We start from the raw sequence: 111544 nt of genomic DNA on the forward strand, positions 1-111544 counted from the left end.
GGCCAGAGCCGCGGCATATGGCACTGACCGTGGAAGATGTCGCAAATCTTGGCGCGATGGGGTTCCGTAGCGTCGCCAACGCGCCCCAGCCCTCGGACCATCCCGTCCGACGCCGAGGCCGACCTACACCTGACCCGAAGCTTTATTCTTCTGGCCTGACATACCCTTTGGGTGCGAAGCCTGCGCCGCGGCCGACTGTCCGATGCCCGCCTGAAAAACAACGCTGAATAAGGCTTGCGTTGAAAAGGCGGCGCCTCTATACGGCAGCTTCACTCACGTACTCCACTGGAATCAGGGTGACCCGCTGCCATCTGGCACAGGGGCCCTCTGGTGATGTTGAAAGGAAATGGCGATGAACGCCCAAGAGCTTCGCGATAAGACCGCGGACCAGTTGAATGAAGAGCTGGCAAGCCTGAAGAAAGAAGCGTTTAACCTGCGCTTCCAACAGGCGACGGGTCAACTTGAAAACACGGCACGCATGCGCTCGGTCCGCCGGGACGCAGCCCGTGTCAAAACCATTCTGAACGAAAAGGCGAAAGCCGCCGCGGGGGACAACTGATATGCCCAAACGTATCCTTCAAGGTGTTGTCACCAGCAACCAGAACGCCCAGACCGTTACCGTTTCGGTCGAGCGTCGCTTCAAGCACCCGCTGCTTCAGAAGACCGTCCGGAAGTCCAAGAAATATCGGGCTCACGACGAGACCAACCAATTCAACGTCGGTGACAAAGTCCGCATTCAGGAATGTGCGCCGAAGTCGAAGACCAAACGCTGGGAGGTGATCGCCAGCTAGGCGCTCACACCCGGTTTTATCGAAACCCTGGGGCTGGCCAAGCTGGTCCCCAAAGGTCGGGAGAAACCAAATGATCCAGATGCAGACCAATCTGGATGTTGCTGACAACAGCGGCGCACGCCGTGTTCAGTGCATCAAGGTTCTGGGTGGTTCCAAGCGTAAATACGCATCCGTCGGCGACATCATTGTCGTCTCGGTCAAGGAAGCCATCCCACGCGGTCGCGTGAAAAAAGGCGACGTCCGCAAGGCCGTCGTCGTACGCACCGCCAAAGAAGTCCGTCGCGAAGACGGCACGGCCATCCGGTTTGACCGGAACGCGGCTGTGATCCTCAACAACAACAACGAGCCAATGGGGACACGTATCTTTGGCCCGGTTGTGCGTGAGTTGCGGGCGAAGAACTTCATGAAAATCATCTCGCTCGCCCCGGAGGTGCTGTAAGATGGCTGCCAAACTCAAAAAAGGCGACAAGGTCGTCGTGCTGTCCGGCAAGGACAAGGGCAAGCAGGGTGAGATCACCGAAGTGATGCCCGCCGCCGGAAAAGCCGTTGTGGATGGGATCAACGTTGCGATCCGCCACGTGAAGCAATCCCAGAACAGCCAGGGTGGCCGTCAGCCAAAGGCGATGCCGATCCAACTCAGCAACCTCGCGCTGCTCGACAAGAACGGCAAGGCAACCCGCGTTGGCTTCAAAATGGACGGCGACAAGAAAGTGCGCTTTGCCAAGACAACAGGGGACGTGATCTGATGCTCGACACAGCAAACTACACCCCGCGTCTGAAGAGCCTCTACAAGGACAGCATCCGCGCTGCCATGAAAGAGGAATTCAGCTACAAAAACGACATGCAGATCCCGCGCCTGGACAAAGTTGTCCTGAACATCGGCGCTGGTGCTGAATCCGTCAAAGACAGCAAGAAGGCCGCGAGTGCCGCCGCTGATCTGACAGCGATCGCAGGTCAGAAGGCCATGGTCACACGGGCCAAGAAGTCCATTGCGGGCTTCCGGGTTCGGGAAGACATGCCGTTGGGTGCGAAAGTGACCCTGCGCGGTGACCGGATGTACGAATTCATGGATCGCCTGATCACCATCGCAATGCCGCGCATCCGGGACTTCCGCGGTGTGTCCGGCAAATCCTTCGACGGTCGCGGCAACTACGCCATGGGCCTGAAAGAGCACATCGTGTTTCCGGAAATCGACTTCGACAAGATTGACGAGCCATGGGGCCTCGACATCGTAATCTGCACCACCGCACCCACCGACGCGGAAGCCAAGAGCCTGTTGAAAGCCTTCAACATGCCCTTCAACAGCTGATCCGCGGGAAGGACCTAAGACATGGCTAAGAAAGCAATGATCGAACGCGAGAAGAAGCGGGAACGTCTGGTGAAGAAATACGCCGCCAAACGTGCTGCTCTGCTCGAAATCGCAAATGACAAGGACAAGCCAATGGAAGAGCGCTTCAAGGCGCGTCTGAAACTGGCCGAACTGCCGCGGAATTCCTCGGCGACACGTCTGCACAACCGTTGCCAGCTCACCGGTCGTCCCCACGCTTACTACCGTAAGCTGAAGGTCAGCCGGATTGCTCTGCGGGAACTGGGCTCCTTTGGCCAGATCCCCGGCATGGTCAAGTCAAGCTGGTAAGGAGGGCATGCAATGAACGATCCTATCGCTGATATGCTCACCCGGATCCGTAACTCCCAGTTGCGCGGCAAGGCCACGGTGGAAACACCGGCGTCCAAACTGCGGGCATGGGTTCTGGATGTGCTGGCCGACGAAGGCTACATCCGCGGCTACGAGAAGATCACAGGGAAAGACGGTCACCCCGCCCTGATGATCGAGCTGAAATACTACGAAGGCACCCCCGTCATTCGTGAGCTTAAGCGGGTCTCCAAGCCCGGTCGCCGCGTCTACATGGGCGTCAAAGACATCCCAACCGTCCGTCAGGGCCTGGGTGTGTCGATTGTCAGCACGCCAAAAGGTGTGATGTCGGACGCAAACGCACGCTCCAACAATGTTGGCGGCGAAGTGCTTTGCACGGTCTTCTAAGGAGCCCTTGGTATGTCTCGAATTGGTAAAAAACCGGTCGATCTGCCCTCGGGCGTGGAGGCAAGTGTCTCCGGTCAGACCGTTGAAGTGAAGGGGCCAAAAGGCACCCGCAGCTTCACCGCAACCGACGATGTCACGATCTCCGTGGCAGACAACACCGTCACCGTTGAGCCGCGCGGCAAATCCAAGCGCGCGCGTCAGCAATGGGGCATGTCCCGCACCATGGTCGCCAATCTGGTGACCGGCGTGACAGAAGGTTTCAAGAAAGAGCTTGAGATCAGCGGCGTGGGCTACCGGGCGCAGATGCAGGGCAACACCTTGCGGCTGAACCTCGGCCTTAGCCACGACGTGGACTTTCAGGTGCCGGAGGGCGTCACCGTGACGGCCCCCAAGCAGACGGAAATCATCGTCGAAGGCAATGATGAGCAGCTTGTCGGTCAGGTAGCCGCGAACATTCGCGCGTGGCGGAAGCCAGAGCCCTACAAGGGCAAAGGCATCAAGTACAAAGACGAGTATATCTTCCGCAAGGAAGGCAAGAAGAAGTAAGGACCAGTCAGATGGCAAACAGCAAAAGAGATCTGTTCTTGAAGCGCCGCCTGCGCGTCCGGAACAAACTGCGGAAAGTGAACGCCGGGCGCGTTCGTCTGTCCGTGCACCGTTCGAACAAAAACATCAGCGTGCAGCTGATCGACGACGTGGCGGGCACAACGCTCGCTTCAGCCTCCACGCTTGAGAAAGATCTGGGCGTTGTGGGCAAAAACAATGTCGAAGCTGCAAGCAAAGTAGGCACCGCAATTGCGGAACGCGCCAAGAAAGCCGGCGTGACCGAGGCCTATTTTGACCGCGGTGGGTTCCTCTTTCACGGGAAGGTGAAGGCTCTGGCCGAAGCTGCCCGTGAAGGCGGTCTGAAGATTTAAGGAGAACGCAAGATGGCAAGAGAACCAGGAAACCGGGGACGGCGCGATCGGGACGAAACTCCTGAATTTGCAGATCGTCTGGTGGCAATCAACCGGGTGTCCAAGACCGTGAAGGGTGGTAAGCGCTTCGGCTTTGCCGCACTCGTGGTTGTGGGTGACCAGAAAGGCCGTGTCGGCTTCGGCAAGGGCAAGGCGAAAGAAGTGCCCGAGGCGATCCGCAAGGCAACCGAGCAAGCCAAGCGTCAGATGGTCCGTGTGCCTCTGCGCGAGGGCCGCACGCTGCACCACGATGTGGCGGGCCGTCACGGCGCGGGCAAGGTCGTGATGCGCACCGCACCGCAAGGTACGGGCATCATCGCCGGTGGTCCAATGCGGGCCGTGTTCGAGATGTTGGGCGTTCAGGACGTGGTGGCCAAGTCCATCGGCTCCCAGAACCCCTATAATATGATCCGTGCAACGCTGAACGGTCTGGCCAACGAGGCGAGCCCGCGCATGGTCGCACAACGCCGGGGCAAGAAGGTCGCTGACATTCTGCCCAAGCAGGACGTGGCTGCTCCAACGGACAGCCCCGCCGACATGCAACCGGCAGACGCTTGAGGGATATGACCAATGGCTAAAACGATTGTTGTAAAGCAGATCGGCTCCCCGATCCGCCGCCCGGAAAAGCAGCGTGCCACGCTGATCGGCCTGGGCCTGAACAAGATGCACAAGACCCGCGAGCTGGAGGACACCCCCTCCGTCCGCGGCATGGTCAACAGCATCTCCCACCTCGTCGAAATCATCGAAGAGCGCGGGTAAACCCGGCTGGGCGCACCGCCCATCCCGCAAAAGATCAAACGCCTCGCGAGCCATCGCGGGGTGTTTTCAGTTTAGCTATTATAGCGCAGAGCTTTCAGCGCATCTTTTTTAACGCAGAGGAAAACCTCGATGTCTTCAGCTGAGTCAAGGCGCTTCACTTCAGCCGGAAAATCGTCTTTTTTCAGTTTCCCATTGGAAGTGTTCAAGCCCAGTGCACGTGCGCCTTCCTTGGCACCCGCGTGGACGTAAATGAGTTCCGGTTTAACTTCGAGAAATCCAGTCGCAATACGCAAACACACGTCATAGTGCAGAAGCGGGCCAACGCCATGGATGCGATCCTTGATGGGCCTGACAAGTTCGTAAAGTTCGTCGAAGTCCTTCAGACTTGCAATTTCTTTGGACTTCTCAACCAACGACCCTGCTAGTTCACATAGGACTTGTTTGGCACACGAAATTGGTGTGGATGTTTTTTACCGTCTATCTTTCGGGACCAACAGGCAATCTTGATGGCTGACTCCAGATCTTTCGTCTCTTCAAATTCGGCGATTTGACGAGTGATGCTTCCGTTTTTACCACAGCCCACCGGTGGTCCTGCGCACCCGCTAATTCTACCTTTTCGTTGATCCTCTTGGAACTGCCTAACCAATTTGTCCAAGTCTGTGCCAATAGCCTCATGATACGTCATAACAGCCACCTTAAAAATTCAGATATTCAAAAATGAGCCTTCGACCGTCAATATGCTAAAGGGTTAACGGCTCGAAGTTTTCAACCTGTTTGATCCAAGAACGCCATACCTCTTGCGCCACAGCGCGCGAACACATATACGCCCCCGGTGGCCCACCAAAACCACGACTCAAAACCAAGAAATGCCGCGTTTGCCCCCTTTCGCTTCATGGGGCACTTCCGGCCAATGGAGAAGCGATATGAAACTGAATGAACTGCGCGACAATCCCGGCGCAACGAAGACGAAAAAACGCGTGGGCCGTGGCCCGGGCTCCGGCAAGGGTAAAACTGCCGGTCGTGGTATCAAAGGTCAGAAGTCCCGCTCCGGTGTGGCGCTGAACGGGTACGAAGGCGGGCAGATGCCGCTTTACATGCGCCTGCCAAAGCGTGGATTCAACAAGCCGAACCGCAAGAAATTTGCCGTCGTCAATCTGGGCCTGATCCAGAAATTCATCGACGACAAGAAGCTCGACGCGAAATCCGACATCACCGAGGACGCGCTGATCGAATGTGGCCTCGTGCGCCGCAAACTCGACGGTGTTCGGGTGCTGGCCAAGGGTGAGTTTTCCGCAAAAGTGACCCTGAACGTCACCGGCGCGTCGAAATCTGCCGTTGAGGCTGTCGAGAAAGCGGGCGGCTCTCTGACCGTCGCGCAAGCGGCTGCAGCTGAATAACGACTTGTGAGAGGGCCTGCACCCTCTTACATAACTCCAGTGTTTCCGCGCCGCGAATGGGGATCCCATGTCGCGGCGCGTGTGCTAGAAGACGCTGAAACAGACAAGGAATAGTCCGACTATGGCATCCGCAGCCGAGCAAATGGCGCAAAACATGAGCTGGTCCGCCTTCGGGAAGGCCACCGAGCTGAGACAGCGCATCCTTTTCACCATCGGCCTTCTGATCGTCTACCGGCTTGGCACCTACATTCCCGTTCCGGGCATCGACGCCGATGCGCTGCGCAACTTCGTGGACCAGCTGTCCACGGGAGTGGGCGGTATTCTGAACATGTTCACTGGCGGCGCGATCGGGCGGATGGGCCTCTTCGCGCTCGGGATCATGCCCTATATCTCGGCCTCGATCATCGTGCAGTTGATGACGGCGATGGTTCCCCAGCTGGAACAGCTGAAGAAAGAGGGTGAGCAGGGCCGCAAGAAGATCAACCAATACACCCGCTACGGCACGGTGTTTTTGGCCACGCTGCAGGGCTACGGCCTGGCCGCGGGTCTCGAAAGCGGCGGTCTGGTCACCGATCCGGGCTGGTTCTTCCGGATTTCCTGCGTGATCACCCTTGTGGGTGGCACGATGTTCCTGATGTGGCTGGGTGAACAGATCACTGCGCGCGGCATCGGCAACGGCATCTCGCTGATCATCTTCGTAGGCATCATCGCCGAAGTTCCGGCGGCACTGGCACAGTTCTTCGCCCAAGGCCGCTCCGGCGCGCTCAGCCCTGCGGTCATCATCGGTGTCTTGGTGGTGGTCATCGCCACGATCACCTTCGTGGTGTTCATGGAACGCGCGCTGCGCAAGATCCACATTCAGTACCCGCGCCGTCAGGTCGGCATGAAGGTCTATGACGGTGGCTCCAGCCACCTGCCGGTCAAGGTCAACCCGTCGGGCGTGATCCCCGCCATCTTCGCCTCGTCACTGCTGCTGCTGCCAACAACGCTCAGCACGTTCTCGGGCAACCAGACGGGCCCTGTGATGGCGACGATCCTTGCGTATTTTGGCCCCGGCCAGCCGCTTTATCTGTTGTTCTTCACAGCCATGATCGTGTTCTTCGCGTATTTCTACACGTTCAACGTGTCGTTCAAACCCGATGACGTGGCCGACAACCTGAAGAACCAGAACGGCTTTATTCCGGGTATCCGCCCCGGCCAGCGGACGGCGGAGTATCTGGAATACGTCGTCAACCGCGTGCTCGTCTTGGGGTCCGGCTATCTGGCGGCAGTGTGTCTCTTGCCCGAGATCCTGCGTGCGCAGCTGGCCATTCCGTTCTACTTCGGCGGGACATCGGTGCTTATTATCGTGTCGGTGACGATGGACACGATCCAGCAGGTGCAAAGCCATATGCTGGCCCACCAATACGAAGGTCTGATCGAAAAATCCCAGCTTCGCGGTAAGAAGCGAGGCAAAAGAGGGACAGCACGCAGATGAACATCATACTCCTTGGCCCGCCCGGCGCGGGCAAAGGTACACAAGCGCGCAAGCTTGTGGACGATCGGAACATGACGCAACTGTCCACCGGTGACATGCTGCGCGAAGCCCGCACCTCCGGCACCGAGATGGGCGAGAAGGTTGCCGCGATCATGGACGCAGGCGAACTTGTCACCGACGAGATCGTGATCGGCCTGATCGAGGAAAAACTGAGCGGCCCCCATGGTGGCGGGTTCATCTTCGACGGCTTCCCCCGGACCTTGGCACAAGCGGATGCTCTGGGTGCGCTTCTGGAAAAATACGACACAAAGCTCGACGCCGTGATCGAAATGCGCGTGGACGACGATGCGCTCGTGGCCCGGATCACAGCACGGTCGACCTGTGGCAGCTGCGGTGAGGTCTACAACGATCTGACCAAGCCGATCCCGAGTGATGGGAAGTGTACCAATTGCGGCGGCACCGAGTTCAAACGCCGTGCCGATGACAACGAAGAAAGCCTGCGCACGCGGCTGATGGAATACTACAAAAAGACCTCACCGCTGATCGGCTATTACTATGCCAAGGGTGATCTGTCCGCCATCAACGGACTGGGCGAAATCGACGCCGTCGCAGGCGAAATCTCGGCAGTTTTGAACGGTTAATCCGCCACAGGCGTCGTCAGCCTTGACAGCCCTTGACGCCACCGCGATTCGGTCATACATCACGCCATCTCGTAAGACTGAGAGTCGCGCTCCAGCCGGTGAAGCTACCCGGCCCCGCGCAACCGAAATAAACCAAGCCCGTCGGTCAAAAAACCTTCGGGCTTCACGTTGTGAAAAAAGGTTCTGGAACGACGGAACCGCAACTGAGAAGGAATGACCTTTGGCACGTATTGCTGGCGTTAACTTGCCTGATGGGAAGCGGGTTCCCATCGCTCTGACATATATCACCGGGATCGGTCACACATCGGCCGGGAAAATCTGCGAAGCCGTTGGCATCGACACCTCCCGCCGGATGAACGAACTGAGCGACGCGGAAGTTCTGCAGATCCGTGAACATATCGACGCCAATTACGACGTCGAAGGCGACCTGCGCCGTGAAGTTCAGATGAACATCAAGCGTCTGATGGACCTTGGCTGCTACCGTGGCCTGCGCCATCGCCGCAACCTTCCTGTTCGGGGTCAGCGGACCCACACGAACGCACGCACCCGCAAAGGCCCCGCAAAGGCCATTGCCGGTAAGAAGAAGTAAGGGAGGGCTGATCTGATGGCACGCGAAAAAGTAAAAGCGAAGAAGAAGGTCCGTAAGAACATCGCCGCCGGTGTGGCGCATGTGAACTCGTCCTTCAACAACACAAAGATCCTGATCTCTGACGTGCAGGGCAACGCGATCGCATGGTCGTCCGCTGGTACGATGGGTTTCAAGGGATCGCGGAAGTCCACACCTTACGCGGCTCAGATGGCTGCGGAAGATGCGGGCAAGAAAGCACAGGAACATGGCGTGAAGACGCTTGAGGTTGAAGTGCAGGGTCCGGGTTCTGGCCGTGAAAGTGCATTGCGCGCTTTGGCTGCCATCGGGTTCCAGATCTCCGCAATCCGCGACGTGACGCCGATGGCCCATAACGGGTGCCGTCCGCCGAAGCGCCGCCGCGTTTAATCCACCAACTCTCTCGGGGTCTGCACAGCGCAGTGCCCCGAGTCTGTCATTTTAACCTCGGGCGTCCCCGTTTTTGGACATGAAACAGGGACTGGTATGGAGGCGACACACATGATCCATAAGAATTGGCAAGAGCTGATCAAACCGACGCAACTGGACATCAAGCCAGGCAACGATCCCGCACGCAAGGCCACCGTCGTGGCCGAGCCGCTGGAGCGCGGGTTTGGCCTGACCATGGGCAACGCCCTGCGTCGCGTTCTGATGAGCAGCTTGCAAGGGGCGGCCATCACTTCCGTCCAGATCGACAACGTGCTGCACGAGTTCTCTTCGATTGCAGGCGTCCGCGAGGACGTGACAGATGTTGTTCTCAACCTCAAAGGTGTTGCGATCCGTATGGAAGTCGAAGGGCCCAAGCGCCTGTCGATCTCTGCCAAGGGTCCGGCACTGGTCACCGCAGGTGACATCTCCGACAGCGCTGGCATTGAGATCCTGAATCGCGACCACGTCATCTGTCACCTCGACGATGGCGCCGATCTGTTCATGGAACTGACCGTCAACACCGGCAAGGGCTACGTCTCTGCCGACAAGAACCGTCCGGAAGACGCGCCCATCGGTCTTATCCCGATCGACGCCGTGTATTCGCCGGTCAAGAAAGTCAGCTACGACGTGCAACCTACCCGCGAAGGTCAGGTGCTCGACTATGACAAGCTGACCGTGAAGGTCGAAACAGACGGCTCCATCACGCCGGATGACGCCGTGGCCTACGCTGCGCGGATCCTGCAGGACCAACTTTCGATCTTCGTGAACTTCGACGAACCGGAAAGTGCACGCGCACAGGACGATGAGGACGAGCTTGAGTTCAACCCGCTTCTGCTGAAGAAAGTGGATGAGTTGGAACTCAGTGTACGCTCGGCCAACTGCCTGAAGAACGACAACATTGTCTACATCGGTGATCTGATCCAAAAGACAGAAGCCGAGATGTTGCGGACGCCGAACTTTGGTCGGAAGTCCCTGAACGAGATCAAGGAAGTGCTTTCGGGCATGGGTCTGCATCTGGGAATGGACATCGTCGACTGGCCGCCAGAAAATATCGAAGATCTGGCCAAGAAGTTCGAAGACCAATTCTGATATGTGTGGCGGGGTTTGGCCCCGCCATGCACTTCGGAATACCGCCGAAAGAAGTCCGACGGTATTCCGATAAAAGTCCGATAGAATTCCGATCGGCAAAATGCCCCGCAAAGACGGGGGATCATCTGGGCAATCCTGCCCCAAGGAGAGTGGCCGACACGCATCGGACCGCCAGACAAAGTAAAATGAGAAGGAACTGAAAACATGCGTCACGCACGGGGCTACCGCCGCCTGAACCGCACCCATGAGCACCGCAAGGCGCTCTTTTCCAACATGGCCGGATCGCTGATCGAGCACGAGCAGATCAAGACGACCTTGCCAAAGGCCAAAGAACTGCGCCCGATCATCGAAAAGATGATCACGCTGGCGAAACGCGGTGATCTGCACGCCCGCCGTCTGGCCGCGTCCAAGCTGAAGCAGGACAAGGACGTTGCCAAGTTGTTCGACGTTCTTGGGCCACGTTACGCCGAGCGCCAAGGCGGCTATGTTCGTATCCTGAAAGCGGGCTTCCGCTATGGTGACATGGCACCGATGGCCATCATCGAATTTGTCGACCGCGATGTCGATGCCAAAGGCGCCGCCGACAAGGCCCGTCTTGAGGCTGAAGACGCCGAATAAGGTGTTATCGCACTGGTTTTCAAGGCCCTGCCATCGGCGGGGCCTTTTGCATTTTGGCTGTCTCAGATAGGCTGTCGGCACCCCAATCGAAAGCCCCGCAATGGCAGACCTGTTTAGTCAAGACCCTGTCGCACCACCGAAAATGCAGCCGCTCGCCGACCGGCTCAGACCCAAGTCGCTGGGCGAGGTCATCGGCCAGGAACAGGTGCTGGGCCCGGACAGCCCGTTGGGTGTCATGCTGGCCAGCGGCACACTGGGCTCGCTTATTTTTTGGGGACCCCCGGGCGTGGGCAAAACGACCATCGCCCGACTTCTCGCCGACGAAACGGACCTTCATTTTGTTCAGATCAGCGCGATATTCTCAGGCGTGCCCGATCTGAAAAAGGTTTTCGAAGCTGCAAAGATCAGAGCCGCCAATGGGCAGGGAACACTGTTGTTCGTGGACGAGATCCACCGTTTCAACAAAGCTCAGCAGGACGGGTTTCTGCCGTATATGGAGGACGGCACCATCCTTTTGGTCGGTGCCACCACAGAAAATCCATCCTTCGAGCTAAACGCCGCCGTCCTGTCCCGCGCGCAAGTACTGGTGCTGGAGCGGTTGTCGCTGATCGACCTTGAAAAGCTGGCCCAGCGGGCCGAGAAGGAACTGAACAAACCCCTACCACTGACGCCTGCCGCTCGCGATCAGTTGCTGGAAATGGCCGACGGGGACGGGCGTGCCTTGCTCAACCTGATCGAGCAAATCGCAAGCTGGACGACCGATACAAAGCTCGACCCGGACGGCCTTGGCAAACGTCTGATGCGCCGCGCGGCGCAATACGACAAATCCGGCGATGCCCATTACAACCTGATAAGTGCGCTGCATAAATCAGTCCGCGGCTCTGATCCGGATGCCGCGCTCTATTGGTTGGCGCGGATGCTTACGGGCGGCGAGGATCCCCGCTATTTGGCCCGCCGCATCGCTCGGATGTCTGTGGAAGATATCGGACTGGCGGACACCAATGCCCACCGCGTCTGCCTTGATGCGTGGGAGACTTATGAACGTCTGGGCAGTCCTGAGGGCGAACTGGCACTGGCACAAGCGGTTCTTTATCTGGCACTCGCCCCGAAATCGAACGCCGCCTATGTGGCATATAAAGCCGCAATGAGATCGGCGAAAAAGACCGGATCAGAACCACCTCCAAAGCATATCCTGAACGCCCCGACGGCGCTTATGAAGGATCAGGGCTATGGTAAGGACTACGCCTATGACCACGACGCGGAGGATGGCTTTTCCGGCCAGAACTATTTCCCCGACGATATGAAGCGCGGCGTGTTCTATCAGCCGGTCGAACGCGGGTACGAGCGTGAGTTGAAGAAGCGCCTCGACTATTTCACTAAGCTTCGGCTGCAACGTCAGTCTGATCCGTGACGCCACTTCGCCTTGACTTACATGCCGCATGATCACAAGAGACCGTCCATGATCTGGACAACGACACAAGTGGCGCTTGGCGGCGCAATCGGGGCGTCCCTTCGGTTTCTGACCGGCTTGGGAATTGTCCGGCTGGCGGGCCATGGGTTTCCATTGGCCATCATCACAGTGAATGTGATCGGCAGCTTCCTCATGGGGCTCTTTGTGGTTTACGCCGCACAGCGTGCCGCGACCCACCTGTCGCCCTTCGTGATGACAGGTATTCTGGGCGGGTTCACCACATTCTCCGCCTTCTCCCTAGAGGCCTACACCCTGTTCGAGCGCGGTCAGCCGATGTCCGCTGCGATCTACGTGCTGGGCTCAGTCGTCTGTTCCATTGGCGGTCTCGTGGCAGGTGTTGTCATAGCGCGGGCGATCTTCGCATGAGCCGGGTGCAAACATTGACCGTCGGCCACGACGAGGCAGAGCAGCGTTTGGATCGGTGGTTTCGCAGGCACTTCCCCCATGTCAGCCAAGTCCGCATTGAGAAGATGTGCCGCAAAGGCGAAATCCGCGTCGATGGCGGCCGCGTCAAAAGCAACTCTCGCGTCGGACCTGGGCAGGCGGTGCGCATCCCGCCGCTGCCAACCGCAGAAGAGGTAGAGGCGCAAGCCAAGACCGCTCATATCTCAAAGGCTGATGCCGAGATGATCCGGTCCTGCGTGATCTACAAGGACGACCACATCATTGCGCTGAACAAGCCGCCCGGCCTGCCAGTCCAAGGGGGCAGCAAGCAGACCCGCCATGTTGACGGTATGGCCGCTGCCCTCAGTTTTGAGCGGGAGGATGTCCCACGACTTGTCCACCGGCTCGACAAGGACACGTCCGGCGTTCTGGTCCTGGCACGTACACAGGCGATGGCCTCCGCCCTGACAAAGGCGTTCCGCCACAAGAACACCCGTAAGATCTACTGGGCTATGGTGGCTGGCGTTCCATATCCCAAGATCGGAACGATCAAATATGGTCTGGTCAAAGCCCCCGGTCACGGGGCCAAAGGGGAGGGTGAGAAGATGCATTGCGTCCACCCCCGCGAGGTCGATAGCACCTACGGGGCGAAACGAGCCCACACCGACTACGCGACGCTGTGCTTTCTAGGGCAGCGGGCCGCGTGGATGGCACTGGTTCCCGTGACTGGACGTACCCACCAACTGCGCGCGCACATGGCCGAGATGGGGCATCCCATCGTCGGCGACGGGAAGTACGGCGGCTCCGGACAGGAAAACCAGGGCGACGGTTGGGGTTCCCAACTGGGAGACGAAATCAGCAAGAAGCTGCATCTGCACGCTCGTTCGCTCAGTTTCGAACATCCGGTTTCGGGGGCAGAGATGACATTCACCGCGCCTTTGCCTGCGCATATGAAGCAGACGTGGGATTATCTGGGTTGGACGGAAATGGACGTCCCGAATGATCCGTTTGACAAGGATGAAGAATGGCAGAGCTGAAGATGGTTGTCTTCGATGTGGACGGAACGCTCATCGACAGCATCGCCCATATTGAAGCCGCGATGTCGGGCGCGTTCGAAGCCTGCGATTTACCAGCACCAAAACCAGGCGCGGTCCGGGATCTGGTTGGCATTTCTCTGATTGGCCTCTTGGATCGCCTGCAACCAGGATTGTCGGACGCTCAGTTGAACGCTCTGGCGGAGGCGTATAAGGATCGGTTCTCTTCGATGCGGGCATCTACGCGGGTCAGCGACACCGCCCCCCTGTTTGACGGTGCGCTGGACGCGCTCGAGCGGCTGTCGCGCCGGGACGACACGTTACTGGGCATTGCAACAGGCAAATCGCGGCGCGGCCTCGACTATCTTCTGGATGGCCACGGACTGCGAGACTACTTCGTAACGGCGCAGGTTGCCGATGATCATCCGTCCAAACCACACCCTGCGATGCTGGAGGCCGCCTTGCGCGAAACTGGCGTCGATAAGAAAGACGCGGTGATCGTGGGTGACACGAGCTATGACATGCAGATGGGGCGGTCCGCCGGCGTGGCGACGATTGGTGTGGAATGGGGCAATCACCCGACAGATCAATTGACACCGCTTGCCGACCATATCTTGGCGGATTTTGCCCAAATTGATAGCGCTTTGGACCAGCTGTGGGGGGGCGTTCGTGGCTGACTGGGCGGCGAAGAGATTCTGGAAAAAATCAGACGTTGTTGACGTGGATGGCGGCTTCGGAATTGTCCTCGATGATCGGCCGTTGCGGACCCCTGCGAAATCCTCTTTGGTTCTGCCAACCCGAGACATGGCCACTGAGGTCGCGCGGGAATGGGACGCTCAGGACGGCAAGATCGAGCCGCTGACAATGCCGTTCACTCGCTCTGCCAATGCCGCGGTTGACAAGGTCGCGACCCAGCATGCCGAGGTCGTGGATCTGCTGGCGGCGTATGGTGATGCTGACTTGATCTGTTATCGGGCTGACGGCCCCGAAGGTCTTGTTCACCGGCAGGCAGAACATTGGGATCCGCTCGTAGATTGGGCGGCCACCGACCTCAAGGCGCCGCTCTGCGTCCAGTTGGGCGTCATGCATGAGCCACAGGCGCCCGACAGTCTGGCGCGACTGCGCACGCAGGTCGCCGCGCTTGATGCGTTTCAGCTTACGGCATTCCACGACCTTGTTTCTCTTTCTGGGTCACTGGTCATCGGCTTGGCGGCGATCAAAGGATTTGAAACACCGGAGCAACTCTGGACCATCAGCCGAATCGATGAGGATTGGCAGATCGAGCAATGGGGCGAGGACGAGGAAGCGAGTGAGCTTGCCGAGACGAAAAGAAACAGCTTTCTGCACGCGCACAGATTTTACACTTTGAGTGTCTGAACAAAGCCGTCTCGCGCCGGTTTTGTAACCTTTCGACGAACAATGGCCAAAAAACCTGAAAAATCAGGCCAAAACGGTGTATTTGCCCCTAGGGCAAGCTCTTAAATCGCCTTGACGACAGGGCAGCGATTTGGCCTTATTCGCACCTATCGGGGGAGTGACTTCCCTGCACATAGTTTCCGGTCAGTATGTGACCGGTTAAACCGCCTGAAACTAGGCGGACCATCAGGAAGAGGTAAACATGAAAAAATCCGTATTTTTTGGCGCTCTGGCCGTTGCTGGGGCCGCGGCTACGGCGTCTGCGGCAGCGACGCTCGATGAGGTCAAATCGCGCGGCAAGTTGAACTGTGGTGTGACGACCGGTGTTCCCGGTTTTGCTGAGCCAGATGCGAATGGCGAATGGCAGGGCTTTGACGTTGCCGTATGCCGCGCTGTTGCTGCGGCTGTATTGGGCGACTCCACCGCAGTTGAGTTTGTACCGACAACCGGCAAGACGCGCTTCACCGCGCTTGCATCCGGCGAAATTGACATGCTGGCCCGGAACACAACTTGGACGTTCAGCCGCGACGTCGATCTGAAGTTCGAATTCACCGGCGTGAACTACTACGACGGTCAAGGCTTTATGGTTCCCAAGGATCTTGGCGTTTCGTCCGCGAAGGACCTCGACGGTGCGACCGTCTGCATCCAGACCGGCACAACAACAGAGCTGAACTTGGCGGACTTCTTCCGCTCCAACAACATCAGCTATGAGCCTGTTCCAATCGAGACGGGCGCTGAAGCTGTTCAACAGTACATCGCGGGCGCTTGCGACGTTTATACGACTGACGCATCCGCTTTGGCTGCGCAGCGTGCAAACTTCGAAAGCCCAGACGATCACGTCCTTCTGCCTGAAATCGTCTCCAAAGAGCCACTCGGGCCGCTGGTCCGTCATGGCGATAACGAATGGGCAGATATCGTTCGCTGGACACTGAACGCACTGATCACAGCCGAAGAGCTTGGCGTCACATCCGTGAACGTTGAAGAACTGGCTGCTGGTACAGAAAACCCCGAAGTGAACCGCTTGCTCGGCTCCGAGGGCGATCTTGGCGGCATGCTGGGCCTGGAAGCTGATTGGGCGAAAAACGCCATCAGCGTTGCTGGTAACTACGGCGAAATCTTCGAGAAGAACATCGGAGCTTCCACGCCAATCGGTCTTGCGCGCGGTCTTAACGCACAGTGGACCAACGGCGGTCTGATCTACTCGCCACCGTTCCGGTAAACATATTCAAGGTCTAGGGCGCGGTCATTCCGCGCCCTTTTCCTATCTGACGACAAGAACCGGCATTTCCGCACGCGCCAAATGACGTGCACACCAACCGCCGGTCAAACACAGGGAACGTCCGATGACGACAGTTACCGACCCCGAGACGGAGTCGTTCCGTTTCTCCATGCTCTTCAACGACACGCGATACCGATCGTTAACGTTCCAGTTCATTGCGCTCATCCTCTTGATCGTTGCGATGGCCTATCTGGGCAACAACCTGTTGAGCAATCTGGCGCAGGCCGGGCTCAACATTTCCTACGATTTTCTCGGCGCGCCGGCGGGATACGACATCAACCAGCGCCCGATTGACTATAATAGCCAATCCACACATGGCCGCGCCGCGATGGTCGGCCTTTTAAACACCTTGATCGTCTCGGGCCTGGCCTGCGTGACGGCGACTGTCCTCGGGGTGTTTGCGGGCGTCATGCGTCTGTCGCCCAATTGGCTCGTCCGTAAGATCATGTCCGTCTACGTGGAGATCTTCCGCAATGTGCCGGTTCTGATCTGGATCCTGATCATCTTCTTCATCATGACGGCTGCGATGCCCGCGCCCAGGGATTTCCGGGGGGATGATCCATCAGCCTCCATGCTTTTCGATATGTTCGCCTTTACCAATCGGGGGGTTTACATACCGAAACCCATTTGGGGCGAGGGATCAATGATCGTAGTGGGCACGTTCTTTGCGTCGATCATTGGCGTCTTCCTTTACCGTCGATATGCTCGCACTCAGCTTTATCAGCATGGTCGTTTGCTTCCGACGTTGTGGCCATCGCTTGCTATTTTCTTTGTCCCGACGATCCTGATCTACTACCTCGCGGGCCAGCCCGTTACGCTGCAATATCCAGAACTCAGTGGTTTTAACTTCCGCGGCGGGATTACAATTCTTGGCTCGTTGATCGCACTTTGGTTTGCCCTCGCGATCTACACCGGCGCCTTCATCGCTGAGAACGTTCGGGCAGGTATTCTGGCGATCGACAAAGGTCAGACGGAGGCCGCAGCAGCCTTGGGATTGCGGCCGGGTCGCATCATGAACCTCGTCGTTCTACCACAGGCACTGCGGGTGATCATTCCGCCACTGATCTCGCAATATCTGAACATCACGAAGAACTCGTCACTGGCGATTGCAGTAGGATACATGGACCTCACCGGTACATTGGGCGGTATCACGTTGCTCCAGACTGGCCGCGCTATCGAAAGCATTCTGCTCTTGATGCTGTTCTACCTGACGATCTCGCTTTTGATTTCGTTGTTCATGAACATCTACAACAATTCCATGAAACTGAAGGAGCGTTGAGGCATGTCTGATACACACGCGCAAAGCGTCGCCTTCGTACGAGAAACTGAAATCCCACCGGCCCCGCCCCCTGAGGCACAAAGTGGTGCCGTCAGATGGATGCAGCAGAACCTCTTTTCGTCGGTTTTCAATAGCATTCTGACAGTAATATCCTTCACGTTCATCGCGTGGCTGGTGATCAATGTGTACCCTTGGTTTGCTAATGGCATATGGCAGGCGGACAGTATTCGCGAATGCCGAGAGCTGCTCGATGGAAAGACAGGCGCTTGTTTCGCGGTCCTGACGGAGCGCTGGAACCAGTTGCTCTTTGGGTTCAGCTATCCGGTTGAGGGCTACTGGCGTCCAACGACAGCGTTCGTATTGCTGCTGGTCTCGATTGCGCCCGTATTGGCGCGGGGACGATTGCCCAACGCGATGTTCATCCTGACGGCGATCTACCCCTTCCTGGCCTATTGGCTGATCTGGGGCGGTACAATCATGACGCCTGTGGTCGCGCTAGTGGGCTTTGTCGTCGGCTACATGGCGTACAGCAGACTTGTGACCCGGTCTTTTGCTATGGGCGCCTTCGGGGGAACAGCAGCGGCGATCGTGACGTGGTATCTGGGCGGGTTTCTCGTGGACGCCATGCCGAACTTTCTGGCTCTGGCGGAGGTGCCAAGCCGTAGTATGGGCGGGTTCATGTTGAACCTGATCCTCGGCACCGTCTGCGTATCCTTGTCGATCCCGCTGGGCATATTGCTGGCTTTAGGACGTCAGTCGAACATGCCCATCGTGAAAGGCATCTGCGTTGTCTTCATCGAGTTCATTCGGGGGGTGCCGCTCATCACACTGCTTTTTGTGGCGAACGTGGTTCTGGCTTATTTCCTGCCACCCGGCACGACATTTGACCTGATCTTGCGCGTGATCATCATGATCACCATGTTCTCGGCGGCTTATATCGCCGAGGTGGTGCGCGGCGGTTTGGCGGCTTTGCCACGGGGCCAATACGAGGCAGCAGACAGTCTGGGGCTCGACTACCCCCAGGCGATGCGCCTGATCATCCTGCCACAAGCGTTGAAAATCTCCATTCCGGGGATCGTGAACGTTGCAGTTGGGCTGTTTAAGGACACCGTGCTGGTGTCGGTGATCTCCATGTTCGACACAGTCGGCATGATCCGGGGCCCTATCCAGCAATCGACGAATTGGCTTGGCATCTACTGGGAACTGTTCGGCTTCGCGGCCCTGCTGTTCTTCATCGTCTGCTATTCGATCTCTCAATATTCTCAATGGCTGGAGCGTCAGCTTCAGACAGACCACCGCTAAGAAAGGGTCTGAGACATGACTGAAAACACAGCAATGCAGGTCTCTGAAGAGGTCGCTATTGAAATCCGCAATATGAACAAGTGGTACGGCACGTTCCACGTTCTGCGCGACATTGACCTGACCGTACAGCGGGGTGAGCGGATCGTGATTTGTGGCCCGTCTGGGTCCGGGAAATCCACGCTGATCCGCTGCATCAACGCACTGGAAGAGCATCAGAAGGGGTCCATCGTCGTGGATGGAACTGTTCTGTCGTCCGATCTTAAGAACATCGACAAAATCCGGTCGGAGGTCGGCATGTGCTTTCAGCACTTCAACCTTTTCCCGCACCTTACGATCCTTGAGAACTGCACCCTCGCGCCGATTTGGGTTCGCAAAACCCCCAAGCGGGAGGCCGAAGAGACGGCGATGCACTTCCTTGAGAAGGTGAAGATCCCCGATCAGGCGAACAAGTATCCCGGTCAGCTGTCAGGTGGGCAGCAGCAGCGGGTGGCCATCGCACGATCCCTGTGCATGCGCCCGCGGATCATGCTGTTTGACGAACCGACCTCTGCTCTTGACCCCGAGATGATCAAAGAGGTGCTCGACACCATGATCGAGTTGGCGGAAGAGGGGATGACAATGCTCTGCGTCACGCACGAGATGGGGTTCGCCCGCCAAGTGGCCAACCGTGTGATTTTCATGGATGCAGGGCAGATCGTGGAGCAGAACGAGCCAGAAGAGTTCTTCAACAACCCGCAGTCAGATCGGACCAAATTGTTCCTGAGCCAGATCCTCGGCCACTGATTTCAAAGAAGTTCTGGAAGGCCTCAGCGGTTATGCGGAGGCCTTTTTCTATTCCACGCCAAGCTCGCGCGGTACAACGAACGCCAATGATCTTGAAACATTTCGTTCCAAATCCGACCACGCTTTGATCTCGCACTCCAGGACCAGCGTCGCGGCCGTCGGGAAACGGCGAAACTGGGGGTGTGCCGGTCGATTGGTGCAAAGTGCCATGGCCAGCTCCGCAAATCCGGGGTTGTGACCGACAACCATCAGATCGCCTTTGGGAGCCTCGCCAATAATCGCCAAAATACGATCCAATGACGCATGGTAGAGACCGGCATGAAACGAAACGGATGGTTTTGGAGTCAACTCCTCAACGGCAAGGGCAGTCGTCCATTTTGCACGTTGTGCAGTGGAACTGTAGACTTTTGAAGGAACGAACCCCTCGCGCTGTAGCCATGCCCCGATTGCCGCCGCAGACCGCTTGCCGCGCCCGGTCAGACCCCGATCGTGATCGGACACCATAGGGTCATCCCAGTCTGATTTCGCATGTCGCGTAAGGATCAGTTTCACAATGCTCTCGATGCAGCGACGGATCTGAATAGTCTTTGACCCGCTCTAACATCCGCGCGTGGCGCGCATCAAGGATCGGTGAAGCTGAGCGGCTATTTTCGACTGAATGGCAGCGCGAGGCTCCATCCCAGTCGCGACGGGCGATCGTCTTGCCATTGCAACCCGATCTTCATCTCGTCATGCCCATCATCGGGTTGCGCAATGTAGGTCCCGAACATCTTGTCCCAGATCGATAAGGCGAAACCATAGTTGCTGTCATGCTCATCGCGCAAAACCGAATGGTGGACCCGGTGCATATCAGGTGTCACGAGCACCAATCGCACAATTTTGTCCAGCCAAAGCGGGAGTTTTATATTGGCATGGTTGAACATTGCAGTTCCGTTCAGAATGATCTCGAACAGGATCACTGCAAGTGCTGCTGGGCCCATCAGATATACCAAACCAATCTTCAAGAGCATGGACAGTGCAATCTCGACCGGATGAAAGCGGATCGCGGTTGTCACATCAATGTCCACATCCGCGTGATGGACCTGATGCAATCGCCAGAGGATCGGCACTTTGTGCGTGATCAGGTGCTGTAGCCAGATCGCGAAATCGAGGATCAGGATTGCCAGCAAAACCTCCAGGACGAACGGCCAGTCCGTTTGGTTGAACAGCCCCCACCCGTTCGCGCCCGCATCGGCAGCGGCCCCTACAGCCAGCAGGGGCAGACCAAATGCCAGCGCGCGCAAGGTGAGTGTGTCGATCACGGTGATCGCCCAATTGGTCGTCCAACGGGCTTTGCGGGTCTGTGTGCGTTGCCTACGGGGGGCCCATGCCTCAAGCGCGGCAAAGAGTGAGAACAGTCCAAGGAACACACCAAGGCGGATGAGCGCTTCATTTTCCATCGTTAGGAAGATACGGCCCGTGCTTTATCACACAAGAGGCACGAAGCCGCAGCGCAGCCAACTTATCGTGAGCCCCCTACGCCCGTATCAATGACCCTGCGCCGTAATCGGTGAAAAGCTCAAGCAGGCAGGCATTGGGGGACCTGCCATCAAGGATCACCACTGCACGCACGCCGCCGTTCAGCGCGGCAAGGGCGGTTTCGGTTTTTGGGATCATGCCGCCTGCGATGGTGCCGTCTTCCGTCATCCGCCTTATGTGATCGGCTGTCAGTTCTGTTACGACCTCGCCTGTCGCATCCTTCACGCCGGACACGTCCGTCAGCAGCAGAAGGCGATCCGCGTTAAGCGCCGCGGCAATCGCGCCCGCAGCCGTATCGCCGTTTATGTTGAACGTTTCGCCGTTCCGCCCGGCCCCGAGAGGAGCAACGACAGGAATGATGTTGGACGAAAACATAGAATGCAAAACCGTCGTATCCACCTCTGAAGGCTCACCGACGAATTGCAGATCGGGGTCAGCGGCGTCACAGGTGATCATACCGGCGTCTTTGCCTGAAAGCCCGACAGCACGTCCCCCTTGGGCGTTTATCGCCTGCACGATCCGTTTGTTCACGCGCCCCGACAGAACCATTTCTACGACCTCAACGGTCTCTGCATCCGTGATCCGCTTGCCGTTCTTGAATTCGGACGTCACGCCAAGCTTTGCCAACATCTCGTTGATCATAGGTCCGCCGCCATGCACGATCACCGGATTCACGCCGACTTGCTGCATCAGCGTGATATCCCGCGCAAAGCTTTCCATGCCTTCGTCGCTGCCCATCGCATGGCCGCCCAGCTTGATCACGACGGTCGCGCCCGCGTAGCGCTGCAGATAGGGTAGGGCCTCTGACAAAGTGCGGGCAGTGGAAAGCGGGTCGCGTTGCATATCGGTTCTGATCTTCATTCTGCGGTCCTTGCGGCTAGGGGGTGTGTTAACCAAACCGGAACCGACTGCCAAGGGAGCGTTGTTGATTGCATCACGCTGGGGTCCGGGTAAGCTGCCGCAACTTCCTTCAAAACGGGTGCGCGCATGTCTGACGACAGAAAAACCCTTCTCCTGACTGGTGCGAGCCGTGGCATCGGCCACGCCACTGTCCAGCGGTTCAATTCAGAAGGCTGGCGCGTGCTGACCTGTTCGCGTCATCCGTTTCCCGCCGAGTGTCCATGGGGTGGCGGCGAAGAGAACCATATCCAGATCGATTTGGCCGATCCCAAGAATACGATTGAAGCCATTGAATTGATCCGAAACCGTCTGGGCGGGCGTTTGAACGCGCTGGTCAACAATGCCGGAATTTCCCCAAAAGGCGACGACGGCGCGCGGCTGAATACTTTGGATACTGACTTGCGCACGTGGGGACGGGTGTTCCACGTGAATTTCTTTGCATCCGTCGTTTTGGCCCGCGGATTGAAGGAGGAATTGGCGCAGGCCAAGGGATCAGTGGTGAATGTGACTTCAATCGCGGGCTCTCGCGTTCATCCTTTTGCGGGGGCTGCGTACTCCACATCCAAGGCTGCACTGGCCGCGCTCACACGCGAGATGGCTCACGATTTTGGACCTCTGGGTGTGAGGGTGAACGCCATCGCACCGGGCGAGGTCGAAACGGCGATCCTGAGCCCTGGGACTGATGCAATCGTTGAGAAGTTACCGATGCAACGATTGGGTCAGCCTGAGGAGGTTGCGGCGGCCATCCTATTCTTATGCTCGGAGGAAAGCAGCTACATCTCCGGCGCGGAGATCGAGGTGAACGGCGCGCAGCACGTCTGAGATCAGACCAGCGTTCCGACGATGTGTCGCAGCGTGCCGATGCCTGTTCCTTTTTCCGAAGAGGTCAGGACAATCTGCGGAAAGGCTGCCGGATACTTAGACAACTCGCCGCTGACCTGCTCAATGACTTTATTCATTTCGCCCGCTTTGATCTTGTCTGCTTTTGTCAGAACGACCTGAAACGTCACTGCTGACCGGTTCAGCAGGTCCAGAATATCGTGATCCACCTTTTTGATCCCATGGCGGCTGTCGATCAGAACAAACGCGCGCCGCAGGGTCTGGCGACCAGACAGGTACGCCTTCAAAAGCCTTTGCCATTTCTCAACGATAGCCAGAGGGGCCTCCGCAAAACCGTAGCCGGGAAGGTCCACGAGGTAGTGGCTGTCCTCCAATGTGAAGAAGTTGATTTCTTGCGTGCGGCCCGGCGTGTTTGAAGTGCGCGCCAGTGCCTTTCGACCAGTCAAAGCGTTTATAAGGCTGGACTTGCCAACATTGGAGCGTCCCGCGAAACACACCTCAATGCGATCTGCCGGGGGCATGCCGTCCATCGCGACGACGCCTTTCAAAAAATCGGTCTGCCCTGCAAAGAGCTTTCGGCCAGCTTCGATCTCACCGGGCTCAGGATCGTCAACGACGCTGAAGGTAAACGCGCTCATAGTTTAATTCCTGCTGTCCCATGGTGCGGCGGGGGTCAAAGAACCGCCACGCTGTCGCCGGCGTGTATCGTTCCAGTCTTGGATACAACACCATATACGCCGAAGTTCTGATGGCCCCAACTTTGAAGCAAGGCGAGTGTGTCGATGTCCCGTTCGCCGGTCTGCGGATTGGCGGTTGTCGCCATGCAGCGCTCTATCGGTTCGCGAACCTCGATCTCCGCGTTGCCAAGACGGAGCGTTTTACCGATCCAGTTGCTCTCTTCCCACGCTTCGGTACCAGACAACCAGATGTTTCCACGCCAGCGTTCTTTTTCCAGCGTTTTACCAGCTTTTTTGGAGACGGCGTTGTGACTTGCCAATGTATTGATCGAGATCGTGGGATAATCGCTGTCCGTCATGCCGCGCCCCGGCACCGATACTAAACCGCAAGACTGAGCACGGTTTTCCGGCATCAAGTCTTTAACCCAGTCTAGAAGTAAATCTGGCTCCTCGTCGGGGCGGAACGTCAGATCGGTTCGCTTGGGGTGGCGAAGTGTCACCGTGCGGGTTGGGGTATCGAGTGTGGCGGTTATCGCCATCAACTCCGGCGCTTTGGACACTCTGGAAAAATTGGCGCACGGTGCCCATGCGCGTCCATCGGTTCTACTGCCTGCGTGGGTCACCGCCCAGGTTCTGTCCCAGGGAAAGGTGGCGCCTTCGGTCAATTCGACGCTCTGCACCTCTTCGCGGCCATGTGATTTGATCGGATGACGCCAAAGATGTGCGACGGTGATCATCCCGCGTCATCCTTCGGCGTTCGCTTGAAGCCGGATTTGATGTTCCCGAAGATATCCGGCTTGTAACCTTGGCTCCGCATAATTGCGTATTGCTGCGTAAACGTAATGATGTTGTTGGCGATCCAGTACAGAACCAGTCCACTCGCGAAGCTGCCAAGCATAAACATGAAGACCCAGGGCATCCACGCGAACACCATCGCTTGTGTCGGATCGGTGGGCGCCGGGTTCAATTTCTGTTGCAGCCACATAGAGATGCCAAGCAGGATTGGCAGCACGCCCAAAGAGAAGATGAAGAAGATAGATCCGGCCTCCGGTGTGCCCCAGGGCAGCAAGCCAAACAGGTTAAGGATGGAGGACGGGTCCGGCGCGCTGAGGTCGCGGATCCATCCGAGCCAAGGGGCGTGCCGCAACTCAATCGTGACGAAAATCACCTTATAGAGTGAGAAGAAGATCGGGATCTGCATCAGGATCGGCAAGCACCCGGCGGCCGGATTGACCTTCTCTTTCTTATAAAGCGCCATCATCTCTTGCTGGAGCTTCTGCCGGTCGTCGCCAGCGCGTTCCTTGATTTTCTCCATCTCCGGCTGAAGCTCTTTCATCTTAGCCATCGAGACGTAAGACTTATACGCCAGTGGCAAGAGAACGGCCTTGATCAAAAGTGTCAGGACGATGATCGACCAGCCCATGTTGCCAATGAATGCGTTGAGCCAATGGAGCACGGCGAAGATCGGTTTGGTTAGGAAGAAGAACCAGCCCCAGTCAATGGAATCGAGAAATTTCTGAATGCCACCCTGCTCATAGTTCCGGATCGGCTCCCACTCCTTTGCGCCTGCAAAAAGATGCATTGAGGCGGTTGCGGTCTCACCGGCCGCCACAGACATCGTCGGCAGCCGAACTTGAGTCTGGTAAATCTCTTGACCCGGAATGTAGCGTTGAACTGATTTGAACGCGCTGTCCGCAGAGGGGATGAGGGTGGTCATCCAATACTTATCCGTAAAGCCGATCCAGCCGCCTTCCGTCACATCGGTTGTCTCGGATCGTGCAGCACCGCCTGCCTCGGCTGGCAGGTCCGGCATATCGTCATAGTCGACCTCTGCAAGTTCCCCGTCCGACATCGCGACGACGCCTTCGTGAAGGATGAAGAAGCCAACGACATCCGGCTCACCGTGTCGCGAGATCAGCCCGTAGGGTTGTGCTCTGACCGCCCCGTCCGTTGTGTTCTGAACGCTTTGCTTGATGTCAAACATATAGTTTTCATCAACTGAGATTTCGCGCCGAAAGATGAGTCCGGCACCGTTGTCCCAGACCAGTGTGACAGGTGTCTCTTGCGTCAGCGTTTCACCGGATTCGACGGACCAGATCGTGTCCGGTCCAGGGACTTCGTCGGAAGAGAGATCACCCGCAGGCGCCCAACCATAAAGCGTATAATAAGCGTTCTCCGCACCAACACGGGTCAACAGGCGGACGGTGTCTGCGTCCGGCTCCAGCGTCTCTCGGTATTTATTCAGGGAAAGGTCATCGAAGCGACCCCCCAGAAGGTAAATCGAGCCGCTCAGCGCGTCCGTTTCAATCGGCACGCGCCCCACATCCGCGGTCTCTGATGTGGGCGTTTGGACCGGTGCAGTTGCCTCGCCACCGTCGGGCGTTGCAACGGTTGGGGCGGTCGTTGTGATATCGGCCGCATCGCCCTGAGACGCCGGTGTGGCATTGGGATCAGTGATCGGGTCCGGCGGCGGAAAAAAGAGGGTCCACCCGATGATTACAAGAAAACTGAGGGCCGTGGCCAAGATGAGGTTCTTGTTCTGATCGTCCATGAAGAATGGCGCCGCCTGCTTGTGGAATACGCACGTGGTTCAATAGGCTGACGTGGTAAAGGTCAAGCGGTTTTCCAAGGACAATTGACCTATTCAGGTGCTTGGAAGGATCAAAATTCTCTGGGTGCTCTAGCGGGAGTTTCGCAAAAGTTCCGACGATTTCGCGCGCTCGGCTGCGTGCGCTTTGAGCCAGGCGGCCGTTTCTTCCACCGCCATTGGGCGTGCAATCGAAAAACCTTGCAGTTCGCTGCACCCGAGTTGTGACAGAATGCTTTTCTCGCCGACAGTTTCAACACCTTCCGCGACTGTCTGTATTTCCAGTTGCTCGGCCATGCTGACGATCGCAGCGATCATCTTTTGCTGTTCGGGGTCGTCGTCGACCCGGGTTACAAAAGAACGGTCAATCTTGACGCGGCCCACCTTGAAGCGACGAATATTCGACAGAGAGGCATGACCGCGGCCGAAGTCATCAAGATCAATACGAAACCCTTGTGCGCCCAACGCGCGGATATTCCGCGTTATGACATCATCTTCCGCTTGGGAAACCACCGTCTCAAGTATCTCGATGGTCAGTCGGCTTGGATCCAGATCGAACCGATCCACGTCCCACTTAATTCTTTCGACCAAGCCTGGATTTCGCAATTCTTGTGTCGCGAAATTCACGGCAACATGCGGCACGTCCAAATGCTGCTCGTCCCAAGATTTGAGCGCGCGCAGGGCATGCTGCAGAATTGCTTCGCTCAAATCCTCCATTTTTCCTGCTGCTTCCAACTCAGGCAGGAAATCTGCGGGTTGGATCAACCCCTTCTCCGGGTGATACCATCTGGAGAGCGCTTCAAAGCCAGTGACCATTCCGGTATCCGTGGAAACCTGAGGCTGGAACCATGGTTTTATCTGCCCTTCGCGGAGCGCGGCCAGCACATTTTCCATTGTGGCCTTCAGTTGGATCGGCTGCGCGGGTGTCTGGCTGGAATAGCCGCGTGCGGCGCCCGGCCCATAGGTGCGCGCATCGGTCAGCGCACTGATGGCCGACGATAAAAACGCCTCGCCCGTATCGCCGGACAATTGTGCGCTCAGACAAAAGCCTGCAGACAAGGAAACATGCAGCGAGGCTTCGTCCACTTCGATTACGTCGGTCGCGGCATCCTGTAGTCTGTGAACCATATTTATAACGGCGCCAAGCTCGGGTTGCCTGATGTTGCCAATCGCGATCGCAAATCGGTTTTCCGCCAGTTTTGCAAGGGTGTCTGCGCCCCGCAGAAAGGTTTTCAAGCGTTGCTCGGTTTCGCCTGAGGCGGTTTCCGCAGCTTCCCGTCCCCAGCTCATCTTCAGATCATCGAAGTCGTCGATCTCGAGCACGATACACGCGCTTCGTCCGAGCTTGCTGTCTGGGTTCATTAGGGTATCAAGGTGCTTCACAAACTGTGTTCGGTCCATAACGGGTGTCGATGGTCCGGCGAGGATTTTGTTGAGACCTTCATGTACGATGAGCATTGCCGTGGCCAGCACGAGTGTTGATACACTCAGCGTTGTACCGCCGTCTGCGAAAAAGAAGAACACAGCGCTTAGGCTCAAGATCGCCAGCATAACCCGCTGAGCCCATACGCATGCCCCGATCAATTTGGAGCGTGAGGCGGTGTCAAACATCAAATGACCTCTCATAACTTTGACGAGAGGTAGTAAGACCCGTGAGTGTTCTTTTTCTTAATCTGTCGGGCGGAATTGCATCGTATTGTTCTGAAAATCTTCAGAACTCATAAAGGCTGAAGTTGGGCTAGTCGTAAGCGGACACCTCAATCAAGTTAAGATCAGGATCGCGGAAGTAGAGCGATTTGATTGGCCCTGTTGCACCCGTCCGCGCAACCGGTCCTTCCTCGATAGACACGTCACTGTCCCTCAAGTGCTCCTCTACGTCCGCTAGGTTGATCGACGCGATAAAGCACAGATCGGCGCTGCCGGGCGTAGGGTGCTGGGCTTTTGGTTCGAACTCCTTCCCCGCCTCATGCAGGTTGATCTTCTGTCGCCCGAAAACCAGTGCCTTTCGTCCTTCGCCGAATTCGACCACGGACATACCCATGACCTTTGTATAGAACGCGCATGTTGCGTCTATTGAGGCTACGGTCAGAACCAAATGATCGATGCGGTCTATCTGCATTACGTTCTCCAATAGGCCGCCGTCTGGTTATTCGTCGGGTGCGCTGGTGGTCCGTGTCAAAGCGTCAAAGTCGAATATTTTCGGGTCAAGCAGGTGCGATGGGCGCGCATTCATAAGGGCACGAAACATCACCTGTCGGCGTCCGGGCGCGTTCGCTTCCCATCCATCAAGGATCTGCTTGACTTGCTGGCGCTGCAGGCCGTCTTGGGACCCACACAAGTCACAGGGAATAATTGGGTAGTTCATGGCCTGCGCGAAGCGGGCGCAATCGGCCTCTGCCACATGGGCGAGGGGACGGTACACGAACAGATCGCCATCTTCATTCAGAAGCTTCGGCGGCATCGTCGCCAACCTGCCGCCGTGGAACAAATTCATCATGAATGTTTCGAGAATATCGTCGCGATGATGACCCAGAATAACTGCACTGCAGCCTTCCTCGCGCGCGATCCGATACAGATTTCCCCGGCGCAGCCGGGAGCAGAGCGCGCAATAGGTTCGACCGGCGGGAACCTTGTCCACGACGATGGAATAGGTGTCTTGATACTCAATCCGATGCGGCACGCCCATCTGTTCGAGAAACGCAGGTAGGACGGTTGCCGGGAAGTTCGGTTGGCCCTGATCAAGATTGCAGGCCAGTATGTCCACAGGCAGCAACCCGCGCCATTGGAGTTCGTAGAGGACCGCAAGCAATGTGTAGCTGTCCTTTCCACCGGAAAGGCAAACCAGCCAGCGGGCGTCACGCTCGATCATGCCGTACTGGTCGATGGCTTCGCGCGCATATTTTACAATACGCTTCCGCAGTTTCTTAAATTCGGTGCTTTTCGGTGCACCGTGAAAGAGTGGGTGGATATCATCCTGATCATCAAGCATGGGGTTCCATAGCCACCTATCCGAGGCCAGACAACCCGCCGCCAAAGCCGGATGATCGCCTGACAAGATACATCCGAACCGCTGTTCAGAACGTACTCTATCCAAACGGGAGATATCTCATGCGCGCAATTTTACTGTTTATGGTTTTGTTTCTGGCAGCGTGCACGGGAAAACCGGGCTTCAACGACGCAAGCCTGAGTGACCGGGAGTTTCAGCTTGAAGAGTTCTTCGAAGGCGATCTTGTGGCTTACGGCCATTTTCAGGATGTATTGGGCACTGTCCGGCGTCGGTTCGAAGTGAAACTGAACGGCACATGGGATGGCACCAATCTGCGGCTTCAGGAAGATTTCGTATATGAAGATGGTGAGACCGAGCGGCGCATCTGGGTTTTCACAAAGACAGGCCCGGACACGTGGGACGGTCGCGCAGATGGCGTAAAGGGTGTAGCAAAAGGAATTGAGAACGGAGATCGCTTCAACTTCCGGTATACGATTGACCTGCCGGTCGGCGATGGTGAAACCGTGCGGTTGAGCTTCAACGATTGGCTCTGGCAGGTCAGCGAAGACCGGGTGCTGAACAAGGCCTACGTGAAACGGTTCGGGGTCGATGTCGGTGAATTGATCATCTGGTTTGAAAAACTCTAGTCTGGCACGTTGTCGATGCCAGAACCGCCCCATGGATGACAGCGGCCTATCCGTCTAACGGTAAGAAGAGACCCCCTAAGTGCTCCGTGTTTCTCCAGCGCTTCCAGCGCGTAGGCCGAGCATGTGGGGTGGTAGCGGCAATTAAACCCGACCCAAGGCGAGAAGATCAGCCGATAGGCCCGGACAGGCGCAGCGATAATATGTGCAGCGGGGCTCATTGGTGGATCTTACGCAGCGCGCGTGTGATGTCGCCCTTCAAGTCTTCAAACTCCCGCGCGACGGTCACCTGAGGCCGGCCAACCAAAACATAGTCCCATCCCGCATGGCCAGCACTTGGCAGGATATCCCGGGCCGCTTCCCGCAAACGGCGCTTGGCGCGGTTTCGGGTCACGGCATTGCCCAGTTTTTTCGAGCAGGTGAAACCGATCCTAATTGCTGGATCCCCATCATCCCGAGGTCTGGCTTGCAACATCAGTCCTGGTTGCCCTGCGCGACGCGCCTTCGCAGTATGCAAGAAATCAGCGCGCTTGCGTAAAACATGCAGACAAACGGAAGCCGCCGGTGGTTCTTCAGCAACCGGACTGTCTTGTCCTGTCACGTCGGCCACCGGCGGCATAATTCTGTCTCGGAAAGAGCGGCGCTTATGCGCTCAGCGATTTCCGGCCCTTTGCGCGACGCGCGTTCAGGATTTTACGACCAGCCTTGGTTGCCATGCGCGCGCGAAAGCCGTGGCGACGTTTGCGAACCAGGTTCGAAGGTTGAAATGTACGTTTCATGAGCGAAGCTCCAGCGGATAGGGCGAGGTTTGGATTCGCCTCAGTTTGTTCGAGACCTGCGTCTTAGACAGGTGACAGCGGCAGGTCAACGGCTGTCGCCCCATTGTTTTGCAACAAAAATGACCCCTGCGCCTGTCTTTTGTTACGGTTGCCCCACTTAAAGCGAGAAATGCCGCTACGTCCGATCACCTGCTATCAAGCCGTTGTGAGGCAGGTATCGCAACGCACGTCAAACAGGCAAGACATCAGAACAGAGTTTCTTGAGGCGAAAGGCCATCCCATGACCGAGATCACCGAAGCCGAGCCGCAGCAAAAGTCGGCCTTTCAAAGGCGGTTGCCGATCATCTTGATCGCGGTTGCGGCCATTTTGGGGTTCATCTTTCTCCGGGACTACTTGAGCTTTCAGACGCTCAGCGAAAACCGGGAAGCCTTGATTGCGTTTCGGGATGAAAACTACGTCGTCGCCGTCCTGGCATTCATGGCGATCTACGTCGCCATTGTCGCGTTTTCTCTGCCCGGAGCTGCCATTGCGACACTGACTGGCGGTTTTCTTTTCGCGACATTCCCCGGGGCGCTGTTCAACGTCGCTGCCGCCACGATCGGGGCCACAGCGATTTTTATGGCCGCACGTCTGGGCTTCGGCGAGCGTTTGGCTGCGAAGATGGAAGCTGGTGATGGCATGATCAAACGGATCAAGGACGGCATCGATGAAAACCAATGGTCCGTGTTATTTCTGATCCGGCTGGTTCCTGCTGTGCCATTCTTTGTGGCAAATCTCGTCCCGGCACTTGTGGATGTGCCTGTGCGCCGCTTCGTAATCTCGACCTTTCTAGGGATCATCCCCGGTTCCGTCGTGTACACCTCGGTCGGTGCTGGGTTGGGTGAAGTGTTTGAGCGGGGTGAAACTCCCAATTTAGGCATCATCTTCGAGCCACATATTCTGTTGCCAATTCTTGGTCTCTGCGCGTTGGCGGCTTTGCCAATTGCTCTGAAAGCGATCCGCGGAAAAGAAGGACTTTAATCCCATGAAGAAACTCAAGACTGACCTGCTCGTGATCGGCGCAGGATCCGGTGGTCTGTCTGTCGCTGCGGGCGCGGTGCAGATGGGGGCGGATGTTGTCCTTTTGGAAAAACATAAGATGGGCGGCGACTGCCTGAACTACGGTTGTGTCCCATCCAAGGCGCTGATCGCGGCGGGCAAGCAGGCCTATACTCTACGACATGGTGCAGACTTTGGCGTGGCGGATGTCGAGCCTGAGATTGATTATGCCGTCGCGAAAGATCACGTCCATCAGGTGATAGAAACTATCGCACCCGTTGACAGTCAGGAACGGTTCGAAGGACTTGGTGTCAACGTCATCCGCGAAAGCGGGATTTTCACGGGGCCAGACACCGTTCAAGCGGGCGAGACCGAAGTGACGGCTCGTCGGATCGTCATAGCAACGGGGTCTGCCCCTTTTATTCCGCCCATTCCCGGTCTTGACGAAGTTCCCTATCTGACGAACGAGACCCTTTGGGATCTGCGCGAGCGCCCGGATCATCTGTTGATCATTGGCGGCGGTCCGATCGGCATTGAAATGGCGCAGGCGCATTTACGGCTAGGATCAAGGGTCACCGTCATCGAGGGCGAAACTGCGATGGGAAAGGATGATCCGGAACTGGCCAAGATCGTTCTGGACCGCTTGCAGGATGAAGGCATGGTTTTAGAAGAGGGTGCACTCGCTGAGAAAGTGACCGGCAAAGACGGTGAGATCAAAGTCCATGCAAAAGACGGGCGTAGTTTCACCGGATCCCATCTTTTGGTGGCTGTCGGACGGGCAGCGAATGTCGATGGGTTGGGCTTGAAAGAGGCCGGCATCAAGTATGACCGCAAGGGGATCAAGGTGGACGCAGGTCTGCGGACGACAAACCGGCGCGTCTACGCAATCGGGGATGTGGCAGGTCAGCTGCAATTCACGCATGTTGCCGGGTACCATGCGGGCGTCGTGATCCGATCGATACTTTTTGGTCTGCCAGCAAAGGCGAAACAGAACCATATTCCGTGGGCAACCTACACCGACCCCGAGCTTGCGCAGGTCGGCTTGACAGAAGCGCAGGCCAAGAAAGAGCACGGTATAAACATGGAAGTGGCGCGCTTTGAATTTCAAGAAAACGATCGGGCCATCGCGGAACGTAAGACCACCGGTCTGATCAAGGTGATGGTTGTCAAAGGTCGTCCCGTCGGTGCGTCTATCGTAGGTGCTGGGGCGGGTGATCTTATCGGCGTCTGGGCACTGGCCATCGCAAGCAATCTTAAGATGAGCCAGATTTCTGGGATGGTTGCCCCCTATCCCACGCTTGGCGAGGTTAACAAAAGGGCCGCCGGTGCCTATTTCTCGCCAAGGCTGTTCGAAAGCGATATGGTCAAGCGCGTGGTGGGCTTCGTTCAAAAATATCTGCCCTAACAAAGTGATAGCGTTGTCGGGAGGCCAGATTTGATCAACTCGCTGTCAGGACGGTTTCTGATTTTATCGGTCATCTTCGTGATGCTCGCCGAAATCCTGATCTTTGTGCCGTCCATCGCACGGTTTCGGGAAGAGTACCTGATCTCGCGTCTCGAAAAGGCGCAGATTGCATCTCTTTCCGTTTTGGCGTCGCAGGACCAGCGTGTCTCGTCCGCGCTGGCACAAGAGCTTCTGGACAATGCCGGAGTTTACAATGTCGTGCTTCGGCGGGACGCCGTCAGCCAACTGGTTCTCTCCTCCCCCGTGCCCGGGCCCATCACGACAGAGGTCAACCTGCGCGACCCGTCCGCATTTTACTTGATCCAAGGCGCGCTTCAGCAATTGCTCTCTCCGGCAGAAGGGGTGATCCGGGTAATGGGGTCGCCGACAAACGAAGCGGGCATGACTATCGACGTGGCGATGCCGCAGGCGCCCTTAAGGGCGGCCATGGTCGACTACGGATTACGTATTCTGGCGCTCTCTCTTGTTATCTCGGTGATCTCTGCCTGCCTGCTGTTTTTGGCAGTTCGAAGTTTCATGGTGCGGCCAATCAAGCGGGTTGTGCATCACATGCAATCCTACGCGTCGGCCCCGGAGGACGCCCGCCGGATCATCATGCCGAAGGGCCGGATTAAAGAGCTTCGTCGTGCAGAAGAGGCGTTGGCAGAGCTTCAGACCCAGTTGACGGGGTCGCTTCGTCAGAAAGAGCGGTTGGCACAGCTTGGAAGCGCTGTTGCCAAAATCAGCCATGACCTGCGCAACATCCTCACCACAGCAACGCTGCTGGCCGACCGTATGGAGCGCAGCGAAGACCCGGCCGTCAAACGTTCTGCTCCCAAATTGGTTAATTCGCTCTCGCGAGCCGTCAATCTTTGCGAAAGTACATTGGCGTTCGGACGTGCTGAGGAAGCGCCGCCCACACTGACCATGGTCCGGCTAACAAGCCTAGTGGAAGATGTCTTGGAAAGCGAACGATTGGCATCGTCAGACCTGGTCAGCTTTCACTCCGAAGTCCCAATCGGAATGGTCATGCGTGCAGATCAGGAGCAGGTGTTTCGGATCCTCGGAAACCTCGTACGCAACGCCCGGCAGGCCATTGAGGCCACGGGAAAGCCCGGTGAGATCACAATCAGAGCCGAGGAGGATGACAGTTGGTGGAAGATCCATGTCTGCGACACCGGACCGGGCCTACCCCCAAAGGCGCAAGAAAATTTATTCACAGCCTTCGAAGGGGGCGTTCGCAAAGGGGGTACGGGTTTGGGCCTTGTGATCGCCGCAGATCTGGTGCGCGGGCACGGGGGAGAGCTCAATCTTCTTGAAACAAGCGAAGAGGGGACATCTTTCACGATGTCGCTGCCCAAGGAAATCGCTCTTTTCGATCAGGCGGCACAGTAGGGCACCCTCGTGGTTTTGCTCTTGCAAAGCCCAAGCCGCAGCGCTACATCCGCCACACCCGCGCGCTGGTAGCTCAGTTGGATAGAGTACTTGACTACGAATCAAGGGGTCGGGGGTTCGAATCCTCCCCAGCGCGCCATTTAGTTTTTTGTCGAACGCAGATGTAAGTTGCTTTTTTGAGCACAAATTTGCCTGTTCATTGAGAATTTCCAGCTCTTGTCGGCGTTGGTGGTCAAATCAGTTGTCTAACGGCTCGGAGGCAAGACGCTGTATCGGTTGAGCTTCGTTGGCACGAACGGTCCAAAGCTGCCGTTCACTCGACTCAATCGCCGCTGCAGTGCGGCCCGTCAGACCGGACTTTCGCTGCAGGTGCAAATCTTCGATGCCTTAGAAGTCAACAATGCGGGGCGAAGCTGAGCTTTTCGCTACGACCGGTGTGAGAGAACCACTCAGGCACTTTGTAACGCTCTAGGGCAGCCCGCCTTTTTGCGATAAGAAAACTCAGCCTTAACCCATGAACTTCTTGCGTTGCGAGTTCCTATGGATTCTAATGGTAGCGAGCAGTTCAGACTGGCGCAGCGAATTTTCAACTGAGATTTTTGGGGGCATCATGGCGGAGGACTTCGTCCCGTTAACGATTCAACAGTATTCGAAGGATGCACTGGCGACTCCTATCTTCTTCATAGTCGAACTTATGCACGTGATTTTTGCACGCAAGCAGACTGTCAGAGAATTTGCGGCGAAGGTCTCAAACGAGCCCACAGCAGAAGTCTTGAATTTGTGCTGCGCGCGCACGCAGCGTAAAAAACTTGTGCACTCGCGCAGAGTGCTTTGCCGCGAAGCAGCGGCCTAACCAAACATCTGAGCAGCGCGCGGCGAAGAATCTGAAGCTAATAATCATGTTGCGGACTAGTGAGAGGATCCGCCCGGTGAAACTACGTCTATTTTTCGCACCTTAATGCAATGCAAATGCCAGAGATAGTGAAACAGCTTTCGAGTACAAGTGTGCCGCTGAGACAAAGTGTTGGACTTCTCTAACAAGCCAAAGCAGCGCTTTTCACGGCATTGCGAACTCGAGTCACCGGTTTGAAATCTTGGTCACTTTGTCCTAAATGCCGAAGGGGTAAGCCCAGTCAGCGATTTCACGGCGGCACCCATTCCGCTTTGATCGGAAAAACCGCACTTTTCTGCGATGACTGCGAGCGACAGAGTTGAGTAGCGGATTAGCTCCACGGCTTTTTCCGCTCTGCGCGTTTGAATCCATCGGTATGGTGGTTCTCCGACAACTTCGCTGAAACACCGGGAGAAATGCCACGGGCTCATGCAAGCAACATCGGCCAATTTTGTGACAGTCAACGGTTTGTGGATATAGGTCTCCGCGTACTCGATTGCTCTTGCAATCCGGTCATCGGTGCCTGCGACGGACACCGATGTTGAAAAGCCGTTCACGGATTTCTCAAATGCAAGTCCAACGATCAGAAGGCTCAGACCTTCGGCGACCAGCGGGTTGATGCTGGGGCCGCGCAGGTGTTGTCTGAGCGTGCGCGCAAATGCGGCGGCTTGGGCCTCGGGCGTGCACATGACCGGCTCCAACGCGCCCATCTGGTCCGTTAAGGCTTCCGTGACAAGGCATTTGAGACGCTCTGGGTCAATCTCTATGGCGACCCCCCAACCCGTGTTTTCCGCCGAAAGACGAAAATCAGTACCAGCGGGATACAGGGCGAAGGTGTCCTGCTCGCAAATGTTCTCTCGCGCGCGGTCGGAATTCACCTCCTGCACCGACGCGCCTTGCTCGATGTTGACATAGAGCAGATGTTTATGCGGAACGAGGTGCATCCGCACTGGACCAGGCGGGATAGCCTGCACGGCCAGCGCCTCGGTCTGCACACCGAAAGGCGAGCCGGGTAGCGCAGTCAGACGCGTACTAAGAGCGGGCATTTGGCCTCCTGGTCGCAGTCAAAGCTGATCTTTCGTTCAACAGCCTAGCCCCCAAACCAGCCTTTCAGACAGTAGTTTCCGCATTCAGCAGCAAAGATCACCCAAACAATAGCACGTATCGCGGATGCCCACGCGATCTTTCCAACCCATCCTTCTGGAAGGCGCACCTCGCCAGGCTTGCATCGGTCGTCAAATGATCGACGCAAAACCGTTCTGCACACTAAGCCAGAAAGGAATTCTGATGTCTGATGACATGAACCCCTCCCGCCGCACGCTCCTTACCGGAGGAGCCGCTGTCGCCGCCACGATGGCAGCATCCGCTGCCGCCGCGAACAGCATGGACCCGGTCGAGGCCCCGTCGGCGGTCAATCCCGATGGCCGTTTCGCAGGCAAGGTCATTGCAGTCACTGGTGGCAATTCCGGGATCGGCGCCGCGACCGTGCGGGCCTTTGCCATGGAAGGCGGTCAGGTGGTCTTTGGCGCGCGGCGTGATGAGCTCGGGCGTCAGGTCGAGGCAGAAATCCGTGAAGCGGGTGGCGATGTGACTTGGGTGCAAACGGACGTTCGGGACCCGGCTCAGGTCGAACGCTTCGTCAATGCGACAACGGACACTTATGGCCGTCTGGATGTCCTTTTCAACAATGCCGGGATCTTCATGACACCGGCCTTGATCGAGGACATTGCCATCGAAAACTTTGACGACATGATGTTGACCAATGCAAACGGCGTCTTCTACGGCATGAAGTACGCCATCCCCGTCATGAAGGCGCAGGGCAACGGTGTCATTGTCAACATGGCGTCGGTCGCAGCGCATCGCGGGTTTCCCAACACCGCGCACTACAACGCCTCGAAGCATGCCGTTCTGGGCCTGACCCGCGCCGGCGCGCAACTCGCAAAGGACAACATCCGCGTCACTTCCATTTCTCCGCTCGCCGTGGATACTCCCATGCTGGAAGAGAGTTTCGAGTTTCAGGGCCTGACCTACGAGGGCATGGCGGATTTCTTTGTGACACCACGGATCATGGATCCGAACGAGATGGCCGAGGGCATCCTGTTTCTCGCCTCCGATGCTGCCACCGCTTTCAACGGCATGGACTTCGACGCCACCGGTGGTCAGCTCGCCTGAGGCGGTTCACAAGGAGAACATCATGAAACACACATTTCTTTCGACGCTCGCAGCGGCAACACTTATCGGAGGCGGCGCCATGGCAGACCCTACCGAGATCACACGATCAATCACGGACATCGCTGCGGGGGCTGATCGTGGCGATTGGGACCGCGTCCGAAGCGCATTCGCCGAAACGGTGACGACCGACTACACAAGCCTATGGGGCGGAGACCCCGCAACGCAGTCTGCCGATGAACTGGTTGGCGGCTGGTCGACCTTCCTGCCCGGCTTCGACAACACGCACCACATGGTGACGAACCACACGATCACACCCGTCGGCGAAGCCTTCGCGATCGCAGAAGCGGATTTCACCGCAACCCATCGGATCGACGATGATCTTTGGACGCTCGGCGGGCGCTACGCCTACGAGCTGGAACAGTCCGGCGATCGTTGGCTTGTGACGTCGATGACCATGACCGCACTTTGGGAAACCGGAGATCGTGGATTGGTCGGTATTGCCGGCGAACGTGCAGGCCAGGCCAACTAAAGTCGAGGCTTTGGACCTTACCTCCCATGGTCCAGACCTCGTTCCTGAGCCCGGTCACATAGAGCGACCAGGCGTGCCCCGCCGAAGGCTGTTCGGGAAACCAGGTATGACCACTCACCGCCGAACGCGTTTCTGAATACTCTGGCAGGCGTGGATATACACTATGCATTAGGCTGGGTAAGTGGTTTAGAAGCGCATTGCGAAGACGGCCCTTTCCCGCCGTTGACCGACACACGTCAATCCTGCGCTCGCAGCCGGCTTTGCGGTCATTCGCCGTAAGCGCGAAATCTGGGGTTTAGCGAACCCACAGTCTGCGGACAAACCAGACTTATGCAGCAGCAGCTATTGCTGGCGCAGCATTTCTTGGCAGTAGAGGCAAGCGTATTGCCGTGCTGCAGCCTTGTCGTCATAGAAGCCTTTCAAAGCTATCCTTGGTCAGACATCTTAGTCTGAAACGCCTTTGATATAAGTTGCAAAAAATTTTGCGAGCATCCAAGGAATGCCCCATCCACGACGTCGACCCTTAGTGCAACCCAAAAGAAGGCGTATAACATGACAAGACCCTTTGCTGTTATAGCTATGATGTCGGTTGCTTTCTGGGTCCCGTTGCAGGCGACTGCGCTGTCCTGCGCTCCTTTGCCAGACCCTGTTCTGATTTTAAACGAAACAAGACTAGCGCCCGACGAAGTGATTGTTGGCTACGGCGCGTTCTCGGCAGCGACGGAGAGGCGCAGTCCTGTGGCAAGTTCATTGGATGCTGGGACGTCTGAATTTGAATTCCAAGGCGTTATGTTCGCCGAAGGTGCCGTCATTCCAACCGATCCAGTGACCTCTGTTATCAGCACTGAATGTACCCATGAAATCTGGTGCAATGGGCTTGGGCATCCGATTATCGGTGTACCCTATGTGGTCGTGTTTGACCGCGCACCATCGACCGGGCAATTATCGATTTTTTCGGGCCTGTGCGGATCAAGCATAATGTTGTCGGTGGCAAATTTGAGAGTTGAAGACCTGGCTTCGTGCCTCGCGAGCGGAAGTTGTACGCAAGCGGACTTTGGCTATTGATCGGGATTGTGCTGTGATGCCTAGGTTTTTTCGAAGAATTGAATGGGCCTCATATGAATAATGTGTTGAAAGCTGGTCTTCTTTTGGGGTTGTGTGTTCCGCTCGGGTGGTTTGCATATGAACAGCTTCGTTCAAAGGATGGTGATTGGGGACCAGTTCCTTGCCAGTTAATATCTGGCATGAGTTCGTTCGCAACACCTAATGATTGGCCGGGCGATATGCTTGAGAACTGGGAAAACGATTACCCGGACGCGCTAAACGGTCTTATGGATGTGAAAACGGGCATGAAGAGCGTGAATGCCTGCATCGCCTTGTATGAACAAGGGTTAGAGCTCGTTCTGGAAGAAAAAAGCACTGAGCTGCTCGCTTCTCCTGTTCCAACTAAATATGAGTATGCGCATACAATCCATTTCGCGGGGATGCACCGCACCATCGGCGCGCGATCTGAAAGCAAGGTTGATGTCGTATTGCATTTGGGCATGCCGTCAGCCCGTCATACGGTCGAACACATTGATATAAGATATTTTTTCGCTGATCAGGACACGCCGGAGCCAGATATGGATCAGCTGCGCGACGACGTGATTGACCGCTTTGGCACGCCGAGTGTGGAAGTTCAGACTGATGCTAATGTCTTTATGTATTGGTTGATTGCAGAAGGTAGCCTGTCCGCGCTCGGTTTTGAAGAAACATGCGGCTTCAGTGCTTCACCAGATGATTCACTCTGGTGGAAAATTAATGACACCGACAATGCCGATCCGACCAAGTGTTCAGGGATCTTGCATGTCTCGTTTGGCGGCAATCATGGTGACGACGCGCCAAATACTTCCCGCTATCTGAATTTGAAACTGTATGACACCGTCCGAATGATGCGAAACAAGCTACACGAAGACGCAATTCGCGAGGCTCATTGATAGCTAATATACGAACAAAAGTAATCTTCTGGCTTGCCATAGCTGGACGCATGTTTGCCCCGGTAATGTGCCGCTGATATGGGCCTCGGTTGTTGATGTAGGAAGAACTCAACGCGGTTGTCAGATACGACATTTCCACAGACTTCATGAGTTGAGGGTAGGCAAATGCTGGACTGAGTGAAAGGTCTTTGCGATCGTATTAAGTTATTTGGAAGTTGATTTCAGGCTGCGTCGCCCAAACTTCGTGCATCGCGCAGCGTGGACCACTCTTAACTGTAATAACTAAAAACCGCGTCGCAAATTTCAAAGTCCGCCTCGAACAGTTGATAGATCACCGCGTCATCATCGCCATCTTCCATCGTCTTAACAAACCTTGTGCGATATGATTGCTCATAGGCGATCATGATCAGGCCGCTCTCGTAATTTGCAGCTTCTGAAACAAGTCCTGCACGCATTTTCATTGCTTGGGTTTGAGCCTGAAAGTAGCTGTACATAGCACTGACAAGCTCAATATCCTCAGAGAGGCTATGATGACCATTCCGTGCAACAGTGTGCATCCATTATTTGTCGTTTCAACGCTGGGGTGAAGTAGCATCAGTTCGCATGTGCGGCACCAAATCTGCCGGTATGCGGCAAGTGTCGTCACAGCGTTCATTCAAACTGTCGCAAACGGTCATGAATGAAACTACGCTTTCGCCGTGTCACTAATCGTGACCAAAGACGCGAACAAAGCAACGTTTTACTCAACGATGAAACTCTGGCCGCACATCAAAACGGAAAACTGCAGGGTTGGTGCTTAAAATTCTCGCAGTCTCAGTCTTGACGCTCAATACTACGAGTAAGCCATTTGGCAGGTGAGCGGTATACTCCCAATGTCGGTAGCTACTATGAAATTTTCCAAGAGTAAATTACGAATAGGTGACATAATCGAGTGAATAATTTGGAAACGGCTTGTCAGCTCACGGAATCGTCTAAAAATAAGTTTTGTTGGTACCTGGCATGATTGCCGACGAAGTGTACAATTTTAGATCACCGGCCTGTCCGTCATCAGAATTTTTAGAACCACAGTGTCTGACGTTAGCGTAGTCAGTTCCGAGTCAGGCCTTTTCACCTAGTTACACACAGTTGATCCATCAAATGTAATGCCGCATTTGGCGGGCAGATCGACGCCATCCTGATAGGACAACGGTTGGCGCAGATAAGAACGCGCGGTGCAGAGAATGATATCGAAGGGGAAACGGTGATACTTGAACGGAAATCTACGCGGAATACTTAACCTCAAGGGCGTTAAAGAGCCTACCGCCAGCGATTAATCCAATAGTCCTATCAGAACCAGGTTCCGCAAATTTTCATAGTAACGAAAGCGCAGGAGTCACGCAGAGATCGTTACCAATGTGATCACGGTCGTGATCGGTTATTTCTCAATGGAGCCGTTCTTTGGGTCGACCGCGTCTGTGGTCTGCCTGACTGCTGCCGTGGCTTCTATTTCAACGACGAATTCCGGCCGGGTGAAGCCGATGACGATAACAAGTGTCGAAGCGGGCGGCGGTGAGATGTTGGCGAGCCAGGCGTCCCGCGCCGCCATGTAGCCTGCCATGTGCGCTCGGTCCGTGACGTAGGCATTCAGCCGCAGAACGTCTTCCCGACCCGCGCCCGCCTCTGCGAGGACGGCATCGATATTCGCAAAGCAGATCTTGGCCTGAGCCTCTGCGCCCTCAGGGACTGTTCCATCTGCCGTCATCCCCAATTGGCCTGAGGTTGCGATCAACTGGCATCCCGGTGCGGCCGCAGCGCCGTGGGAGTAGCGCGCGAAGGGTGGTGCGATGGAGTTCGGGTTTAATGCTTTCATGGCTGATCCCCCTATGCGTATCCGGGCGACGGTGCCCGAGATTACGCGCAGATCAAACACGAAGCGGGTATCAAATATGCGCCAGCCTATGTTCTGCTCAATTTTTCAGCATTTACTCTTGTTGTGACCGCGCAATGGCAGGACCGGTCTTTGCACCCGTTAACGAACGCAGATGCTGTGTCCGACGGGAAAATGGGAGAATGAGATGTCGAAAAGACTAGCAGCGATTGCGGTTGCGACCTTCATCGCGCAAGGGGCGCTGGCCGATGGAGATGCTGAGAAAGTCGTTTTTGGGACCAACTGGCTTGCGCAAGCCGAACATGGCGGTTTCTACCAATCTGTGGCGGACGGCACGTATGAGGCGTGCGGGCTAGATGTGGAGATCATTTCCGGGGGACCGCAGGTCAACAACCGGGCCCTCATGCTGGCGGGTCGCATCGATTTTCACATGGGCGGTGACATGCTGCAGGCCTTCAACGCCGTGAAAGAAGGCATACCTGTCGTTGCGGTCGCCGCGATTTTCCAGAAACATCCGCAGGTCATCTTGGCCCATCCGGGTGAAGCTGACAGCTGGGACGAGCTGAAAGATCTCACCCTCCTGATTGGGGACAATGGGTTCACCAGCTATTATCAATGGATGATCGCCGAACATGGCTTTACCGTTGAACAGCGCGAGCCCTACACCTTTAATCCGGCCCCGTTCATTGCGGATAAGGGCAAAGGGATGCAGGGCTACCTGTCCTCTGAGCCATATGTGGTGGAGAAAGAAGCGGGATTTAAACCGAATGTCTTTCTGATCGCTGATGCTGGATACTCATCCTACGCCACGACAATCGAGACCATGGCCGAGACCATTGAAACACGCCCTGAAGTCGTGAAATGCTTTGTCGATGGTTCGCTGACTGGTTGGTACAACTATCTCTACGGTGACAGCGCTGCGGCAGATGAACTGATCCTCGCGGCCAATCCTGACATGAGCCAGGACAAAATCGATTTTGCCAAGAACATGATGCTGGAACAGGAAATCGTAGACAGCGGCGCCGCGCTGGAAACCGGGATTGGCTCGATGACGGACGAAGTGATCGGTGATTTCTACGAAAAGATGGTGGCATCGGGCGTGATCGAGGACGAACTTGACTGGAAGGCCTCCTACACGCTTGAATTCACCAATCAAAAGGTTGGAATGGACCTGAAGTAAGGTTCGGTCACGATGATGGCGGGTGGCTCTGCAAGGGCTACCCGTAAACGCCAAGGGACCAACTTAATGCCAAGCCAGACACCGCTGCCACTGGGCGCGCGCCCCGAATTGCTGAAAATGGAAGGGATCGACAAAACCTTCAACGGTGATGTTGTTGCGCTGAAAGGCCTTTCCTTGCAAGTAAACGAAGGCGATTTCATCTCGCTGCTTGGGCCGTCAGGATGTGGAAAGTCCACCGCCCTTCGCCTGATCGCGGAATTGTCCCATCCAACGCGCGGTCGCATCACCTGGGCCGGCGGGCATGACACTGGCGATTTGGGCGTTGTTTTTCAGGAGCCTACCCTGATGCCGTGGGCAACCGTCGCCGAAAATGTGTGGCTGCCGTTCCGGTTGCGGGGGGCCAGTTACGCATCGGTCAAGGATGAGGTGCTACAAGCCTTACGGCTTGTTGGGCTAGAGCGGTTTCAAACCGTCTACCCGCGGGAGTTGTCTGGCGGCATGAAGATGCGGGTGTCGATTGCGCGGGCCATGGTTACCCGGCCCCGCCTGATCTTGATGGATGAACCATTCGCCGCATTGGATGAAATCACACGGTTTCGGCTGAACAACGATTTGCTGGCGTTGAAAGAGAAGATCGGTTGCACGGTGATCTTCGTCACCCATTCGGTCTTTGAATCGGTGTTTCTGAGCGACCGGATCGTGGTGATGGCCGCACGGCCGGGGCGTGTGATCCGTGAGTTGACGGTGGACGAAAGCTATCCGCGCGATGAAGACTTTCGAACCTCCTCGGACTACGCCGCGCACTGCCGGTCCGCATCCGACGCGTTGCACGAAGCGATGGGGATAGCCGCATGAGCATTGCCGAAGATCGCGGTGCGGATCCTGCACCCATCGTTGACGCAGACGAAGCGCGGCGTGCGCGTGCGCGGCGGCTTGACCAGATTGGCAAGTGGACGCTGCCCGCTCTGGTTTTGCTGGTGTCCTTGTTCCTGTGGGATCGGGTCGTCGTTTGGAATGAGATACCTCATTACATTCTGCCCGGTCCGGGGCTCGTCTTCGAGACACTGATCAAGGACTGGGCGATGCTGTTTGACGCAGCATTGGTGACACTGCAAATCACGCTTATGGCGCTCGCCGTTGCTGTCTTGGGCGGGGTAGGGCTGGCAATCCTATTTACGCAATCGCGCTGGATCGAGATGTCATTCTACCCGTACGCCGTCATTTTGCAGGTCACGCCGATCGTGGCGATTGCGCCGCTGATCTTCATCTACGTGGACAGTCGCATTGCGGGGCTTTTGCTTTGTGCATGGCTGGTGGCGTTTTTTCCAGTCTTGTCCAACACCACGCTCGGGCTGAACTCGGCCGACCACAACCTGCGCGATCTGTTTCGCATCATGGGCGCGACGCGATGGCAGCGGCTGCGGTATCTGCAACTGCCCTCTGCCTTGCCCTACTTTCTGGGCGGCTTGCGGATTGCTGGCGGTCTGTCTCTGATCGGGGCTGTAGTTGCGGAATACGTTGCGGGCACAGGTGGCATCGGATCTGGGCTGGCGTTCCGCATTCTCGAAGCGGGCTACAGGCTCAACATCCCGCGTATGTTTGCGGCGCTTATCCTGATCGCCGGAATGGGGGTGATCATTTTTGCGGGGCTTAGCTTCCTCAGTCATATGCTGCTGCGAAAGTGGCACGAAAGCGCGCTGAAGCGGGAGCGGTGATGGATTTCATGACGCTGCCCGACGGGCCGGTTCGCTTGAAGAACCTCACCGTGCCCGCTTGTCTGATGGACCGACCGGGCGACTTGCTACGGGTCGATTTCAGTCTGTCCGGTGGCCAGATCGCCATTGAAGGCGGCACCGAATTCGACATGCAGGGCGCGATGGTTTTTCCGGCCTTTGTCGATATGCACACCCATCTCGACAAGGGCCACATCTGGGACCGCGCGCCAAACCCGGACGGGACTTTTCCAGGTGCCCTGTCCACAGTTACGGCAGATCGCGAGGCAAACTGGTGCGCTGAGGATGTCCGCACGCGCATGGAGTTTGCGCTGAAATGTGCCTACGCACACGGCACCCGCGCGATCCGTACGCATCTTGATAGTATTCCGCCGCAGGACGAGATTTCCTGGGCCGTGTTCCGGGAGCTTCGCGATGAATGGGCTGGACGGATCGATCTGCAGGCGGCGTGTCTGGTCGGCTGTGACAGAATGGAGGCGAACGGCGCCTTCCGGAAAACCGCCGACATCGTGGCCGAAAGTGGCGGGGTTCTTGGCATGGTACTTTACCCCGCCTTCGATCTGCGCGAGCGGCTCGCAGGATTCCTACGCCTCGCCACCGAGCGGGGTTTGGCCGTCGACTTTCACGTTGATGAAACGATGGACCCCGAAAGCGAAACCCTGCGCCTGCTTGGCGAAACCGTGCTTGAAACGGGGTTCAGTGCGGCTGTGACGGTCGGCCATTGCTGCTCGCTCTCCACGCAGGACACGACGCGGGCGTTCGATACACTTGATCTGGTTGCGAAGGCCGGGTTTTCCGTAGTCAGCCTGCCCATGTGCAACCTCTATCTCCAAGACCGCCACCGGGACCGCACGCCAAGGGCGCGCGGGATCACACTGGTCCATGAGATGAAAGCACGTGGGATAAACGTGTCCTTCGCCTCGGACAACACGCGTGACCCATTCTACGCCTACGGTGATCTGGACATGCTGGAGGTTATGCGCCAAGCCACCCGGATCGGGCATCTGGACCATTCCGCCGATGACTGGAGCCATGCTTTCATTGGCAACCCGGCTCACGCCTGTGGTTTTGACAAACCGACGCTCGTCCCAGGGGAACCGGCGGACCTGGTGATTTTCAAGGCCCGTTCGTGGACTGAGCTTTTCGCGCGCCCGCAGATGGACCGGATCGTCCTACGTGCGGGCCGACAGATCGACCGCACCCTGCCGAGCTATTGCGAACTGGACCACCTGATGAGGACCCAATGACACCAAACGTTGCCGCCGCCAAAGCCGCCCTGTCGCATCTGGATGTCGAAGAGAAGGAGGCGAACATCCGGGCCTCGTCTCGCGATTTCTTTTGGTATTCGCCTGTTTTGAAGGACCGGCTGGATCACGTAGTCGCCGATTTCGTTGTGCGTCCACGCACTGAGGCCGAGGTGATCGAGGTGCTGAAGACCTGCTACGCCCATGACTGCCCTGTGACCACACGCGGCGCGGGCACGGGCAATTACGGTCAAGCGATGCCCCTTGCGGGCGGTTGCGTGATGCATCTCAAGCATATGGCTGAGGTCAAAGCGGTGCATCCGGGTCGCGTGATTGTAGAGCCGGGATGCCTGCTGAAAGACCTCGATATGGTCTGCAGGGACACCGGGCAGGAAATACGGATGTTCTCCTCAACTTGGGCTACGGCAACCATTGGCGGTTTCATCGCAGGTGGTTCAGGTGGTGTGGGGTCCTGTACATGGGGCTCGCTCCGAGATTTGGGCAACATCATCCGCTTGCGCGTCGTCACCATGGAGGAAGAGCCGCGCGTGCTTGACTTCCGCGGCGAGGAGTTGGCCCGTGTCAGCCATGCCTACGGCACGAACGGCATCATCACAGAGATCGAGATACCGTTGGCTCCTGCCTATGACTGGGTCGAGATGTTTGTGGCCTGTGACGATTTCATGGAGGCTGCGCACTTTGCCGAGCAACTGGCCAACGAGGATGGCATACTGATCAAGCTTGCGACCGTGTTCGAAGCGCCTGCGGCCTTTGAGTATTTCCAACGGGTCAAACCCCACGTGGAGCCGGCGACGCATCTGATCGCGCTGATGGTGGCGCCGCATTCGATGGATGGCTTTCTGACCTTCTTGTCGCGGCGGAACGATGCGCGTCTGATCTATCGTAATGACGATCATGACTGGGACCGCGAGCCGGGATCGGTCTTCGAATACGGGTGGAATCACACGACCCTGCGCGCGCTCAAGGTGGATCCGTCGATCACCTATCTGCAGGTCCGCTATGGCTTCCCCGATCACCTGCGCTTGATCGAAGAGATGCAGCAGGAGTTTTCGCCAGAAGTTCTGCAGCACCTCGAAGTACTCAAGGAAAACGGTAAGGTGATGTTCGCGGGCCTGAGCTTGGTGAAATTCAGCAGCGAAGCGCGACTGGACGAGATTATTCGCCGCCATGAAGAGGCGGGCGCGATGATCTTCAATCCGCACCGTTACACGCTAGAGGAAGGCGGTCGGCAGACCGTCGATGACAGGCAGTTGGCATTCAAGCGCGAGGCTGATCCCAAGGGGCTGCTGAACCCGGGTAAGATGATCGCATGGGACGACCCGGACTGGCGTTATGACCGCATGTACAGTTATCCCAAACTGCAGGCGGCAGAATAGGCGATGGCGCGCGCTTTGGTTCTTTATGCACATCCCTGTCCAGAAAGCTTCGGAGCGGCCGTGCATGGAACCGTCGTGCAACGCCTGACAGATGGCGGATGGGATGTGGACGACTGCGACTTGAATGCCGAAGGCTTCAATCCCGTTCTCAGTGAGCCTGAGCGTCGCGGATATCATGCTGAACCAGAAAATTGCACGCCGGTTCAGACCTATGTCGACCGCCTTCGCGCGGCAGACGCGCTGATCATGGTCTTTCCGGTCTGGAATTTTGGTTACCCGGCCATCCTCAAAGGGTTTCTGGACCGCGTGTTTCTGCCCGGCGTTTCCTTCAAGCTCGTGGACGGCAAGGTCAGGCCAAATCTGACGCATATTCGCAAACTGGCAGCTGTGACCACGTATGGCGGTACACGCATGCGTGCGCTTCTGGCGGGTGACCCGCCGCGCAAATGTGTGACGCGAGCTGTCTGGCATGTCTGTCGGCCAGCCAAGATGCGGTATCTGGCGCTATATGACATGAACCGAGCCGATAATCGAAAACGGGGGCAGTTCCTCAAGAGGGTTGGCCAAGAAATGGAAGGTCTTTGAATGCGCGCGCTTGTGATCTATGCGCATCCCCGCGAGGGCAGTTTCAACGCCGCCGTGCGGGACGTGGTATTGGATCGGCTGGTCGAGGCGGGCGCGGAGGTCCGGCTCATCGACCTTTACAAGCGAGGCTTTGATCCCTGTCTGACGGAAGCTGAGCTGGAATGCTACGAAGACATGAAGCGAAACTGTGCACCGGTCGAAAGTGACGTGGATGATTTGCGATGGTGCGATACACTGATCTTTGTGTATCCAACGTGGTGGTATGGCCTGCCCGCGATCCTCAAAGGATGGCTGGACCGGGTGCTTGTGCCCGGGGTAGCGTTTCTGATGCCTGATGACGAGCACAAGGACATACGACCCGGCTTGACCCATATCACCCGGCTTGGTGTCTTCACGACGTGCGGGGCCAGTTGGTGGTTAACGCGTTTTATCGGCGCGCCAGGTCGGCGCACGTTGATGCGCGGAGTGCGTCTGATCTGCGCGAAGAGATGCAAAACAGCCTACGCCGCACACCACTTGATGGACAGTTCCACTCAAGCGTCACGCGAGGCACATCTGAATAAGGTCGCGCGTGCGATGAACCGGTTCGTCGCACGAGGTGCCACAGCGCGCAAAGAGGCACGTGCATGATCCCGGTTCTGGACTGGCAACGCTTTGAGGCCGACTCGGTAGGTTTCGCGGCTGAGTTGGGTGCGGCCTGCCGTGGATCGGGATTTTTCCTGCTGCAGAACCATCCGGTCACGCCTGCCCTGATTGATGCCACATTTGACACGGCAGACACGTTCTTTGCGTTAGATCCGGCTGAGAAGTCCGCGCTCTCCATCGGTTTGAACGACCATAACCGCGGGTGGGTTGGACAGGGACACGAAAAGCTCGCCGGCGCACATAGCCCCGCGGATCAGAAAGAGGCGTTCAACATCGGCCTTGATCTCGCCCCTGACGATGCGCGCGTTCTGGCGGGCGAGCCGTTTCGCGGCGTCAATGTCTGGCCTGACCTCGACGGCTTCAAGGACACGACACTTGCCTATTTCGATGCCTGCTTGGACCTGAGTACGGCATTGATGCAGGCGGTTGCACTTGACCTGCAATTACTGCGCGCCCATTTTGCTCCGCATTTTACCGCGCCGCTCGCCACGCTGCGGTTGTTGCACTATCCCGCATCCCAGAACGGCGCGGGTATCGGTGCGGGCGCACATACGGACTACGGCGCTCTGACGCTTTTGATGACCGATGGGGAGGCAGGGCTTCAGGTTCAGCCCCGAGGGCAGGACTGGACCGATGTTCCGCATGTGCCGGGCGCGTTCATTGTGAATATCGGGGACTGTCTCATGCGTTGGACGAACGACATCTACATCTCCACACCCCATCGCGTGTTGCCGCCCCGCAATCAAAGACGCTCAATCGCTTTCTTTCTTGACCCGAACCCTGACACCCTTGTCGAAACCTTGCCGGGCACTGGTACGCCGCGTTACGCACCGATCACCGGGGCTGACTATCTTCGCATGCGGTTGGACGCCACCTACGAGCCAGCCCAATGAACCGCCGACTTGACTGGGCCGAGTTTCGCGCCTCGGAATTCGCCGACATTGATCCGATGCGCACAATTGCGATCCTACCAACTGCGGCGATCGAACAACATGGACCCCATTTGCCGGTCGGAACCGACACGATGATCGCCGACGGCATGCTTGATGTCTTGCGTATGACTTGTCCGGACGATCTCGACATTCGCATCCTGCCCGTTCAGGCGGTCGGCAAGTCGAACGAACACCTCTGGGCGGCAGGCACGCTGACGCTCACGGCAGCAACCGCTCTGCAGGTCTGGACCGAGATTGGCTTGTCCGTTGCGCAGGCTGGCGTGCGCAAGCTGGTTATCGTGAACTCCCACGGTGGCAATCTGGATCTGGTGTCGATCCTCTCCCGTGAGCTAAGAGTTCAGGCGAATATGCTCGCCGTGAAGTGCCAGTGGTCGAGCTTCAGTGCGCCCGAGGGCATGTATCCGCCCGAGGAACTGCAGTTTGGTATTCACGGGGGTGACGTCGAAACGTCGCTGATGTTGGCTTTTCAGCCGACGACCGTCGATATGACCCGCGCCGCACACAATCGATCAAGCGCAGAGGCGTCGCCCATTTCGCCTATTGGTCCTGTGAGCTATGGATGGATCGCCAGCGATCTGAATGCGACCGGCGTAGTCGGTGACGCCTCGAAAGCCACTGCCGAAAAAGGCCATGCTACGGCCCGTCATCAAGTGTCGGGCTTCATCGATTTGCTACGCGATGTCGCGATGGCCGAGCTTTTTGATAATGATGTGTAAGACCGAAAGGACTTCTCTGACGGGATCCTCTCAAAGATCCAACCTAAGGTAGTCACGTAATAGAATGTTAAACGCGGTTGGGTTCTCAAGATGGGCTGCGTGGGCGCAGGCTGGAAGAACGGCAAGGTGTGTTTGGGGAATTGTTTTCCAAAGCATCTCAGTTTGGCTCCACGGGTAGGTACGGTCGCAGTCCCCCCATATGATCAGGGTGCTCTGCTGAATTTCTGACAGCGCGGCGCCCCCGGACCAGGATTGCATCGCGTCCAGCCCAGATAGAATTGCGTCAAGACTGGCTTGCTCCGCAACGGCAGCGCAGCTTTCGTAGGTCAGTGCGCTCTCGCCTTGAAGAAACCAGCTTGCGGTGATGCGACGGGCCGTCACCCGCGCGCCGTCTCTAGTGGCACGAGTACGGCTTTCGGTGATTGTCTCAAACCGTCCCGGCAGAACACCAAATGCACCCGTCGCGTAGAGCACGAGCTTTTCAACTTGCTTCGGGATACGACGCGCGACCTCTTGCACGATCATACCCCCCATTGAGTGGCCGAGCAGATTGAACTGGTCCACACCCTTATCATGCAAGTCAGTTATCACCCAATCGGCGAAGCCTTCGATTGTGCTGATTGCAGGCAGGTGGCTATTCTCGCCGAAGCCCGGAAGGTCCAAGGTGATCACATCCCATGTATCGGACAGAGCTTCACGCTGTCCGTCCCACTGCGCACCTCCGCCCAGAAATCCATGGACCATCACAAGCGGTGTCACTTGCGCTGACCCTGCACGATACGATCAAGGATCATGGCGCAAAACAAGATCGCAAAACCCGCGAGGATGCCTTGGCCGACATTGGCGTATTGTAGGGCTTCCAGAACGTCTTCGCCGAGGCCCTTCGCACCGATCAGGGAAGCCACCACGACCATTGCAAGAGACAGCATGATGGTCTGATTGATGCCCGCACGAATGGACGGACTGGCGAGCGGGAGGTCCACACGCGTGAGCAGATACCATTTGTTTGCCCCGAACGAGATTGCAGCCTCCCGCACGCTTTCGGGCACCCCGCGCAGCCCCAAAACTGTCAGGCGCACAACAGGCGTCCCGCCAAAGATCATCGTGGTTACAACGGCGGCGGGTTTTCCGGTGCCAAAGAAGGCAATGACTGGGATCATGAAGACGAACGCTGGCATGGTCTGCATGAAATCCATAATCGGTTGAATTGTAGCGTAAAACCGGGGTCGGCGCGCCGCAAACATGCCCAACGGGATCCCGATCAGGATCGATAGACAGGCTGCAGTGCCCAGCAGGGCAAGCGTGGTCATTGCCTTCTCCCAAAACCCAAGCAAGCCCATATAGGACAAGAACGCCCCGGAATAGATTGCCATCCTGACGCCAGCGGTTAGCCAAGTGAGAAGGATAATCAGCGCAGCGATCACAATCCATGGGGTGCTGACGAATACGATCTCAAGAGCGTCCAAAACGAGACGTATGACAAAGGTGATCCCGTCAAACAGGGCTTCGCCGTTTAATACGGCCCAATTGAAAAAGTTTTCGACCCAATCAATGCTCGTCAGGCGAATGTCGGGATCCGTAGGGAACTTGCTCAGTAGATCGAACCGGCCCGGAAGACTGTAGTGCAGCATGGCGGCCAAGACGATCAGGGCCATGAAAACTGCACTAAAGACAATCTGCGATACGGGCATGCCAGACCGAACCGAGCGATCAGACAGCCAATCCGAAAACCGTGCCTCTAGGGCCCAGTTGGCCACCGTTGCCTGCGCCACCTTAGCAATCAGCAAAAGACCCAAGCCGATGAGCGCAATCTGTGGACCTTGTGCGGCGAGAGCCGCCGCCTCGTCGCGAATGCCGCCGATGTTCGCCTCCAGTCCGTCGACGGCGCGCTGGAAGGCATCGACGCGGTCAGAACCCGTTTCAACGGCGGCCGCCAGTTGTTGGCGGCGTAGCTCTAGCGTGCCTTCGATCGACGCGATCCGGTCCATGGCGTCGGCCCCAAGATCACCAAAGAGACCGCGCGCGATTTGTACGAAGGCCAGAGCCTCGATGATCAGAAACGGCAATGCCCACGACCAAAGCCCCCGCGCCCCGAACCAGATCGGACCAAAAAGACCTGCCATCAGGTTCATCGTTGGCGTGAACCGGGAAGATGCGCCGATCTTGTCGAAGTTCCTGATGTAGTACTCCGGGCTGGTCCGCACAAAGGTCCGAATGTTGTCGTGCCGTTCTTGTGCGTAGGCAATTGCGGCGTCACTGTTCGGATCATCAAGCGGATTTATGGTGCCGTCCATCATGAGACTTCAGTCCCTTCGATAACCGTGCGTAAAAGATCTGCGCGGGTGATGATGCCAATGTCGCTACCATTTTCCTCCACCAGAATTGGGTTGGCGTCGTCGATGGCGAGGTTGATCAGGTTGCTCAGCGTCTCTTGTCCTTTGACGCGTGGTGCGCTGGCAGGAACAGCGCCATTGGCGGTCGTGTAAGCGCTTATGGGCTGCATGACGGCATGGGCATGCACAACTTTCAGGCGTGAGATGCCCGCGACGAAATCCGATACGTAGTTATCGGCCGGGTGCATCACGATATCCTCCGCTGTTCCGATTTGAACCATTTTTCCGTCGCGCATAATCGCGATACGGTCGCCAATGCGAACGGCCTCATCAAGGTCGTGAGTGATGAAAATCGTGGTCTTCTTCAGGATCTTCGACAGCCGGATGAATTCGTCCTGCAATTGCCTGCGGATCAGCGGATCAAGTGCGGAAAACGGCTCGTCCATCAATAGAACATCAGGGTTGGCCGCAAGCGCGCGCGCCAGTCCCACGCGCTGCTGCATTCCGCCTGACAATTCATGGGCGAACTTTGCGCCCCACGCGCCAAGCTCGACAATGTCCAGAATGGCAGCGGCCTGCCGCATCCTTTCGTTTTTTGACACCTGCCGAATTTCCAACGGCATAGCGACGTTATCCAGAACCGAGCGGTGGGGCATCAGGGCGAAGTTCTGAAACACCATACCAATCTTTCGGTTGCGGAATTTCTGCAGCTCTTGAGGCCCAAGCGCCATCACGTCGGTGCCTTCGATTTTGATCTTACCAGCCGTTGGTTCCAGCAGACGGTTGAAATGGCGCACCAAGGTCGACTTTCCGCTGCCGGACAGACCCATGATGCAGAAGATCTCACCCCGCTTCACCGACAAGCTGACGTCTGCGACGCCGACAACTGCGTTGTATTCAGACAGAACATCGGCCTTGGACAGCCCACGCTCCCGTATTGCCGTCAGCGCTTGGTCCGGATTCGCGCCAAAGATCTTCCAGACGTTTGAGATTTCGATGACATGGTCGTCGCGTTGCGTCATAGCTTTGCCAATCATCAGAGGCGCCGACCCGGACTGCCCGCGCCAGCGCCGTTTCGCACGGATTGGGCCCTCAGAGCCCCAACATCGCGTCAACGCGATCAGAGTTGGCCGCGACCCAGTCCTTCGCAACATCTGCCGGATCACGCCCATTGGCGCTGATCTCAAAGGCAAGGTTGCTGACGTCATCCGCGGTCAGCCCGAAATTCGCAAAGAACTCCGCAATTGCGGGGGATCGGTCGGCAAGGGAGTTCGACCATGCAATTTGTACCTGCTTGAGATCGTCCTTCGTGGCGACCGTAGACTTTTCATACCAATCAGCGTCATCCGACGGTTGAACCATGATATATTTCTCCGGATCAAACGTCGGTTCGGTCAGCATGGTCACATCGAACATGTACCAGACAGCGTGTGGTTCGTAGCAGTAGAACGCATAGCCTTCCCCCTTGGCGATGCTGTCTTTGATGCGGGCCGTCTTGACCGCTTCCTCGGCGCGGATGGGCTCGATGAAATCAAGCAAGCCGTAGTCGCGAACTTTAACTTCGTTTACATTGGCGGAGGCCCAGCCGGGCGCGCCGATCCACATCTCCCCTCGGCCGTTTCCATCACTGTCCATCAGGGTAGCCACGTCGGGACGACCCAGATCCGCGATATCGGTGATGCTGTTGGCGGCTGCAAAATCCTTCGAGACGCAAAAGCCCTGATTGCCTTGGTAGGGGTTTGACGACAGTGTCACCGTCCCGGCCTCGTCCACGTATTGCTTCGTGAAGCTTTCCTGATTGGGCAGCCACACATCCGGATGGACGTCGATATCCCCTTCGCCCTGATCCATCGCCTGAAAAATGGTTGCGTTGTTCCCCGGCACGTAATCGACCGTGCCGCCAATGCGGGTCGTGACAACTTCCCCCAGAACATACGCAATTGCCTGTGCGCCGGTCCAAGATGGTACGCCAATCTTAACGTCCTCGGCGAACACTGGCGCACCGATGACGCTCATCAGTGCCGCCGCCATCAAGTTCTTTTTCAGTATCATTTCGGTTGTCTCCTTGCTGGTCAGTTTTTTCAACGTGGCGCATAGCCTGGTAAATCGAAGGTCTCAGGGTAGCCGAACAGGGCAGCACTTCCGCCGGTATGCAAGAAAGCGACATTGCTCATGCCGTCAAAATAGCCTTTCCGGATCAGGTCGATCAGCCCATCAAGGCCCTTGCCGGAATAGACAGGGTCAAAGAGCAAACCTTCGGTTTCCGCCAGCAGCTTGAGTGCTGCGATCATGCCATCTGTCGGCAAGCCATAGCCCGGCCCCACGTAATCGCAGTTGGCGCGCACATCAGACCGTTTGATCTCTGCGGGTGCCCCAAGGTACGCGTTCGTGCGGTTGGCAAGGTCGTAGACCATACCCTCTTGCTTTTCTTGCGGTGCCCGAACACCAATTCCCAGAAGGTGAATATCTCTTTGGATCGCAGCTAATCCGGCCACCAAACCAGCTTGGGTTCCAGAGCTTCCGGTCGCATGTAGAAGGGCTTCGAGCTGCAAACCCATCCCATTGGCCTGCTCAACCAGCTCACGCGCGCAATTGACATATCCAAGGGCGCCAATGGCATTTGAGCCGCCGCCCGGAATGACGTAGGGGGTCTTGCCCTGTTCAAGCAATTCTTCAGCCATATCCGCCATCTCGACGTTCATGTCACTGCCACCGCTTCGTTTGGAGACAGTTGCGCCATGAAGGCGGTCAAGCAGGACGTTGCCATTCAGAATGTAGCTCTCGTCGTTTGACCCGGTGCGATCTTCGAGCAGGATGTGGCAAGCCATACCCAGCTTTGCCGCCGCGGCTGCGGTCTGGCGCGCATGGTTTGACTGGGTCGCGCCTTGGGTGATGATCGTGTCTGCACCTTGCGCTTGTGCATCCGCCATCAGAAATTCCAGTTTCCGGGTCTTGTTGCCGCCAGACGAAAGCCCCGTGCAGTCGTCCCGCTTCACCCAAAGCCGTGGGCCCCCCAGAATCTCGCTGAGCCGGTCCATGGGTTCTAGCGGTGTGGGCAAATGCCCTAACGTGACGCGCGGAAATTTAGCCAACCGAATGGCAAGATCCTTGCAGCGGCTCGCCGTCATATCCGCCGATCCCGAAACGCCTTGCTCCGTCATTTGATCAGTTGCAGTCACGATTGCCCTCCATTTCGCGCCTAGCCAAAGCATCATCTGGAGTCTGCTAAATAAACAGTGCTTTTTCCTATGGCCGCTCATACCTATGGTTTGGGTGGCTGGGGGAAACTATGCACTTACAATGGCTCGACGATGTTCTTGTACTGCTTGAGGAGGGCAACCTGTCCCGGGCTGCCGCGCGCCGAAACATCACGCAGCCCGCATTTTCAAGGCGGATCCGTGGGTTCGAGGATTGGTTGGGGGTGGATATTCTGGAGCGCCGCACCAATCGGGTGGAGATCAGCCAAGCGCTTGTGTCCAACGAGGGGGAGATCCGGGCACTGATTGCCCGGCTCAGAGAGTTGCGTACAAAAATCAGGCATTTTGAGGAAAACAGGAGCACATTGGCGATCGCTGCGCAGCACGCACCAGCCTGCTCAACGTTTCCCGACATGGCGTTGCGCGCGAGGTCCCGGTTCCCGGGTATTCAGTTCCGCATTCGCGCTGGCAACCTAAATGATTGCGTGTCCCTGTTTCTGCGAGGCGATACCAGCATGTTGTTATGCTATGAGGCAGAAAGCGTAGGACCGCTTCAATTCGGTCCCGCAATCCAGCGCGGGCTGTGGGGAAACGACTACCTGATCCCGGTCGTTGGCGGCGCGTTGCGCTACAAGGTCAGAGATTCTGGCGATATTGCCAACGACACACCGGCGATCGTCTATCCAGAAGACAGCTACTTTGGCCAAGTGCTCCAGAAAAACGAGCGCGCTTTCGGCACATCTGGTTTCAGCGCAAACCCGTTCAGTGTGATGGCATTCTCAAGTGGCACGCGGGAGTTGGTTCTAAAGGGCCTGGGCGTCGGTTGGCTTCCTTTCAGCATGGCGCATCAAGAGATCGAAAGCGGGGCGTTGATTTCGCTGGCTCATCGGTACGGCAAGGAGGCACTTCAAGTCGCAATCTATGCAGACACAAAGGTCGAAATGGCAAAATCGCTGATGAAGGTCTGGATAAACGAAGTATAGCAAAGGGTTTTGCGTATAAAGACCAGGCTTCCGCAAAGCTCGGTCTCTCTTCGTCCTCTAGAAGACGGGGTGGAAAAGAACGCCAAGTTCCGGCTCTGGTTCAATGCAGAGAGTAAGGAACGTCTCAGCTGACTGGGTCTTCCATCGAATGCAGTTGGCCCGTTGCCTGAGAAAAGTCATTTTTTTGAAAAATAACATGGCGCAGATATGCATCTAAATGTGGTTCGTCTTTTGGATCACCTCATGCGCAACGATTGGAGAACGGTCTTGGCTGCTATGGAGCACCTGTATCGCTACGCCAGTTCTTCGCGGCTGGCACCTGTCGCAAGCGGGGCGAACTTGCGATTGGCTGCGGAGACGACAGAAAAGCCTTGTTTTTTCGAAGGTGACCTGAATGATCCCTTGATTTCAGCCCAGTGTTTGCGGGCTGTGTCGGAACTGGTGGGCACCCGTTTCTATGTTCCGCCGTCTATGCTGGCCCGCATCTTACGGGAGGCGGATCCGGTCGTGACTGTCGCAGAGGATGTCCTTAGGTTTGAGGGGTTTTCCGCATGCTGTAGCACTTATATCCGCCATGACATCGACGCAGGCGGGTTTTCGGCGAAGCGTGTGAGGTCCGGGACTGTGAATGTCGATTTCCGGGACGAGATGCGCGCCGCGCTTGCCGATGTCCGAGCAAATGAGCGGCTGCAGATGACCATTTCATCTGATGCTTTGGCGATCGATCATCGCGAGGATCATGTCATTGAACGGAAAGTCCCGCTTCCCGTGCGATGGGTTAAGGGCTTTGCGGAAGTGCAGGCGCATCAGGCGGGGATGGCACATGCGATCTGTCTCGGCAGAATTGCCGCGCAGCGCTTTCTGCGCGGTCTGCCGTGTGCGGCGTCAAACCGGCCGCAATGGGTTGTCGCACATGCCGCGTCTGCGCGTTTGTCCACACGCGAGGTCGACGGCGCGGTGAAGATTGCAGGAACACAACGACTTCGCATTCTCGAACGGCTGGCCAACCATGCCGAGCAGCTTGATGTGTATTTCAACCCGTCTCGGGGAAGTTCTGCGTGGGTTCTGCGGTTTGGATCGCAGCGCCTGACAGTAGTGCTCAATGCCGAACCTTGGCGCGGGTTTTCGGGTGATGGGCAAGTCCTGAGCGACCTCGTGTCCCCAGGCGACACCAGCATGTCTGACCTTAGGGCCCAACTGCATTGGCAATCGGTGCTGAACCGAGATGATCTTGCCCGGAAATGCGACCTAACGGTCGCGCAGGTTGATAAAGGATTGGCCCAATTCGCGGCATCTGGCCTTCTTGGGTATGATCTACAGCGAGCGCGCTATTTCCATCGGGTATTGCCGTTTGATCTGAAACAACTTGAGGCGATGAACCCCCGTCTGGAAAGTGCACGCAAATTGGTTCACGCAGGTGCCGTCACCTGCATGTCTGATGAGGGTGCAGACGTGATCAGCAATGATGTTGTGCATCGCGTTCGCAAAGTGTCAGGCGAACTTACCTGTACATGCCCTTGGTTCGCCAAACATCGAGTAGACCGTGGACCTTGCAAGCATATGCTTGCTGTCGAAATGCAAGCGGATGTCGATTATGGATAGTACCTTAGACGCGGACCGGCTGACCGAGATCATCAAGAGTGGCTCCCCGGCTGAATGCATCAAGTACTTGGCGCCGCACGGTCCCAAAGAACGTCGCGCGCTGTCGAAAACCGCAGTGGCCTTGTTCAAGGATGGACAAAACGCGTACTTCAATTCCGCCTCCTCTGGGAATGACGTTCGTATTGACAACGCACGTGTAGCGGTTTTCGCGACCGCATCATTGTCGCAAATGAAGTCTTGTGGATGGTATGTCATCTTGTCCAAGGATCTTCTGCTCGAGACAGTGAGGCAGTTTCAACCTGATTGGTTGAACGACTGGGTTCAACATATGCTTGATGACAGTCCGCATCACTTTCAGAAACTGCACTGGCTCTGGGCGGCGGACCTGTGCGAAAAGCCCTCTGGCGATGGCTACATGCTGGGTGTGATGATTGCACCGATGCATGTCCATTGGCCGAAGGGCAGTTCCAACGATGCGAAGGGTCTCGTTGACGAGAAGCGGGACGCATTTCTCCGTGATCTTTGGCGACTCTTCGAAGTGGAGGGCAGCAGCGAGTTCAACCTCGCCGGTATTGCCAAATATGCGAATGGACAAGATCCGTGGGCGGAGGATTTACGTGATCTCAGCGAGGCGGGCTGGATGGATCGGGACGCGCTGCTTGATGCAGCGCTCGACGCTCTGGCCCGGGATTTCGTGCAATTCCGCGCCGGATGGTTTTCGCGGTTTTACCTGTTCATGGAGCCAACATTGGACGAACAATTGGCGCGCAAGGATCGCTTTTTGCGGCTGCTTGGCAGCGCAAACCCACCTACAGTGTCATTCGCGCTGAAAGCCATCAAGCAGATCGACAAGGCAAACCCGATCCCCGAAGCGGAAATTTTGGCGGCAATTGTGCCGGTTCTACAGGCCCGACAGAAGGGCACCGTCATTCTGGGTCTTCGCCTGGTCGGGGCTGCTGTCAAACGGGCACCGGACCGCCGCCGCGCCGCTCTGGATGTTATCCTTGGCGCGCTGATCCATGAAGCTGCCGATGTTCAGGCCATGGCGCTGGACATGCTTGACACCTTTGGCATCGCGGACCACCCGGACCTGCGTGAGGTATTGAGCGGCTACGTCAACGGTCTTGCCCCGTCGTTGCGGGAGCGTGCCGCTGACTTATGTGGCGGTGAGGTCGACCGGCCACCAGAAGCAGAAATGCATACTGCCTATGCCCCGACGTCGCTCCAGCCGATTGTTGACTATGATGCGTTCATCACCGAATTTCTCCATGCGCTGGAGGACACGAGTGATCCATTAAGGGTCGAATTGCTGATTGACGGTCTGGCGCGCTACGGTGCGGATCTACCTCCTGATTTTGACAGGATTGTCAGTCCGTTGGCGAAGCGTGCGGAACAAATCCTGAAATCTGCAAACGACACAACACTGAGGGTCGGCCTCGCCCAACTCGCCCTGTGCTACTGCAGGCAAAGCCCGCCGAAGCTGCCAGAGCGGCTGCTGTTTGGAAGCATGGTTTCTCTCGGATGGTCACACAAAAGTACTTCTCTGGGGTCTGAAAGTTTCGTCACCCTATTCATGCGACGCAACAATGACGTCCTGGCGCAAGTACAGCAAGGCTTGCGGCTGCCGCTACTCTGTCGCCCTACAGATGATCGCGGGTTCGTTTCTGCCGACGCTTTGTCGGATCTGGTGTCGGCTTACGAGGATGCAGGCGTCTCGCCTAGCCCGTATGATTTGAGTTTGGCGCTGATGCGTTTGGCGCCCGAAGGACGCGAAGACACGCTGAAGGATCTCAAGCCAAGCTGCGAGGTTACCCGCGCGCTTCGTTTCGCTTTGGGCGGGCCGTTGGAGATCGGGTCCGGCGACGCAGATTGGCTGTGGGTCGCCGCGGCAGCAGGGCGTATCCCGCGCGTTGATGTGCCCCAAATCGCTGAGCTTGCTCAGGTCAAAGCGCCTGATGTCGGGCTTTGCGCCAAATACACAGTCTCGATTTCATCGCACACCCTCGACGTCTATACCTATCCGGAGGTGAGTGTGAAAACATCGCCCCGCATCACGGAAAGGCCACCCGATACTTATCTGACCAGCCTTTTTCATTTAACCACCGCTGGCGATTTTTCCGGCTCTATCTGCGGGCATAGTGCTGATGAAATTCGATGGTCTTCATTGGTTTGGCCCCAAAACCTTCGACCTTTCTTTATGCAGGGGTCGCAGGTTTTTGACCCTGATCAGAAACTCTCAAATTCGCCCTACGCCGCGTTTCTTGAGCCTATGCTCATGCCGTATGTGTCCCTCGATGATACCGGCACCTTGCTTCTGGCGCAGTCGCTGGGTGGGACGGATCCCGCCGTGCGCAGTTTGGCGATCGATGTGCTGATTGCCACCATTACCGAAGATCGGCTTGCGCCCGATGTCTTCGCCAAGGTGACGATTGATCTGATCGCGCAGGCGTTTTTGCCTGCAGCGCGGTGGACTCGTGCCTTTGGTGAGGTTGCTGGCATATCCCGTCAGCATGCAGTCTTCATCTGCAATGTGGTCACACGGATGATGCGGTTCGACGCCACGGAGCCACCGCGCGATATCGGCGGTTTGGTGGAACTCCTGTTCGAGTTGCATGTGGAAACTGGAGCAACGCTTGTTGATCCGGAGGCACGTGCTTGTCTGGGTTCAGTTACCGCTGGCGGCAAGCTGGGCAAGTTCGCTAAGCGGCTGCTGTCTCACCAGCAGTCCTAGGCTTGATGTCGGCAGCACGCCTGGAACTCTGGGCTTTGTAACGTACTGCTACGCTAAGACAGTTTCTGCCTTTTGGCCCAAGCCTTTGACGATAGTCCCGATTTGCATGAATTGATCTGACAGGGGGTTCGTCTTGCGCCAGACCATTCCAACCACACGGGAAGGGCTTGGGGCAGGAAACCGTGAAACCGCAACGTCGGCAGACCGTGTTTCTAGACCAAGCGCCATTTCCGGGATGAGCGTGACGCCCATACCCGCATCGACCATCTGCACAAGTGTGGATAAAGAACTGCCTTCCATCATCTGCCGTGGTTGAGCTTCGGTAAACTTGCAAAACGAGAGCGCTTGATCGCGGAAGCAGTGCCCCTCTTCGAGCAGAAGCAGGCGCATCGCTTGAAGCTTTTCGGGGCTTGGTACTGGTTTTCCCGCGTCCTCAGATGGCCGCACCAATAAGAAGTCTTCCTCGAAAAGAGCGAACTCCTGTAGGGCCGGTTCAGAAATTGGCAGCGCCACAATCGCAAGGTCTAGCCGTGCCTCAAGCAAATCTTCAATTAGAGATCGGGTGACGGACTCCCGCAACTCTACGTCGAGTGCTGGGAATCGCGTTGATAAGGCCTTTACGATATCGGGTAGAAGGTAAGGTGCGATGGTCGGGATGACGCCAAGCCTGAGCCGGCCCGCAAGTGGTCCCCGCGACGCGCGAACAAGTTCTTCCAGCTCATCAATCCCAAGCAGGATCGTCCGAGTTCTAAGCACGAAATCCTCGCCCAGGGGTGTCAATCGTATCTGTCGGGAGCCGCGTTCGACCAGTGGGGCGCCGACCATTGCCTCCAATTCTTTGATCTGTAACGAAAGCGCGGGCTGGGTGATTGCGCAGGCTTCTGCCGCCCGACCAAAGTGCCCGTGCCGCGCGAGCGCATCCAAATAACGTAGCTGTTTTAGGGTCAAACCAATCATTAGTAAAACTTATCGTTGCGGTCAGAATAATCAATTAGTGTCTATGCTTTTCGTTTGTTAGAAAGATTCTAGACTAAGCCAAAACGCAACTGATGCAGCAGACGGAGATTCTCATGGACGGAAACACTGTTAACCCAACTGGCGGCTGCCCCGTCATGCATGGGGGCAATACTTCGATGGGCAAACCAGTTACCAAATGGTGGCCGAACGCGCTGAACCTCGACATTCTGCATCAACACGGCGCCCGCACCAACCCGATGGATCCGGACTACAACCACCGTGAAGCAGTCAAAGGTCTCGATTTTGAAGCTGTGAAAGCCGATGTCGAAGCTCTCATGACGGAAAGCCAGGACTGGTGGCCCGCCGACTGGGGACACTACGGTGGGCTGATGATCCGGCTGGCATGGCACTCCGCCGGTACCTATCGTTTGAGTGATGGTCGCGGTGGCGCGTGGTCGGGCAACATCCGGTTTGCGCCGCTCAATTCTTGGCCTGATAACGCGAGTCTCGACAAGGCGCGCCGTTTGCTGTGGCCGGTGAAGAAGAAGTACGGCAATGCCCTTAGCTGGGCGGATCTGATCATTCTGTCAGGCAATATGGCCTATGAGTCGATGGGACTGAAAACTTTTGGCTTTGGGTTCGGTCGCGAAGACATCTGGGGTCCCGAGACAGACGTCTACTGGGGCGCAGAAAACGAATGGCTGGCGCCAAGCGAAAATCGCTACGACGATATTGAAGAGGCTTCGACGCTGGAAAACCCGTTGGCCGCAGTGCACATGGGCTTGATCTACGTAAATCCCGAGGGGATCAATGGGCAGCCCAACCCCGCTCTGACAGCACAGCACGTGCGCGAAACCTTCGCGCGTATGGCAATGGATGACGAAGAAACTGCGGCACTGACCTGCGGTGGCCATACTGTTGGCAAAACCCACGGTCGCGGTGCGGTCAATGACATTGGAGTTGAACCCGAAGCTGCCGGCATGGAAGCGCAAGGGTTTGGTTGGGCCAACCCTGAACACGACGCTAAAGCAGCCAACGCGTTTACTTCTGGGATCGAGGGGGCATGGACGACGCATCCGACCCAGTGGGACATGGATTATTTCAAGTTGTTGTTCGGCTACGAGTGGGAACTCAAGAAGTCGCCAGCTGGTGCCTGGCAGTGGGAGCCGATTGATATCAAGGAAGAGGACAAGCCCGTCGACGCCACAGATCCGTCTATTCGCCACAATCCAATCATGACCGATGCAGATATGGGGATGAAGGTCGACCCGATCTATAACGAAATCTGCCAGAAGTTCATGGCCGATCCTGAATATTTTGCCGATACCTTTGCGCGGGCTTGGTTCAAACTCACCCACCGCGACATGGGGCCAAAGGTCAACTATCTCGGTCCGGACGTGCCTGAGGAAGATCTGATTTGGCAGGATCCGATCCCGGCCGGAAACGCTGAGTACGATGTGGACGCGGCAAAGTCCAAGATCGCAGAAAGCGGCCTTTCGGCCACCGACATGCTCACGACCGCTTGGGACAGTGCCCGCACGTTCCGCGGTTCTGACAAGCGAGGCGGCGCAAATGGGGCTCGCATCCGGCTGGCACCTCAAAAAGACTGGCTTGGCAACGAACCCGAGTGCCTGTCGAGGGTCTTGAGTGCTCTCGAACCCATTGCGTCCGAGGTCGGCGCTTCTGTCGCAGATATCATCGTATTGGCCGGCAATGTCGCGCTTGAGCAGATGGTCAAGTCGACTGGTGTCGATGTCAAAGTGCCATTTGCGCCCGGTCGAGGGGACGCAACGGACGAGCAGACGGACGCGGACTCTTTCGATGTGCTTGAACCGCTCGCCGATGGTTTCCGGAACTGGCAGAAGGAAAACTATGCTGTCGGACCCGAAGAGATGATGCTGGACCGCGCGCAGCTTCTGGGTCTCACCGCCAGCGAAATGACGGTTTTGATTGGCGGCATGAGGGTCCTCGGTCTGAACCATGGTGGTTCAAAGCACGGTGTCTTTACGGATCGGGAAGGCCAGCTGACCACGGATTTCTTCGTCAACCTGACAGACATGGCCTACAGTTGGCATCCGGTGGAGGAAGACGGAACGTATGAGATCCGGGATCGCAAAACCGGTGAGGTCAAATGGACGGCAACCAGCGCTGACCTCGTATTCGGCTCCAACTCGGTCTTGCGTGCCTACGCCGAGGTTTATGCGCAGGATGACAACAAAGAGAAGTTTGTTCGTGATTTCGTGTGCACTTGGACGAAGGTCATGAACGCTGATCGTTTCGACCTTGCGGCCTAAACGCTTTCCGCTCGGGCGGCCTAGCTGCCCGAGCGCTCATGGCTGAAAAAACTCACCGCCGGGATGTCATAGAAAGTTACGGTATTCCAACAAAGCGCGCAAAGGCCCGGCGAAACCCATGTCCCGGTGAATAGCCAACTGCTCTGGCCGCTGCACTGACAGACTGCCGTTCGGACAAAAGAACCTGCGCGCGTGCCATGCGCCAGCCTGTTTGGAACTGATGTGGGGTCAGACCCGTCGCGGTTTGAAAGGCTCGATGGAAGGTGAAGAGGCTCATGGCCGCGATACCAGCAAGATCCGACAGCACCAGATTATCCGCTACATGAGCGTCGAGAAAATCGATCACGCGGGACAGGCGGGCAGGGTCAAGGGAATGGTCATTCACGCGCGGCACGTGCCCGCCAAACCGGGTCAGCACGAGATGCCGGGTCATACCACGCGCCAATTCATCAAGCTCCAGCGATGACATTTGCAAGCCGCCGCGCCCTGCCGCCCTCATGCGTATGGCAAAGGCATGAAATACACCGCCGGTCACTGACCGGCAATGCACCTCTGGCTGAAATTGAGACCGCTGATTTCGACGACGTATGGGCCACAAATACGCGCGGGATGGTTTTCTATCGATCAAGCATCAGGTCCCGTCGATGCTGCGGAATGACCCGTGGCGGCGAGGTGCTGTTAGCGGTGTGATCATCAATAATTCATCTGTCTCTGCGCACGGTGGGTTCCCTACAATCAGCCCCTATTCGGTTAGCAAACACGGTGTCTTAGGCCTGACCCGACGCGCGTCCATGGACTATGGCGGGCTTGGCATCAGGGTCGTGGGTATCGCACCGGGCGGTGTAGACACGCCAATGCGGCGTGCGTCAATCGAAGCACAGGGTCGAGATCCGGATGAAGCGCAGGCCCTGAACATGAGCCATCGCACCAATACGCCGGATGAAATGGCCGACGTTGTCATGTTTCTCGCCACCGATGCTGCATCTTCGCTGCAGGGCACAGATCTTGACGTGACCATGGGGATGTTGACCGGGCCGTTCGCGCCGCCGAACCGAAATTCCTAAAACCATAAAAGCTCGGCGGAGCAAACGTCACGAGCACTGGTGAGATCGAGAAAGAACCATAGCGTCGTTCTATTTTGACAGCTGGTATCCTCGCGCCGGTTGTGGCTGGGTTACTGTGTCCCGTAGTGTTCCTCAAAGCACCGCTGCGCGCGAGTCCTGTGGTTCGCTCACAGAGATTTCAATCCAACAGTGGCAGGACTGCATTGATGTCAACCTCGTCGGGGTCGGGTCTGGTACCCTTCGCACGTGGTGAGCTGCAAGTATACCTTGCCGCAAGACTGCATCAGAGTACGCACCGCTCAGACCTTGTTAAGACTTGCGAGATTAAGCATCAGTCAGCTTGATACCTATATGCCAAATGCTAGCTGGCTCATTGGCGCGCTGCAGATATAATGAAGCGCAAGCAAGCAACAGAACCAGAAGCGCGACAGGGCATACTATGGATGATTATCGGGATCAAAGCGGCATTCAGCTGGACTTGAACACCTGTGATCTGGAACCTATCCACACGCCCGGTCGTATTCAGCCCTTTGGCGTGCTCTTGGCCGGTCCAAGCGATTTTTCCAAGATCGACTACTGCAGTGCAAACGTCGTCGAGTACTTTGATGTCACGCCCAAGACGATACTTGGCAGTCCCTTTGCAGAGCTTTTTGGCGTCCAGCTTGTGCATGATTTGCGCAACCTCGCCAGCATTTCGACGGCGCGCACACAGCGTGAACGGGTTGGCCGCTATGACCTTCCGCAAGGGGAATTTGAGGTCTACCTCCATGTAAATTCCTCCGATCAGGCTGTTGTAGAGTTTGAAACCTGCGTCGAAGACGTCGGCCAGAGTTTACAATCGCCGATTGATCAAACGCGCAAATACCTGTCGGCCGTAAGCGCGCGTGAAACGATTGCCCAAATGCTTGAGGTAAGCGTTTCCGCCCTAAGTGCTCTTACCGGCTTTGATCGTGTGATGGCGTATCGCTACGAGGCCAACGGTGACGGCGAAGTTGTCGCGGAACGACGCAACAGCAGCGTGGATAGCTTTTTGGGCTTGCGATATCCGGCTTGGGATGTGCCCGAGCAGGCACGCGCCCTTCAGGTGAAGAACCCGTTGCGAATGCTCGTGGACGTGGCTCAATCGCCGGTCCCCGTATTCGCCTTTGATGAGAAATCCCCACCGCTGGATATGGCGCTGGCCCATCTCAGGGGCATATCCCCCATCCACGTTGAATATCTTTCCAACATGGGGGTCGGGGCAACCCTTACGCTTGGCCTCATCGTCGATGGCAAGCTTTGGGGGATGTTCGCCTGTCACCACCAAAGTTCGAAGATCGTGTCGTCTGATGTTCGTATTGCTGTAGAGCTTTTTGGTCAGATGGTTTCCTTGCTGATCAAGCAGAGGCTTGATCTCGAGGACACCGTCCGCCGTCATAAAGCGGCGGAAGCGCGGGAGCGGGTGCTGGCGGAAACAGACGCAAAAACTGATCTGCTGCATTCCTTTCCCGATCTTGCACCAATTCTCGGCCAAGTCATCGACTGCGATGGTCTGGCGATCACCTACGAAGGCAAGACGCTCACGTACCGGAGCACGCCGAGCAATGAGGCCATCGCGGCGATTGGCATGCATGACCCGGACAACGAAGACGTGGTCTACGCGGTCACAAATCTATCCCAATGTAAGCTAATCGATAAAGAGGACCTGGGACACAGCGCAGGCACTTTGCTGATCCGCGCCACGGCGGCCTACCCAATGCAATTGTTCTTCTTCCGCGACGAGAAAATTCGGAAGCTGAACTGGGCGGGCAAGCCCGAAAAGCAGATGGAAGCCGGTCCGCTTGGTCCCCGCATCACGCCGCGCGGCTCCTTCGATGCTTATGTCGAAAGCCAAAAGGGATTCAGCGATCCATGGGAGTCAGCAGATCTTGCGGCGGCGCGGGAACTGCAGATCCTTTTGACCCAGATCACAGCGAAGGGCGAACGCGTGCAACTGATGCGGCACAAAGATCTTGTGTCCCATCAACGCCAGCAAGATCTGATGATCGCCGAACTCAATCATCGGGTCAAAAATATCCTCGCCCTTATCAGATCCCTGTCGCGGCAAGCCAAAGCCTCGTCTGCTTCGCTTGAAAGCTACGCGATCGCATTGGAGCAGCGGATCTCGGCGCTCGCGGCGGCCCACGATCTGGCCGTGTCGAATTCCATGAAGGGGGTTTCGTTGCGCGGTATCTTGAAGACCGAGCTTGATCCGTTTTTGGACGAGGACAGTTCGCAAGTTCTGATGTCCGGGCCTCTGGTCGGGTTGCGGGCTGATGTTGCGCCGATGATCGCACTTGTGCTCCACGAGATCGTCTCGAATGCGGTGAAATACGGTGCGCTCTCTACCGAAGCCGGGATTGTGCGTATCAAATGGTCTGTCTCGGACAGTAGGCTCCATTTCAGCTGGCGCGAACTTGGGGGCCCCAATGTAGCAGATCCCGAACGCCACGGGTTCGGGCGTTCGCTGATCGAGAAGGCCATTCCCTTCGAACTTGATGGGGACACCAAGCTGAGCTTTGAGCCAGCGGGCGTTCAGTTCGAATTCGACATCCCAGATGAGAATCTCGTTGAGTTAGAAGGTGAAACCACCTCGAAGCTTGTTGGCAGTGTGGCCAAGATTGAAAAGGCGGCGACCGGCAAAACGGTTCTTCTGGTGGAAGACAATGTCGTTCTCGCTATGGACATGATGGAAAGCCTGACGCGCATCGGGACCGAGCATGTCGAGACTGCATCTTCTTATCCGGCGGGGTTGAAGCTTGTCGAAAAGGGCGGGTTTGATTTCGCCGTTCTCGATATGAACTTACGGGGCACAGTCTCTTTCGGCATCGCGGAGCGTTTGATCGAACAAGGAATTCCGTTCGTTTTTGTGACAGGCTACGGATCGTCAATTGATTTGCCGAAAAACCTTGGGGCAGTCCCGATCCTGACCAAACCGGTGGATGAAGGCACGCTCTCCAAATGCATTCAGGACCTCTTGTCCTGAGTAAAATAGGCGGTCTGGTTCGATCAGAATGCGTTAAGTCGCGTTCTTAGGACAGATGGCGCCCGGTAGAATTTTCTTGCTTTGACGCGAAATACTATCACGATCTGATGTGTTGCCTCGCAATGGGGAGTGCATCGGCATGCTGAGTAAGCATCTGACCAGTCTTATGGCGCACATCCCGGCCTCGGATGGCCGCGTTTTTGCCGTGTCAGCGCAAGCGGCCTTGGGTCTGCTTAAGCCAAACAACTACACCACCCAACCGGTAGGCCGCACGTCGTTCACGTCCCCGTCGCCCGGCGTTCGTATGGCTTTCTGAGGCCCAAAACCAGTGACCCGTAAATAGGGCGCATCAACTGAACTGGGAGGAAAGACATGAACTTGAGACCTGATCCAACGTTTCACGCATCGCCTAAGCTTGCGATGCAGGCCCCCGTTGAAAACTATGCTTTCACCGTGATGCTCAGTCCCGACGGTTCTCAATCGGATGGTATCGCGGTGATTGATCTGAAACCGGACTCAGACACCTACGGGCAAATTGTTCACACAGTGATGGTCCCGAACAAAGGTGACGAGTTTCACCATTTTGGATGGAACGCCTGTTCATCTTCCCTATCTCCGCTTACGGGACATGCGTTTCTGGAGCGCCGCTATCTGATTGTTCCCGGCATCCGCTCATCGCGCATTTATGTCATCGACGTGAAAGATCCGCTGAAGGCACATATCCACAAGACGATTGAGCCCGAAGAGGTGTTTGAGAAAACAGGCTATTCCCGGCCTCACACAATTCATTGCGGACCGGAGGGGATTTACGTCTCGACCTTGGGTGGGGCAGGACCTGATGGCACAGACGGCCCGCCGGGGATCTTTATCATGGACTGCGAGACGTTCGAGGTGATCGGGCGCTATGAGATGGATCGTGGTAAGCAGGACAAACACTACGATTTCTGGTGGAACCTGCCTCAGGACTACATGGTCAGTTCCGAGTGGGGGCTGCCGCCGCAATTTGAAAACGGAGTCGTCGCAGAAGATCTGCTATCGAACAAATACGGGCACTCCATCCATTTCTGGGATCTGCGGGCCCGCAAGAATATCCAGACCATCGACTTCGGCGAGAACTATCAGATGGCGCTGGAGATACGACCGGCACACGATCCCACGAAGTCCTATGGCTTTTGCGGCGTGGTTGTGGACACTACGAATTTGCAAGGCGCCATCTTTACATGGTGGCGTGGCGATGACAGAACATGGCAGGCGAAAAAGACGATCACTATAGACCCCCGTCCAGAGAAACCTGAGAACCTGCCGCCGCTGCTGCAAGGGTTTGAGGCTGTGCCACCTCTGGTTACCGATATCGACCTGAGCCTTGACGACAAATATCTCTATGTCGCCTGTTGGGGGCTTGGCGAGATGCATCAATACGACGTCTCGGACCCTATGGACCCGATCTTAGCCGGTAAGGTTGAGATCGGTGGCATCGCGCGCGGCACGAAACATCCCAATGGCAAGGACTTCGTATATGGCCCTCAAATGGTAGAGGTCAGCCGCGATGGAAAACGCGTATACTGGACAAACTCTCTGTATTCCACGTGGGACGATCAGTTCTATCCGGATGACGAGGGGGGACAAATGGTCATGGCCCGTGTCGGCGAGGATGGCGGTCTTGAACTCGATGGAGACTTTTACATCGATTTTCCCAAGGGCCTCAGGTCGCATCAGATCCGGTTGGAAGGTGGGGACTGCTCGACGGACAGCTTCTGTTATCCGTCAGTTTGACGCGTGTCGGACACGACCTCAATGACGGCGCTTTGGTGGGCCGTCATTTTTTCTGGTTTCTATCACGGGGCGAACCCCGGCATGGGGTGGCCGCTTGCAGTCTCGGCCGCCCTCATGGAACGTCGGCATGGCGCGATGCCGAGGGCGCTTTTGATGCTGGCGGCCGGTCATTTCTTGGCGATGATCGCTATTCTGCTTCCCTTCTCGTTGATGCTGACGTTGATCACGTGGGCGGTGGAAATACGCATCGGCGCTGGTCTGCTGGTCATCGCAATGGGGGTATATCTGCTGATAAACCGCCGACATCCCAAGATCCTCGCGCGCGTCCATCCCACTCGTCTTGTCTTATGGTCGTTTCTCGCGGCGATGGCCCACGGCGCAGGCCTCATGCTGGTTCCTATTTTTCTCGGTATCTGTGGGATGAGCGCTGACGACATCGGACATCTCGCTGCGCAGAAGTTAATGGGCGATAACGTCAAAACTGCATTTGCGGTCGCGTTTGTACACACGCTTGCAATGACATGCGCGGGGGGTGCCATTGCCGCGCTTATCTATGTGTGGTTGGGACTCAAGTTCTTGAGCAGGACATGGTTCAACCTCGATTTGGTGTGGGCTCTGAGCCTCATCGCAGTTGGGATACTCGGTGCAAGCACCGCGTATTTCGGCCACTGAAGCCGATGCTAAGGCCACGTCGCAGGTGATGGCATTAGCCAGCTGTGGGGGTAAGAAGTCCCCTCAACTGAGCTGCTCGATGATACTGCGCGCTAGTTTAGAATATCATTCTCGCAGTGGTTTGGCACACAACAGGGTGGCTGGTGTGCCGACGCACTATGAGGTCAGCGGTGGCCTGTCGTTCACGTATTTCTCGAAAAAGTCCGAGAATGTCGCGACGCGTAGGGGCAATTTCTCATACGGTGGATAATACAGCGTCAGCCACAGTTCTGTCGGCTGCCAATCGGGCAGCACGCGGATCAGGGAGCCATTCCGCAGATTTTCCTCAACGAGAAATTCTGGTAGAAGCGCGACACCCTCGCCATCAACGGCCAACGCGCGCAGCATATCGCCGCTGTTGGAGCTAAATGTCGATCCTGCAACAAGCGTTCGCGTGCTCTGATCCTTTGACAATGTCCACGTCTCGGTAAGACCACTTTCCGCATAAGCCAGACAGGCCAGCTTGGACAGGTCGTCGGGCATTTGCAGCTTCGTGCGTTTCTCCAGATATTTGGGGCTTGCAATCAAGCAACGTGGAACAGGACAAATCTTGCGCCATATGGTGGATTTGTCTGTTGGCGCCGTCGAGATCCGGATGGCCAAATCAAACGCACCCGACAGGATATCGACGAAATGATCGCTCAGGTTCAGTGAGATATGGGTGGCTGGATGCAAGCTTCTGAATTGTCGAACAGCGTCGGGCAACAACCGCAACCCCATGGACAGCGGAGCGCTGATCCGGATCAGGCCGGACGTGATCCCGTCCTCTTCTCGGACAGCTTCGGATGCCGCATCGAAAGCCAATACCAATGGTTTAACCCGCGCCGCGTAGACCGCCCCAGCAGACGTAAGGGACACTTTCCGCGTAGTCCGCAGCAGCAACTGAACCCCAAGTTCTGCCTCCAGCCCGGCGATAGCCCTTGTCACGGATGCAGGTGTCATCGACAGGAGTCGTGCCGCGGCTGAGAAGCTCTGCTCTTCTGCCACGGTCAGAAACACTTTTAGGGTCGCAACATCCGACATCCAATTATTATTTCATAATATGCAATAAACTTCGAACAACTATACGTATTCTCTTTTGCAAAGAAGATGCCATTTTTTGACCAAGCCAATTGTTCATAGGCGCTCGCACAATAGCTTTTGGGCGCTGGAAAGAGAGAAGCAATGCTTAAAGAGATCAAAGGACTGCATCACGTCACTTCCATGGCAGCCGACGCCCAAGAGAACAGTGACTTCTTCACCAAAACGCTGGGACTGCGACGCGTAAAGAAGACCGTCAACTTCGACGCGCCGGATGTGTACCACCTCTACTATGGGGACGAGCACGGTACGCCGGGCTCAGTGATGACCTATTTCCCGTTTCCTCACATCACGAAGGGCAAACCGGGTGTCGGTGAGGTCGGCGAAACAACATTTGCCGTCCCGAAGGGGGCGACTGGGTTCTGGAAAGAGCGATTGGTTGAGCATGGTGTAACCGGGCTCGCCCAAGCGGATCGGTTTGGTGAGACACGGCTGATGTTTGACGGGCCGGATGGTGACGGGTTTGCGCTGGTGGAGGTGGATGATGATGAACGTGCGCCTTGGACGGGCAATGGTGTTGGTTCTGCAGAAGGCATCCATGGGTTCCACGGGGCAAGCATGCGCTTGCGGAATGATGGCGGAACGGATGAGCTGCTCAAATTCATGGGGTATGAGAAGGTCGACACGGACGGCGACATCACCCGTTATGCGATTGACGGTGGGAACGGCGCCGATGTCATCGATGTTGATCTGAAGCCAGACGCTGCTGACGCCCACCAAGGGGCGGGGTCCGTTCATCATATCGCCTTCGCTGTCGAAGATCGTGCGGCGCAGCTGAATGTCCGCAAGGCGCTGATCGACACAGGATATCAAGTCACGCCCGTTATCGACCGTGATTACTTTTGGGCAATCTATTTTAGAACGCCAGGCGGTGTCCTCTTCGAGGTTGCAACGAACGAACCTGGATTTGATCGCGACGAAGACCCGGCGCATCTGGGCGAAGCGCTCAAGCTGCCCTCGCAACATGAACCACTCCGGGATCGGCTTGAGAAACATCTGAGCCCAATTGTCGACTGACGCGACGGTGGGGTGGCTTGCTGCCCCATCAGCCTAAAAAGGGGATTTCTGATGAAGCAAGATGCTTATCTGAGTAGAGAAAAAGCGCCGGAAGACGATGCGCCGCTTGTGTTTGCGTTTCACGGAACGGGTGGCGATGAGAACCAGTTTTTTGGGTTGGTGGAGCAGTTGATGCCCTGTGCGGGAATTGTGTCCCCTCGGGGCGATGTGTCCGAGCAGGGGGCCAATCGGTTTTTTAAGCGAACCGGCGAAGGTGTGTATGACATGTCTGATCTGCACCACAGAACTGAAAAGATGACGGACTTCATTCGCGACCGTGTAGGCAGAGCAGGGCCGCGCCCTGTTTACGGCATAGGATATTCGAATGGCGCGAATATTCTGGCATCCGTTGCATTGGCATATCCGGAGATGTTTGATCGGATTGCCCTGCTGCATCCACTTATTCCATGGACGCCTGAGCCCGTTTCGGATTTGGCCGGGCGCCGTGTGCTAATCACTGCGGGTCAGAGCGACCCGATTTGCCCATGGCCCCTCTCGGGGGCGCTGATTTCATATTTTCAAGACCAGGAAGCGGATGTCACGTCAGCGGTTCATGAGGGTGGACATGAGATTCGGCCGATGGAGCTAGAGGCGCTTGGAGACTTCCTGAATGCGTCTTGAGAGATAGCGCGGCATTCGCTCTTTACCGAGCTTGCAGCGCTGAATTCGTGTCGTTTTTTAATCATTCCGTCGTTTTTACATCTCTGGTCCGCCCTTTTCCTGCCGTATTTCAGCCGAGAAATCACCCAAGTTCTCGGCAATAATCCGCTTGAGGTAAGGGGATAAGACATGATTTTTGCAATATATAAGAAGTTTCAACTCTTCTGGTTCGGCTTTTCTGTGTCAGCCAGTGCGCTTGTGTACGCTGGTATGTCCGCAGGGAGTTTTACGTACCAAGATATTCAAACGGGGATGAGCGATATGACGGCTGATTATCTGGCCGAAAATCCTGATGCGGCGAGCGGTATCTCTGGATACGTGCGCAGTCTGATGAGCCAAGAGAATGCAGCGCTCGTGGAGCCTGCTCAGGGATCTCGCCTTCCGGTCATCCTGAACTGATCTAGAAATCGATAGATACGCCCGGCAGTTTCAAGGCGCGAACGAGTTCGCGGACCTCTTGCCGGGCGGCAATGTTGGAGATGTTGAGGTTCTTCACCCCGATATCTGCCAGATCCAGCAGGGTAAGGCCCCGTGGAAACAACTCCCGAAAAATGACCCGCTCGGAGAAACCCGGTGCTACGCGAAATCCAATGCGCTTCGCCAAAGATTCCACTGCGTCGGTGATCTTCTTCTTGTTGTGCATCCGCTGCGTACCAACACGGTTGCGCACGACGATCCAGTCCATTGGTTTCAGCCCGGCTTGCGCGCGCAACTGTCGGGCGGACCACACCATTTCCGAATAGACTGATGGACCGATGATTTTTTGGCTCTCGGGTTCGATCCGGGCCAATAGATCAAAGTCTATGAAACTGTCATTCAGGGGCGTGACAAGGGTATCGGCAAGTGAATGGGCGACCTGAGACAGGCGTGTATGCGAACCGGGACAGTCGATCACGATAAAATCGTAACTGCCCTCCATCGCGGCCACCGCTTCCGTCAGCCTGCGGTCGTAGACATTTTCGCCCTCGGCAAGATCAGCGGGAGCGATCTCAGGCAATTCGACGATATCCGGGACTGCCAAGCTCAGTTTATGCTTCTCGGATTGTGAGATGCGGTTTTCGCAGTAACGCGAAAAGCTGCGCTGGCGAAGGTCCAGATCAAGCGCGCCTACTGAAAACCCCATGCGCACCAGCGCAGTCGTCACATGCATGCAATTGGTCGACTTGCCAGAGCCACCCTTTTCGTTGCCAAACACGATGATGTGGGATGCCATTGTCGTCTGCCTCTTGGACTTGCGCCCGCGTCAGGGCGTACAAAACCTATATGCTGTGGTTGGTTTCAGGTGAAGCGCTATCAGGAGGTGTTTGTATATTTCCTGTGGGTTCCGAAGCGTCAAAGGGACAAATAAAAAGGGCCGCAGCACAAGCTGCGACCCTAAGATCGAATACTGAAGAGGGGGTTTAGAAGCCCAGCCCTTCATACTTGTTTTTGAATTTCGAGACGCGACCGCCGGTATCCATCAGACGCTGGTTGCCGCCTGTCCAGGCCGGATGCACGGAAGGGTCGATGTCCAAAGCCAGTTGGTCGCCTTCAGCGCCCCAAGTGGATTTCATCTGAACAACATCCCCGTTCGTCATTTTGACGTCGATGATGTGGTACTCGGGATGGGTATCTTTTTTCATGACATCCGCTCCTTACGCTTCAGCGCCAGCTTTGGGCTTGTAGTTGGTGACTTCCGCGATCCGGGCCGATTTACCGCGGCGTGAGCGGAGATAGTACAGTTTCGCACGGCGAACGCGGCCGCGACGGACAACGGTTATGTTGTCAATGTTGGTGGAATGCAGCGGGAACACGCGCTCCACACCTTCACCAAAGGAAATCTTGCGAACGGTGAACGAGCCGGCGATGCCGTCTCCGTTTTTACGGGCGATGCAGACACCCTCATAGTTTTGAACGCGGCTGCGCGTTCCTTCGGTCACTTTGTAACCGACGCGGATGGTATCACCCGCTTTGAAATCAGGAATGTCCTTCGCAAGTTCTGCGACTTGCTCGGCTTCCAGTTGTGCGATCAGGTCCATCTGACACGCTCCTTATTTTGCTCACGGTTGATCCGCGAAGTTGATGACACCTCAGAGCTCTTGGTCTTCACCCGGGTCCCTATTGTGACGCTCACAATAAGCCCGCCAGAGATCAGGTCGTCGTTCCTGCGTTAGCCTTTCGGCCATGCCCTGCTGCCAACGCGCGATATTGCCATGGTGGCCAGACAGAAGAACGTCCGGGATGTCATGGCCGCGCCAACGGCTGGGTTTCGTAAACTGTGGATGCTCAAGCAGGCCGTTCTGGAAGGATTCGTCTTCCGTGGATGCATGATTCCCAAGCACGCGCGGTATAAGCCGGACGGTTGCATCAATCAAGGCCTGCGCAGCGATCTCACCCCCGGTGAGGACGAAATCTCCCAGTGAAATCTCTTCTATGCCGTAGTGATCAAGCACCCGTTGGTCCACGCCCTCGAACCGACCACAGAGAAGTGTCACGCCTTCTGCCTCAGACCATTGCTGTGCTATGGCTTGCGTGAATGGCTTTCCGCGGGGCGACAGGTAGACCAGAGGCCATCGCTTCCGGTCCGGTGGTGTGCCTGATGCGGCGTGATCGAGCGCGCGTCCGACAACGTCAGGACGCAGGACCATACCGGCCCCGCCACCCGTCGGGGTATCGTCCACGTTGCGATGTTTACCTTCACCAAAAGGGCGCAAATCGATGGTCTCAAGCGCCCAGAGCCCTTCCTGAAGCGCTTTTCCGATCAAGGACGCCCCAAGAACGCCGGGAAAGGCTTCAGGGAAAAGAGTGATGATTTTTGCGGTCCAGGCCCCTTTCAATCGAGGCGTTTCACCCATCAGGTCGCGCGGCCGCGCGCTGGCGCTGATCGACAGACGTCCGTGGGATTTAGACCCTGTGCGTTTGGGCTGGTCAGCCATCGGCTTCATCGTCATCCGGAGGATCAGCAATGATCCGACCGACACCCAGATCGACCGTCGGCGCGGCCTCTTTGGTGAAGGGCAAGAGAAGACTCCCCTTCTGCCCCGGTCCGCGAATTTCGAGGATGTCGCCTGCGCCGTGATTCAACACTGCCGCGACCTTGCCCAGTTTGGCGCCCCCGGTATCCAAGACTTCAAGGCCAATCAGATCGGCGTGATAGAACTCATCATCCGGCAGGGCGGGCAGCAGTTCCCGATCGGCTGACAGCTTTGTCCCGCGCAATGCGTCGGCTTCGTCTTTGAACCGGATGCCAGACAAGCGCGCGGCGAACCCCCCCTTAATAGGGCGCGTGATTTTGACCGAATACTCCTTGCCCGCGTCATCGTAGAGCGGGGCGTAGATCGTAATATCTTCAGGGTTTGCACAGAAGGATTTGAGGCGAACCTCGCCTTTGACCCCGAAAGATCCCGCGATGGCGCCGACGACGATACGGTCGTTGCTCATTCCGAAATTCCTATGCAAATCAAGCGTGTCGGCTCCCACGCGCCGCCAGCATCGACGCAGCGATCCTTGACGCGCCCGCGTTCAATTTCGATGCCGCCGTAGAAGGCGAGACCGCACAGAACAAGGGTGATCGTACGCCGGATCATTGGGGCGTCATGGCCTTTGCCAGAACGGAAAAGTCGGTCCCGGAGATTTCGGAAATTGCAGTGTCCAAAGCGGCCCGGGTCTGGTCGGACAGGTCATCTTCGATGTCCCCGAGGGCGATGGGCGCTGACGGTCGGTAACTGCACCGGCGTACCCATGATTTGAATTTGGGGTGATCGGGCCAGTCGGATTTTTCTTCCGGTGTCTCGGATGTGACTTTTCCCATGGCGGTGAAGCAGTTCAACGCCGTGCCGCCGTGTGAGAGATGAGGCGAGAAATACGCCACATTGTCCCCTTTTTCGAGACTTTCCACCGGGGCGCGCTGACCGCCTGCGAACAGGCATACGCCCTCCGCGACAGCGGCCTGAACATAGTCATGTTCCGCGACCCCGATAAAAAATCTAGCCATCCGAAGGACTTACTCTGCCGTTTCTTCGGCTGGTGCGTCCTCGGCCGGTGCCTCCTCTGCTGGCGCGTTTGCTGCGTCTTCAGCGGCTTTGGCTTTTTCGGCTTTCTCCTCGGCGCGGTCTTTGGCTTTCTGGCCGGGCTCGCCCTTCTTGAGGTTGGCGCGCTCTTTCTTGGGCAGGACGCCTGCGGCTTCGAGCATGCGGGAGATCCGGTCGGTGGGCTGTGCGCCCTGGCCGAGCCAGTACTGAACACGCTCCATATCCATTTTCACGCGCTCCTCGCTGTCTTTGGGCAGCAAAGGATTATACGTGCCGAGCTTCTCGACGTAGCGGCCGTCACGGGGCATGCGGCTGTCAGCGGCCACGATGCGGTAGAAGGGGCGTTTCTTGGACCCACCACGGGCCAGACGTATTTTCATTGCCATTTTATGTTCTCCTTAGATGGCTGTGTGCAGGCCAAGCGCCTGTCATTCCTTGATTTTCTTGTGGTTCTGTATGACTTCCCGAATGATGAAATTCAGAAAAGATTTCGCGAATTCCGGGTCGAGATCGGCGCGTTTGGCCAAGTCTTCGAGCCGGGCGATCTGCCGGGCCTCACGGTCGGGATCGGAGGGGGGCAGGTCGTGATCGGCCTTCAACCGGCCAACCGCCTGCGTGTGCTTGAAGCGCTCGCCCAGCGTGTAGACGAGGATGGCATCGAGCCGGTCAATGCTGTCACGGTGGTCTTTCAAAAGCTCCGCCGCCCGCGTGGCGATGTCGGTCATGCTACCCCCCAAAACGGCTTTCGGACTTTTGTCGGACTTTCATCGGACTTCCGTCGGACCCCAAAAAAGCTACTCATGCGGCGATCCCCGGTTGGGGATGAACCCAGACTTCACACTCCGGGTCGTGCGCGGCCATGTCGCCATGGAACCGAGCGCCCAGTTTGCCTGCCACGGCCTTGGACGCAGTGTTGTCGCGGTCGATGTAGCTGACGATCTGCGGCGCGACGAGCGTGTCCCAGCCCCATGCCAGAACGGTACGCGCGGCTTCGGTCGCGTAGCCTTGTCCTTGCGCAGCGGGAAACGTGTTCCAGCCTATTTCGAGCGCCTTCTGGTGCGGCGGATGGTGGAGCCCACACGCACCAACTACGCCGGTGCCGTTGTCGAGGATGAACCAGCCAAATCCCTTGAGATGCCAGTGCCCCATATCCCCCGCAAAGAGCGTCCACGCCTGCTTTGCATTATACGGCCCGCCGGTGAAACGGGTCGCATCGGACGCATAGAAGTCGCGATAGCTGGGCCAGTCATCCATGGTCATCTGGCGCAGCGTCAGGCGCTCTGTCTCAAGCGTGGGGATGGTGATGGTGGTCATGCGAGGCCCAGTTCATCCGGGCTGGCGCCATCCAGAATGGGGCGGGTGAAGCTGCGGTCATACCGGCGGATGCAGCGGGTGTTGGCTGCGTGCGCGTAGGCCTGATTGCACTCGTCATCGGCGGCCATGCGAACCCGGTAGTCCTCGTAAGCGGCAAGGCTGGGGAACGAGAACATCGCCCATGCGATGTCGTTCGCGCCTTCGTGAGGCAGCCAATAGCCGTGATGGGTGCCGCCGAGCTTGTTCACCAGATAGATCCACGCACGGGCGTAGATTTCGAACGCGTCGAGCTTGGTCGGATCGACCTCGTATCTGATGGTGCAGGTTATCATTTCTTTTTGCCGAACCCTGAGAGACCAGGGGGCAGGCCACCGCCGCCCAGACCGGGCAGGTTGCCCATGCCCGCGGGCATCTTGCCGCCCAGCGCCTTGGCCGCCTGTTCCATTGCCGCTGGATCGTTCATGTCGGGCATCCCGCCCGGGCCCATTCCGGGCATGCCGCTTTTGCCGAACATGCCACGCATGGCTTGTTTCAACATCCCGCCTTTGCCCATTTTCCCCATCTTCTTCATCATGTCGCCCATCTGGCGCTGCATCTTCAGAAGTTTGTTCAGGTCAGAGACTTCCATGCCTGCACCCTTGGCGATCCGCTTCTTGCGGGAGGCCTGTAAAAGTTGCGGGTTGGCGCGCTCTTTTTTGGTCATGGATTGGATCAGGGCGATCTGTTGTTTGAGGATGCGGTCATCAAGACCGGCTTCCTCGGCCTTGGCAGCCATCTTCTTCATGCCGGGCATCATGCCCATCAGGCCTTCCATGCCGCCCATCTTGATCATTTGTTCAAGCTGCATCTTCAGGTCGTTCATATTGAACTGACCCTTCTGGAAGCGCTTCATCATGCGCTCGGCTTGTTCGGCCTCGATGGTTTCCTGCGCCTTTTCGACGAGGGCCACGATGTCGCCCATGCCAAGGATACGGCCTGCGATGCGATCCGGCTCAAACGTCTCAAGCGCGTCCATCTTTTCGCCGAGGCCCACGAATTTGATGGGTTTGCCGGTGACCGCACGCATGGAAAGCGCCGCCCCCCCGCGTCCGTCGCCGTCCATCCGGGTCAGGACGACACCGGTGACGCCGATTTCGCGGTCAAAGTTTTCCGCAACGTTGACGGCGTCCTGACCCGTGAGGCCGTCGACGACCAGAAGGGTCTCGCGCGGGTTGGCGACGTCGCGCACGGCAGCGGCTTGTGCTATCAGTTCTTCGTCAATGTGCAGGCGGCCTGCGGTGTCGAGCATGTAGACATCGTAGCCGCCCAACGTGGCTTGTTGCTTGGCACGCTTGGCGATGGCCACGGGATCTTCGCCCTTGACGATGGGCAGGGTATCGACGCCGATCTGTTTGCCGAGGATGGCCAATTGTTCCATCGCGGCGGGGCGGTTGGTGTCGAGCGAGGCCATCAGCACGCGCTTGCCGCTTTTCTGGCTCAGGCGCAGGGCCAGCTTCGCGGTGGTTGTCGTTTTACCGGATCCCTGCAGGCCCACCATTAGGATGGGCGCGGGCGGGTTGTCGATCTTCAGTTCGCCGGGATCTTCATTGTCGCCCGCGAGTACATGTTTCAACTCGTCATGGACGATCTTGACGACTTGCTGGCCGGGGGTGACCGACTTGGTGACCTGTTGGCCGGTGGCCTTGTCTTGCACGGCCTTGACGAAATCGCGGGCCACGGGCAGGGACACGTCCGCCTCGAGCAGCGCCACACGCACTTCGCGCAAGGCGGTTTTCACATCATCTTCCGAGAGCGCGCCTTGTTTGGTGAGCTTGTCGAAGACGCCGGACAGACGTTCGGATAGATTTTCAAACATACCCCAAGGCTCCTTCTTCTTTTTCTCTCATGTCCCCGATGTGGGTGGGGACGGCTCAAAACGCAATTGCCCCCACGGGCGTAACACGCTGGTGGAGGGCGATCCCTGCGGTTGTGCAGGGACCGGAAGATCGATGCTTCCGGTGATGGCGCGGGGTTTAGGCCTGTGGACGGCGCGAGTCAAGCCACGCGGTGACCTGGTGACGGTAGGCGAACGCGGTCAGCGCCGCGCCCGTGCCCAGCGCAATCATATGCCAGTAGGGCGGCCCCGCGAACAAAATCAGCGCGGAAAGTCCGATGATCATGGTTGCGGTCAAAGCCAGTGCCGAGATCGCCTGTAAGTGGGGCAGCCAGAGCCCGATCGCGGAGGCCGTTTCGACCGTGCCCGTTACGAAGCGCGGCCATTGGCCGAAGCCCAGCGTTTCATAGAGCGCAACGGCAGACGGTGCCCCCAGCAGCTTTTCGAGGCCGAAATAGAGGAAGGCCGCGCTGAGGATCATGCGCAGCAGGCGGAACGGGATGGGGTATTGCGTTGCGGTCATGCCCCTGAATTTAGCGCAGGGCAGGGGCGGGACAACACTGCCCCGCCCGTGGTCGAGCGTATGTGTCAGGCCGCGAGCGCGTCGATCTGGGTCTGTGCGGCGGCAATTTTCTGGTCCGCGCCGGCGCCAAGCGTGTCTGCGATGACGAACTCGACGTCATTGATGCCCACAAATGTCATGATCTGGCGCAGATGGGGTGTGGCAAAGTCTATGTCGGACCATGCGGCGGTGCCGCCCGAGGCGATTACGATGACCGCGCGCTTGCCTTCCAGCAACCCGACGGGTCCATCGGATGTGTATTTGAAGGTAACGCCGAGGCGGGCGATCATGTCGATCCATGCCTTGAGAACCGCTGGAACGCCGAAATTGTAGATGGGTGCGCCGATGACAAGCGTGTCGGCTGCCTGAAGCTCTGCCACCAGCTTGTCGGAGAGGGCGAGCGCGTGTTTCTGGTCCTGCGTGCGCTGGTCGGTGGGCGTGAAAGTGGCACCCACCCAGGCTTCGTCCACGAAGGGCAGGCCGTCGGCCAGATCGCGGCGGATGACCTCTCCGCCCAGCTGGTCCACGATGCTGGCGGTGAGTTTGCGGGACACGGAGCCATCGCTCCGCGCTGAGGCGTCTATATGAAGGATTGTCATTGTGGGAACTCCGGTTGAATGTTTTGCTTGGCGCGAGAGTTATATTTTGCAAACTTGAACTCAACTGGCGTGAGCGCGCCTTGAGTGTGGATGGACGCACATAATGGATATAGACAATTGGGATGAGATCAGAACCGCGTTTCAGGTGGCGCGGCTCAGAACGGTGTCAGGTGCCGCAGAAGTGCTGGGCGTGCACCACGCGACGGTCATCCGCCACATCGACAGTCTGGAGGGAAAGCTGGGTGCAAAACTGTTCCAGCGTCACGCCCGCGGCTACACCCCTACCGAAGCTGGCGAGGATCTGTTGCAGGTGGCGACGGCCACACAGGATCAACTGACGCAGCTGGCGGGGCGCATCCACGGGCGCGGGGCCTCGGTCTCGGGCGAGTTGATCGTGACGTGTCTGCCGCAGATGTCGCCTTTGATGGCGAAGACCCTGACCAAGTATCAGGCGGATCACCCGGATGTGCGGGTCGAGCTGGTCGTTGATATCCGCCCCCTGCGCCTCGAATATGGGGAGGCGCATGTGGCGTTGCGGGCGGGCCAGCCGGGCAATGATCTGGACAATGTGGTGCAGGAGCTTGGCACCATGCCCATGGGCTTGTTCGCCCACCGGGACTACATCTTCCGCCACGGACCGCTGAACGGGATGGAGGATATCCCGAACCACCGTTTCGTGCGGGTGACCAATATCGATCCGCGCGCGCCGTTCATGCGCTGGATCGGGGAACACGTCCCTGATGAGAACGTCATCTATAAGTGTTCCAGCACCAACGCTGTGCAGGATGCTATTCTCGCGGGCGCCGGTATCGGGTTCCTGCCCAGCTACATGGGACACGAGCGCGAGAATATGGTCGAGGTGATGGAGCCGAACCCGGAATGGTTCTCGACCTTCTGGTGCATCACGCATGTGGACCTGCACAGGACGGCCAAGGTCAGTTCTTTCGTGAATTTCCTCAAGGAAGAGGCAAAAGCCTGGCCGGATCTTTGAGGCGCAGCTTGGATGTCTGAGGCCGGGAAAGGCCATCTGGCGATGCTGCTGTTCTCGATGCTGGTCGCCGGATCTTTTTCGCTGGGCGGGATGGTGGCCGATCAGGTGGCCCCTGCCGCGCTGAACGCGGCGCGGTTCCTGATCGCTGGGGTTGTAATCGGCACCTTGGCGGCGGTCACCGGCAAGCTGAGCCGGGACGTCTTCGTGGCACCCTGGCGGTTCCTGATCCTCGGGGCGTTTTTCGGCACGTATTTCGTGCTGATGTTTGAGGGGCTGAAAACAGCCTCACCCGTGTCGACCAGTGCCGTGTTCACCCTAACGCCGGTGCTGTCGGGGATCACGGGGTACTTGTTGTTGCGGCAGATCACGACGCGGCGCATGGCGCTGGCCTTGGCGATAGGGGCTGCGGGCGCGCTTTGGGTGATCTTTCGTGGGGACCTTGCTGCGGCACTGGCCTTTGACATCGGACGGGGCGAGACGGTCTATTTCTTCGGCGTGATCTGTCATGCGATCTACACGCCGCTGGTACGGCTGCTCAACCGGGGCGAGAACGTTCTGGCCTTCTCATTCGGGACGATTTGCGCGGGCTTCGTGTTGCTGTGCGCATGGGGCTGGCAAGATATTCGGGCGATCAACTGGCTGGCGCTGGATCCAGCGATCTGGCTCACGATCCTTTATGTCGCGATCTGCGCCAGTTCGATGACCTTCGTGCTGTTGCAGTTTGCAAGCCTCCGGCTGCCCTCGGCCAAGGTGATGGCCTATACCTATCTAACCCCAAGCTGGGTTATCGTCTGGGAGATCGCGCTGGGCCATGGTGCGCCGTCCGCGATTGTCCTGGGGGGGATTGGTCTGACCGTTGTTGCGCTTCTCTTGCTTTTAAAGGGCGAGGACGCGCCGCGCACGGCCAAGGCCTGAATACGCGTATACGAATGTATGCTTTATCTTGCGGTGCGCGGAACCTTTGCCGTCGCAGACGGTTAAGGCCTCAACAGACTTCGGTCTGAATAATCGGAGAAGGGGCACACCGTGCGCAATATCATCTACATAATTGGTCTTATCGTCGTGGTTCTGGCTGTTTTGCGGCTTCTGGGTATCGCCTAGCTTCCGTCTTCTGCTTCGGCGGGTGTTTTTAACTCGTTTTGTAAAAATTGCTCGAATGCGTCGTAGTTCAGCGGTTCCAGCTCGCCGAAGCTTTCTATCCAGACCACGGCCTCTCGCATGGCGAGGGGTTCCAGCTTGCACCATTTTACGCGACCGCGCTTTTCTTGGGTGATCAGGCCCGCGCGGGTCAGAATCGTGAGATGCTTTGAGATCGCTGCAAGCGACATCTCAAACGGTTCGGCCACATCGGTGACCGCCATATCATCCTCCAACAGCATACCCAGAATACGCCGCCGCGTGGGGTCCGCCAGCGCGGAGAATACCTGATCCAGAGCCGTTTCCATTCGCCACTTGATGGGCAGACTTGGATCAATCGTCAACCATATGGTTGAATATGGATCGGGCCGCCTGACGGCTGCGGCATAACGGCAAAGGGGCGAATTTCATGAAATTATCATTTAAAATCAGTTATCTGAATGCATGCAGAGTCGAATTGACACTGCCCGTCTCCCTTCATAGTGTCCGCGCAACTGTCCCAGCGGGGGTGCCCCATGGCTGATGATCTGGAAAAGGCGCGATTGAAGGCGCTGGAAGACCGGATCGAAGGGTTGAAGAAGACCCAGGCGCCGGAACCACGAGGGGATGAACATTATTCTCAGGCGCAACTGGCCTGGCGGATGGTGATAGAGCTTGTGGCCGGTCTGGCGATCGGTTTCGGCATCGGATACGGGCTCGACTGGGCCTTCGGCACACAGCCGATCTTTCTGGTGCTCTTTATATTGCTGGGCTTTGCGGCAGGTGTGAACGTGATGATGCGCACCGCCAAGGAAGTTCAGGCGGAACAGGCGGCCCACGCCGCACGGAAGAAGGACTAAGGCACGTGGCAGAACCAGCTGAAGACGGCGGTCTCGTTTTTCACCCGATGGACCAGTTTATCGTGAAGCCTCTGTTTGGTGGAACGGAAGTTGGCATGTTCACCATTACCAATTCGACCCTGTGGATGGCGATTACAGTGCTGTGCATCATCGGTCTGTTGGTTCTGGGCACACGGCGCCGTCAGATCATTCCGACCCGAATGCAGTCCATCGGCGAGCTGGCCTACGGCTTCATCTACAAGATGGTCGAGGATGTGACCGGCAAGGAAGGGTTGAAGTATTTCCCCTATATCATGACGCTGTTCATGTTCATCGTCTGCGCCAATTTCGCTGGTTTGCTGCCGACCGCGTTCACGCCAACGTCCCATATCGCAGTAACAGGCGTTCTCGCGATGGGCGTGTTCCTGACCGTCACCGTTCTGGGCTTCGTCAAGAACGGCGCAGGTTTCCTTGGCCTCTTCTGGGTGTCCTCGGCGCCGCTGGCCCTGCGCCCTGTCTTGGCGATCATCGAGATCATCAGCTACTTCGTACGGCCCGTCAGCCACTCCATCCGTCTGGCTGGTAACATGATGGCCGGTCACGCCGTGATCAAAGTGTTCGCGGGCTTTGCCGCGATCACGGCCATCGCACCCCTGTCCATTCTGGCGATCACCGCCATGTATGGCCTCGAAATTCTCGTGAGCTTCATTCAGGCTTACGTGTTCACCATTCTGACCTGCGTCTACCTGAAGGACGCGTTGCATCCGCATCATTAAGGTCTGAACCCCAATCACCGTAATTCCATCGTAAGGAGAGAAAACATGGAAGGCGATATCGCACAAATGGGTCAATTCATCGGCGCAGGTCTGGCTTCGGTCGGCATGGGTGGCGCAGCCATCGGTGTGGGCACCGTGGCTGGCAACTACTTGGCCGGCGCCCTGCGCAACCCATCCGCTGCTGCGTCGCAGACAGCAACCCTGTTCATCGGCATCGCATTCGCGGAAGCGCTGGGGATCTTCTCGTTCCTCGTCGCCCTTCTGCTGATGTTTGCTGTCTAAGAGCATCTAAGACTATCCTTACGGTCGGGCGGGGCGCTGGTCTCGTCCGATGTAAGCGCCGGATTTGAAAACTTTTTTCAGGGGGCCGAAATGGCAACTGAAACCCACGGAGGAGAGGCGGAAAGCGCGGGCATGCCGCAGCTGGACTTCTCGACCTTTGACAACCAGATTTTCTGGCTCGTGGTGACGCTGGTCGTGATCTACTTCATCCTGTCACGGATCGCGCTTCCCCGGATTGCGTCGGTTCTGTCGGAACGGCAGGGCACAATCACGAATGACATCGCCGCGGCGGAAGACCTCAAACAGCGCGCGGTTGCCGCCGAAGAGGCTTACGACAAAGCGCTGGCTGACGCCCGATCCGAAGCCAACAAGATCGTCGCGGACGCCAAGGCCGAGATCCAGTCGGATCTGGAAAAGGCCATGGCCGAGGCAGACGCCGAGATCGCGGCCAAGTCCGCCGAGAGCGAAAAGGCGATTGCCGAAATTCGCGAAAGCGCGAAGGACAATGCGGCCGAAGTTGCCCGCGACATTGCCAAGGACATCGTGGCGGCTATCGCACCGGGCAGCATCGACGCGAAATCCGTCACCGCTGCCGTCAACGCCAAGATGAAGGGATGAGCGCCATGAAACGTATATCCCTACTGGCATTGATCGCGCCCGCCCCTGCTTTTGCGGCGGGGAAGGGTATTTCGCTCAGCAACACTGATTTTGTCGTGTTCCTTGGGCTGGTCGTGTTTCTGGCCATCTTGTTCTACTACAAGGTCCCCGGCATGATCATCGGCCTCTTGGACAAGCGCGCCGATACGATCCGGTCCGAACTGGACGAGGCGAAGGCCCTGCGCGAAGAGGCCCAGACCATCCTGGCCAGCTACGAGCGCAAGCAGAAAGAAGTGGCCCAGCAAGCAGAGCGGATCATCGAAACCGCCAAGAAAGATGCGCAAATGGCTGCGGATCAGGCGAAGGAAGACATCAAGGACTCCATCGCCCGCCGTCTGCAGGCCGCCGAAGAGCAGATCGCCTCTGCCGAAGCGGACGCTGTCAAAGCCGTGCGCGACACTGCCGTGACAGCTGCGATTGCAGCGGCCGCAGATGTGATCGCGGCCAAGACCAGCGCGGCAGATCAAAACGCCCTGATCGACGACGCCATCGCGACAGTTGAAGCCAAACTTCACTGATCCTGCTTGGATAGAATTACGAAAGCCCCGGTTCTCAGAGCCGGGGCTTTTTTTATTGGGGCAGCGGTGCTAAGGGCCGCATCGCAGGTCCGCTGAGTGGGACGAAGCGGACCTTTGATGTACGCCCAGCAATGTCAGCTTAGGCCAAAGGAGGATAGCGAGGAGATACTATGCTCAAGACAATCCACCACGTGCAATTGGCAATGCCGGAGGACCATGAAAACGCGGCACGAAGCTTCTATGCCGATGTTCTAGGGCTTGGTGAAGTTCCGAAACCTGAAAATCTGGCGAAGCGCGGTGGATGTTGGTTCGAGCTTGGCGATGTGAAGGTTCACCTCGGAGTCATGCAAGACTTCCGTGCCGCAACAAAGGCGCACCCAGCGTTTTTGGTCGACGACTTAGCAGAGATGAGGGCACGTTGCGAAGTTGCCAGCGTCGCCTGTATAGACGACGAACCGCTAGAGGGTTTTGCAAGACTCTATGTATTCGACCCATTCGGCAACCGGATCGAGTTGATGGAACGCCTGCGATGATCCCGCGTACAGCGCGAAACACGGCTTTCCCTTCTAGGGCTTGTTGCCTTTGAAAGCCGACATTGGTGCACTGCGCAGCAACTGCAACTAAGGGCTCGTCCGCCTAGTTCGTCGCGCAACAGGTAAACTCTCGCATCGGGCCGTCGCAATCGTTCGCAAGATAGCCAACCAACGGCAACGGTGCGGACGAAGCGGACACTGCTCCAACGCCTACAAATGTCAGCTTTTGGTTTGCATCGACCAGTCGAGTGCTTTGACCTCAAGCGCCTCGTCTCTGAAGTAGAAATGGAAGTGCCTAGCACCTAAGCCGTTCATTGCGATCCAAGGAGTTGCGTCCAGATCATCACGAGTATTGCCCGAAATTTCGTAAAATTCGCCCCAAGCCGGTGCGAGACCACTGAAACGACACCGTCCATCATACCAGCCGTGGTCGTTTACGCTTGTAATGCGATATCTTTCGCAGTTTTCAAACCGGACCAAGATAAACGAGACACGCTCGAACTCGGGATAAAGCAATGCGTTGGGTCTAAAGCGAGCGACGAGCGAAGTATCGTCATGCTCGACTCGGAGATCAGGTGCGTTTGGTTCGGCATTCCAGTCAGCGTTGAGTTGGGTGAACTTTAGCATCTTTAACTTGTCTCACGCGATATCCTCTGAAGCTGGATAGCAGACCTTTGTGAAAGGTGCAGCATCTGTAACTTTGGGCTCAGAGGGGACCTGCGGCGATGCAGCGGAGCCAAAACTCCTGGAAATGACAGAAGTGCGGGACTTTGTTGCCGTTCGATGCGTTCAAGCCAATGGCCACTAAGGGAGTTCAACCTCTGCCTGCCTTGCTCGATAGAACAAATCCTGTGTTGCAGTTCCAAGGCTCACAAACTCGCATATGGAGTATTCGTAAACACGCAAACCATCGCACTCGGGCAGGTTCTCAAATGTATCTGCCGCCTGCACTAGCGCTCGTGCATAACCATACGCAGTAAAACCACCTCCATCTATCGTTGACGGAAGTAGTGGCATCAACTTCTCATAGAACTCCCGCATCGATGCGACTAGATCATGCAAACATCCGCGCCTTCCTTTGTCCACGTTCAAACAAATATCTCCAGCAATACCAACGCATTGCGATTCCATCCAACCACGATATCGCGAATCTAGTGGCTCAATAGCTTTCAGGCACGCGATTACGTCTGGAGTAGGAAACCGAATTGCATCAGGAGTAGAGAATTGAGTTCCATCACCAGAATTCTGGGCTATCGCACCTTCTGCTGCTCCAAAAAGCAAAAACAGTGTGACCATTAAAGTACTCGGAAAACTTGAAGAGTTTTTCAATCGCAACACCTCACCGTAGAATGCTCCATCAACCGCGTCAGCGGTAATTAAGTGAACGACTGATGTCTACACTTCACATCAAGAGTTGAGCGGCGCAGCATCAGTTACTTTGGGCTCAGAGGGGACCTGCGGCGATGCAGCGGAGCCAAAACTCCTGAAAATGACAGAAGCGCGGACAAAGCTACTGTCTCAGAAGTTGTTTCGAATGACCGGTATTCGTCTTGACCAGTAGAAGCGAAGCTTGGCGCAAAAATCGCCATATTTTTGATCCAGTTCCGTGCAAACTGTGGGTGGTGATAGAACCGACCGTAATACACTCATCAAAGCTGCGCGTCGCCAGCCTGCATATCGTTTGGCTCAGTTTCGGGCTGATTTGGCCCTTACTCTACATCTTCGCAATTCACACGGCCGATCATATCGGATTATTTTTTAAAGCGATCTTTGCCCTTTTGACTTTGGCAAGCGGGGCTCTTGCATTGAGCGAGGGCCGAAAAGCTTGGCGTGTCTTCAATGCAGCAGGCGATTGGAAAGCCACAGTCTCTTCAAGCAGGCTCATTTGGGATGTCGCCGTACCTTCCAAAAATCTACCAATGGACTTAGCTCTTGCCGATGTTGCAAAGGCATTGCGGTTAGAAATCAGCCGCACAAGCAAAGACAGTGATGGCGAGTACACCGAGGTCGAAGAGCGCTTCGAGCTTCATTTTGTCGATGGCAGTGTGCTCACCTTCGATCGCGAAACTGCTGGCATCAACCCGCACCGCGTGTTTCAGGCACTTAAAGAGCGTGGCATAGCTTATGAGCTTTGGTCGCAAGATCACACCAAAGGCAGCGTTGATACGTCGAAGACTTTTCAGCGCTCCTATTGAACTGTATTCGTAAAAGCTGTTCTTCGCACGCATTGCAGCTTCATACAGCAAGGGCTTCAAGGCAGCCGTTTGCACGACGGTTGGTCGCGGTTTCTGGACGCGGTCGCCGTGCTTTGACACCTATCCCGGAGTGAATCTTGCACTCATTTTGGGATCGATCTCGCTCTCGTCAAGCAGCTCCAAAAGAGCCTCTGAGGTGCTTCGTTCTGTAGATTGTCAGGCTGCCTTTGCTTTTTCATAGTCCGGCAGATCGAACTCGTCTTCATCTACCTTGGACCCACCGCCAAACAGGGATGCGAAGCCCTGGACCGCCGAGGATGCGGCGATGCTGGCGCCTGCATTGATCAGGCTGACTTTGAAGCGGGACTGGGCATAGGCCAGATCGGGGACGCCCGGGGGCAGCTTCTGGGACTTCTCCGCAAAGGCGCGGAATTTCTCCTCATACGCTTTGAAGGCATCTTCGTGGTTCGTGTGCGCGGCCAGTTCATTGGCCAGAATGTAGGACCCGATCAGCGCGAGGGTCGTGCCCATGCCGGTGTAGGGCGTGGGGCAATGGGCGGCATCGCCCGCAAGGACGCACCGACCACGGGACCATGTCTTCGACTTGATCTGGTGCAGCGGCCCCAGGAAGATATCGTCCACGTCCTCCAACGCGTCGCTCAGCCGTTCAGCCTCCCAACCGGCGCCGTCGAGGCGCTTGCGCAGTTCGGCTTTCTTGTCGGCGAGCGACATGCGGGGCGGGTCGTTCTCGTCACTCAGGAAGTTCACCGATGCGCGCATGGTGCCTTGATTGTCCGGTCGCAGAAACGCGATGACGCCCGTCGGGCTTGTGTACCAGCGCCACCAGTCGTTGTCCCGCTCCAGCCGCGGCACAGTGAAGTAGGAGGACCAGCACCCGAGATAGTCCTCGTGCCCCTCCTCCCCGAGGATCAGCGTTCGGGTCGAGGAATTCATGCCATCCGCGGCGATGACAATGTCGAAGGTTCCGGTTGTGCCGTCATCAAATGTCACCTCAACGCCGTTGTCTTTTTCCTCAAGCGTGTCGATGGAAACACCAAACCGGTACTCGACGCTCTTGGGCGTGGCATTGACGAGAATGTCGACGAGATCGCCCCTGAGGATTTCAATCTCCCGCGTGAGGGAGCCTTTCTTTTCGACCGGGAAGCTGGCCTTGGCGGTGTTGTCGGTGTCGACGAATTGCAGGCCCTTCTCACCGGTGTGACGGTCCTTGATGTCGTCCATGATGCCCATTTTCGAGACCACGTCCCGCGCGGCGTCGGTGATGTCGATGTTCTGCCCGCCCAGACGCAGACTGTCCGCCCGCTCTATGACTGTTACTTTCCAGCCATTGTGAGCCAGCCAGTAGGCTGCGGTGGGGCCAGCGACCCCTATGCCCGAGATGAGTGCAGTCTGTGCCATGCGTTAATCCCGATGAAGATAATCGAGGATTTAACGGGTGGACGCGCCCACGGTTCCCTTGTTTTTCTGAGATAGGCGACTGGCCCCTGATCTGAGAGGGCTAGAAGCTGAAGATATCACCGATGTTTTCAATAATGGCGATCAACAGCAGAACACCAACAATCAGAATCGCGATCATCCAGACGAACTGGAAGGTGATCGCGGCGGCGCCCAGGCTGGTGCCGTAGGCCGCATAGCGCCAGTTTTCGCGCCGCATGACCGAGATCAGGGACAGAACGACCGCAATCACGCCGAGGACTGGCGCGACCATTGCGGCATAGAACCAGATTGGCGGCGCGACGACCTCAGGCTCGGGCTTTGGCCATCCCAGCAGGGTCTGCCAGGCCGAGCGCTTGATCTCGCCTGCGATTTGGCCGATTTGCGTGCCGACGGATTGCTGCGTCTCGAGGGCTGGCCCGATGAGCTGTGCGAAGACGAGCACCAATGCGACAGCCCCAAAAAGAACCGCCCAAAAGCCCCACCGCCGAAAGAGGTCAGGCATATCACGCAACGGATTGTCCGAGTTGTGTTCCATAGCGCTGGCATTCTGCCGCAGGAGTTGGGCAAAACTGTGGTCTGGGCCGTGGCTGTTTAGCGGTTCTTGGATGTTGGCTGACCTCGTGCGGCGGGGGATGGCCTTGCGGTTCCCGTCCTGACGCCAAAAGCCCCAGCCGATTGGCCGGGGTTTTCGCTTTCTTGGGGTGCGCTTACCGGGCCTTGGACAGGCTTTCGGCCAGACGCATCAGGGTGACGGCTTCGGTTCTGTAGCCAAACGTATCGTCGCCCTTGGCGGTGTTGGCCAGTGCGATGGCGTCCTCGTATGTCCAGTCGCCTGTGTAGCTGGATCCTTGTAGAAGCTGGCCGAACCCTGCGATCGCAGTGGCGAAGCGGACATCGGTGTTGGCATCGCTCACACCGGTCGAAATGGGTGTTTCGATCAACTGGCTCTCGCTTTCGCCGGGCGTTTTGTAGCGCAGGCGGAGAAAGCCCAGCTCGTCACTGTCTGAGGCCACGGGGTCGTCAGCGCCATAGCGAAGCGCGTCGTTCAGGATCGCGTCGGAGCCTATGGGCGTAATCTCGTAGATCGCTGTGACCGTGTGACCTGCGCCGATCTCGCCCGCGTCGACCTTGTCATTGTTGAAATCCTCACGCTTCAGGGCGCGGGTCTCATACCCGATCAGGCGGTATTCGGCGATCTCGGCGGGGTTGAACTCTACCTGTATCTTCACGTCGGACGCGATGGGATAAAGTGCGCCCGCCAGTTGATCGACCAGCACTTTGCGGGCTTCGCTGAGCGTATCGATATAGGCCGCCTGTCCGTTGCCATTCTGGGCCAGTGTCTGCATCAGGGCGTCGTTCAGATTGCCCCGTCCAAAGCCCAGAACCGACAGGAAGGTGCCGTCGTCGCGCTTTTCCTCGATGAAGGTCTTCAGCGCCTCGTCCGAGGACAGACCGACGTTGAAATCGCCATCCGTGGCCAGAAGTACGCGGGAAATCTCGCCTTCATCCGCCATCTGTTCGGCCAGCGCATAGGCTTGTGTCAGACCTGCGGCCCCTGCGGTGGATCCGCCAGATATCAGGCTGTTCAGGGCGGCCTCGATCTTGCCGGTTTCGCTCGCTGCAGTCGGCTCCAAAACCGTGCCTGCGCTGCCCGCATAGGTGACGATGGCGACCTGATCCTCTGGCCGCAACTCCGGCAGCATCAGCCGGAAGGACTGGATCAGCAGTGGCAGCTTGTCCGGGCTGCTCATGGAGCCAGACGTATCAATCAGCAGGACTAGGTTCAGGGGCGGGCGATCTTCGATAGCGGGCAATTCCCCTTGGATGCCGATATGAACCAGCTGGGTCCCATCGTTCCACGGCGTGTCGGTGACGGTGACGCTCTGCTGGAACGGCAGGTCGCCGGTGGGTGCTGCGTAATCATAGGGGAAGTAGTTGATCATCTCCTCGATCCGCACGGCCTCGGCGTTGGGCAGTTGGCCATTTTGCAGCGCGCGGCGCACCCACGCGTAGGACGCAGTGTCCACATCGATGGAAAAGGTCGATACCGGCTCTTCGCTGGTGATCTTGACTGCGTTCGGGGTCTCGTTTGCAAAGCGGTCCCGATCCTCGATGATTTCGGGGTACGGATCCGGCACGGGAAGGATCCTGATCTCCTGACTGCCTTGCAGCATGCTGGTGGAGGCAGAGGGGTTCACGACCCTGCGGCCCGGACGCGAAACTTCGGCGGGCGCAAACTCTTCCACGATCTCTTCGAGTATCATCGGTGCCTCTAAGGGGGAGGCCAGAGGCGCGTCCTGCAAAACGTCCTGATCCGCGGAGGGCTGTGCCTCTTTCGCGGTGATCATTTCGGGCGCGGCGGGTTCCACTTGGGGGGCCAGAACCGTGGTTTGTGGTCCGGGCTGGTTTTGCACAAAGACAAAGCCCACGCCCAAGACGACGAGGGAAGAGGTGGTCAGAAGAAGCGGTTTCAGATTTCGGGTGGCAAACATGTCTCTCAGTCCTTTCAGAATGTTGGACCTTTCCGGTCCTGTATCTGTGGGACGTGCGCCGGGCGCCGATCCTTGGAGGCTTTCGAAATTTTTTTCCGCCACGCGCAAGGCCGCGTCGCGGGCGGCGTCGCTGGCGGGGGGTGGCGTGCCAAGGGCCGCGCGCAGTTTATCAAGCTCATCGGTCATTCAGATGGCCTCCTTTTCGGCCATATCGCGCAGGTGGCGTTTCACTTCGGACATCCGCCACGCGATGGTTCCTTCGCTGAGGCCCATCACCTCGGCGGTTTCTTTCTGTGTCAGGTCTTCGCCAAGGGTCAGCGCGACCGTCTCGCGCAACTCCTGAGGCAGGGCGCGCATGGCCGTGCCAAGCCAGTCCTGTGCGGCTGCCGCGTCCTCATCCTCGGCGGCGCGGCGCTGGTAGTCTTCGGCCCAGCCCTCGCTGGCTTTGGCGTGGCTCTGGGCCTTGCGCGCGCGGTCCGTGGCGGCGTTCATGGTCACCCGGTAGGCCCATGTGGTGAACTTGGCCTCACCCCGGTAGTTGCGCAGTTTCTGGGGCAGGGCGGCCAAAATGTCATGTGCCAGATCTTCGGCATCGTGCTGGGTGCCGGTCAAGCGCCACGCAAACCTGTAGATACGATCATAGTGACGGCGAATGAGGAGGTCGAATGCCTCCCTGTCGCCTGCGGCGGCCGCTTGGGCCAAAGCCTCGTCACTGGTTTTCATGCGCATAGTGATGGTAGGACGCACGGGGCGGGTCAATCCTTGGAAAGTTTTTTGAAAAAATGACGAGTGCGCAGGAAAAGCGGGATCTGGCTTATGAAAATGGCGGGTTTATTCCCGATGCGGCTGCCTACGGGGATCGCTGGCCGCGGGCGGCGGCGGCGTTTCGGGCGGCCCGGCGTTGCGATCTGGATGTTAGCTATGGGGACCATCCGCGGGCGGCGTATGATCTGTTCTGGCCCGAGGGGACACCCAAGGGGCTGATGGTGTTCGTCCATGGCGGGTACTGGAAGGCGCGGGCCAAGTCGGACTGGTCGCATTTCGCGGCAGGCGGGCTGGAGCGGGGCTATGCGGTTGTCCTGCCGGGGTATCCCTTAGCCCCCGAGGTGCGGATCAGCGAGATCACCCAGCATATTGCGCGCGCAATTACGGCCGCCGCCGCGCAGGTCGCCGGACCCATCGCGTTGACAGGTCATTCAGCGGGCGGGCATCTGGTGGCCCGCATGGCGATGCCGGGCGTATTGACCGAAGATGTCGCCGGGCGGATTTTCACCAGCGTTCCGATCTCGCCCGTGTCGGATTTGCGCCCGCTTGTGGATCTGTCGATGAATGCGGAGCTTAGATTGGACGCTGTCGAAGCCGCGGCGGAAAGCCCGATTCTGGGTCTGCCTCTTCCGCATATCGCCGTGACCCCCATCGTCGGCGCCGAGGAACGGCCGGTGTTTCTGGATCAGGCCCGCTGGCTGGCAGAGGCTTGGGGCACACCACAGATCATCTTGCCCGGCCGACACCATTTCGACGTCATCGACGCGCTCATGGACCCCGACAGCCGCATGATGCGCGCGCTTCTGGGGTGAGCGCCGAGCGAAGAGGCGGGGTTTGCGTTTTGCTTACCTCCGCTGCGTTGAAAGTGAACCACCGAGGGTTTTTCCCGCGGCACAGAAGGCGCGAGACGAACATCGGCTTTGAGCCCGGAGCGGAAGCCTAATTGTCGTTTTACGGCTCAGGAAATATTCCATACACTCCTTCTTCGGCGAATACCTCGCCGAATGAAACCTCGCCCCGACTTAGCTTGTATGGCCAATATACGACGACCGAATAATCACCTTCATGATCGAGCGCTATGGCTACCGCGTCACTTTTCCTACTGGTGCCTGGAAGCGATACACGCACATCATAGGTTAACGCAGTAGCTTTATAATCTCCGCCAACCGCAGAGCTGCGGAAACCTGCGTTGAGTAAATCAATGATTTCGTGTGAAGGGGGGCGCTCATCTCCGTCATATCCAGCAACCAAAATCATCTGGCCATCTGGTTTCATCGCTGCGCCAAATGGAAAGAACTCTCCATAATTTTGAAGAAGTTGTTCTGCAAACTCAATGGAAGCGGTCATTAACTCTTCAGCATCTTGCTTCGGTGTTTGCACTGTTTGCGCCTCAACTGAAACAGTCAGAATTAAGAATAACACAAGATAACGCATTCATAGCTTTCAACAATTTGGTAAATGTTCAAATCGCAATAGATCAGCGATACCTTTGTGATTCAAGAAGCCTCGTATCTTTAGTCGGCATTGGGTCTGGCTGCTTTGTATATCAACGGCAGCAAAGTCCAGCAAAACAGACGTAAAGTCAGCTGCGCGCGGCGCTCTTTGACACATTTGCGCAGGTAGGCGCGGTGTTTGGCCGGGCCACGGTTACTTCGCTGGTGCCCTTAACTGACATCACAGTTCCGTTTTTCGCCGTGGCGGGGTAGTTCGGTCATGGAGCTGCCCATTTTCAATGCTATGGTACGCTCAAGTCTTCACATTTCCGCGAGAGCGCTTATGTGAATGATAGTAACATTGGCGAAGGAAGAGATATAGATGGCAGATTTTGATGCTCAGGTCCGGGAAAGTCAGGCGCAGGTCGAAGCCGCGCAGAAGCAGATTATCGAGGTAACGAGCCGGATCGAGACGGCGCGGTCCAAGCTGAAAAGCGGTGACGACATCACCATCGATATCGAGAACGCTTCGCTGGACGACGTACACACCCATACGGAGCTGATGAATGCCAACATCGCTGAGTTAATCATGGGGCTGGACGATGTCACGTCCGGGTTCTCCGAAGACTTCTCTGCCATGCGGGACAAGACGGGCTGGGAAAGCTTCGTCGGTATGTTCGCGCCCGCCAAGTCCGAATCCATGCGGCAGGAACGGATGCGCACGGCGTCGATTGATGACAAGCTGCAGGACCTGATCTCGAAATCCGACACAATTACCCAGCTTCTGCAAAGCCAATTGAATACGCTGAACGAGCAGAAGGCTAAGGTGGAAACGAACCTGACCGCCACGCTCGACGAGCGCGAAATGGTCGTGGGCGAACTGGAAGCTTTGCGCGCCGATATTCTGGCGATGGATCCCAAGATGATCGAGTTGGAAAACAAGATCAGCGTCGAACAGGATGCCGCCGCCCGTACGCGGCTGGAAACCGAACTGGCCGATCTGAATAAACGCTACAATGAGATGGTGCAGCAGGAACAGGTGAAGCTGGCAAACTCCCAGACGCTGGAGCGCTATATCGAGAAGGGCAAGACCTGGGTTGATTCCCTGCAAAACCAGGCGGCGACGCAGATGGTTCTGATCAACAAGCTGGAAACGGATACCAAACAGCGGGTCGTTCTCTATGACGCGCTGACCAAGTCTTTGAAAACCGCGCAACAACAGGACGTGGCCCACCGCATAAATGAGATCGGCGTGGAAACGGACAAAGAAGCGCAGGCTGCGATGGCCGGGATCGGTGCCGCGACCAACAACCGGATGGCCGATATGCTGGAGGCCCATGAGGACCAGATGATCTTTGCCCGCAAGGTGCTGGAACAGAAGGCAAAGGCTGATGAGCGCTTCGCCCGCCGGTTCCAAGCCGTGGTCGATAAGCACGACAAGAACCTGTACGGCGCGTGAGCGGTCTTTCCAAATCTCTGATCGGTTTGGTGGTTGGGGTTGCTTGGTTGACTGTCGTTTACACTCTCGACCTTGGATGGACAGCTTATGTGCCGGGTGGACTGCTGGTGTGCATCTGCTTGATTGCAGGCGCCGTATGGACGTCTGATGCGGATCGTTCCGGCTTAGGGAAGTTGGGTGACGGGAGCGGGAGCGGTTGACGCAGGACATTGACCTCACCATTGATCACGCGGGTCTAACGGACAACCTCGCGGCGCGGCGGTATTTTGCGAAGTTCGAGCGCATCACTGACCATCTGGCGCGGGTGGCGGGCGAGATGGAGCGGGAGCGGACGTTCTCGAAGACCGATGTGTCCATCGTGTCGAATTACGTCCAGCGGATCGCGGCGACGTTTCGGGCATTGAGCCAGAAGTATCTGCTGACAGGGCGCGATACAGGTGTGTTCTTTGGCTCGCTCAACATCGACCGGGTTGAGTCCGGTTTTCCGGTGTTCGGCGAGTTGATGACGATGGCCAATGATGCACAGCAGGCGGGACGGCATCTGGACGGGATGCGGTCGCAGGCTGAGTTGAAAGACGAAATGATCCGTCAGATTGTCGGCGATCTGACGATCCCGACAAAGTTGCAATATGCCATGTCCCAGCGGCTCTATTATGAAGAGCTTGCGCGGGGGGACCTGTTCTGGGCCCACAACGATCCGCAGGCAATCTGGCAAGGAAATTCAAATGGCAGGAAACGTTATCTGATCCATTGGGCGGTCTATGACAGCCGCCAGAATGTGCCGACAATCTACCTGATGGAGGTGGAGGATTCAGGCGATATATCTCTGCCCAAGGACGACCGGCGCTGGCCCGCCGCGCAGGCTCATCTGGCAGCGCAATCGACAGCGGGCTTGAAGTTGTTGACCATCGCGCAAGGGTTTGATCGGGATTTCGACGATCTGCACCCAAAGCGGCTGCGGCGCGTGCATGTGGGCCCGATGTATTCCAGCGCATTCACGCTGCAATCGGGTCCCATTCGCGAGGTTCTGGAAGAGGCGCAAGCCGCCCCGGGCGAAGACTGGGCGCTGGCCTGGACCATCGAGGAGTTATGGTCCGAGCGGGTTGAGTTGGAGAAAAAGGGCTGGTTCGGTCAAGTGGAGCGCGAGATTTTCCGGCTGGATCCCTTTGCGGGACGCGGTGCGGAGACCGGTGCGACCTCCATCGAGCGGGCGATCATCTTGCCGCAAAAACCGTTTCAGGTGCTGGCGGAACGGCAGCCTCAGGGCTTTGCCAGTGTGCGCAAATTCGTAGTCAGCCCGGCGGGTCGCGTCGTCGCATATAAATAGCACCAGCTCGAGATTTGATATGATGACAGAGTTAACATGTGAAGGACTGAAATGAGCCAATCTGCCGATCTGATGGACCTGACCGAGGAAGATATCCGTAAGCACTATCCGGCGGCTCTGTCGATGCTGCAGGGGCTGGATCACACGCCGCGTTTGGCCAAGGCGAAAGAAGCGCCTGTGGCCGAGCGTTCTGCGGGTTTGGGGACGCGGCGCCGGTTTCGGTCAACCACGCCCGGTCTGGTGACGCGCTCGACCGCGCGGCCCGAGGGTGTGCGGTTGGTCGAGCAGGTCGAGGGGATCGGCGAGGATGAACTGCCATCGCCCCTGCAAGCTACGGTGCTGCACAAGCTGCGCCGATCTTTGGCGATTGCGCTGGCGACGGGGGAGGCGTTTTCTGAGGCCACGGGTCTGGCCGAGTTGAAGCGCGGCAATCTGGAAGGGCGGCTTTCCGACGACAAAAAGGCCGCGTTCACGGAACTGCTGGCCGCCGAGGCGCTTGCCACGCTTTACACTTTTGCCAACGCCACCTCTTACCTGCTGGCGCCGTCCCTGACCGAGGTCACGGTCGAGATCGGGGCCGTCGAGGAAGTGCTGACAGACAATGCACAGTTGGCCTTGCATGGGGCGCTGTGGGAACTGGATCAGGACGTCGCGTTGTTCGCTAATGAGGACACCAAACTGGTGGCGACGGTTGCGGCCTTCGCGGAGCAGTTGATGGAAAAGGTCGCCCTGCGCGCGCAAACCGCGCCGCGGCTGGTGCCGTTTACCGGCGCGTCCTACCACGTGGAAGCGGACGGTCTGACGATCAATGGGTTTACGCCCGCGCGGGCGGCCAAGGGCTCCAAACTCACGATGACGTTCAAGAAGCCGAACGAGGTCGTGGGCAACCACATTGCCAAGTATCAGGCGATGAAGCTGTCCAAGATGCTGATGGCCTATGATTTTGAGCGCAAGCTAAATCCGTTTGCGGAGCTTGGCGGCTTCATCTTTACCTTCATGGGGGACGGTGCGCCCGGTACGGGTAAAACGACGCTGATCCAGATGATGGCGGGGCTGATCTCGGGCTATTGCGAGACAGCGGGCTATGCGTTTCGTTATCAAAACCTAAGCACGGACAATATCGACAGTTATCAGGGTAAATCGGGTCAAAACGCGAAGGCTTTTATCAACAACGTGATTGATCCGAACGTGATCGGGTTCGGCACGATTGATGACATCGACCAGTTGGCGGGCAAGCGGGGCGACCGGCAGTCGAGCGCGGGTCAGCTTGAGATCACGGCGGTCCTGATGGAAAGCTTTGCGGGCGCAAACACGGTCGTACGCGGCAATTGCACCTTTGGCATGTTCTCGAACTACCCCGAAAATGTGGACGACGCGCTGCGGCAGCGGGCGGGTGCACGCTTCCTGGTGGATGGACCCCAGACGCGGGAGGATTACATCGACATTCTGCATTTGCTGATGGGCAAGAATCACGACATCCCCGTGGGCGACCATGATCTGTTCGCCGCGCAGGAAATCAAGAAAGCCGTGGCTGCGTCGTTCGACAGCCACTCCAAACCGCACGAGGCGGGTCTGCTGGAAGTGTTTGACCGGGTGAACAGCAAGATCGGCGGGTTGGACACGATTGCGAAGCTTGGTACCTACCTGAAGGGCATTCAAGAGGCCGACCCACGTTTCACGGGGCGCGCGATCAAGAACATCACGGATGCGGTTAAAGTGCGCGCGATGGATTTTGAACTGCCCGATGAATGGATGGATGAGCCAGAGTTGTTCCTGTTCAAATCCTATGACGATAAGAAGGCGATGATCGAAGAGATGCGCCAGCCGATTACAGTCGAGATGGTCATTCAGGAAATCAACCGCTACGCCGACAGCGAATTCCGCTACGCGGACAAATCGGACGAGGTCGCCATCGAAAATATGGTGCGTGACTACGGCCGCACCGAAGAGGCCAAGCGGCGGTATCTGGAGAGCAAGGGGTGAAGATTGCCCTTATCATATCAGTGTTTTTTGCGCCCTTTGTGGTGGCGTGGGGCGTGACGGGCTCGGTCTGCGGGTTCGCCAAGCCAAGCGCTTTACAATGCTATGAGGCGGGCGATGGCTACTGGAACCTGTTTTTCAGTTACCTCATCATGTTCTCTATCGCGATCTGGGTCGGCGGCGGGCTTGCCTATCTCCTGATCCGTCTGCGCAGGGCAGATGCCCCATGATGCGGTTGATCGAAAAGGGGTTGATGTATGGCAACCTCTACCATGTCTCGAGCCCCGCTTTGGTGGCGCGGTACAATCGTGCGCTGGAGCGGTTGTCTGGCAAGCAGACGGCGCTGACAGATTTTCACATCGACCTGTCGGGGTACGCACCCGAGATTGGCGTGGAACTGGACGATCCCCTTTACCTGAACCCCAACGGGTGTAACCGGCAGTTCATTCTGCTGTCGACTGAACAAAAGACGGCCCCGCTGCTGGAGTCGAAGTTTTCAACGTCCCGCGGGATCTTGCGACGGTTCATCGAGGAAAACGAGGCGCAACTTTTTGCGCTGACCGCGCGGGATGCGGTGGCGGGCGAGTTGGTCAACTCGGTTTACAGTGTGAACAGCGCTGCGGACCTCTTTGACATGCGGCGGGTCACCATCGAGGCTGATACGACCGGAGGCCATGTGGCCGAGGCGGCAAAGCTGAGCGATATGATCGAGGAATTCCGCACGCGCGATGATGCGTGGTGGGATGATGTCCTGATCGCTGAGATGATCACGCTGGCCAAGACGACGGGCGACGTGACACGTGCACCGATCCGCCTGTCTAAGGACAGCTACGATCAGGAGAATTTCTGGACCGCGCATTTCGGCGGGCTTTACGTGTTCCGCTCGGTCGATCATCCGGCCGCGATCACGGTCGGTCCGAAAGAGGATCTGGGCGAGCTGCCGATCAACTTCACCATGAGCTTTTCGGAGCGCAATCATATCGCCACGTTTCTGGCGATGAACGACCTGGTCGAGCCGATTGTGAAAGCCAAGGGCATCAACGCGGCGGCGATCCTGAGACAGAAGCTGGATTTCATGATCGTGGACGTGGCAGCCAGTGCGGGCATCAATCTGACTGGCTTGCGGCGCTCTGATCTGCGTGGTCTGGCGCGGCGTTATGCTGCGGAACTGCCCGAAGAGTTCCGCGTGCTCAACGAACTGCTGCGCTGGGCTGAGGGCGGCGGGCCGTGGCCACGTATTGCCAGCGGTCATCCGGCGTATTTCTACACGCTGCGCGCCAAGCCGCATAAGGACAGGGATCTCATCAATATGCTGCTGGCCGAACTGTGCCCGTTGGATGTGCGTCAGCTGTTCATCTGCCACAAACAGCTATTCTACGACAGCTACGCCACGTGGCCGGACGAGAAGAAGACCTATGTGGCTGATTTCCTTGCGCGCGAATATCAGGCGGACAAAGCAGGCGCGCGTGCGGCCCTTTTCGGGGCAGATGCGCCGCTGAGCGAGCCTGAGAACGAGGAACTCGGTATCGTGGCGCAGGTCGGGCCGTGGGGACGCATTTCGATCTCACGCGACGACGGTGATGATGACGAAGATGACAAAAGACGGCGGAAGGGCCGCAAGAAGAAGCGGCGGAGGGACGACGATTGATACTGGGACTTATTCGCCTGAATATAGCGGCGCTGGCTTTAATGCTGATCGTTTATTTCGTGCTGTCCATATGGTCGCGATCCGTGCGACGCAAGAAATTGGGCGAGGAATGGGACGAAGAGGTGCAAACCGGGGACCGTGCGGCCTACGTAGAAGAAGGGCTTGAGGATTACGACCAGTCCTTGCGCCGCAAACTGATTTTAGGGGTGTTTGTCGTACCGTATCTGGTCATTGGCCTTCTGGTTTATGTGATGAACTTCCAATAGGGAACTGCCATGTTGCGTTATCTGAAATACACCTTCTGGACGGTCTTCTGGGTTCTGGTCCTCTCGTTCCTGCACTACACGCTTCCACAACGCGATATCGTGCGTATTGTCGATACTGAGGTACGGCGTGTGGACTTCGGGGAAAACTCGATCTTCTGGGCGCAGGCCGATACAGGGCAGGACAATGAAGGCGTGAACCGGGATGTCCGCTTCATCAATGCGGTGAAAGAAAACGGTCGGATCCGCGTTTATCGCAACGAAGATACAGGCTGGGGTTGGCCGCCTTATTTCAAGCTCGATTCCTCCAACCTGCAGACGGAAGCCGCTGATCTGGTAAGCGAAAGCCGGGCCAACCCGCAATGGGTGATCCTGACCCATTATGGTTGGCGGAACGAATTTCTGTCGATCTTCCCCAATGCCGTCGGCGTGCGGGCCACAGATGATCCCAACCAGCGGCTGATCCCGTGGTTCAATATTCTGGTTCTGACCATTCTGGCGGGGCTTGCACTGGGCTTTTTCCGGATGACTCAGTGGTTCCGCCGCGAAAAGATTGATCCGATCCTCGAAGATGTGGGGGAAACGTGGGACGCGGTGGACGCGCGCGCGGACGATGCCCGGGACAATGCGCGCGGCGTCTGGGGCCGGTTCAAGGCGTGGCTTGCCACATGGCGCGGCAAGCCGCGGGTCTGATCACTCGCCGTAAGGTACCCAGATATTTTTCACTTCTGTTGCCGCCCTGAGCAGGTCGGCGTCGGACGGTTCGTTTGTGATCCATGTGCGCTTGAGATTTCCCGTTGAGGCAGTCTCAATCTGGTTCGCCAACGGCGTTGAGGAGATGGACCAGACGGCATCCACATCATTGTGCGCCGCCAGATGAGGGGCCAGTTCCCCGTGGCTGCCAGTCAGAATGTTCACGACACCTGCGAGGACATCGGAAGTCTCAAGCACTTGCATCAGATCCGTGGCGGCCAGCGGGAAGGGCTCGCTTGCGACCATGACCGCGCGATTGCCCATCGCGATGGCCGCGGCCATGGGTTTGACGAAGCCGAGAAGCGGCGCGGCGTCATCGCAGAGCGCGCCGATCACGCCTACAGGTTCCTTCATGGCCAAAGCGACGCCGCGGATTGGCACGCCGTGCACTTGACCGTCATATTTGTCGGCCCAAGCGGCGAAAGTGAAGAGCGCCTCCAGGCTGGCCTGCACCTCGGCCATGCCTGATTTGCCTGTCATATTTTTCAGGCGGGCTGCGAACTCATCCTGCCGCGCAGCGAGATTTTCGGCTACGTAGTAAAGGATTTGCGCCCTGAGATGGCCGGTTGTCTTGGACCAGCCCTTCGCGCCTTGAGCGGCCTCGACCGCGTTGCGAATGTCTTTGCGGTTCGCAAGGCTGACCTCACCCAAGGCGTGACCCTTGGGACCGTAAATCATCTGGGAGTAGCCGCCATCCGGACGGGCCTGCTTGCCGCCGATATAGAGCTTGGCGGTGCGGTCAATGGGGCTGCCGGATGCGCCGTCGCCGGTGAAGGGTTTGACCTGTGCCGGGGCTTTGATCTGTTTCTTCGGCTTGGTGTAACTGGACAGCCCTTCCCATCCCCCTTCGCGCCCGAACCCGCTTTCGCGCACGCCGCCAAAGCCCGCAGCGGCATCCATGAGGTTTGTCGCGTTGATCCAGACGATGCCGGAGACGAGCTTCGGCGCGATATCGAGCGCAAGGTTTATGTTCTCGGTCCAGACCGTCGCGGCCAGCCCGTAGCGGGTGTTGTTGGCAACCTCCACGACCTCTGCCGGGGTACGGAATGTGGTTGATACGAGAACGGGACCAAAGATCTCTTCCTGCATCAGCTTGGCAGAGGTGGTCAGACCGGTGATAAGCGTTGGCGGGTAGAAACAGCCGGCAGGTGCTGGACCTGCCTGATAGATCTCGCCATCGCTATTGTTTGCCACCAGCGCCGAGATGGTCTCAAGTTGCACCGGATCAATGATGGCCCCGATGTCGATGCACTTGTCCAGTGGGTCACCGATGCGCAACCCATCCATGCGGGCTTTGAGCTTGGCATAGAACGTCTCCGCAATGCCTTCCTGCACCAGAAGGCGGGAACCGGCGCAGCAGACCTGACCCTGATTGAACCAGATGGCATCGACCAGACCTTCGACCGCGCTGTCCAGATCGGCGTCATCGAACACGATGTAGGGAGACTTGCCGCCAAGCTCCAGCGTAAGGGATTTACCGCTGCCTGCAGTGGCTTCCCGAATGCGACGCCCGACGGAGGTTGAACCGGTGAAGGCCACCTTGTCCACGTCGGCTTCCACGATACGCTCACCCGTGGCACCGTCGCCTGTGACGATGTTGACGACACCCTTGGGCAATCCGACCTTGGCGCATATCTCGGCGAACAGCAGCGCGGTCAGGGGGGTGTATTCAGCGGGTTTCAGAACGACCGTGTTGCCCATTGCAAGCGCAGGTGCGATTTTCCATGCCAGCATCAGAAGTGGAAAATTCCACGGGATCACTTGACCGCAAACGCCCAAGGGCGCCCGGTCTGGCAATTCGCTGGCCATTAACTGGGCAAAGCCTGCGTGATGGTAGAAATGGCGTTGGGCCAGCGGGATGTCGATGTCGCGGCTCTCGCGGATCGGTTTGCCGTTGTCGAGGGTCTCCAGAACCGCAAAGAGCCTGCTGTGTTTCTGAAGCGCGCGGGCAATTGCATAGAGATAGCGCGCTCGCTCGAACCCGCTGAGCTTGGCCCATTTCGGTTGCGCCTTACGAGCGGCCGCGACGGCGGCGTCCACGTCTTTCTGGGTGCCTTGGCTGATTTTGGCCAAAACTTCCCCGCGGGCGGGGTTCTGCGTGTCGAATATCTTGCCCGGTTTGGTGAACGCGCCGTCAATGAAATGCCCGAACTTGCGGTTGTGCGTGTCCAGCCAGTCCATGGCGGGTCCGGCATCCTCGGGCGCGGGGCCGTAGTCCATCGTGTCGAAAATCTCTTTGACGTTCATGGCTTATCCCATTGCATGTCGGTGATTGGCGGAATAGGCGCCGGTCAGGTGATGTTCCAGTTGTCGCTCTATGTCGCCCAGAAGGGACGATGCGCCGAAGCGGAACAGATCCGGCTGGCACCAGCGCACGCCTAACTCGTCTTTCATCAGGGAAAGGTAGATCAGCGCGTCTTTCGCCTTGGAGATGCCGCCTGCAGGTTTGTAGCCTACGTGATAACCCGTGGCGTCGAGGTAATCACGGATCGCGCGGATCATCACAAGGCTGACGGGCAAGGTCGCGTTGACGCTTTCTTTGCCGGTGGAGGTTTTGATGAAATCCGCCCCTGCCATCATGCAGACAAGCGAGGCGCGGGCGACGTTGCGCAGGCTGCCAAGCTCGCCGGTGGCAAGGATGGCTTTGACATGGGCGTCGCCGCATGCGTCGCGAAAGGCGCGCATCTCTTCATAGAGCGCCTGCCAGTCCTGGGTCAGCACGTGGCGGCGGGAGATAACGATGTCGATCTCCGCGGCCCCGGCCTTCACGCTTTCCTCAATCTCGGCGATCCGAAGGTGCAGTGGCGAAAGCCCCGCAGGAAACCCGGTGGAAACGGCGGCCACGGGAATGCCCGAGCCCTGCAACGCGTCGATGGCGGGGGCGATCATGTCGTGGTAGACGCAGACTGCACCGGTGGTCAGACCGCTCATGCCGAGCGGCTCAAGGATATCTTCGCGCACGGGCTGGCGCGCCTTGGCGCAAAGACGCTGAACGCGGCCCACGGTGTCGTCACCTGATAACGTGGTCAGGTCGATGCAACTGACCGCCTTCAAAAGCCAAGCGGCCTGATGGGCTTTCTTGACCGAGCGCCGCCCGGGCAGCGTCTTGGCACGGCGCTCAATCGCGGAGGTGTTGGCCTGCACGCGGGCCACCCAGTCCAGATCGAGGGCCATGCCGGGATTGCGGGGCGGATGCTCTGCCACAAGCTGCGGAAGCCGTGTTTCGGAGGCTGTTTTTTCCATGCGGGGATTCCTGAGAATGTCCTGCTCAAGGTGTCACGGTGGCGCGGCGGGTGCAAGTTGCGAGCGCGGGCAGAACCGGGTAGGACCGGGCCAAAGCTCCACGAGGTCTGCCCATGACATTTGATCGTTCCGTAAAAATTGCCCCGTCCATCCTGTCGGCGGATTTCGCCAATTTCGGTGCTGAATGCGAGGCGATTGAGGCGCAAGGGGCAGACTGGGTTCATGTGGATGTGATGGATGGGCATTTCGTGCCAAACATCACGTTTGGACCTGCCACCTGCAAAGCGATCCGACCCCATATCAAGACGGTGATGGATGTTCACCTTATGGTGGCCCCGGTAGATCCCTATATCGAGGCGTTTGCCGAGGCGGGGGCGGATGTCATCACCGCGCATATGGAAGCGGGGCCGCATATTCACCGCACCTTGCAGGCGATCCGGGCGACGGGCGCCAAGGCGGGTCTGGCGCTCAACCCGGGCACCTCAGTGGGCAATGTGGGATATCTGCTGGATCTGGTGGACCTGGTCTGTGTGATGACGGTCAATCCAGGCTTTGGCGGGCAGAAGTTCATTCACTCCCAAGTTGAAAAGGTCCGCACCTTGCGCAAGATGATCGGCGACCGGCCCATCCACATCGAGATTGACGGCGGTGTGACGCCCGAGACGGCGCCGCTGGTTGTTGAAGCCGGGGCAGACGTGCTTGTTGCGGGCTCTGCCGTGTTCAAAGGTGGCTCTGTCGAAAACCCTGATCCTTACGGTCAGAACATCCGCGCCATTCGTGACGCCGTCTGACAGCGCACGGATGCTGTGCGTCCGGGCAGATCAATCAAGGCTTTCAAGGAAAGCATGGCAGACCTAGGGTCTGCGCAAAGGAGACGGTGATATGTCAGCGATTGTATCTGCGCGGGCCCTGACGAAGGTCTATGAGGGCGGGTTTGAGGCCCTCAAGGGCGTGGATCTAGACATCGAGGAAGGTGAGATCCTTGCATTGCTTGGTCCGAATGGAGCGGGCAAGACCACGTTGATTTCCACGATCTGCGGTATGGTCACGCCGTCTGGCGGGTCCGTGACCGTCGGCGGGCATGATATTGACGCAGGCTACCGCCAAGCGCGCAAGCTGATCGGGTTGGTCCCGCAAGAGATCAATCTGGAGCCTTTCGAGAAGGTGATGAACACCATCCGGTTTTCGCGCGGTCTTTTTGGCTATGGGCCGGATGATGCGTATCTCGAGAAGATCCTGCGGCAGCTTTCGCTTTGGGACAAGAAGGACGCGCGAGTGGTGGAACTGTCTGGCGGCATGAAGCGTCGGGTTCTGATCGCCAAAGCTTTGAGCCATGAACCGCGCATCTTGTTTCTGGATGAGCCGACGGCAGGCGTCGACGTCGAGCTGCGGAAGGATATGTGGGATGTAGTCCGGGGTCTGCAAAGTGACGGTGTAACGATCATTTTAACGACCCATTACATCGAAGAGGCCGAGGCGATTGCTGACCGGGTGGGCGTGATCAGCGACGGTAAAATCCTGTTGGTGCAGGACAAGGATGAGTTGATGCGCCAGCTTGGTCAGAAGGAGCTTCGGATCGAGTTGCAGACGCCTGTGCCCCATGTCCCGGATGATCTGAAGGAGTTCGACCTGACGCGGGCGGACGACGGGTGCGCGCTTGTTTATACCTATGACACGGGCTCGGACCGGACGGGGATCACGCGGCTGATCAGCGCGTTGTCTGCGGCGGGGCTGGTGTTGAAGGACGTCTCGACCCACCAGTCTTCACTGGAGGAAATCTTTGTTGGTCTTGTGGGGGAAAAATCATGAACTTGCATGCGATCAAGGCGATTTACATCTTCGAAATGTCCCGGTTCTTCCGAACGTTTCTTCAAAGCTTTATCTCGCCCGTCATCTCGACCTCGCTCTATTTTGTCGTTTTTGGTGCGGCCATCGGTAGCCGGATTAATGAGGTCGATGGGGTCGATTATGCAGCGTTCATCGTACCAGGTTTGATCATGCTGTCGGTGATGACGCAAAGCACATCCAATGCCAGCTTCGGGATCTATTTTCCGAAGTTTATCGGGACGATCTATGAGCTTTTGTCGGCGCCGATCAGCTTTCTGGAAATCGTGATCGGCTACGTCGGGGCGGCCATGACGAAGGGATTATTCATTGGGATTGTGATCCTTGCGACGGCCTATCTGTTCGTCGATCTGGACATCAAATATCCGTTGGCCATGCTGGCCTTTCTGGTGATGACCTGTCTCAGCTTCAGCTTGCTGGGGTTCATCATCGGCATCTGGGCCAAGTCCTTTGATCAATTGCAGCTTGTCCCGCTGCTGGTAATCACGCCCTTAGTGTTTCTCGGCGGAAGCTTCTATTCGATCTCGATGTTGCCGCCCGTTTGGCAGACCATTACGCTGTTCAATCCGGTTGTTTATCTGATCTCCGGGTTTCGCTGGTCGTTCTTCGGCGATGCGGATGTGGCCATTGGGGTCAGCCTGTTTGCCATCGGGTTCTTCACCGCAATCTGTTTGGCGGTGATCTGGTGGATCTTCAAGACAGGCTACAGGATCAAGAGCTAGCCTCGGCCAGAAGCTGGTCGAGTTGGTGGGCAAACCATCCGCGCGGGATGAAGTGACCGCGCGGGTGTACGTCGAGTGTTACGTTCCGCCCGTTCTCGCAATCTGACCAGATGGTCCGCTCAAAAGAGTCCTTGGCGGTCGTGTCATAGTTTGAGACATCCGTCGCTGGTGTACAGTCCAGCATCTGGCGCCATAAGGCGACCGGATAGGTGGTGTCGCCGTCCCTGCCGAGGGGGAAGTCCATCACTGTGTCGCGCAGTCCGTGTACGTGGCGCACCTCGGCGGGATGGGTCGCACAGTTTTCCTGCTGATCGAGCGTGCCGGAGACGGCCAAAAGCGCGCGTACTTCGGTGCCGCTGTCGCACGCATAGCGCCATGCCATCGCAGATCCGTAGGAGTAGCCCGAGATGAAGATGTTATCGCGATCAATGGGATAGCGCTGTGCTGCGTCCTCCAGCACGGCGTTCGCAAAATCGACATCAGCGGTGTTGGCAGACCAGAAATTCCAAGTCTTGTTTTCCCCGTTCGGGGCAAGCAGCAAAACGCCCCGTGTGCGGGTTGCGCCTGAAATTCGGGCATGTTTGACGATCAGTGTACCCTGCCGGGCCCAGCCGTGAAAATGCAGCATGACCGGCATGGGCGTCACGCCGTCCCACTCATCGGGCAGCTTTACATGGTAGGATCTGTCGCCCAGATCACAGGGAATTTCGGCGCCACAATCCTGCGCTGCAACAGAGTGGGACATCACCGCCAAGGCTAAACCCGCCAGATACCGTATCACCTGCACCTCCTGCATTCTCGTTCGGACCAGTCTAGCTGCCGAGATCCACTCTGTGATCTCACAAGCGCTTGAGCTTCCGACTTTATTGATCGTCCTCATAAAGACTGAGAATGCCATAGAGATGCGTGATCTTTTCACCGTCCGGGGTCGTGCTGGCCTGAACCGAAATACGGCATGGTGCTGTTGTGGCATCCGCACGGTGGAGCGTGCTGTCGATGCCGAAAGGTTCGCCCTTCGTGGCTGCTGTATCAAACGCCTTTTGGACGATTTTGCGTTCTTTCTTACCGAAGCAGTCAATCAGGTGCACCAACGAGGCTTTCTTTTCCTTCGTTTCGTATTTCAGGATGCCGTAGACCGCATCGCTCCAGAACATGCGGCCGTCTTCAATCTCGAGTGAGAAGAATCCGAACGGGGCTGTGCCGTCTGCCAGCTTCGTCTGGGTTTTGAGATCTTTGACGTTCTGAATGTCGTCCAGACTTCGGAAGAGGCCTACGACATGCGCTGGCGCCCCGCCTTCGTCATACCCGATTTGCGCCCGTGCCTCTACCCATGCGGTCTCGCCGTCGCCGCGGATGAGCCTTGCTATGAAGTCGTATCCCCGTGACGTCTCTATCGCTTTGTGTACCAGATCCGCGACCATCTCACGATCGTCAGGGTGATAGAGGTCGATGGCGCTTTGCAAATCAGGCTCGTGCTCTCGCGGGTCCAGCCCATGAATGTCGTAAACTCTGTTGGACCAGTGCAGCTTCTGATCCTCCAGATCGATGCGCCAATACCCTATGTGTTGTTCAGCATCCATCAGGTTGAGAGATTGCAGATGGATGCGCGAGCTTTCCCGTTCTTCGATCAGGTTGGTGATGTCGCTGCCGACGATGAAGACAGATGTCTCTTCGGTGATCGGATCCACATAGGAAAACCGCTCCGCTGCGATCCAGCGTTTTCCGCCGTCATCGGACGTGACGGCGACATTGGCCTGATCGACCGCTCCGCTGACGATCTCCATCAGTTTGCTGTCGTCCTTGTCCTTGCTACCGTCGCGCAGGTTAAGGATCGTCTGTAGGTTCATTCCAATCGCGTCGGACTGTTCGATCCCGAGGCTTTCAGCTGTCTTGGCGGACAAACGCTGAATTTTGTTGTTCTCGCCAAAACGGATCAGATGAAGCGGCGCATGGTCCAGAATAGCGCCCATCTCAGTCGCCAGCGAATCCGCCGTGGCA

Annotated in this window: 127 protein-coding genes and 1 tRNA gene (1 of these 128 running past the window's edge); 78 read left to right on the plus strand and 50 right to left on the minus strand. The window is 57.3% G+C overall.

All coding sequences use genetic code 11. The features are described 5' to 3' along the window. Positions 1-352: 352 nt before the first annotated feature. The 11 genes from rpmC (at position 353) to rpmD (ending at position 4547) form a co-directional block, all read left to right on the plus strand. A complete protein-coding gene (rpmC, locus tag KIN_RS10880) occupies positions 353-559 on the plus strand; it encodes a 50S ribosomal protein L29 (RefSeq protein WP_159806801.1) in 207 nt (68 codons plus the stop codon). A 1-nt stretch (position 560) separates the two neighbouring features. Beyond that, a complete protein-coding gene (gene rpsQ / locus KIN_RS10885) occupies positions 561-791 on the plus strand; it encodes a 30S ribosomal protein S17 (protein ID WP_159806803.1) in 231 nt (76 codons plus the stop codon). A gap of 70 nt (positions 792-861) precedes the next feature. Beyond that, positions 862-1230: a 50S ribosomal protein L14 gene (gene rplN, locus KIN_RS10890; RefSeq protein WP_159806805.1), complete on the plus strand. Its 369-nt coding sequence runs from the start codon at positions 862-864 to the stop codon at positions 1228-1230. 1 nt (position 1231) lies between these two features. Beyond that, positions 1232-1537, plus strand: coding sequence for a 50S ribosomal protein L24 (gene rplX / locus KIN_RS10895; protein ID WP_159806807.1), 306 nt, complete (start codon positions 1232-1234; stop codon positions 1535-1537). Beyond that, positions 1537-2100, plus strand: a complete 564-nt coding sequence (gene rplE / locus KIN_RS10900) for a 50S ribosomal protein L5 (protein WP_159806809.1) — start codon at positions 1537-1539, stop codon at positions 2098-2100. Before rplX ends, rplE begins: the two co-directional genes overlap by 1 nt. A gap of 21 nt (positions 2101-2121) precedes the next feature. After that, a complete protein-coding gene (gene rpsN, locus KIN_RS10905; protein ID WP_159806811.1) occupies positions 2122-2427 on the plus strand; it encodes a 30S ribosomal protein S14 in 306 nt (101 codons plus the stop codon). Between the two features lie 12 nt (positions 2428-2439). Further along, entirely contained in the window at positions 2440-2832 is a 393-nt protein-coding gene (rpsH, locus tag KIN_RS10910) for a 30S ribosomal protein S8 (RefSeq protein WP_159806813.1), read from the plus strand. 12 nt (positions 2833-2844) lie between these two features. Then, the gene (gene rplF / locus KIN_RS10915) at positions 2845-3378 is read left to right on the plus strand and encodes a 50S ribosomal protein L6 (RefSeq protein WP_159806815.1); all 534 of its coding nucleotides are present in this window, start codon (positions 2845-2847) and stop codon (positions 3376-3378) included. 11 nt (positions 3379-3389) lie between these two features. Continuing rightward, the gene (gene rplR / locus KIN_RS10920) at positions 3390-3749 is read left to right on the plus strand and encodes a 50S ribosomal protein L18 (RefSeq protein ID WP_159806817.1); all 360 of its coding nucleotides are present in this window, start codon (positions 3390-3392) and stop codon (positions 3747-3749) included. Between the two features lie 12 nt (positions 3750-3761). Then, positions 3762-4346, plus strand: coding sequence for a 30S ribosomal protein S5 (gene rpsE / locus KIN_RS10925; protein ID WP_159806819.1), 585 nt, complete (start codon positions 3762-3764; stop codon positions 4344-4346). A gap of 12 nt (positions 4347-4358) precedes the next feature. Further along, positions 4359-4547, plus strand: coding sequence for a 50S ribosomal protein L30 (gene rpmD / locus KIN_RS10930; protein ID WP_159806821.1), 189 nt, complete (start codon positions 4359-4361; stop codon positions 4545-4547). A gap of 71 nt (positions 4548-4618) precedes the next feature. Here rpmD and KIN_RS10935 read toward each other — a convergent pair whose 3' ends face one another. After that, a complete protein-coding gene (locus KIN_RS10935; RefSeq protein ID WP_159806823.1) occupies positions 4619-4960 on the minus strand; it encodes a hypothetical protein in 342 nt (113 codons plus the stop codon). Between the two features lie 510 nt (positions 4961-5470). Between KIN_RS10935 and rplO the strand changes: the two genes are divergently transcribed. From rplO to KIN_RS11015, 16 genes are all read left to right on the plus strand, one after another. Beyond that, positions 5471-5944, plus strand: a complete 474-nt coding sequence (rplO, locus tag KIN_RS10940) for a 50S ribosomal protein L15 (RefSeq protein WP_159806825.1) — start codon at positions 5471-5473, stop codon at positions 5942-5944. 121 nt (positions 5945-6065) lie between these two features. After that, the gene (gene secY / locus KIN_RS10945) at positions 6066-7421 is read left to right on the plus strand and encodes a preprotein translocase subunit SecY (protein WP_159806827.1); all 1356 of its coding nucleotides are present in this window, start codon (positions 6066-6068) and stop codon (positions 7419-7421) included. Further along, on the plus strand, positions 7418-8062 hold the full coding sequence (locus tag KIN_RS10950) for an adenylate kinase (RefSeq protein ID WP_159806829.1): 645 nt from the start codon (positions 7418-7420) through the stop codon (positions 8060-8062). Before secY ends, KIN_RS10950 begins: the two co-directional genes overlap by 4 nt. A 220-nt stretch (positions 8063-8282) precedes the next feature. Next, positions 8283-8651 (plus strand): 30S ribosomal protein S13, encoded by a 369-nt coding sequence (gene rpsM, locus KIN_RS10955; protein WP_159806831.1) that lies wholly within the window; start codon positions 8283-8285, stop codon positions 8649-8651. Between the two features lie 15 nt (positions 8652-8666). Next, positions 8667-9056, plus strand: a complete 390-nt coding sequence (gene rpsK / locus KIN_RS10960; RefSeq protein WP_159806833.1) for a 30S ribosomal protein S11 — start codon at positions 8667-8669, stop codon at positions 9054-9056. 111 nt (positions 9057-9167) lie between these two features. Then, positions 9168-10184 carry a DNA-directed RNA polymerase subunit alpha gene (locus tag KIN_RS10965; RefSeq protein WP_159806835.1) on the plus strand — a complete coding sequence of 339 codons (1017 nt, stop codon included), beginning with the start codon at positions 9168-9170 and terminating at the stop codon, positions 10182-10184. Positions 10185-10388: 204 nt separating this feature from the next. Next, complete coding sequence (gene rplQ, locus KIN_RS10970) at positions 10389-10802, plus strand: 50S ribosomal protein L17 (protein ID WP_159806837.1); 414 nt, start codon at positions 10389-10391, stop codon at positions 10800-10802. A gap of 100 nt (positions 10803-10902) precedes the next feature. After that, the gene (locus KIN_RS10975; protein ID WP_159806839.1) at positions 10903-12213 is read left to right on the plus strand and encodes a replication-associated recombination protein A; all 1311 of its coding nucleotides are present in this window, start codon (positions 10903-10905) and stop codon (positions 12211-12213) included. 48 nt (positions 12214-12261) lie between these two features. Beyond that, positions 12262-12639, plus strand: a complete 378-nt coding sequence (gene crcB / locus KIN_RS10980; protein WP_159806841.1) for a fluoride efflux transporter CrcB — start codon at positions 12262-12264, stop codon at positions 12637-12639. Beyond that, a complete protein-coding gene (locus KIN_RS10985) occupies positions 12636-13694 on the plus strand; it encodes an RluA family pseudouridine synthase (protein ID WP_159806843.1) in 1059 nt (352 codons plus the stop codon). Before crcB ends, KIN_RS10985 begins: the two co-directional genes overlap by 4 nt. Then, the gene (locus KIN_RS10990; protein WP_159806845.1) at positions 13682-14368 is read left to right on the plus strand and encodes an HAD-IA family hydrolase; all 687 of its coding nucleotides are present in this window, start codon (positions 13682-13684) and stop codon (positions 14366-14368) included. Before KIN_RS10985 ends, KIN_RS10990 begins: the two co-directional genes overlap by 13 nt. Beyond that, a complete protein-coding gene (locus KIN_RS10995; RefSeq protein ID WP_159806847.1) occupies positions 14361-15068 on the plus strand; it encodes an ATP12 family chaperone protein in 708 nt (235 codons plus the stop codon). The genes KIN_RS10990 and KIN_RS10995 overlap by 8 nt, the downstream gene beginning before the upstream one ends. Before the next feature lie 241 nt (positions 15069-15309). After that, a complete protein-coding gene (locus tag KIN_RS11000; RefSeq protein ID WP_159806849.1) occupies positions 15310-16326 on the plus strand; it encodes an amino acid ABC transporter substrate-binding protein in 1017 nt (338 codons plus the stop codon). Between the two features lie 124 nt (positions 16327-16450). Continuing rightward, on the plus strand, positions 16451-17665 hold the full coding sequence (locus KIN_RS11005) for an amino acid ABC transporter permease (RefSeq protein WP_159806851.1): 1215 nt from the start codon (positions 16451-16453) through the stop codon (positions 17663-17665). Between the two features lie 3 nt (positions 17666-17668). Next, a complete protein-coding gene (locus tag KIN_RS11010) occupies positions 17669-18967 on the plus strand; it encodes an amino acid ABC transporter permease (protein ID WP_159806853.1) in 1299 nt (432 codons plus the stop codon). A 33-nt stretch (positions 18968-19000) separates the two neighbouring features. Continuing rightward, positions 19001-19750, plus strand: a complete 750-nt coding sequence (locus KIN_RS11015) for an amino acid ABC transporter ATP-binding protein (RefSeq protein ID WP_159807991.1) — start codon at positions 19001-19003, stop codon at positions 19748-19750. 48 nt (positions 19751-19798) lie between these two features. Here the strand turns inward: KIN_RS11015 and KIN_RS11020 are convergent, their stop codons facing one another. The 3 genes from KIN_RS11020 to argB form a co-directional block, all read right to left on the minus strand. Continuing rightward, on the minus strand, positions 19799-20302 hold the full coding sequence (locus KIN_RS11020; RefSeq protein WP_159806855.1) for a SixA phosphatase family protein: 504 nt from the start codon (positions 20300-20302) through the stop codon (positions 19799-19801). Positions 20303-20394: 92 nt separating this feature from the next. Continuing rightward, positions 20395-21189 carry a sterol desaturase family protein gene (locus KIN_RS11025; RefSeq protein ID WP_159806857.1) on the minus strand — a complete coding sequence of 265 codons (795 nt, stop codon included), beginning with the start codon at positions 21187-21189 and terminating at the stop codon, positions 20395-20397. Between the two features lie 76 nt (positions 21190-21265). Further along, positions 21266-22129, minus strand: a complete 864-nt coding sequence (argB, locus tag KIN_RS11030; RefSeq protein WP_243144896.1) for an acetylglutamate kinase — start codon at positions 22127-22129, stop codon at positions 21266-21268. A gap of 126 nt (positions 22130-22255) precedes the next feature. Here argB and KIN_RS11035 point away from each other — a divergent pair, with 126 nt between their 5' ends. Beyond that, positions 22256-22990: an SDR family NAD(P)-dependent oxidoreductase gene (locus tag KIN_RS11035; protein ID WP_159806859.1), complete on the plus strand. Its 735-nt coding sequence runs from the start codon at positions 22256-22258 to the stop codon at positions 22988-22990. Positions 22991-22992: 2 nt separating this feature from the next. Here KIN_RS11035 and yihA read toward each other — a convergent pair whose 3' ends face one another. The 6 genes from yihA to ttcA form a co-directional block, all read right to left on the minus strand. After that, positions 22993-23646 carry a ribosome biogenesis GTP-binding protein YihA/YsxC gene (gene yihA, locus KIN_RS11040; protein WP_159806861.1) on the minus strand — a complete coding sequence of 218 codons (654 nt, stop codon included), beginning with the start codon at positions 23644-23646 and terminating at the stop codon, positions 22993-22995. Positions 23647-23681: 35 nt separating this feature from the next. Next, positions 23682-24422 carry an MOSC domain-containing protein gene (locus KIN_RS11045; RefSeq protein ID WP_159806863.1) on the minus strand — a complete coding sequence of 247 codons (741 nt, stop codon included), beginning with the start codon at positions 24420-24422 and terminating at the stop codon, positions 23682-23684. After that, a complete protein-coding gene (gene yidC / locus KIN_RS11050) occupies positions 24419-26236 on the minus strand; it encodes a membrane protein insertase YidC (RefSeq protein ID WP_159806865.1) in 1818 nt (605 codons plus the stop codon). Before yidC ends, KIN_RS11045 begins: the two co-directional genes overlap by 4 nt. Positions 26237-26365: 129 nt before the next feature. Then, positions 26366-27883, minus strand: a complete 1518-nt coding sequence (locus KIN_RS11055) for a putative bifunctional diguanylate cyclase/phosphodiesterase (protein WP_159806867.1) — start codon at positions 27881-27883, stop codon at positions 26366-26368. Positions 27884-28010: 127 nt separating this feature from the next. Then, positions 28011-28391, minus strand: a complete 381-nt coding sequence (locus tag KIN_RS11060; protein WP_159806869.1) for a VOC family protein — start codon at positions 28389-28391, stop codon at positions 28011-28013. Positions 28392-28418: 27 nt separating this feature from the next. Beyond that, positions 28419-29261 (minus strand): tRNA 2-thiocytidine(32) synthetase TtcA, encoded by an 843-nt coding sequence (gene ttcA, locus KIN_RS11065; protein WP_159807995.1) that lies wholly within the window; start codon positions 29259-29261, stop codon positions 28419-28421. A 119-nt stretch (positions 29262-29380) separates the two neighbouring features. On the opposite strand from ttcA, the gene KIN_RS11070 reads away from it, so the two are divergent. Next, positions 29381-29905, plus strand: coding sequence for a DUF3833 family protein (locus KIN_RS11070; RefSeq protein ID WP_159806871.1), 525 nt, complete (start codon positions 29381-29383; stop codon positions 29903-29905). On the opposite strand, the gene yidD is transcribed toward KIN_RS11070, so the two are convergent. Genes yidD through rpmH form a run of 3 tightly spaced genes read right to left on the minus strand, consistent with a single transcriptional unit; the run spans position 29902 to position 30681 of the window. Next, complete coding sequence (gene yidD / locus KIN_RS11075; RefSeq protein ID WP_159806873.1) at positions 29902-30123, minus strand: membrane protein insertion efficiency factor YidD; 222 nt, start codon at positions 30121-30123, stop codon at positions 29902-29904. The genes KIN_RS11070 and yidD overlap by 4 nt on opposite strands. Beyond that, positions 30120-30524 carry a ribonuclease P protein component gene (gene rnpA / locus KIN_RS11080; protein ID WP_373281655.1) on the minus strand — a complete coding sequence of 135 codons (405 nt, stop codon included), beginning with the start codon at positions 30522-30524 and terminating at the stop codon, positions 30120-30122. The genes yidD and rnpA overlap by 4 nt, the downstream gene beginning before the upstream one ends. Before the next feature lie 22 nt (positions 30525-30546). Then, positions 30547-30681, minus strand: coding sequence for a 50S ribosomal protein L34 (rpmH, locus tag KIN_RS11085; RefSeq protein ID WP_159806877.1), 135 nt, complete (start codon positions 30679-30681; stop codon positions 30547-30549). Positions 30682-30961: 280 nt separating this feature from the next. On the opposite strand from rpmH, the gene KIN_RS11090 reads away from it, so the two are divergent. From KIN_RS11090 to KIN_RS11105, 4 genes are all read left to right on the plus strand, one after another. Next, positions 30962-31702, plus strand: a complete 741-nt coding sequence (locus KIN_RS11090) for a TVP38/TMEM64 family protein (protein WP_159806878.1) — start codon at positions 30962-30964, stop codon at positions 31700-31702. 4 nt (positions 31703-31706) lie between these two features. Continuing rightward, positions 31707-33125: a dihydrolipoyl dehydrogenase family protein gene (locus KIN_RS11095; protein ID WP_159806880.1), complete on the plus strand. Its 1419-nt coding sequence runs from the start codon at positions 31707-31709 to the stop codon at positions 33123-33125. 30 nt (positions 33126-33155) lie between these two features. Next, positions 33156-34559, plus strand: coding sequence for a sensor histidine kinase (locus KIN_RS11100; RefSeq protein WP_159806882.1), 1404 nt, complete (start codon positions 33156-33158; stop codon positions 34557-34559). A 62-nt stretch (positions 34560-34621) separates the two neighbouring features. Beyond that, positions 34622-34698: transfer RNA gene (locus KIN_RS11105), tRNA-Arg, on the plus strand. Between the two features lie 959 nt (positions 34699-35657). Here the strand turns inward: KIN_RS11105 and KIN_RS11110 are convergent. Then, positions 35658-36497, minus strand: a complete 840-nt coding sequence (locus tag KIN_RS11110; RefSeq protein ID WP_159806884.1) for a helix-turn-helix transcriptional regulator — start codon at positions 36495-36497, stop codon at positions 35658-35660. A gap of 241 nt (positions 36498-36738) precedes the next feature. Between KIN_RS11110 and KIN_RS11115 the strand changes: the two genes are divergently transcribed. From KIN_RS11115 to KIN_RS11130, 4 genes are all read left to right on the plus strand, one after another. Beyond that, positions 36739-37623, plus strand: a complete 885-nt coding sequence (locus KIN_RS11115; protein WP_207710128.1) for an SDR family NAD(P)-dependent oxidoreductase — start codon at positions 36739-36741, stop codon at positions 37621-37623. A gap of 22 nt (positions 37624-37645) precedes the next feature. Then, positions 37646-38152 carry a nuclear transport factor 2 family protein gene (locus KIN_RS11120; protein WP_159806886.1) on the plus strand — a complete coding sequence of 169 codons (507 nt, stop codon included), beginning with the start codon at positions 37646-37648 and terminating at the stop codon, positions 38150-38152. Between the two features lie 552 nt (positions 38153-38704). Beyond that, positions 38705-39217 (plus strand): hypothetical protein, encoded by a 513-nt coding sequence (locus KIN_RS11125; RefSeq protein WP_159806888.1) that lies wholly within the window; start codon positions 38705-38707, stop codon positions 39215-39217. A gap of 53 nt (positions 39218-39270) precedes the next feature. Continuing rightward, positions 39271-40128 (plus strand): hypothetical protein, encoded by an 858-nt coding sequence (locus KIN_RS11130; RefSeq protein ID WP_159806890.1) that lies wholly within the window; start codon positions 39271-39273, stop codon positions 40126-40128. A 269-nt stretch (positions 40129-40397) separates the two neighbouring features. Here the strand turns inward: KIN_RS11130 and KIN_RS11135 are convergent, their stop codons facing one another. Together KIN_RS11135 and KIN_RS11140 are read right to left on the minus strand one after the other, a co-directional pair. Beyond that, entirely contained in the window at positions 40398-40685 is a 288-nt protein-coding gene (locus KIN_RS11135; protein WP_159806892.1) for a hypothetical protein, read from the minus strand. Between the two features lie 857 nt (positions 40686-41542). Then, entirely contained in the window at positions 41543-41977 is a 435-nt protein-coding gene (locus KIN_RS11140; protein WP_159806894.1) for a RidA family protein, read from the minus strand. A gap of 205 nt (positions 41978-42182) precedes the next feature. Here KIN_RS11140 and KIN_RS11145 point away from each other — a divergent pair, with 205 nt between their 5' ends. The 9 genes from KIN_RS11145 to KIN_RS11185 all read left to right on the plus strand — a co-directional run bounded on the left by KIN_RS11145 (position 42183) and on the right by KIN_RS11185 (position 50448). Beyond that, positions 42183-43175 (plus strand): ABC transporter substrate-binding protein, encoded by a 993-nt coding sequence (locus tag KIN_RS11145; protein WP_159806896.1) that lies wholly within the window; start codon positions 42183-42185, stop codon positions 43173-43175. A gap of 66 nt (positions 43176-43241) precedes the next feature. Then, on the plus strand, positions 43242-44030 hold the full coding sequence (locus KIN_RS11150; protein ID WP_243144897.1) for an ABC transporter ATP-binding protein: 789 nt from the start codon (positions 43242-43244) through the stop codon (positions 44028-44030). Then, positions 44027-44890 carry an ABC transporter permease gene (locus tag KIN_RS11155; RefSeq protein ID WP_159806898.1) on the plus strand — a complete coding sequence of 288 codons (864 nt, stop codon included), beginning with the start codon at positions 44027-44029 and terminating at the stop codon, positions 44888-44890. The genes KIN_RS11150 and KIN_RS11155 overlap by 4 nt, the downstream gene beginning before the upstream one ends. Beyond that, a complete protein-coding gene (locus KIN_RS11160; protein WP_159806900.1) occupies positions 44890-46155 on the plus strand; it encodes a cytosine deaminase in 1266 nt (421 codons plus the stop codon). The genes KIN_RS11155 and KIN_RS11160 overlap by 1 nt, the downstream gene beginning before the upstream one ends. Further along, a complete protein-coding gene (locus KIN_RS11165; protein WP_159806902.1) occupies positions 46152-47549 on the plus strand; it encodes an FAD-binding oxidoreductase in 1398 nt (465 codons plus the stop codon). Before KIN_RS11160 ends, KIN_RS11165 begins: the two co-directional genes overlap by 4 nt. 3 nt (positions 47550-47552) lie before the next feature. Next, a complete protein-coding gene (locus KIN_RS11170) occupies positions 47553-48134 on the plus strand; it encodes an NAD(P)H-dependent oxidoreductase (protein WP_159806904.1) in 582 nt (193 codons plus the stop codon). Further along, entirely contained in the window at positions 48135-48764 is a 630-nt protein-coding gene (locus KIN_RS11175) for an NAD(P)H-dependent oxidoreductase (protein ID WP_159806906.1), read from the plus strand. Continuing rightward, a complete protein-coding gene (locus tag KIN_RS11180) occupies positions 48761-49672 on the plus strand; it encodes an isopenicillin N synthase family dioxygenase (protein WP_159806908.1) in 912 nt (303 codons plus the stop codon). Before KIN_RS11175 ends, KIN_RS11180 begins: the two co-directional genes overlap by 4 nt. After that, positions 49669-50448, plus strand: a complete 780-nt coding sequence (locus KIN_RS11185) for a creatininase family protein (protein ID WP_159806910.1) — start codon at positions 49669-49671, stop codon at positions 50446-50448. The genes KIN_RS11180 and KIN_RS11185 overlap by 4 nt, the downstream gene beginning before the upstream one ends. A gap of 30 nt (positions 50449-50478) precedes the next feature. Here KIN_RS11185 and KIN_RS11190 read toward each other — a convergent pair whose 3' ends face one another. Genes KIN_RS11190 through cuyA form a run of 5 tightly spaced genes read right to left on the minus strand, consistent with a single transcriptional unit; the run spans position 50479 to position 55879 of the window. Beyond that, positions 50479-51207 (minus strand): alpha/beta fold hydrolase, encoded by a 729-nt coding sequence (locus tag KIN_RS11190; RefSeq protein ID WP_159806912.1) that lies wholly within the window; start codon positions 51205-51207, stop codon positions 50479-50481. Further along, positions 51204-52742, minus strand: coding sequence for an ABC transporter permease (locus tag KIN_RS11195; protein WP_207710135.1), 1539 nt, complete (start codon positions 52740-52742; stop codon positions 51204-51206). The genes KIN_RS11190 and KIN_RS11195 overlap by 4 nt, the downstream gene beginning before the upstream one ends. After that, positions 52742-53818, minus strand: a complete 1077-nt coding sequence (locus KIN_RS11200) for a quaternary amine ABC transporter ATP-binding protein (protein ID WP_243144898.1) — start codon at positions 53816-53818, stop codon at positions 52742-52744. Before KIN_RS11200 ends, KIN_RS11195 begins: the two co-directional genes overlap by 1 nt. 55 nt (positions 53819-53873) lie before the next feature. Then, positions 53874-54833: an ABC transporter substrate-binding protein gene (locus KIN_RS11205; protein WP_159806916.1), complete on the minus strand. Its 960-nt coding sequence runs from the start codon at positions 54831-54833 to the stop codon at positions 53874-53876. Between the two features lie 29 nt (positions 54834-54862). Beyond that, positions 54863-55879 carry a D-cysteate sulfo-lyase gene (cuyA, locus tag KIN_RS11210; protein WP_243144927.1) on the minus strand — a complete coding sequence of 339 codons (1017 nt, stop codon included), beginning with the start codon at positions 55877-55879 and terminating at the stop codon, positions 54863-54865. Between the two features lie 191 nt (positions 55880-56070). Between cuyA and KIN_RS11215 the strand changes: the two genes are divergently transcribed. The 3 genes from KIN_RS11215 to KIN_RS11225 all read left to right on the plus strand — a co-directional run bounded on the left by KIN_RS11215 (position 56071) and on the right by KIN_RS11225 (position 61294). Continuing rightward, positions 56071-56961 (plus strand): LysR family transcriptional regulator, encoded by an 891-nt coding sequence (locus tag KIN_RS11215; protein ID WP_159806918.1) that lies wholly within the window; start codon positions 56071-56073, stop codon positions 56959-56961. A gap of 243 nt (positions 56962-57204) precedes the next feature. Next, positions 57205-58563 (plus strand): SWIM zinc finger family protein, encoded by a 1359-nt coding sequence (locus KIN_RS11220; protein WP_159806920.1) that lies wholly within the window; start codon positions 57205-57207, stop codon positions 58561-58563. Beyond that, positions 58556-61294, plus strand: a complete 2739-nt coding sequence (locus tag KIN_RS11225; RefSeq protein ID WP_159806922.1) for a DUF6493 family protein — start codon at positions 58556-58558, stop codon at positions 61292-61294. Before KIN_RS11220 ends, KIN_RS11225 begins: the two co-directional genes overlap by 8 nt. A 48-nt stretch (positions 61295-61342) precedes the next feature. Here the strand turns inward: KIN_RS11225 and KIN_RS11230 are convergent, their stop codons facing one another. Next, positions 61343-62251: a hydrogen peroxide-inducible genes activator gene (locus KIN_RS11230; RefSeq protein WP_159806924.1), complete on the minus strand. Its 909-nt coding sequence runs from the start codon at positions 62249-62251 to the stop codon at positions 61343-61345. A gap of 113 nt (positions 62252-62364) precedes the next feature. Between KIN_RS11230 and katG the strand changes: the two genes are divergently transcribed. Beyond that, positions 62365-64545 carry a catalase/peroxidase HPI gene (gene katG, locus KIN_RS11235; RefSeq protein ID WP_159806926.1) on the plus strand — a complete coding sequence of 727 codons (2181 nt, stop codon included), beginning with the start codon at positions 62365-62367 and terminating at the stop codon, positions 64543-64545. A 76-nt stretch (positions 64546-64621) separates the two neighbouring features. On the opposite strand, the gene KIN_RS11240 is transcribed toward katG, so the two are convergent. Beyond that, positions 64622-65014, minus strand: a complete 393-nt coding sequence (locus KIN_RS11240) for a helix-turn-helix domain-containing protein (protein ID WP_159806928.1) — start codon at positions 65012-65014, stop codon at positions 64622-64624. Between the two features lie 118 nt (positions 65015-65132). On the opposite strand from KIN_RS11240, the gene KIN_RS11245 reads away from it, so the two are divergent. From KIN_RS11245 to KIN_RS11265, 5 genes are all read left to right on the plus strand, one after another. Next, positions 65133-65609: an SDR family NAD(P)-dependent oxidoreductase gene (locus KIN_RS11245; RefSeq protein ID WP_159806930.1), complete on the plus strand. Its 477-nt coding sequence runs from the start codon at positions 65133-65135 to the stop codon at positions 65607-65609. Between the two features lie 439 nt (positions 65610-66048). Then, positions 66049-68613: an HWE histidine kinase domain-containing protein gene (locus KIN_RS11250; RefSeq protein ID WP_159806932.1), complete on the plus strand. Its 2565-nt coding sequence runs from the start codon at positions 66049-66051 to the stop codon at positions 68611-68613. A 139-nt stretch (positions 68614-68752) separates the two neighbouring features. After that, positions 68753-68929 (plus strand): hypothetical protein, encoded by a 177-nt coding sequence (locus KIN_RS11255; RefSeq protein WP_159806934.1) that lies wholly within the window; start codon positions 68753-68755, stop codon positions 68927-68929. 56 nt (positions 68930-68985) lie between these two features. Beyond that, a complete protein-coding gene (locus tag KIN_RS11260) occupies positions 68986-70386 on the plus strand; it encodes a selenium-binding protein SBP56-related protein (RefSeq protein WP_159806936.1) in 1401 nt (466 codons plus the stop codon). Between the two features lie 21 nt (positions 70387-70407). After that, entirely contained in the window at positions 70408-71058 is a 651-nt protein-coding gene (locus tag KIN_RS11265; RefSeq protein WP_159806938.1) for a hypothetical protein, read from the plus strand. Positions 71059-71214: 156 nt separating this feature from the next. Here KIN_RS11265 and KIN_RS11270 read toward each other — a convergent pair whose 3' ends face one another. Continuing rightward, the gene (locus KIN_RS11270; protein WP_159806940.1) at positions 71215-72120 is read right to left on the minus strand and encodes a LysR family transcriptional regulator; all 906 of its coding nucleotides are present in this window, start codon (positions 72118-72120) and stop codon (positions 71215-71217) included. A 141-nt stretch (positions 72121-72261) separates the two neighbouring features. On the opposite strand from KIN_RS11270, the gene KIN_RS11275 reads away from it, so the two are divergent. From KIN_RS11275 to KIN_RS11285, 3 genes are all read left to right on the plus strand, one after another. Continuing rightward, positions 72262-73194: a ring-cleaving dioxygenase gene (locus tag KIN_RS11275; RefSeq protein WP_159806942.1), complete on the plus strand. Its 933-nt coding sequence runs from the start codon at positions 72262-72264 to the stop codon at positions 73192-73194. A 51-nt stretch (positions 73195-73245) separates the two neighbouring features. Further along, on the plus strand, positions 73246-73854 hold the full coding sequence (locus tag KIN_RS11280; RefSeq protein ID WP_159806944.1) for an alpha/beta hydrolase: 609 nt from the start codon (positions 73246-73248) through the stop codon (positions 73852-73854). 168 nt (positions 73855-74022) lie between these two features. Then, positions 74023-74292 (plus strand): hypothetical protein, encoded by a 270-nt coding sequence (locus KIN_RS11285; RefSeq protein ID WP_159806946.1) that lies wholly within the window; start codon positions 74023-74025, stop codon positions 74290-74292. A 1-nt stretch (position 74293) separates the two neighbouring features. Here the strand turns inward: KIN_RS11285 and KIN_RS11290 are convergent, their stop codons facing one another. The 14 genes from KIN_RS11290 to KIN_RS11355 form a co-directional block, all read right to left on the minus strand. Next, positions 74294-75106 carry a division plane positioning ATPase MipZ gene (locus tag KIN_RS11290; RefSeq protein WP_159806948.1) on the minus strand — a complete coding sequence of 271 codons (813 nt, stop codon included), beginning with the start codon at positions 75104-75106 and terminating at the stop codon, positions 74294-74296. A gap of 187 nt (positions 75107-75293) precedes the next feature. Next, positions 75294-75515 carry a 50S ribosomal protein L31 gene (gene rpmE, locus KIN_RS11295; protein ID WP_159806950.1) on the minus strand — a complete coding sequence of 74 codons (222 nt, stop codon included), beginning with the start codon at positions 75513-75515 and terminating at the stop codon, positions 75294-75296. Between the two features lie 12 nt (positions 75516-75527). Continuing rightward, the gene (rplS, locus tag KIN_RS11300) at positions 75528-75911 is read right to left on the minus strand and encodes a 50S ribosomal protein L19 (RefSeq protein ID WP_159806952.1); all 384 of its coding nucleotides are present in this window, start codon (positions 75909-75911) and stop codon (positions 75528-75530) included. Between the two features lie 51 nt (positions 75912-75962). Further along, positions 75963-76808: a tRNA (guanosine(37)-N1)-methyltransferase TrmD gene (trmD, locus tag KIN_RS11305; protein WP_159806954.1), complete on the minus strand. Its 846-nt coding sequence runs from the start codon at positions 76806-76808 to the stop codon at positions 75963-75965. After that, positions 76801-77313: a ribosome maturation factor RimM gene (gene rimM, locus KIN_RS11310; RefSeq protein WP_159806956.1), complete on the minus strand. Its 513-nt coding sequence runs from the start codon at positions 77311-77313 to the stop codon at positions 76801-76803. Before rimM ends, trmD begins: the two co-directional genes overlap by 8 nt. Further along, the gene (locus KIN_RS11315; RefSeq protein ID WP_159806958.1) at positions 77310-77459 is read right to left on the minus strand and encodes a hypothetical protein; all 150 of its coding nucleotides are present in this window, start codon (positions 77457-77459) and stop codon (positions 77310-77312) included. Before KIN_RS11315 ends, rimM begins: the two co-directional genes overlap by 4 nt. After that, the gene (locus KIN_RS11320) at positions 77456-77866 is read right to left on the minus strand and encodes an EVE domain-containing protein (protein WP_159806960.1); all 411 of its coding nucleotides are present in this window, start codon (positions 77864-77866) and stop codon (positions 77456-77458) included. Before KIN_RS11320 ends, KIN_RS11315 begins: the two co-directional genes overlap by 4 nt. Before the next feature lie 9 nt (positions 77867-77875). After that, the gene (rpsP, locus tag KIN_RS11325; protein ID WP_159806962.1) at positions 77876-78289 is read right to left on the minus strand and encodes a 30S ribosomal protein S16; all 414 of its coding nucleotides are present in this window, start codon (positions 78287-78289) and stop codon (positions 77876-77878) included. A 42-nt stretch (positions 78290-78331) separates the two neighbouring features. After that, entirely contained in the window at positions 78332-78628 is a 297-nt protein-coding gene (locus KIN_RS11330) for a chorismate mutase (RefSeq protein WP_159806964.1), read from the minus strand. Positions 78629-78701: 73 nt separating this feature from the next. Then, positions 78702-79217 (minus strand): GNAT family N-acetyltransferase, encoded by a 516-nt coding sequence (locus tag KIN_RS11335; RefSeq protein WP_159806966.1) that lies wholly within the window; start codon positions 79215-79217, stop codon positions 78702-78704. Further along, complete coding sequence (locus KIN_RS11340) at positions 79214-79549, minus strand: NIPSNAP family protein (protein ID WP_159806968.1); 336 nt, start codon at positions 79547-79549, stop codon at positions 79214-79216. Before KIN_RS11340 ends, KIN_RS11335 begins: the two co-directional genes overlap by 4 nt. Then, the gene (gene ffh / locus KIN_RS11345; RefSeq protein WP_159806970.1) at positions 79546-81072 is read right to left on the minus strand and encodes a signal recognition particle protein; all 1527 of its coding nucleotides are present in this window, start codon (positions 81070-81072) and stop codon (positions 79546-79548) included. The genes KIN_RS11340 and ffh overlap by 4 nt, the downstream gene beginning before the upstream one ends. A gap of 157 nt (positions 81073-81229) precedes the next feature. Beyond that, entirely contained in the window at positions 81230-81613 is a 384-nt protein-coding gene (locus KIN_RS11350; protein WP_159806972.1) for a DoxX family protein, read from the minus strand. A gap of 65 nt (positions 81614-81678) precedes the next feature. Continuing rightward, positions 81679-82251 carry an FMN-dependent NADH-azoreductase gene (locus KIN_RS11355; protein ID WP_159806974.1) on the minus strand — a complete coding sequence of 191 codons (573 nt, stop codon included), beginning with the start codon at positions 82249-82251 and terminating at the stop codon, positions 81679-81681. Positions 82252-82360: 109 nt separating this feature from the next. On the opposite strand from KIN_RS11355, the gene KIN_RS11360 reads away from it, so the two are divergent. Together KIN_RS11360 and KIN_RS11365 are read left to right on the plus strand one after the other, a co-directional pair. Beyond that, positions 82361-83242, plus strand: a complete 882-nt coding sequence (locus KIN_RS11360) for a LysR family transcriptional regulator (protein WP_159808005.1) — start codon at positions 82361-82363, stop codon at positions 83240-83242. 12 nt (positions 83243-83254) lie between these two features. Beyond that, positions 83255-84157 carry a DMT family transporter gene (locus KIN_RS11365; RefSeq protein ID WP_159806976.1) on the plus strand — a complete coding sequence of 301 codons (903 nt, stop codon included), beginning with the start codon at positions 83255-83257 and terminating at the stop codon, positions 84155-84157. A 182-nt stretch (positions 84158-84339) separates the two neighbouring features. Here the strand turns inward: KIN_RS11365 and KIN_RS11370 are convergent, their stop codons facing one another. Further along, positions 84340-84687: an ArsR/SmtB family transcription factor gene (locus KIN_RS11370; protein ID WP_159806978.1), complete on the minus strand. Its 348-nt coding sequence runs from the start codon at positions 84685-84687 to the stop codon at positions 84340-84342. A 207-nt stretch (positions 84688-84894) separates the two neighbouring features. On the opposite strand from KIN_RS11370, the gene KIN_RS11375 reads away from it, so the two are divergent. The 6 genes from KIN_RS11375 to KIN_RS11400 all read left to right on the plus strand — a co-directional run bounded on the left by KIN_RS11375 (position 84895) and on the right by KIN_RS11400 (position 87963). After that, on the plus strand, positions 84895-85218 hold the full coding sequence (locus KIN_RS11375; protein WP_159806980.1) for an AtpZ/AtpI family protein: 324 nt from the start codon (positions 84895-84897) through the stop codon (positions 85216-85218). Positions 85219-85265: 47 nt separating this feature from the next. Further along, positions 85266-85973: a F0F1 ATP synthase subunit A gene (locus KIN_RS11380; protein WP_159808007.1), complete on the plus strand. Its 708-nt coding sequence runs from the start codon at positions 85266-85268 to the stop codon at positions 85971-85973. Between the two features lie 45 nt (positions 85974-86018). Continuing rightward, positions 86019-86255, plus strand: coding sequence for a F0F1 ATP synthase subunit C (locus KIN_RS11385; RefSeq protein WP_159806982.1), 237 nt, complete (start codon positions 86019-86021; stop codon positions 86253-86255). 90 nt (positions 86256-86345) lie between these two features. Next, positions 86346-86873: a F0F1 ATP synthase subunit B' gene (locus tag KIN_RS11390; RefSeq protein ID WP_159806984.1), complete on the plus strand. Its 528-nt coding sequence runs from the start codon at positions 86346-86348 to the stop codon at positions 86871-86873. Next, positions 86870-87430: a F0F1 ATP synthase subunit B gene (locus KIN_RS11395; RefSeq protein WP_159806986.1), complete on the plus strand. Its 561-nt coding sequence runs from the start codon at positions 86870-86872 to the stop codon at positions 87428-87430. Before KIN_RS11390 ends, KIN_RS11395 begins: the two co-directional genes overlap by 4 nt. A 170-nt stretch (positions 87431-87600) precedes the next feature. Then, positions 87601-87963, plus strand: a complete 363-nt coding sequence (locus KIN_RS11400) for a VOC family protein (RefSeq protein ID WP_159806988.1) — start codon at positions 87601-87603, stop codon at positions 87961-87963. Positions 87964-88182: 219 nt separating this feature from the next. Here KIN_RS11400 and KIN_RS11405 read toward each other — a convergent pair whose 3' ends face one another. Both KIN_RS11405 and KIN_RS11410 read right to left on the minus strand, forming a co-directional pair. Then, positions 88183-88590, minus strand: a complete 408-nt coding sequence (locus KIN_RS11405; RefSeq protein ID WP_159806990.1) for a hypothetical protein — start codon at positions 88588-88590, stop codon at positions 88183-88185. A gap of 177 nt (positions 88591-88767) precedes the next feature. Beyond that, on the minus strand, positions 88768-89292 hold the full coding sequence (locus KIN_RS11410) for a hypothetical protein (protein ID WP_159806992.1): 525 nt from the start codon (positions 89290-89292) through the stop codon (positions 88768-88770). A gap of 221 nt (positions 89293-89513) precedes the next feature. Between KIN_RS11410 and KIN_RS11415 the strand changes: the two genes are divergently transcribed. Further along, on the plus strand, positions 89514-90158 hold the full coding sequence (locus KIN_RS11415; RefSeq protein WP_243144899.1) for a hypothetical protein: 645 nt from the start codon (positions 89514-89516) through the stop codon (positions 90156-90158). Between the two features lie 216 nt (positions 90159-90374). On the opposite strand, the gene KIN_RS11420 is transcribed toward KIN_RS11415, so the two are convergent. From KIN_RS11420 to KIN_RS11435, 4 genes are all read right to left on the minus strand, one after another. Beyond that, on the minus strand, positions 90375-91577 hold the full coding sequence (locus tag KIN_RS11420; RefSeq protein WP_159806994.1) for an FAD-dependent monooxygenase: 1203 nt from the start codon (positions 91575-91577) through the stop codon (positions 90375-90377). A gap of 100 nt (positions 91578-91677) precedes the next feature. After that, positions 91678-92151 (minus strand): hypothetical protein, encoded by a 474-nt coding sequence (locus KIN_RS11425; protein ID WP_159806996.1) that lies wholly within the window; start codon positions 92149-92151, stop codon positions 91678-91680. Between the two features lie 172 nt (positions 92152-92323). Next, the gene (locus KIN_RS11430) at positions 92324-94294 is read right to left on the minus strand and encodes a vWA domain-containing protein (protein WP_159806998.1); all 1971 of its coding nucleotides are present in this window, start codon (positions 94292-94294) and stop codon (positions 92324-92326) included. After that, positions 94295-94831 (minus strand): RNA polymerase sigma factor, encoded by a 537-nt coding sequence (locus KIN_RS11435; protein ID WP_159807000.1) that lies wholly within the window; start codon positions 94829-94831, stop codon positions 94295-94297. A 59-nt stretch (positions 94832-94890) separates the two neighbouring features. Between KIN_RS11435 and KIN_RS11440 the strand changes: the two genes are divergently transcribed. Then, a complete protein-coding gene (locus tag KIN_RS11440) occupies positions 94891-95685 on the plus strand; it encodes a hormone-sensitive lipase (protein ID WP_159807002.1) in 795 nt (264 codons plus the stop codon). A 139-nt stretch (positions 95686-95824) separates the two neighbouring features. Here the strand turns inward: KIN_RS11440 and KIN_RS11445 are convergent, their stop codons facing one another. Beyond that, positions 95825-96307, minus strand: a complete 483-nt coding sequence (locus KIN_RS11445) for a hypothetical protein (protein ID WP_159807004.1) — start codon at positions 96305-96307, stop codon at positions 95825-95827. Between the two features lie 381 nt (positions 96308-96688). Between KIN_RS11445 and KIN_RS11450 the strand changes: the two genes are divergently transcribed. The 7 genes from KIN_RS11450 to KIN_RS11480 all read left to right on the plus strand — a co-directional run bounded on the left by KIN_RS11450 (position 96689) and on the right by KIN_RS11480 (position 103676). Continuing rightward, positions 96689-97765 carry a hypothetical protein gene (locus KIN_RS11450; RefSeq protein ID WP_159807006.1) on the plus strand — a complete coding sequence of 359 codons (1077 nt, stop codon included), beginning with the start codon at positions 96689-96691 and terminating at the stop codon, positions 97763-97765. A gap of 196 nt (positions 97766-97961) precedes the next feature. Further along, a complete protein-coding gene (locus KIN_RS11455; protein ID WP_243144900.1) occupies positions 97962-99092 on the plus strand; it encodes a hypothetical protein in 1131 nt (376 codons plus the stop codon). 51 nt (positions 99093-99143) lie between these two features. Beyond that, entirely contained in the window at positions 99144-101075 is a 1932-nt protein-coding gene (locus KIN_RS11460) for an ATP-binding protein (RefSeq protein ID WP_159807008.1), read from the plus strand. After that, positions 101072-101302: a hypothetical protein gene (locus tag KIN_RS11465; RefSeq protein WP_159807010.1), complete on the plus strand. Its 231-nt coding sequence runs from the start codon at positions 101072-101074 to the stop codon at positions 101300-101302. The genes KIN_RS11460 and KIN_RS11465 overlap by 4 nt, the downstream gene beginning before the upstream one ends. Beyond that, complete coding sequence (locus KIN_RS11470; protein WP_243144901.1) at positions 101299-102720, plus strand: DUF6638 family protein; 1422 nt, start codon at positions 101299-101301, stop codon at positions 102718-102720. Before KIN_RS11465 ends, KIN_RS11470 begins: the two co-directional genes overlap by 4 nt. After that, complete coding sequence (locus KIN_RS11475) at positions 102717-102986, plus strand: hypothetical protein (protein ID WP_306439004.1); 270 nt, start codon at positions 102717-102719, stop codon at positions 102984-102986. Before KIN_RS11470 ends, KIN_RS11475 begins: the two co-directional genes overlap by 4 nt. Positions 102987-102998: 12 nt before the next feature. Further along, on the plus strand, positions 102999-103676 hold the full coding sequence (locus KIN_RS11480; RefSeq protein WP_159808015.1) for a DUF1523 family protein: 678 nt from the start codon (positions 102999-103001) through the stop codon (positions 103674-103676). Here the strand turns inward: KIN_RS11480 and KIN_RS11485 are convergent, their stop codons facing one another. Beyond that, a complete protein-coding gene (locus KIN_RS11485; protein ID WP_159807012.1) occupies positions 103677-105983 on the minus strand; it encodes an aldehyde dehydrogenase family protein in 2307 nt (768 codons plus the stop codon). A gap of 3 nt (positions 105984-105986) precedes the next feature. Then, a complete protein-coding gene (gene deoC / locus KIN_RS11490) occupies positions 105987-106979 on the minus strand; it encodes a deoxyribose-phosphate aldolase (RefSeq protein ID WP_159807014.1) in 993 nt (330 codons plus the stop codon). 113 nt (positions 106980-107092) lie between these two features. On the opposite strand from deoC, the gene rpe reads away from it, so the two are divergent. The 3 genes from rpe to KIN_RS11505 all read left to right on the plus strand — a co-directional run bounded on the left by rpe (position 107093) and on the right by KIN_RS11505 (position 109546). Next, positions 107093-107770, plus strand: coding sequence for a ribulose-phosphate 3-epimerase (gene rpe / locus KIN_RS11495; protein WP_159807016.1), 678 nt, complete (start codon positions 107093-107095; stop codon positions 107768-107770). A 91-nt stretch (positions 107771-107861) separates the two neighbouring features. Then, on the plus strand, positions 107862-108788 hold the full coding sequence (locus tag KIN_RS11500) for an ABC transporter ATP-binding protein (protein WP_159807018.1): 927 nt from the start codon (positions 107862-107864) through the stop codon (positions 108786-108788). After that, a complete protein-coding gene (locus tag KIN_RS11505) occupies positions 108785-109546 on the plus strand; it encodes an ABC transporter permease (RefSeq protein WP_159807020.1) in 762 nt (253 codons plus the stop codon). The genes KIN_RS11500 and KIN_RS11505 overlap by 4 nt, the downstream gene beginning before the upstream one ends. Here KIN_RS11505 and KIN_RS11510 read toward each other — a convergent pair. Both KIN_RS11510 and KIN_RS11515 read right to left on the minus strand, forming a co-directional pair. Further along, positions 109536-110327, minus strand: coding sequence for a CE1 family esterase (locus tag KIN_RS11510; protein ID WP_243144902.1), 792 nt, complete (start codon positions 110325-110327; stop codon positions 109536-109538). The genes KIN_RS11505 and KIN_RS11510 overlap by 11 nt on opposite strands. A gap of 82 nt (positions 110328-110409) precedes the next feature. Continuing rightward, positions 110410-111544: the end of a chemotaxis protein CheB gene (locus KIN_RS11515; protein WP_159807024.1), read on the minus strand. Its footprint extends 2528 nt past the window's final position; only the last 1135 of its 3663 coding nucleotides appear in the window; its start codon lies beyond the right edge, outside the window — the gene reads right to left on this strand; it ends in the stop codon at positions 110410-110412.

The organism is Litoreibacter roseus (assembly GCF_009811795.1).
GTDB classification, from domain to species: Bacteria; Pseudomonadota; Alphaproteobacteria; order Rhodobacterales; family Rhodobacteraceae; genus Litoreibacter; species Litoreibacter roseus.

Coding starts and splice junctions, on each gene's coding strand:
- rpmC (WP_159806801.1), top strand. CDS start 353: ATGAACGCCCAAGAGCTTCGCGATAAGACCGCGGACCAGTTGAATGAA.
- rpsQ (WP_159806803.1), top strand. CDS start 561: ATGCCCAAACGTATCCTTCAAGGTGTTGTCACCAGCAACCAGAACGCC.
- rplN (WP_159806805.1), top strand. CDS start 862: ATGATCCAGATGCAGACCAATCTGGATGTTGCTGACAACAGCGGCGCA.
- rplX (WP_159806807.1), top strand. CDS start 1,232: ATGGCTGCCAAACTCAAAAAAGGCGACAAGGTCGTCGTGCTGTCCGGC.
- rplE (WP_159806809.1), top strand. CDS start 1,537: ATGCTCGACACAGCAAACTACACCCCGCGTCTGAAGAGCCTCTACAAG.
- rpsN (WP_159806811.1), top strand. CDS start 2,122: ATGGCTAAGAAAGCAATGATCGAACGCGAGAAGAAGCGGGAACGTCTG.
- rpsH (WP_159806813.1), top strand. CDS start 2,440: ATGAACGATCCTATCGCTGATATGCTCACCCGGATCCGTAACTCCCAG.
- rplF (WP_159806815.1), top strand. CDS start 2,845: ATGTCTCGAATTGGTAAAAAACCGGTCGATCTGCCCTCGGGCGTGGAG.
- rplR (WP_159806817.1), top strand. CDS start 3,390: ATGGCAAACAGCAAAAGAGATCTGTTCTTGAAGCGCCGCCTGCGCGTC.
- rpsE (WP_159806819.1), top strand. CDS start 3,762: ATGGCAAGAGAACCAGGAAACCGGGGACGGCGCGATCGGGACGAAACT.
- rpmD (WP_159806821.1), top strand. CDS start 4,359: ATGGCTAAAACGATTGTTGTAAAGCAGATCGGCTCCCCGATCCGCCGC.
- rplO (WP_159806825.1), top strand. CDS start 5,471: ATGAAACTGAATGAACTGCGCGACAATCCCGGCGCAACGAAGACGAAA.
- secY (WP_159806827.1), top strand. CDS start 6,066: ATGGCATCCGCAGCCGAGCAAATGGCGCAAAACATGAGCTGGTCCGCC.
- KIN_RS10950 (WP_159806829.1), top strand. CDS start 7,418: ATGAACATCATACTCCTTGGCCCGCCCGGCGCGGGCAAAGGTACACAA.
- rpsK (WP_159806833.1), top strand. CDS start 8,667: ATGGCACGCGAAAAAGTAAAAGCGAAGAAGAAGGTCCGTAAGAACATC.
- KIN_RS10965 (WP_159806835.1), top strand. CDS start 9,168: ATGATCCATAAGAATTGGCAAGAGCTGATCAAACCGACGCAACTGGAC.
- rplQ (WP_159806837.1), top strand. CDS start 10,389: ATGCGTCACGCACGGGGCTACCGCCGCCTGAACCGCACCCATGAGCAC.
- KIN_RS10975 (WP_159806839.1), top strand. CDS start 10,903: ATGGCAGACCTGTTTAGTCAAGACCCTGTCGCACCACCGAAAATGCAG.
- crcB (WP_159806841.1), top strand. CDS start 12,262: ATGATCTGGACAACGACACAAGTGGCGCTTGGCGGCGCAATCGGGGCG.
- KIN_RS10985 (WP_159806843.1), top strand. CDS start 12,636: ATGAGCCGGGTGCAAACATTGACCGTCGGCCACGACGAGGCAGAGCAG.
- KIN_RS10990 (WP_159806845.1), top strand. CDS start 13,682: ATGGCAGAGCTGAAGATGGTTGTCTTCGATGTGGACGGAACGCTCATC.
- KIN_RS11000 (WP_159806849.1), top strand. CDS start 15,310: ATGAAAAAATCCGTATTTTTTGGCGCTCTGGCCGTTGCTGGGGCCGCG.
- KIN_RS11005 (WP_159806851.1), top strand. CDS start 16,451: ATGACGACAGTTACCGACCCCGAGACGGAGTCGTTCCGTTTCTCCATG.
- KIN_RS11010 (WP_159806853.1), top strand. CDS start 17,669: ATGTCTGATACACACGCGCAAAGCGTCGCCTTCGTACGAGAAACTGAA.
- KIN_RS11015 (WP_159807991.1), top strand. CDS start 19,001: ATGCAGGTCTCTGAAGAGGTCGCTATTGAAATCCGCAATATGAACAAG.
- KIN_RS11025 (WP_159806857.1), bottom strand. CDS start 21,189: ATGGAAAATGAAGCGCTCATCCGCCTTGGTGTGTTCCTTGGACTGTTC.
- argB (WP_243144896.1), bottom strand. CDS start 22,129: ATGAAGATCAGAACCGATATGCAACGCGACCCGCTTTCCACTGCCCGC.
- KIN_RS11035 (WP_159806859.1), top strand. CDS start 22,256: ATGTCTGACGACAGAAAAACCCTTCTCCTGACTGGTGCGAGCCGTGGC.
- yihA (WP_159806861.1), bottom strand. CDS start 23,646: ATGAGCGCGTTTACCTTCAGCGTCGTTGACGATCCTGAGCCCGGTGAG.
- KIN_RS11045 (WP_159806863.1), bottom strand. CDS start 24,422: ATGATCACCGTCGCACATCTTTGGCGTCATCCGATCAAATCACATGGC.
- yidC (WP_159806865.1), bottom strand. CDS start 26,236: ATGGACGATCAGAACAAGAACCTCATCTTGGCCACGGCCCTCAGTTTT.
- KIN_RS11055 (WP_159806867.1), bottom strand. CDS start 27,883: ATGTTTGACACCGCCTCACGCTCCAAATTGATCGGGGCATGCGTATGG.
- KIN_RS11060 (WP_159806869.1), bottom strand. CDS start 28,391: ATGCAGATAGACCGCATCGATCATTTGGTTCTGACCGTAGCCTCAATA.
- ttcA (WP_159807995.1), bottom strand. CDS start 29,261: ATGCTTGATGATCAGGATGATATCCACCCACTCTTTCACGGTGCACCG.
- KIN_RS11070 (WP_159806871.1), top strand. CDS start 29,381: ATGCGCGCAATTTTACTGTTTATGGTTTTGTTTCTGGCAGCGTGCACG.
- yidD (WP_159806873.1), bottom strand. CDS start 30,123: ATGAGCCCCGCTGCACATATTATCGCTGCGCCTGTCCGGGCCTATCGG.
- rpmH (WP_159806877.1), bottom strand. CDS start 30,681: ATGAAACGTACATTTCAACCTTCGAACCTGGTTCGCAAACGTCGCCAC.
- KIN_RS11090 (WP_159806878.1), top strand. CDS start 30,962: ATGACCGAGATCACCGAAGCCGAGCCGCAGCAAAAGTCGGCCTTTCAA.
- KIN_RS11095 (WP_159806880.1), top strand. CDS start 31,707: ATGAAGAAACTCAAGACTGACCTGCTCGTGATCGGCGCAGGATCCGGT.
- KIN_RS11110 (WP_159806884.1), bottom strand. CDS start 36,497: ATGCCCGCTCTTAGTACGCGTCTGACTGCGCTACCCGGCTCGCCTTTC.
- KIN_RS11115 (WP_207710128.1), top strand. CDS start 36,739: ATGTCTGATGACATGAACCCCTCCCGCCGCACGCTCCTTACCGGAGGA.
- KIN_RS11120 (WP_159806886.1), top strand. CDS start 37,646: ATGAAACACACATTTCTTTCGACGCTCGCAGCGGCAACACTTATCGGA.
- KIN_RS11125 (WP_159806888.1), top strand. CDS start 38,705: ATGACAAGACCCTTTGCTGTTATAGCTATGATGTCGGTTGCTTTCTGG.
- KIN_RS11130 (WP_159806890.1), top strand. CDS start 39,271: ATGAATAATGTGTTGAAAGCTGGTCTTCTTTTGGGGTTGTGTGTTCCG.
- KIN_RS11135 (WP_159806892.1), bottom strand. CDS start 40,685: ATGCACACTGTTGCACGGAATGGTCATCATAGCCTCTCTGAGGATATT.
- KIN_RS11140 (WP_159806894.1), bottom strand. CDS start 41,977: ATGAAAGCATTAAACCCGAACTCCATCGCACCACCCTTCGCGCGCTAC.
- KIN_RS11145 (WP_159806896.1), top strand. CDS start 42,183: ATGTCGAAAAGACTAGCAGCGATTGCGGTTGCGACCTTCATCGCGCAA.
- KIN_RS11150 (WP_243144897.1), top strand. CDS start 43,242: ATGCCAAGCCAGACACCGCTGCCACTGGGCGCGCGCCCCGAATTGCTG.
- KIN_RS11155 (WP_159806898.1), top strand. CDS start 44,027: ATGAGCATTGCCGAAGATCGCGGTGCGGATCCTGCACCCATCGTTGAC.
- KIN_RS11160 (WP_159806900.1), top strand. CDS start 44,890: ATGGATTTCATGACGCTGCCCGACGGGCCGGTTCGCTTGAAGAACCTC.
- KIN_RS11165 (WP_159806902.1), top strand. CDS start 46,152: ATGACACCAAACGTTGCCGCCGCCAAAGCCGCCCTGTCGCATCTGGAT.
- KIN_RS11170 (WP_159806904.1), top strand. CDS start 47,553: ATGGCGCGCGCTTTGGTTCTTTATGCACATCCCTGTCCAGAAAGCTTC.
- KIN_RS11175 (WP_159806906.1), top strand. CDS start 48,135: ATGCGCGCGCTTGTGATCTATGCGCATCCCCGCGAGGGCAGTTTCAAC.
- KIN_RS11180 (WP_159806908.1), top strand. CDS start 48,761: ATGATCCCGGTTCTGGACTGGCAACGCTTTGAGGCCGACTCGGTAGGT.
- KIN_RS11185 (WP_159806910.1), top strand. CDS start 49,669: ATGAACCGCCGACTTGACTGGGCCGAGTTTCGCGCCTCGGAATTCGCC.
- KIN_RS11195 (WP_207710135.1), bottom strand. CDS start 52,742: ATGGACGGCACCATAAATCCGCTTGATGATCCGAACAGTGACGCCGCA.
- KIN_RS11200 (WP_243144898.1), bottom strand. CDS start 53,818: ATGATTGGCAAAGCTATGACGCAACGCGACGACCATGTCATCGAAATC.
- KIN_RS11205 (WP_159806916.1), bottom strand. CDS start 54,833: ATGATACTGAAAAAGAACTTGATGGCGGCGGCACTGATGAGCGTCATC.
- KIN_RS11215 (WP_159806918.1), top strand. CDS start 56,071: ATGCACTTACAATGGCTCGACGATGTTCTTGTACTGCTTGAGGAGGGC.
- KIN_RS11220 (WP_159806920.1), top strand. CDS start 57,205: ATGCGCAACGATTGGAGAACGGTCTTGGCTGCTATGGAGCACCTGTAT.
- KIN_RS11225 (WP_159806922.1), top strand. CDS start 58,556: ATGGATAGTACCTTAGACGCGGACCGGCTGACCGAGATCATCAAGAGT.
- KIN_RS11230 (WP_159806924.1), bottom strand. CDS start 62,251: ATGATTGGTTTGACCCTAAAACAGCTACGTTATTTGGATGCGCTCGCG.
- katG (WP_159806926.1), top strand. CDS start 62,365: ATGGACGGAAACACTGTTAACCCAACTGGCGGCTGCCCCGTCATGCAT.
- KIN_RS11240 (WP_159806928.1), bottom strand. CDS start 65,014: ATGTCATCGCTGGAGCTTGATGAATTGGCGCGTGGTATGACCCGGCAT.
- KIN_RS11245 (WP_159806930.1), top strand. CDS start 65,133: ATGGGCCACAAATACGCGCGGGATGGTTTTCTATCGATCAAGCATCAG.
- KIN_RS11250 (WP_159806932.1), top strand. CDS start 66,049: ATGGATGATTATCGGGATCAAAGCGGCATTCAGCTGGACTTGAACACC.
- KIN_RS11255 (WP_159806934.1), top strand. CDS start 68,753: ATGCTGAGTAAGCATCTGACCAGTCTTATGGCGCACATCCCGGCCTCG.
- KIN_RS11260 (WP_159806936.1), top strand. CDS start 68,986: ATGAACTTGAGACCTGATCCAACGTTTCACGCATCGCCTAAGCTTGCG.
- KIN_RS11265 (WP_159806938.1), top strand. CDS start 70,408: ATGACGGCGCTTTGGTGGGCCGTCATTTTTTCTGGTTTCTATCACGGG.
- KIN_RS11270 (WP_159806940.1), bottom strand. CDS start 72,120: ATGTCGGATGTTGCGACCCTAAAAGTGTTTCTGACCGTGGCAGAAGAG.
- KIN_RS11275 (WP_159806942.1), top strand. CDS start 72,262: ATGCTTAAAGAGATCAAAGGACTGCATCACGTCACTTCCATGGCAGCC.
- KIN_RS11280 (WP_159806944.1), top strand. CDS start 73,246: ATGAAGCAAGATGCTTATCTGAGTAGAGAAAAAGCGCCGGAAGACGAT.
- KIN_RS11285 (WP_159806946.1), top strand. CDS start 74,023: ATGATTTTTGCAATATATAAGAAGTTTCAACTCTTCTGGTTCGGCTTT.
- KIN_RS11290 (WP_159806948.1), bottom strand. CDS start 75,106: ATGGCATCCCACATCATCGTGTTTGGCAACGAAAAGGGTGGCTCTGGC.
- rpmE (WP_159806950.1), bottom strand. CDS start 75,515: ATGAAAAAAGATACCCATCCCGAGTACCACATCATCGACGTCAAAATG.
- rplS (WP_159806952.1), bottom strand. CDS start 75,911: ATGGACCTGATCGCACAACTGGAAGCCGAGCAAGTCGCAGAACTTGCG.
- trmD (WP_159806954.1), bottom strand. CDS start 76,808: ATGGCTGACCAGCCCAAACGCACAGGGTCTAAATCCCACGGACGTCTG.
- rimM (WP_159806956.1), bottom strand. CDS start 77,313: ATGAGCAACGACCGTATCGTCGTCGGCGCCATCGCGGGATCTTTCGGG.
- KIN_RS11315 (WP_159806958.1), bottom strand. CDS start 77,459: ATGATCCGGCGTACGATCACCCTTGTTCTGTGCGGTCTCGCCTTCTAC.
- KIN_RS11320 (WP_159806960.1), bottom strand. CDS start 77,866: ATGGCTAGATTTTTTATCGGGGTCGCGGAACATGACTATGTTCAGGCC.
- rpsP (WP_159806962.1), bottom strand. CDS start 78,289: ATGGCAATGAAAATACGTCTGGCCCGTGGTGGGTCCAAGAAACGCCCC.
- KIN_RS11330 (WP_159806964.1), bottom strand. CDS start 78,628: ATGACCGACATCGCCACGCGGGCGGCGGAGCTTTTGAAAGACCACCGT.
- KIN_RS11335 (WP_159806966.1), bottom strand. CDS start 79,217: ATGACCACCATCACCATCCCCACGCTTGAGACAGAGCGCCTGACGCTG.
- KIN_RS11340 (WP_159806968.1), bottom strand. CDS start 79,549: ATGATAACCTGCACCATCAGATACGAGGTCGATCCGACCAAGCTCGAC.
- ffh (WP_159806970.1), bottom strand. CDS start 81,072: ATGTTTGAAAATCTATCCGAACGTCTGTCCGGCGTCTTCGACAAGCTC.
- KIN_RS11350 (WP_159806972.1), bottom strand. CDS start 81,613: ATGACCGCAACGCAATACCCCATCCCGTTCCGCCTGCTGCGCATGATC.
- KIN_RS11355 (WP_159806974.1), bottom strand. CDS start 82,251: ATGACAATCCTTCATATAGACGCCTCAGCGCGGAGCGATGGCTCCGTG.
- KIN_RS11365 (WP_159806976.1), top strand. CDS start 83,255: ATGTCTGAGGCCGGGAAAGGCCATCTGGCGATGCTGCTGTTCTCGATG.
- KIN_RS11370 (WP_159806978.1), bottom strand. CDS start 84,687: ATGGAAACGGCTCTGGATCAGGTATTCTCCGCGCTGGCGGACCCCACG.
- KIN_RS11375 (WP_159806980.1), top strand. CDS start 84,895: ATGGCTGATGATCTGGAAAAGGCGCGATTGAAGGCGCTGGAAGACCGG.
- KIN_RS11380 (WP_159808007.1), top strand. CDS start 85,266: ATGGACCAGTTTATCGTGAAGCCTCTGTTTGGTGGAACGGAAGTTGGC.
- KIN_RS11385 (WP_159806982.1), top strand. CDS start 86,019: ATGGAAGGCGATATCGCACAAATGGGTCAATTCATCGGCGCAGGTCTG.
- KIN_RS11390 (WP_159806984.1), top strand. CDS start 86,346: ATGGCAACTGAAACCCACGGAGGAGAGGCGGAAAGCGCGGGCATGCCG.
- KIN_RS11395 (WP_159806986.1), top strand. CDS start 86,870: ATGAGCGCCATGAAACGTATATCCCTACTGGCATTGATCGCGCCCGCC.
- KIN_RS11400 (WP_159806988.1), top strand. CDS start 87,601: ATGCTCAAGACAATCCACCACGTGCAATTGGCAATGCCGGAGGACCAT.
- KIN_RS11405 (WP_159806990.1), bottom strand. CDS start 88,590: ATGCTAAAGTTCACCCAACTCAACGCTGACTGGAATGCCGAACCAAAC.
- KIN_RS11420 (WP_159806994.1), bottom strand. CDS start 91,577: ATGGCACAGACTGCACTCATCTCGGGCATAGGGGTCGCTGGCCCCACC.
- KIN_RS11425 (WP_159806996.1), bottom strand. CDS start 92,151: ATGGAACACAACTCGGACAATCCGTTGCGTGATATGCCTGACCTCTTT.
- KIN_RS11430 (WP_159806998.1), bottom strand. CDS start 94,294: ATGACCGATGAGCTTGATAAACTGCGCGCGGCCCTTGGCACGCCACCC.
- KIN_RS11435 (WP_159807000.1), bottom strand. CDS start 94,831: ATGAAAACCAGTGACGAGGCTTTGGCCCAAGCGGCCGCCGCAGGCGAC.
- KIN_RS11440 (WP_159807002.1), top strand. CDS start 94,891: ATGACGAGTGCGCAGGAAAAGCGGGATCTGGCTTATGAAAATGGCGGG.
- KIN_RS11445 (WP_159807004.1), bottom strand. CDS start 96,307: ATGCGTTATCTTGTGTTATTCTTAATTCTGACTGTTTCAGTTGAGGCG.
- KIN_RS11450 (WP_159807006.1), top strand. CDS start 96,689: ATGGCAGATTTTGATGCTCAGGTCCGGGAAAGTCAGGCGCAGGTCGAA.
- KIN_RS11460 (WP_159807008.1), top strand. CDS start 99,144: ATGAGCCAATCTGCCGATCTGATGGACCTGACCGAGGAAGATATCCGT.
- KIN_RS11470 (WP_243144901.1), top strand. CDS start 101,299: ATGATGCGGTTGATCGAAAAGGGGTTGATGTATGGCAACCTCTACCAT.
- KIN_RS11485 (WP_159807012.1), bottom strand. CDS start 105,983: ATGAACGTCAAAGAGATTTTCGACACGATGGACTACGGCCCCGCGCCC.
- deoC (WP_159807014.1), bottom strand. CDS start 106,979: ATGGAAAAAACAGCCTCCGAAACACGGCTTCCGCAGCTTGTGGCAGAG.
- rpe (WP_159807016.1), top strand. CDS start 107,093: ATGACATTTGATCGTTCCGTAAAAATTGCCCCGTCCATCCTGTCGGCG.
- KIN_RS11500 (WP_159807018.1), top strand. CDS start 107,862: ATGTCAGCGATTGTATCTGCGCGGGCCCTGACGAAGGTCTATGAGGGC.
- KIN_RS11505 (WP_159807020.1), top strand. CDS start 108,785: ATGAACTTGCATGCGATCAAGGCGATTTACATCTTCGAAATGTCCCGG.